Origin of the sequence: Kitasatospora sp. NPDC057940 (genome assembly GCF_042887425.1) — a bacterium.
In the GTDB taxonomy this organism is placed as follows: domain Bacteria; phylum Actinomycetota; class Actinomycetes; order Streptomycetales; family Streptomycetaceae; genus Kitasatospora.
In genome coordinates this window covers 1-115,343 of sequence record NZ_JBHVPH010000007.1, presented here as the reverse complement: position 1 = coordinate 115,343, position 115,343 = coordinate 1, and the positions used below count along the sequence as shown (strand labels likewise).

The following is a 115,343-nucleotide window of genomic DNA, read 5'->3' as shown; positions in this document are numbered from 1 at the left end:
GGCGGCCCGTCCGGCCCCGGCTACTCGGCGTTACCGGCCCCCGCGACCACGGCCGTCCCGGCCGCCAGCGCCAGGCAGAGCGGCGAGTAGTACCGGGTGTCCAGCCGCTTGAACCGCTCCGACCGCTCGACGACCCTCCCGAACAGCACCAGGCCGCCGACGCCGCGCGCCAGCATCACCCCGGCCACCGCCCGCACCCCGGCCCGCCGCAGCCGCCGCGGCCCCACCGCCGGCAGCACCCCGGCCTCCGCCCCCACCAGGTACGCGGCCGCCCCGAGCAGCCCCGCCACCCTGACGCAGGCCGCCGGGGACGGTACTCCGTCGCCCGCGCCGACCACGGTGTCCGCGAACTCCTCCGGCGTCCGCAGCGGCCACGGCGTCACCGCCCACACCGCGTGCAGCGCCCCCGTCGCCGCCAACACCCCCGACACCGCAGCCCCGGTCGCCTTCACCACACCCATCGCCCGAACCCCCTCCGTGAACGACCACTCCACCCCACCCTACGAGCGCTCACACCCGGCCCCCACCCCGCCCGAGCCCCGTGGAGCAAGGCCTCCGCCCTCGGCCAGAGCCTGGCCCCGCACCCGGAGGGCGCGGTGGCCCAGCGCCGGCAGTCCGGCAGTCCGGCAGCACCGGCGGTCCGGCGCGTCCGGCGGGGTGATCCGTCCGGAATCACCCGATTCGCCCTACGCTGCCTGCATGCCTCGCCGAAAACTGCGCGTCAAGGCCGCCGACTCCGCCCGGATCAACACCGAACTGACCGAACTCCGCGCCCGCCTGGAGATCCACACCGAGTGGCCGGAGCCGGTGCTGGCCGAGGCGGAGGAGGCGGCCGAGCGCCCCCGGCTGCCCGAGCACGACGCCACCGACCTGCCGCTGTTCACCGTCGACCCGCCCGGCTCGCGCGACCTCGACCAGGCCATGCACCTGCTCCACCGCCCCGGCGGCGGCTACCGCGTCTACTACGCGATCGCGGACGTCGCCGCCTTCGTCCGCCCGGGCGGCGCCATCGACGCCGAGGCCCGCCGCCGGGTCGAGACCCTGTACTTCCCGGACCACCGCATCCCGCTGCACCCCACCCGGATCTCCGAGGACGCCGCCAGCCTGCTGCCCGGCGAGCCCCGGCCCGCCCTGCTCTGGCAGCTGGACCTGGACGCCGACGGCGCCGTGGTGCTGGCCGACCTGCGCCGCGCCCTGGTCCGCTCGCACCGCCGCCTCGACTACGCGGCCGTCCAGCGCGCGGTGGACCTCGGCGGCGCCGACGAACAGCTCGCCCTGCTCGCCACCGTCGGCCGGCTGCGCGAGGAGCAGGAGCGTGCGCGGGGCGGGATCAGCCTGCCGGTGCCCGAGCAGGAGGTCGAGGAGACCCTGCACGGCTACGTCCTCGACTACCGCGCGCCCGGCCCCGCCGACGGCTGGAACGCGCAGATCTCGCTGCTCACCGGCATGGCCGCGGCCGAGCTGATGCTCGACGCGGGCGTCGGCCTGCTGCGCACCCTGCCCGCCGCACCCGCCGCGGCGTACGAGCGGCTGCGCCGGATCGCCGCCGCGCTGGACGTGGACTGGCCGCAGACGCTCCCGTACCCGGAGCTGATCCGCTCGCTGGACCCGGACGCGCCGATGGACGCCGCCTTCCTCAACGCGTGCACCGGCCTGCTGCGCGGCGCCGGCTACCACGCCTTCGACGAGTCCCGGGGCCTGCCCGCCCCGGCCGACCCGGGCCACGCCGCGCTCGCCGCGCCGTACGCGCACTGCACCGCGCCGCTGCGCCGGCTCGGCGACCGCTTCGCGCAGGAGGTGTGCGCGGCGGTGGCGGCGGGGGAGGAGGTGCCGGACTGGGCGCGCGAGGCGCTGCCCGCCGTGCCGGGCCTGATGGCGAGCGGGGACCGCCGCGCGGCCGAGGTCGAACGGGCCTGCGTGGACCTGGTGGAGGCGGAGCTGCTGGCCGGCCGGGAGGGCGAGGACTTCACCGCCGTGGTGATCGACGTGGACGAGCGGCGGCCCGCGGCCGGCACGGTGCAGCTGCGCCGGCCCGCCGTCCGGGCCCGCTGTGACGGCGCCGATCCCGGGGTGGTGCTGCCGCTCGGCGGGCTGATCCGGGTCCGGCTGACGCAGGCCGACCCGCTCACCCGCACCGTCCGCTTCGCCGCCGTCTGACCCCTTTGGGCTTCCGTGCGCCCCCGGCGCCGCCACCCGGACGGTCCGTCACACGGCCCCCGAGCGCCGCCCAGATGGGAGGATCGGTCCCGTGCCCGAAGCCCAGCCCTCCGGCGCCCCGGGGCGCCGCCGTCGACTGCTCGTCCTGGCGATCTGCTGCCTGAGCCTGTTCATCGTCGGCCTGGACAACACCGTGGTGAACATCGCCCTGCCGGCGATCCAGCGGGACCTGGACGCCCCGGCGTCCGGGCTGCAGTGGATCATCGACGCCTACACCCTGGTCCTGGCCTCGCTGCTGATGCTGTTCGGCTCGGTGGCCGACCGCTTCGGCCGCCGCCGGGTGTTCCAGATCGGGCTGCTGTGCTTCGCGCTCGGCTCGCTGCTGTGCAGTCTGGCGCCGAGCCTGGAGTGGCTGGTGGCGTTCCGCGCGCTGCAGGCGGTCGGCGGTTCGATGCTGAACCCGGTGGCGATGTCGATCATCACCAACACCTTCACCGACCCGAAGGAGCGGGCCCGGGCGATCGGCGTCTGGGGCGGCGTGGTCGGCATCTCGATGGCGCTCGGCCCGCTGCTGGGCGGCTTCCTGGTGGAGGGCGCGGGCTGGCCGTCGATCTTCCTGATCAACGTTCCGGTCGCCGTGGTCGCGATGCTCCTGACCGCCCGTTACGTCCCGGAGTCGCGCTCGCCCCGGCCGCGCCGGCTGGACCCGGTCGGGCAGCTGCTGATGATCGTCCTGCTGGGCTGCGGCACCGCGGCCATCATCGAGGGCCCGGGCAGCGGCTGGACGTCCCCGCTGATCCTCGTCCTGGCGACCGTCGCCGTGGCCGCGCTGGTCGCCTTCCCGCTGTGGGAGCGGAGGGTGGCCGAGCCGCTGGTGGACCCGCGGTTCTTCGCCAGCGCGCCGTTCACCGGCGCCACCGTCACCGCGGTCTGCGCCTTCTCGGCCCTGGGCGGCTTCCTCTTCCTCAACACGCTCTACCTGCAGAACGTCCGGCACTACGACCCGTTCGAGGCGGGCCTGTGGACGCTGCCGATGGCCGCGATGATGCTGGTCTGCGCGCCGCTGTCCGGCCGGATCGTCGGCAGCCGGGGCCCGCGCGGGCCGCTGGTCGCGGCCGGGCTGGGCCTGGTCGCGAGCGGGCTGCTGCTGACCAGGCTGGCCGCCGACTCCCCGGCGGCGCTGCTGCTGGCGGCGTACGCGCTGTTCGGCTTCGGCTTCGGCATGGTCAACGCGCCGATCACCAACGCGGCCGTGTCCGGCATGCCGCGCGCCCAGGCGGGGGTGGCCGCGGCGGTCGCCTCGACGAGCCGCCAGATCGGCCAGTCGCTGGGGGTGGCGGTGATCGGCACGGTCGTCACCTCGGCCGTGGTCGGCCCGGTGGCGACGGGCTTCGCCCCGGCCAGCCACGCCGGCTGGTGGATCCTGGTGGGCCTGGGCGGCGCGATCCTCCTCCTCGGCCTGGCCACCACCACCCCGTGGGCGACCGCGACCGCCGTCCGGGTGGCCGCCCGCCTCGGCGGCGAGCCGCCCGCGGTCCGCTCCGGTGTACGGGAGGCCCCACCCGAGCGGCTACGATGACCACTACGGCGGAAGAGCCGGCCGGGCGGTCGCGACGGGTCCCTGACCCGCCGAGGAACGTCCGGGCTCCACAGAGCAGGGTGGTGGGTAACGCCCACCCGGGGTGACCCGCGGGACAGTGCCACAGAAAACAGACCGCCCACCGCTTCGGCGGCGGGTAAGGGTGAAACGGTGGTGTAAGAGACCACCAGCGACCGGGGTGACTCGGCCGGCTCGGTAAACCCCACCTGGAGCAAGGTCAAGATCGGTGCCTTCGGGCACCGTGCGCGGATGACCGAGGGTTGCTCGCCCGAGTCCGCGGGTAGACCGCACGAGGCTGTCGGCAACGGCAGTCCTAGATGGATGGCCGCCTCCCCGGGCCGCGCGAGCACCCCGGGAGACAGAACCCGGCGTACAGGCCGACTCTTCCGCCGCCCCAGCTTGACTGAGGCCCCCTGATCTGCGAAACCGCAGGTCAGGGGGCCTTTGTCGTGAGGTCGCCCAAGTCGCGCGAGCGCCCCGGGAGGCAGAACCGGGGGTGCAGGCCGACCGTTCCGCCTGCCCGCCGTTACGCGGGGCGGGCGCCGACGGCGTCGCGGATCTGGTCGCCGAGGCCGCCGTTGACGCGGGCGCAGTTGGCGCAGCAGAAGAAGCGGCCGGCCACTTCGACGCCGTGGCCGACGATGCGGACCTGGCACTGCTCGCAGCGCGGCGCGAGCTTCTCCATCGCGCACTCGAAGCTGTCGAAGGTGTAGGTGTCGCCGGTGATGGTCCTGATCTCGAAGGCGAGCCAGTAGTCGTTGCCGCAGGTGACGCAGGTGGCCATGGCGGCCGTCTCCTTCCGGTGGGGGCCGGCCGGCCGGGGTGGCCGGGCAGCCGTTCCCAGTCTCGGAGGGCCGTGCGGGGGCGGCCACTCGACGGCGTCGTCAGGCGGGCCGGGCGGCCAGTTCCTCCAGGGCCCGGACGGCGCGGTCGGCGTCGTCGGCGGTGACGAACAGGTGGTCGTGGTGGAAGCCGGCCACCACGTTGCAGCTGATCCCCTCCTCGGCGAGGCGCCCGGCGACGGCCGCGGTGAGGCCGACGGCCTCCAGGGCGGAGTGGATCTGCAGGGTGATCCAGGCGGCCACGTACTCGTAGCGCAGCCCGAGCGCGTCGGCCTCCTCCTGGGTGACGACGACCGTGACCCCTTCGGGTTCGGCGACGGTCACCACCGGCCGCATGCCCGCGGGCACCTTGGCGGGCAGCGTGCAGTAGACGTACCGCCCCGGGTTGAGCAGCGGGCGCATCCCGTGCAGCAGCTTCGCGAGGTCTCGTTCACCGGCCATGCCCGTCACCGTAGCGGGCGGACGGGGCCTGGGCGGCGGGGTGGGGTGCCGATGCGCCGTTCGTGTCGTAATCCGTTGACGAGCGACAGTCGCCGATATATCGTCGAGCTATCGAGACAGTAACTCGACTGGCTCGGTGAACGAGGAGGTGAGCGCCATGCGCTCAGGAGACCGAGGAAATCCGGGAATGCGGTTCAGCGGCGAGGGCCCGCGCGGTGGCTGGCTCCGTGGGCCGGGGCCGGACTTCGAAGGGCGGGAGTTCGAGGGCCGGGCGGCCTTCGGCGGCTTCGGCCCGCCGCCGTTCGGCGGCGGTGGCCCCGGGCGGCCGATGGGCGGCCCGTTCGGGCACGGCTTCGGCGGGCACGGCGGGCGCCGCGGCGGTCCGCACGGGCGGCGCGGCGGCCGGGCGCGGCGCGGGGACGTCAGGGCCTCGCTGCTGGCGCTGCTCAAGGAGCGGCCGATGCACGGCTACGAGATGATCGCCGAGATCTCCGAGCGGACGGGTGGGGCCTGGCGGCCGAGCCCGGGCTCGATCTACCCCAACCTCCAACTGCTGGAGGAGGAGGGCCTGATCACCGCGGAGGAGGTCGGCGGCAAGCGGCTGGTCTCGCTCACCGAGGCGGGCCGGGCCGAGGCCGAGGCAGGGCCCGCCGAGCCGTGGGCGGAGGCCGGCCGGGAGGTCGACTGGGAGGCCGTCCAGGAGGTCGGCCAGGCGCTGGCCGCGGTCGACCAGGCGATCCGCCAGGTGATGGCGACGGGCACCGAGGCGCAGCGCGCCAAGGGCCTGGTGGTGCTCACCGAGGCGCGCAAGAAGCTGTACCTGATCCTCGCCGAGGAGGACTGACCGCCGTGGGGGGCTGGGCACAGGCGGTGCGGCTGCTCAGGGGTGGACCGTGAACAGGGCCACGCAGGCGAGCAGCAGCACCGCCCAGCCGAACCAGAGCCAGCCGTTGGGGCCGATCACCACGGTGTAGACGCACACCGCCACCAGCAGCGCCCCGGTGACGCCGGCGACCTGCCGGTTGTGGTGCGCGACCGCCTGGGGGCGGCTGCGGGGGTGCCGTGCCGTTCTCGCCATGCCGTCCTCCCGGGGAGGCTGGGGGCGGCGGTCGGTGCGGTCGGCGCGGCCGTCAGCCGGACGCGCGGGCGGTGGCCGCCTCGTCGAACTCGTAGCGCCAGTGCCAGCTGATGCCCCGCACCTGCTTGGACCGGACGTACACCAGTGTGCGCGCGGGGGAGTCGCCGTGCGCGGGGACCGGCACCTTGTAGGTCTTCGGCACGCCGAACATCGGCCCCAGCGGGATGGGGAGGATGCGGCCGTCCAGGGGGCCGCCGACGAATTCGGTGTCCGCGCTCTTCACCCCACCAGGGTCTCACCTCCGCACGGGTGGCCGGCGCACACGCCCGGGCCCTCCGGCCGGGTGCGGGGAGTGTGACCGGAGAGGCACCGCCCCCGGTCATCCGGAGGCCCCGCGCACCCTTATCCTTCCTGTTACGCCCCCGGGGTTCACCCGGGTCAGCGGGCCCCGTACGGGCCGGGCAGGGCGCGGATCCGCGCGCCCTCCGGCCGACCTGGCGCGGACAGCGTGCTGCCGCGACTGCGTACCGTGACCCGGGCGTCGGCCCTCCGGTGACCCCGGTTCCCGGTCGGCAGGGCGTGGACAGCAGGGCCGAGCACCGCCCCGGGAAGCAGCGGGGGGCGCTGTGCGTTGCGTCGGAGTGGTACGTCGAACGCTGTGCCGCACCAGGTACGGCAGTGCGCGGAAGGGGCCCGATGGAAGCCGGCGGCAGGTGGACGACCTGGTGGCAGAAGCGTGAGCGTCAGCGGGCCCGGTCCGGTGAGGTGGACGGCCCCGCCGCCCGGCTCGATCAGCTGCTCGGCGCGGTGCGCGCCGGATTCCCGCTCGCGCCGGCCGCGCATCCGGCCGGCTACCGCTGTTCCTGCGACCGGGTGGCCTGTCCGGCCCCGGCCCAGCACCCGGTCTCCTTCGCCTGGCAGACCCAGGCCACGACCGATCCCGAGCAGCTCGCCCGCTGGCTCGCCCGCGATCCGCAGACCAACTTCATCACCGCCACCGGCCGTGCCCACGACGTCCTGGACGTCCCGGTCGAGGCCGGCCGGCTGGCCCTGGAGCGGCTGACCGAGCGGGGCGTCGAGGGCCCGGTCGCCGCCGTCGGCGAGGACCGCTACCTGTTCTTCACCGCCACCCGCGGCACCCCGCAGGACGAGGACGAGTGGTGGCCGAGCGTCCTCGACTCCACGCCGGACACCATGTCCGAGCACCCCGGCCTGCGCTGGCACTGCCGCGGCTCGTACACCCTGCTGCCGCCGGCCGCGCTGCCGGACGGCTCGCAGGTGCGGTGGCTGCGCGGGCCCGAGCAGCCACTGCCGGACCCGCTGCGCGTCCTGGACGTGCTCACCGACGCGTGCACCGAGGTGGGCGCCGTCGCCGAGGAGCAGTGGCTCATCGGCTGAACCGGCGCCCGGCCGGGGGTCACGGCAGGGTGAGGACCTCCGCGCCGTCCGCCGTGACCACCAGGGTGTGCTCGAACTGGGCGGTGCGCTTGCGGTCCTTGGTGACGACCGTCCAGCCGTCCGGCCAGATCTCGTAGTCGTAGGTGCCCAGGGTGAGCATCGGCTCGATGGTGAAGGTCATCCCCGGCTTGATCACCTCGGTGGCCCGCTCGCTGTCGTAGTGCGGGATGATCAGGCCGGAGTGGAACGACGTGTTGATGCCGTGCCCGGTGAAGTCCCGCACCACGCCGTAGTCGAAGCGCTTGGCGTAGGACTCGATGACCCGCCCGATCACGTTGATCTGACGACCGGGCTTGACGGCCTTGATCGCCCGGTTGAGGGATTCGCGGGTCCGCTCGACCAGCAGCCGGGACTCCTCGTCGACGTCGCCGACCAGGTAGGTGGCGTTGAGGTCGCCGTGCACCCCGTGGATGTACGCGGTGGCGTCGATGTTGACGATGTCGCCGTCCTGGAGCACGGTCGAGTCCGGGATGCCGTGGCAGATCACCTCGTTGATCGAGGTGCAGACCGACTTGGGGAAGCCGCGGTAGCCGAGGTCGGACGGGTACGCGTCGTGGTCGCACATGTAGGTGTGGGCGACGGCGTCCAGCGCGTCGGTGGTGACGCCGGGGGCGATCAGCTTGGCGGCCTCCGCCATCGCCTGGGCGGCGATCCGGCTCGCGATCCGCATCTTCTCGATCGTCTCGGCGGTCTGCACCTCGGGCCCGGTGTACGGCGTCGGGGCGGGCCGACCGACGTACTCGGGGCGCGCGATGTGCGCCGGGACCTTGCGGGTGGGGGACTGGATGCCGGGTACGAGAGCCATGGCCGCGAGTCTATCGGCCGACCCCGGCGCGCCCGGGCGGTGTGCGCGGCGGCCCCGGCCGGGGAATGATCGGTACGACCCCATCGAATCGACGGGAGGGCACCATGCCCCTGGGATTCCACCGCAAGCCGACCGGCAAGCCCGGCGAGTGGTTCTACTGCATCAAGCACGGCAAGGTCGAGGAGGGGCCGGAGTGCCCCGCCAAGGACCGCCTCGGCCCGTACGACAGCCCGGAGGAGGCCTCGCACGCCCTGCAACTCGCCGACGAGCGCAACCGGGAGTGGCGGCAGGGGGACGAGCGCTGGAACGACACGCCGAAGGACGGCGGCGGCCAGTAGCGGCCGGGGCGGCGTCCGGCGCCCGGCTTCTGCCGTCCAAGCCGTCGCCGTCCAAGCCGCCGCCGGCCGGCCGCCGTCAGTCCGTCGCCGGGGCGGCCTCCCGGTCGTGCTGCTGCTCCCGCTCGCGCTCCGCGCGCTCGTGCTCGGCGCGGACGGCGGCGGTGTGCGGGTCGGTGCGGTCGTCGTAGGCGAGCAGTTTGGGCAGCGCGGCGGCCACCACGAGGACGGCGGCGACGCAGATCAGACCGCCGCTCCAGACGGCGGCGCGGACGCCGACCAGCCCGGCCATGGTGCCGGCCCGGACCTGGCCGAGCTGGGGGCCGACGGAGTAGCTGAGCAGTTCGACGCCGGCCATCCGGCCGCGCACCTCGTCCGGGATGGACTGGTTCCACATGGTCGAGCGGGCCAGCCCGCTGATCTCGTCGGCGCCGCCGGCCAGCGCCAGGCCGAGCAGCACCAGCCAGATGCTCCCGGACAGGCCGGCCAGGGCCATGGCGGCACCCCAGCCGACGGCGGCGACCACCAGCAGCCGGCCGTGCCGGTGGATCCGGGACGTCCAGCCGCTGGTCGCCCCGACCAGCAGGGCGCCGGCCGCGGAGGCCGCGTACATCGGGCCGAGCGCCCAGTCCGCGCCCAACTCGGAGGCCAGGAAGGGGAAGACGGCCACCGGGAAGGCGAACAGCATCGCGCAGAGGTCGATCGTGTAGGTGCCGAGCAGGTCCTTGCGGCTCCACGCGTACCGGACGCCGGTGAGCACCGCCCGCACCGACGGCCGCTCGGCGCCGGTGGCCGGCGGCACCGCCCGGATCCGGACGAGCAGCAGCAGCGAGGCGGCGAAGGTGACCACGTCCAGCGCGTACGCCGTCCCCACCCCGGAGAACGCCACCACGACGCCGGCCAGCGCCGGCCCGGCCACCGAAGCGGCGTTGCGGTACAGGGAGTTGAGCGCGAACGCGGCGGTCAGGTGCTGGTGCGGGACGATCCGCGGGGTGAGCGAGTCCAGGGCCGGGCGCTGCAACCCGTCGCAGGCCGCGACCAGTGCGGCGACCAGGTAGATCGGCCAGAGCAGCGGGGACGGCAGCAGCGCGTTGAGCAGCAGCAGGCCGGCGAGCAGGCCCAGCCCGGCCTCGGCCCGCAGCACCAGCTTCCGGCGGTCCAGGGCGTCGGCGAGGGCGCCGCCCCACAGGCCGAACACGATCAGCGGGACGAGCTCGACGGCGCCGATCAGGCCGACCGCGAAGGAGGAGCCGGTCAGCTCCTTGATCTGCATCGGCACGGCGACGTAGGTGAGGTAGCTGCCGAAGCTGGTGACGCAGCCGGAGAGCCAGAGGAAGCGGAAGTCGCGGGAGGCGCGCCAGGGCGAGAGGTCGGGCGCGAGCGAGCGCAGCAGCGTGCGCGACCGGCCGGAGGCGCCGGGGGGATGCGGGGGTTCGTCGTCGTTCACGAACCAGCATCCTCGAACGCGGGCTACCGGGTTCGCAAAGGGTTTTTCAGCCCGACACACGGCCGTCACGGTCGGGCCGGGGGCGGAGCGGGCCGAGGTGGGTCGGGCCCGGGCTACCAGCGGCTGATCGCGGGTGGTGCGGTCAGCCGGCCGGCGAGTCCGGCGAGCCGGTCCAGCGCGGTGCGGCGGGCCCGGGCCCGCCCGGCGGCGGCGCTGACCAGGTGCTGGGCGAGGTCGAAGGGCTCCTCGTCGGCGGTGCCGACGGCGAGCCGCTCGTGCGCGAGCCCGCCGAGGTCGCCCGGCTCGGCGGGGGCGGCGCCGTCCAGCGCGAGCACGGTCGCGCCCTGCCGGCGGGCGTCCTGCACCCGTTCCAGCAGCGGCGCGCCGGCCGCCTCCGGCGCCACCACCAGGAGGGTGGCGCCGCGCCCGGCCCCGGTGAGCCGACTCAGGCCGTGCGCGAGGTGCGCCGGGGCGCCGGTCGGCGGAGCGTGCCGCAGCAGGGTGGGCGCCAGTCGGGGGACGGCCGACCAGGCGGCCTCGTCCGCCAGGTGCGCGGCCAGGTGCCAGGGCTCGTACGCCTCGGTGCCGATCAGCAGCAGCTCGCCGGCCCCGCGCCGCGACACCGAGCGCCACAGCGACCCGGCGAAGCCGCCGACCGCCTCCAGCCAGCCGGTGCCCACCAGGTGCTGCCGGAGTGCCGAAACTCTCACCGCGTCCATGCGGCCCAGAATGTCGCGTCCGGCCGGGGGTTTGACAGGATCGGCCCATGACTTCCCTCGATTCAGCGACAAAGCCGGCCCACGAACTGCCGGACGTCTCACACCTGGTGGTCGGTGTCCTCGGCGGCACCGGCGACCAGGGGCGCGGCCTGGCCCTGCGACTGGCCAAGGCCGGCCAGCAGGTGATCATCGGCTCGCGCGACGCGGCCCGGGCCGAGGCCTCCGCCGCCGAACTGGGCCTCGGCGTGCGTGGCGCCGACAACGCCACCACCGCCCGGGAGAGCGACGTGGTGATCGTCGCGGTGCCCTGGGACGGGCACGCCCCGACCCTGACCGCGCTGCGCGAGGAACTGGCCGGCAAGATCGTGGTCGACTGCGTCAACCCGCTCGGCTTCGACAAGCAGGGCGCGTACGCGCTGAAGCCGGAGGAGGGCAGCGCCGCCCAGCAGGCCGCCGCGCTGCTGCCGGACTCCCGGGTCACCGCCGCCTTCCACCACCTCTCGGCGGTGCTGCTCCAGGACGAGTCGGTGGAGCAGATCGACACCGACGTCATGGTGCTCGGCGAGGAGCGGGCCGCCACCGACATCGTGCAGGCGCTGGCCGGCCGGATCCCCGGCATGCGGGGGATCTTCGCGGGCCGGCTGCGCAACGCGCACCAGGTGGAGTCGCTGGTGGCCAACCTGATCTCGGTCAACCGCCGCTACAAGGCCCACGCGGGCCTGCGGGTGACGGACGTCTGAGACCGGGCCGTCTGAGAGCGGACGGTCCGGGACCGGACAATCCGAGATCAGACCGTCCGGGACCGGCCGCTCCGGGATCCGGTCGAGCCGTGTCGGCCTCACCCCTGGACCAGCTCCGGAGGTGAGGTCGGCGACAATGGGTGCGGCCGCAACCCGGCCGACCGCACCCGGCCCTAGGAGCCTCCCGCCATGCCCCGCACGTCCCTCTTCGCCCTGATCGTCGTCGTCCTCGCCTTGGCCGCCGCCGTGGTCTCGCTGACCCAGGGCTTCTGGCTGGGCCTGATCTGGCTCCCGATGGCCGGTGTGGCGAGCAACGTGCTCTGGATGAACCGCCGCCGCGCGAAGATCGCCGAGGCCACGGCCGCCGCCGCGGCAGCCGAGCAGGGCTAGCCGGCTAGTTGTTCCAGAAGCTGAACAGGTACCGGCCGAGCGTCGCGTAGTTCTGGTCCACGCCGAACAGGTTCATCAGGTCGTGGAGGACCCCGAAGAAGAACGAGTTCACCGAGGGCTGCCACAGCAGCGCGAACACGGCCAGCAGCCCGTACGGCGCGAACGGCTCGACCGCGCGCCGGGTCTTGTACGACAGCCAGGGCTCGACGATCCCGTAGCCGTCCAGCCCGGGCACCGGCAGCAGGTTCAGCAGGGCGGCGCTGAGCTGGAGCAGGCCGAGGAAGCCGAGCGCGGCCGCGAACGGCGAGACGTTCAGCTCGTAGCCGTTCCAGACCGCGTGCACCGTCGGGTCGTCCAGCCAGCCGGCGCCGATCGGGATCAGCAGCAGGGCCGCGCACACCAGGTTCACCAGCGGCCCGGCCGCCGAGATCAGGCTGTGCTTGAGCCGGCCCTGGATCCGGTCCCGCTCGATCCAGACCGAGCCGCCGGGCAGGCCGATGCCGCCCATGATCACGAAGACGATCGGCAGCACGAGGCTGAGCAGCACGTTGGTGTACTTCAGCGGGTTGAGCGTGAGGTAGCCCTTGGCGCCGACGGTGATGTCGCCGCCGTGCAGCGCGGTGCGGGCGTGCGCGTACTCGTGCAGGCACAGCGAGACCAGCCAGCCCGCCACCACGAACAGGAACACCCCGAACGCGGCGTTCCCGTAGCCCGAGTACACCGCCCAGCCGGAGGTGGCGAGGACGGCGAGGAGCACCCAGAACACCGGGCTGATCCGGCGGTCCTCGCTGCGTGAGCGCTGCGTGGCGGCGAAGGTCATGGTGTGGGTGCTCCGGGTGTCCGAGGAAAAGCGGCCAGGGGATCGATCATGCCGGGCGGGCCGGTGACCGGACAAGCCGTCCCGGGTGAACGTCCGAGGGCCCTGTCCGGGTTCCGCCGCCGGTGAGAGGCCCCTGGACAATTGTGCGCCCCGATCGCCGCCCATCGACCAGAATGGACCGGTGTACTACGGCATCCTCGGGACCACGACGGCCCACCACGACGACGGCACCCCGGTGCCGCTAGGCGGCGCCCGGCTACGGGCACTGCTCACCGCGCTCGCCCTCCGGCAGGGCCGCCCGGTGCCCGCCGACCTGCTGGTGGACGAGGTGTGGGAGGCCGAGCCGCCCCAGGACTCCTCCGCCGCGCTCCAGACCCTGGTCGGCCGGCTGCGCCGGACCGTCGGCCGGGACGAGATCGGCTCCGGCCCGGCCGGGTACTGGCTGACCGACCCGGCCACCGACCTCGCCGAGTTCCAGCGGCTCGGCGCCGAAGGCCGCCGCGCCCTCGACACCGGGGACCACGCGCTCGCCGCCGAGCGGCTGCGCGCCGCCCTGGCGCTGTGGCGCGGCCCCGCCCTGGCCGACCTGCCGGACCGCAGCGGCCCGGCCGCCCGGCTGGAGACCCAGCGCGAGGAGGCCCGCCGCCACCGGATCACCGCCGAGCTCGGGCTCGGCCGGGCCGCCGAACTGGTCGCCGAGCTCACCGAGCTCTGCGAACGGCAGCCGCTGGACGAGCCGTTGCAGCAGCTGATGATCCGGGCGCTGCACGAGAGCGGGCGCACCGCCGAGGCGCTGCGCCACTACGAGCGGACCAGGCGCGCCCTCGCCGAGGAGCTCGGCGTCGACCCGGGGCGCCAACTCCAGTCCCTGTACGCCACGTTGCTGACTCCGGCCGAGGTCGACCCGGCGCCCGCCCCGGCGCCGACCGTACCCGCGCCCGCACCGGAGTCCATACCGGCCCCGGTGACCCAGCCGGCCCCGCCGGCCACCGGGCGGCCCGGGGCGCTCCAGCCCCCGCGCGTCGGCGGCAACCTGCGCGGCCGGCTGACCAGCTTCGTCGGCCGCGAGAGCGATCTCGCCGCACTGCGCGGAACGTTGACGGAGCGTCGGATGGTCACCCTGACCGGCCCCGGCGGCTCCGGCAAGACCAGGCTCTCGATCGAGGCCGGCCGCGCCGAGCAGTCCGCCGGGCACTGGCCGGACGGCGTCTGGGTCGCCGAACTCGCCCCGCTGGAGACCCCGGACGCGGTGCCCGCCGCCGTGGTCTCCGCACTCGGCCTGCGCGAGATCGTGCTGCACAGCGGCGGCATGGTCGCCGAGGTGATCGAGAAGCGCGCCGAGGACCCGGTGCGCCGGCTGGTCGAGCACTGCGGCCACCGCCGGATGCTGCTCGTCCTGGACAACTGCGAACACCTGATCCAGGCCGCCGCCGACCTCGCCGACATCCTGCTCACCGAGTGCCCCGAGCTGACCGTGCTCGCCACCAGCCGGGAGCCGCTCGGCGTGCCCGGCGAGACCGTGCTGCCGGTCGAGCCGCTGCCCGACCCGGTGGCGCTGCGCCTGCTCACCGAGCGCGCCACCGCCGCCCGACCCGGCTTCGACCCGGACACCGACCCGGCGGCCTGCGCCGAGATCTGCCGCCGCCTGGACGGCCTGCCGCTGGCCATCGAACTCGCCGCCGCCCGGCTGCGGGTGATGACGGCGCGCCAGATCGCCGACCGCCTGGACGGCCGGTTCGCCCTGCTCACCGCGGGCAGCCGCACCCTGCTGCCGCGCCAGCAGACCCTGCGCGCGGTGGTCGACTGGAGCTGGGACCTGCTGGGCAAGCGCGAACGGGCGGTGCTGCGCCGGCTCTCGGTGTTCGCCGGCGGCTGGCAGCTGGAGGACGCCGAGGCGATCTGCGCGGACGGCGTCGAGGTGGTCGGCGGGGAGGTCGCCGACCTGCTGCTGTCGCTGGTCGACAAGTCCCTGCTGGTGGCCGACCTGGACGACGGCAGCCTGCCGCGCTACCGGATGCTGGAGACCATCCACGAGTACGCGACCGAGCGCCTCGCCGAGTCCGAGGAGGAGCGCGACGCGACCGGGGCCCGCCACCTGACGCACTTCCGTACCATCGCCGCCACCGCCTTCCTGAACATCCACGGCTCCCAGCAGCTGCACTGGCTGACGGTGCTGGAGCGCGAGCTGGACAACATCCGGGCCGCGCTGAGGCGCGCCATCGACCTCGGGGACGAGGAGCAGTCGCTGGCCCTCACCCTTGGCATGAGCTGGTACTGGTCGCTGCGCGGCTACAGCATGGAGGCCCGCGGCTGGTACGACGCCGTCGCGGCGCTCGGGCCGGATCCGTTCGGCCCGAAGCCGCCCGTACCGCTGGAGCGGGACGTGCTCTCCTACGGCCTGCCGATGCCCGAAGGGGTCGTCGAGGAGGCCCGACGACTGCTCGCGATGTACCGGCTGATGGGCATGTTCGAGGGGAACCTGGACGTGCTCGGCAACCCGGAGGCGATCGCCGTCGCGGAGCAGCTGCTGGACGTCTACACCCCGGAGCTGCCGCAGGCCTACCGGTTCCCGGGCCTGATGCGGGTGTTCGGGGCGTTCCTGGCCGGCCGGCTGGAGATGATGAGGAGCCTGCTGGACGACGCCGTCCGCGGCTGCGAGGAGCACGGCGGGCCGAACGACCTCGCGTTCATCCTGCAGCTCCGGGCCAAGATGCTGAACGACTGGCCGGGCGGGGCCGACCAGGGAATCCTGGACGGCCAGCGCTCCCTGGAGCTGTTCGAGCAGGCCGGCAACCTCTGGGGGGTCTCCCAGGCCCTGTCCGCCCAGGGCGAGTCGCTGGCCAACCGGGGCGAGCCGGAGGCGGCCGCCGTCGCGTACGAGCGGGCGATCGAGCTGGCCGAGGAGCTGGGGACGCCGCACGAGGTGCCGATGCTGCGGGTGAACCTCGGCTCCGCCCTGCTGGAGCAGGACATGGAGCACGGCGAGCGGATCATCCGGGAGACGCTGGACGGGCTGGACCACCACAGCGCGGACCACTCCTCCACCGGCGCGCTGCTGTTCGGCGGCCTCACGCTCTGCGGCGTCCACATGCTGCGCGGCGAGTACGAGCAGGCGCTGGCCGAGCTGGACCGGATGGAGGCGACCAGCGTCGGCAGCTTCGCCCCGGGGATCGTGACCGGGATGCTGATCACCACCCGGGGCTGGATCACCGCCCGGGCGGGCCGGCCGGACGAGGGGCTCGCGATGCTGCGCGAGGGGCGGACGCTGCTCCGCGAGACGTCGCGCACGAGCGGCTTCGGCGAGCAGATGACGGTCATGGTGGTCCCCGCGGTGGTGGGGGTGCTGCGCGCCTTCGCCGAGCGCGACGGCGACCTGGAGCGGGCCCGGCAGGCCACCGTGCTGCACGGCGCGCACCACGTGCTGAACGGTCCGAAGGGCGGCTACCTGGACCGCGTCGAGCGGGGCAGGGCGGCGGCCGACCTGCGGGCCCAGCTGGGCGACGCCGCGTTCGAGGCCGCCCACGCGGCCGGCGAGGGCCTGAACCCGGGACAGGTCCGGGAGCGGATGTACGAGTGGATCGGCTGACCGGCGTCCGTCCCTGGTCACCGGTCAGCCGACAGGAGTGGACCGGCTGAGCGACGCCCGTCCCCGGTCGTCGGTCTGCCGTTCCGCCGGCCGGCCCCGTCCCCTGGTGCCGGCCGGCCGCCCCCCGGCCCTCCCCCGCGGAGGGCCGGCGGCCGTTCTCAGGTCCGCTTGCGGAAGCGGGCGACGGCGAGCGGCGCGAAGATCGCGGTGGTGGCCACCGACCAGATCAGCACGACCATCACCGGGTGGGCCAGCGGCCCCTGGCCGTTGAGCAGGGAGCGGGAGGCGTCGGCGAGCGCCGACAGCGGGTTGACCTTGGTGAAGGCCTGGAGCCAGCCCGGCATGGTGTCGGTCGGCGCGAAGATCGAGCTGCCGAACTGCATCGGCATCAGGACCAGCATGGCCACGCCCTGGACGGCCTGGGCGCTGCGCAGCGCCATGCCCAGCAGCATCGAGACCCAGACGATCGACATGCCGAACACCAGCGACAGGCCGACCGCGGCCACGACCTCCAGCGGACCGGTCTTCACCTCGAAGCCGATGCACATCGCGAAGCCGATCAGGATCACGAAGGAGAGCAGCGCCCGGCAGGTCTCGGCGGCCATCTTGGAGAGCAGGACGGAGGCCCGGCCGATCGGCAGGGTCCGGAAGCGGTCCATCACGCCGGTCTGGAAGTCGCTGTTCAGGCCGGTGCCGACGGCCATCGCGAGGGTGAGGCCGGTCTGCCCGAGGAGGCCGGGGATCATGTACTGCTTGTAGGAGTCCTGGTTGCCGGAGACGGCGCCGCCGAAGACGTAGACGAACAGCACCGTGAAGATGACCGGCATCAGCACGGCGTCGAACATCGACTCCGGGTCGGCCTTGATCCGCATCAGGTTGCGGCGGGTCAGTGCGCCGACGTGGCGGAAGGTGCCGGACAGGCCGATCCGGGAGTCCTCCACCCGGGCGGGGGCGATGGTGGCGGTGGTCATGCGACGGGCTCCTTGGCGAGGCTGGGGGCGGCGTCCGCGGTGTCGGCGGGCTTGCCGGTGATGGCGAGGAAGACCTCGTCGAGGCTGGGCACCTTGGTGTCGATGCCGGCTATCGCGAAGCCGCGGGCGCCGAGCACCCCGATGACGGTGGTCAGCTGCTCGTCGTTGGTGATCGGCACCGCGAGCAGGCCGGTGTCGGTGGAGACGGTGGCGCTGGTGATGCCGCGGTCGTGCAGGCATCGGGCCATCTCGGGCAGCTCGGCCGGATCGGCGGCGCGGATCTGGAGGGTCTGGCCGCCGACCTTGGCCTTGAGCTCGGCCACGCCGCCGTTGGCGATCACCCGGCCGCGGTCGATGACGGTCAGCTCGTCGGCGAGCTGCTCCGCCTCCTCCATGTACTGGGTGGTGAGCAGCACGGTGCTGCCCTCGGCGACCATCCGCTGGACCTCGTCCCAGACCTCGTTGCGGGTGCGCGGGTCGAGGCCGGTGGTGGGTTCGTCCAGGTAGAGCACCTTGGGGCGGCCGATCATGCTGGCGGCCAGGTCGAGGCGGCGGCGCATGCCGCCGGAGTAGGTCTTGGCGGTCCGCTTGGCGGCCTCGGTGAGCGAGAAGCGCTCCAGCAGCTCGGCGGCCCGGGCCTTGGCCTCGCGGCTGGGGAGGTCGAGCAGCCGGCCGATCAGGTAGAGGTTCTCGTACCCGGAGAGGAGTTCGTCGACGGAGGCGTACTGCCCGGTGAGGCCGATGGTGCGGCGCAGCTGCTTGGGCTGGCGCAGGACGTCGTAGCCGCCGACGAACGCGGTGCCGGCGTCGGGCTTGATCAGGGTGGAGAGGACCCGGACCAGGGTGGTCTTGCCGGCGCCGTTGGGGCCGAGCACGCCGAGCACGGTGCCCTCGCGGACGGTGAGGTCGACCCCGTCGAGGGCCTTGGTGGTGCCGTAGTGCTTGACGATGCCGCGGACTTCGACGGCGTTGCCCGCGGCGGTCCCCCGGTCGTTCGGGGCGGTGGCGATTCGTGTCATGCCCCCAGGTTGTCCGGCCCGGCTGTCAGCGGGCTGTCATGAGGGGGCCGGGCCAGGCGCCGCGCTGTCAGACCGCTGTCACCGGGGGAGCGGGCACACGGCAGCGGCCCCGCTCCCGGGCGGGGGAGCGGGGCCGTCGGGGGGGCGGGACCTAGTGGAAGCTGTGCTCCGCCGCCGGGAAGGCGCCGCCGCGGACGTCCTCGGCGAAGGCGCGGGCGGCGTCGCCGAGGACGGTCCGCAGGTCGGCGTACTGCTTGACGAACTTGGGCACCCGGCCCGCCGTCATGCCGGCCATGTCGGTCCAGACCAGGACCTGGGCGTCGGTGTCGGGCCCGCCGCCGATGCCGACGGTCGGGATGGCCAGCTGCTCGGTGACCTGGGCGGCCAGCTCGGCCGGCACCGCCTCCAGCACGACGGCGAAGGCGCCCGACTGCTGGACGGCCTTGGCGTCGCGCAGCAGCTGGTGCGCCGCCTCGTCGCCGCGGCCCTGGACGGGGTAGCCGCCGAAGGCGTGCACGGACTGCGGGGTGAGGCCGATGTGCGCCATCACCGGGACGCCGGCCTCGACCAGCAGCTCGATCGAGCGGGCGCTGCGCTCCCCGCCCTCCAGCTTGACCGCGCCGACCCCGGCCTCCTTCATCAGCCGGGCCGCGTTGCGCATGGCCTGTGCGGGGGACTCCTGGTAGGAGCCGAACGGCAGGTCGGCGACGATCATCGCGCGCTTGGTGCCGCGGACGACGGCGGCGGAGAGCATCACCATCTGATCCATGGTCACCGGCACGGTGGTCTCGTAGCCGAGGTGGCAGTTGCCGGCGGAGTCGCCGACCAGCAGGACGGGGATGCCGGCCTCGTCGAACACCCCGGCGGTGAGGGCGTCGTAGGCGGTGAGCATCGACCACTTCTCGCCGCGCTGCTTGGCGGTGGCGAGGTCGCGGACGGTGATGCGGCGGTTGGTGACCCCGCCGTAGAGGGTGGCGGTCGCCGCCTGGTTCTGGGCAGGCGAAGGCGAAGAAGCGTTCATCGAACGGACTCCTGAAGGGTTGTCGTCTCGTGGCGCCGTACGGCGTCCCCGGATCACCTCCATGCTTGCACGCCCCGGCGTGGGCGCAAAGGGGCGTGCAGGCGCGCGGGTGCGATCTGCGGCACACCGGGGGCCGCCGGACGGACGGGCTTTGCCGCGTTTTTACGAAACGGATTCGTCTCGTATCGAAATGGTCGCTACGCTGGCTCCGGGGGGTTACGAGACGACCATGGCTCGGAATTGCCCGCCAGTGCCACACCATCACGGACGGGAAGACCAATGACCACCGCAGCCGCGCCGCCCCGCGTGCCGGAAGCCATCCACCGTCGGCGCTGGGCGATCCTCTGCACCCTGGTGCTCGCCCTGCTCGTCGTCGTCCTCGACAACTCGATCCTCAACGTCGCGATGAAGACCATCGCGACCCCCGCGCCGGTCGGCCTCGGCGCCAGCCAGAGCGACCTGGAGTGGTCGATCAACTCCTACACCCTGGTGTTCGCCGGGCTGCTCTTCACCTCCGGCCTGCTCGGCGACCGCTTCGGCCGCAAGCGCGCGCTGCTCGGCGGCATGGTGGTCTTCGGCATCGCCTCGCTGCTCTCCGCGATGGCCGCCTCGCCCGGTGAGCTCGTGGGCTACCGCGCCCTGATGGGCGTCGGCGCCGCGCTCGCGATGCCCGCCACGCTGGCCATCATCATGAACGTGTTCGAGCGCTCCGAGCAGCCCAAGGCGATCGGCATCTGGGCCGGCGCGGTCGGCCTGGCCATCGCCATCGGCCCGATCACCGGCGGCCTGCTGATCGAGCACTTCTGGTGGGGCTCGGTCTTCCTGGTCAACGTCCCGATCGTGATCGTCGCGGTGATCGCGATGATCGTCCTGGTGCCCGAGTCCAAGGACCCGAACCCCGGCAAGCTCGACCCGATAGGCGTGCTGCTGTCGATCATCGGCCTGGTCGCGCTGATCTACGGCATCATCAAGGGCGGCGAGCTGGCCGACTTCACCGCCGCCGAGGCCTGGGTGCCGACGCTGGTCGGCGTGCTGGCGCTGGCCGCCTTCGTCTGGTTCGAGGGCCGCACCCGCTTCCCCGCGCTGGACGTCACCTGGTTCCGCAACAAGGTGTTCAGCGCCTCCGTCGTGGTCGTCGGCGTGGTCTTCTTCGCGCTGATGGGCGTCTCCTTCTTCGGCGTCTTCTACATCCAGAGCGTGCGCGGCTACAGCGCGCTCCAGGCCGGCCTGCTGATGCTGCCGCTGGCCGTCGCCCAGCTGCTGTTCGCGCCGCGGGCCCGGCTGGTGGTCGACCGCTTCGGCGTCGCCGCCACCGCCGCCGTCGGCATGCTGCTGATCGCGGTCGGCTTCGTCGGCTACACCCTGCTGGGCGTCGACACGCCGATCTGGGTGCTGGTCGTGCTCGGCCTGCTGATGGGCACCGGCATGGCGCACGTCATGCCGCCGGTCACCGTCGCGATCATGGCCTCGCTGCCCCGCGAGAAGGCCGGCGCGGGCTCGGCCGTCAACAACACCTTCCGCCAGGTCGGCGGCTCGCTCGGCGTCGCCGTGCTCGGCGCGGTGCTCTCCACCGTCTACCGCGACGGCATGACCGACACGCTCAACCAGCTGCCCGACGACCTGCGCGGCAAGGCCGGCGAGTCGCTGGAGGCCACCCTGGCCATCGCCGAGCGGATGGGCCCCAAGGGCGCCGCGCTGATCGGCCCGGCCGACGACGCCTTCGTCAGCGCCATGCACGTGGTGGCCTCGCTCTCCGCGGGCATCACGGTGGTCGGCGCGCTGATCGCCTGGTTCCTGCTGCCGCGCCGGTCGGCCGCCCCCGGCGGCCCGGCCGGGAAGGCCGCCGAGCAGTCCGACCAGAGCCGCAAGGCCGTGGCCGCGGACGCCTGACCTGCGATCGCCCTGAGCGACAATGGCCCTGTCACCCGGGTGAACCCCCGGGCGGCAGGGCCGAGGTCCAGGACGGCGGCCGCCACCCGGCCCCGTCCACGGACCACCATCGGAAACGGAACGGCGCCCGTGCGCCACGCGGACAGCGAGGGAGTACAGCGGGGATGAAGACGGACACCCCGGCCGCCGGGGCCGGACAGCCCTGCGCCGCCGTACGCCGCGGCCGCCCGCGCAGCGAGGCCGCCGAGCAGGCCATCTTCGCCGCTGTCGAGGACCTGATGGCCGGCGGCACCGCGCTGTCCGAGCTCACCATCGAGGGCATCGCCGCCGCGGCCGGCGTCGGCAAGGCCACCATCTACCGGCGCTGGCCCAACAAGGAGGCCCTGCTGGTCGACGTGGTCAGCCGGCTGGAAGTCGCGATGCCCGTGCCGACCGACGGCACCGCCCGGGACCACCTGATCGAGATGATCGACTACATGCGCCGGCGCGGCCTCGCCAAGCGCTCCCGCTGGGTGCTCAAGGCCGCCCTCGGCCAGATGCAGGGCCTGCCCGACCTGCACAGCGCGTACCGCGACCGGGTGATCAAGCCCCGCCGGGAGGCGGGTCTCACCCTGATCCGCCGCGCCATGGACGAGGGCGTGCTGCGGTCCGACCTCGACGTCGAGCTGCTCGGCGACATGCTGATGGGCCCGATCCTGTACCGCAGCATCCTCTGGGACGACTCCGACCTGGAGGACCCGGACCTGGCCCGCCGGATGGTCGACTCGCTGCTCGAAGGCCTGGCGCCGCACGCGGCCTCCGGCTCCCGCGGCTGAACGCGCTCCCGCGCCCCGGCCCCCGCGCCCCGGCCCCGCACCTGCGGCGACCTGCACCGACCCGCGTCCGACCTGCACCGACCCGTGTCCGGCGTGGCCTGGCTCACCAAACCGGGCCACGCCGGAACCCGCTCCGACGGCCCCGCGTCTGTCCCGGCATAGGCTGAGCCGGGTATCCGATCAAACCGGCACCAGTCCGGCACCCGCCCGTACCGCACGGGCCGGACACCGGACCGGCGACGGCACGAACAACGGGAGCCACGGATGACGCAGGCGGACAGGACCGACCGGAGCACGGCCGGGCCCTGGGGCGAGGCGGGCACCCCGGCCCCCGCGGGCCGTCCCGGAGGGTTCCTGGGCCTGCGGCACTGGGGCCGGGACGGCCGCGGCGCCACCACCTGGCGGCGCGGCCTGGTCATCGCGGTGCTGGCCGTGCTCGCCGCCCTGCTGATGGCCCTCCACGCCGACGTCCCCAACAGCGCCGGCAACCTCGGCAGCCTGCTGGAGACCTTCCTGCCCTGGATCGGCCTGGCCGTCCCGGTGCTGCTGGTCCCCGCGCTGCTGCGCCGCTCCGCCACCGCGCTGATCGCGCTGCTGCTGCCCGTCGCCATCTGGCTCAACCTGTTCGGCGGCCTGCTCAGCGACAAGAGCGGCGGCACCGGCGATTGGACGGTGGTCAGCCACAACGTCGCCGCCGCCAACCCCGACGTGCCGGGCACCGTCCGCGGCCTGGTGGCCTCCGGCGCCCAGATCGTCGCCCTCCAGGAACTGGCCGGCAAGCCGCTGCGCGACTACGAGAGCGGGCTCGCCGAGGCGTACCCGTACCACGAGGTGGAGGGGACGGTCGGCCTCTGGTCGAAGTACCCGATCAGCGGCGTCTCGCCGGTGGACCTCAAGATGGGCTGGACCAGGGCGTTCCGGGCCCAGGTCGCCACCCCGCAGGGCCCGGTCGCGGTGTACGTCGCGCACCTGCCGTCGGTGCGGCTGAAGGCCGAGGGCGGCTTCACCGTCGACCAGCGGGACGTCAGCGCGCAGGCGCTCGGCGACGCGATCCAGGCCGAGCCGGTGAAGAAGGTGCTGCTGCTCGGCGACCTCAACGGCACCATGAACGACCGCAGCCTGGCGCCGGTCACCTCGCAGATGCGCTCGGCCCAGGGCGCCGCCGGGGACGGCTTCGGCTTCAGCTGGCCGGCGTCCTTCCCGATGGCCCGGATCGACCAGATCATGAGCAAGGGCGGCCTCGCGCCGGTCGACTCCCGCACCCTGCCCCGGGACGGCAGCGACCACCTCGCGGTGGCCGCCACCTACCGGTTCAACTAGGGGTTCTCTCCTGGCTCAGCCCCGCCGCCAGCGGTTGGTGATCGGCAGGCGGCGGTCCCGGCCGAAGTTCTTGACCGAGATCTTGGGGCCCGGCGGGTACTGCCGCCGCTTGTACTCGGCGGTGTCGACCAGCCGGACCACCCGGTCCACCACGGCCGGGTCGAAGCCGGCCGCGACGATCGCGTCCCGCCCCTCGTCGCCCTCGATGTAGCGGGCCAGCACGCTGTCCAGCAGGTCGTAGTCGGGCAGCGAGTCGCTGTCCTTCTGGTCCGGCCGCAGCTCGGCCGACGGCGGCTTGGAGATGGTGTTCTCCGGGATCGGCGGCACCTCGCCGCGCCGCTCGGCCTCCTCGTTGCGCCAGTGGGCCAGCCGGAAGACCAGCGACTTGTAGACGTCCTTGATCGGCCCGAACGCGCCCACCGAGTCGCCGTACAGGGTCGAGTAGCCGACGGCCAGCTCGCTCTTGTTGCCGGGCGCGAGCACGATGTGCCCCTCCTGGTTGGAGATCGCCATCAGCAGGGTGCCGCGCAGCCGGGACTGCAGGTTCTCCTCGGCCAGGCCGGTCAGCTCGGTCGCGCCCAGGTAGGCGTCGAACATCGGGGCGATGGAGACGGTGCGGTAGTGCAGCCCCGTCCGGCGGGCCAGCTCGGCCGCGTCGTCCCGGGAGTGCTGCGAGGAGTAGCGGCTGGGCATCGAGACGCAGTACACGTTCTCGGCGCCGATCGCGTCCACCGCGATGGCGGCCACCAGCGCCGAGTCGATGCCGCCGGAGAGGCCGATCAGCACCGACCGGAAGCCGTTCTTGGTGACGTACGCCCGGGTGCCGGAGACCAGCGCGGCCCAGATCTCCGCCTCGTCGGACAGCCGCGGCGCCACCTCGGGGGCCGGGGTGTCCGCGGGCGCGGCCTGCGGCTCGCCGCCCAGCTCGGTGCGGACGAGGTGCAGGCCGTCGCTCAGCAGCAGCCCGTCGGTGTGGTCGCCCCCGGCGGCCGGCAGGTCGAGGTCCAGCACCAGCAGGTGCTCCTCGAACTGCGGGGAGCGGGCCAGCACCTCGCCGTCCGCGCCGACCACGATCGAGTCGCCGTCGAAGACCAGCTCGTCCTGGCCGCCGACCATGTTGACGTAGGCCAGCGGGCAGCCCGCCTCGGCGGCCCGGCGCCGGACCAGCTCCAGCCGCTGGTCGTCCTTGTTCCGCTCGTACGGCGAGCCGTTGACCACCAGCAGCAGCCCGGCCCCGGCCTCGCGGGCCGCGGTGACCCGGCCGCCGTCCTGCCAGATGTCCTCGCAGATGGCCAGCGCGACGTCCACTCCGTGCAGCCGCAGCACCGGCAGCTGCTCGCCCGGGACGAACCAGCGGTACTCGTCGAACACGCCGTAGTTGGGCAGGTGGTGCTTGGCGAAGCGGGTCACCACCTCGCCCCGGTGCAGCACGGCGGCGCAGTTCTGCGGGGAGCCGGCCGGGCGGCCGAACCTCGGCGAGGCGTGCTCGGAGCGCCCGAGGTAGCCGACCACCACCGGCACCTCGCCCAGCCCGTCGGCGGCCAGCCGCCCGGCCAGCTCGACCAGCGCGCCCCGGGACGCCTCGACGAAGGAACTGCGCAGGGCGAGGTCCTCGACGGGGTAGCCGGTCAGGGCCATCTCGGGGAAGGCGACCAACTGGGCGCCGGCCTCCACGGCCTGCCTGGTCCAGCGCACCACCTCATCGCTGTTGCGGGCGATGTCACCGACCCAGGGGTCGATCTGGCTCAGGGCGAGACGGAGATTGGGCATGCCTCCGAGTGTAATCGTCGATCTGACGCAATGTGCTGCCCGGGGGGTCGGCCCGGGGTCCGGACTGCCGTCCCGCGCGGTGATCGGCCATGATGGGGGCAGTCGCGTCCGGGGGTCTTCCGGGCGTAACACGAGCGTAAAGAGCAGAGGTGAGACTGTCCCCATGGGCAAGCAGCAGCAGTTCGTGCTTCGGACGCTTGAGGAGCGTGACATCCGGTTCGTCCGGCTGTGGTTCACCGACGTGCTCGGGTTCCTGAAGTCGGTCGCGGTGGCTCCGGCCGAACTGGAGCAGGCCTTCGAGGAGGGCATCGGCTTCGACGGCTCGGCGATCGAGGGCTTCGCCCGGGTCTACGAGTCCGACATGATCGCCAAGCCGGACCCGACCACGTTCCAGATCCTGCCGTGGCGCTCGGAGACCCCCGGCACCGCCCGGATGTTCTGCGACATCCTGATGCCCGACGGCTCGCCGTCCTACGCGGACCCCCGGTTCGTGCTCAAGCGCACCCTGGAGAAGGCCTCCGCCCAGGGCTTCACCTTCTACACCCACCCCGAGATCGAGTTCTTCCTGCTGAAGAACCTGCCCGGCGACGGCACCCCGCCGATCCCCGCCGACCAGTCCGGCTACTTCGACCACACCCCGCGCGGGGTCGGCCACGACTTCCGCCGACAGGCCATCACCATGCTGGAGTCGATGGGCATCTCGGTGGAGTTCTCCCACCACGAGGGCGCCCCCGGCCAGCAGGAGATCGACCTGCGCTACGCCGACGCGCTGTCCACCGCCGACAACATCATGACCTTCCGTCTGGTCATGAAGGAGGTCGCGCTGGAGCAGGGCGTGCACGCCAGCTTCATGCCCAAGCCGTTCTCCGACCACCCCGGCTCGGGCATGCACACCCACCTGTCGCTGTTCGAGGGCGACCGCAACGCCTTCCACGAGACCGGCGCCGAGTACCAGCTCTCCAAGGTCGGCCGCTCCTTCATCGCCGGCCTGCTCAAGCACGCCGCCGAGACCGCCGCCGTCACCAACCAGTGGGTGAACTCCTACAAGCGGATCTGGGGCGGCTCCCAGCGCACCGCCGGCGCCGGCGGCGAGGCCCCGTCCTACATCTGCTGGGGCCACAACAACCGCTCGGCGCTGATCCGGGTGCCGATGTACAAGCCCGGCAAGCAGGGCTCCACCCGGATCGAGGTCCGCTCCCTGGACACCGGCTGCAACCCGTACCTCGCGTACGCCGTCACCCTCGCGGCCGGCCTCAAGGGCATCGAGGAGGGCTACGAGCTCCCGCCGGGCGCCGACGACGACGTCTGGGCGCTGACCGACTCCGAGCGCCGCGCCCTCGGCATCCAGCCGATGCCGCAGAACCTCGGCGAGGCGATCGACCTGATGCAGCGCAGCGAGCTCGTCGCCGAGACCCTCGGCGAGCACGTCTTCGACTTCTTTTTGCGCAACAAGCGGCAGGAGTGGGAGGAGTACCGCTCCGAGGTGACGCCGTTCGAGCTGCGCAAGAACCTCCAGGTGCTGTGAGCGCCTGAGGATCCCAAACACCTCCGGGCCCGCTGTCGTTCGATCGGATGACAGCGGGCCGTCCGCTGGGGTGGATCGTTTCCCCAATGGCGGTATGTGAAGATCCTGTGACGGACGGTTGTGGTCCGATGGGCGTGCTCGTCCGTTCCGTCCCGAGAGGATCCCATGCCCTCCTCCGCTGTCAGCCGCGCCGCCGCGGCCCGCCTGCTCGCCCGCCGGGCCGTCGTCGCGGGCGCCGCGCTCGCCGCCGTCGCGAGCCAGCTGCTGGTCACCCCGACCGCCGACGCCCGTGGCTCCGGCTCCGGCTCGGCGAACCCGCGCCCGCGCGCCGAGACCATCGCCGAGAACCCGCTGCCGTTCACCACCCGCTTCCAGGGCGACTTCCACGGCTCCGTCACCAGGATCAGCAACTCGCTGATGACCTGTGACGAGACCAAGGCGCCGCTCGACCCGGAGCAGCCGCCCTGCGAGGACGCCCGCAAGGGCCTCGGCAGCATGCCGATCAACAACAAGTACGAGATGAAGTACATCAACATCGACCCGGGCTCCATCGGCCCGCTCGGTGACCCGATCTACTCCGCCAGCTCCGCCGACCTCGGCCTGATCGACGGCTCCAAGGTCAAGTACGCCCGGCTGTACTGGGGCGGCACCCGCGGCATCGGCGAGACCGTGCTGCCGGAGAACCAGATCGACGAGGTGTACCTCAAGGTCCCGGGCGAGAAGCAGTACCGGGACATCGCCAACGACCAGCCGTCCATCGGCTACATCACCACCGACGTGGAGAGCAGCTACCAGGCCTCCGCCGACATCACCGACCTGGTCAGGAACGCCGGCAACGGCACCTACACCGTCGCCAACATGGACTCGGTGGTGAAGCCGCACAGCTGGGGCGGCTGGACGATCGTCGTCGCGTACGAGAACGACTGCAAGCCGATGCGGCACATCCACCTGTGGGACGGCTTCCAGGTCGAGCTGCCGGACAGCCCGACGCGGCAGATCAAGCTCACGGGGCTGCAGACGCCGCAGAGCGGCCAGCTCCACGGCAAGCTCGGCTGGGTGGTCTACGACGGCGACCTCAAGTGGACCGGCGACACCCTGTCGGTCAAGTCCACCAACGGGCCCGAGACGCTGTTCTCCGACATCAACCACCCGCCGAACGACGCCTTCAACTCCACCATCGAGGAGCTGGTCCCGGAGGACCAGTTCGTCCGCAACCCGTACAACCGCAACAACTTCGGCTACGACTCCAACCGCTGGGACATCTCGCCGTACCTGCGCAACGGGGACACCGACCTCACCGCCACCTTCAACACCCAGAAGGACGGCTACGACATCGGCGTCTTCTACGCCTACGTCAACCTGGACGGCTCCCCCGACGCCTGACCGGCCGCCGTCCGGCGCCGCTGCCGACCCACCCGCACCGCGCGGGCCGGCAGCGGCGCCGCCGCGTTCCCGCCGGGCCGGCGCGGCGAGCCGCGCAGCAGCCGCTCGCACGGCCGCTCCACCCAGCGGTACAGGCCCGCCGCCACCGCCAGCGACCCCCCGGCCAGCAGCAGCCAGACCCCGAGCGCCGCCGCCCCGGGCGCCGGGCGGCCCAGCTCGGCGAGCCAGCAGCGGATGCCGATCTCGTGCACCAGGTACCAGGCGTAGGACCACTCGCCGAGCCGCACCGCCGTCCGCCCGGCCAGACCCCGTCCGCCTGCTGGTCGGAGGGCCGCACCGGTCGTGTCCCGCTGGGCCGCCGCCACCAGCAGCGCCGCGAACAGGGCCGCCGGCACCAGCTGGGAGGCGCTGTACGGGCCCCACCACAGCGCGTCCGGGACGGCCGCGTGCCAGGGCGCCAGCAGCAGGTGCCAGCCCGCCACCGCCGCGGCCGCCGCGCCCAGCCGCACCCGGGGGAGCAGCCCGTGCCGCACCGCCAGCCCGACCGCCACGCCGAGCACGAACTGCGGGGTACGGGTCAGCGGCAGGTAGTCCAGCAGCCAGCCGCGCACCGTCGGATCGGCCGGCAGCAGCGGGCCCGCCGCCCACAGCGCCGGGCCGAGCGCCGCGCACACCGCCGCCACCGGCAGCCAGGCCCGGCGGCGCGGCGCCAGCGACCGCAGCAGCAGCGGGAACAGCAGGTAGAACCAGGCCTCGGCGCCCAGCGACCAGGACGCCGGATTGCCGCCGTACACCGTCGCCTGCGCCCACGGGTGCACCAGCACCAGCGACCAGAGCGTGGCCGCCACCGGCAGCGCCGTGCCGATCGCGACGTCCGCGCCCAGCGACAGCACGGTGCTCAGCACGTGCAGCGGCCAGATCCGGGCGAACCGGCGGCGGGCGAACGCCCCGGCGGGGACGGGCGAGCCGCCGTACGTCCAGGCCAGGACGAAACCGGACAGGACGAAGAAGAACGTCACCCCCGAGCGCCCGTACCAGGCGAACGGGTCGAGCACCGGCAGGCCGCCGACCTTGCGGGACAGGTGGTAGAGCACCACCAGCAGGGCGGCCCAGAAGCGCAGCCCGGTGAGCGAGGGCAGGCGGCTGGGCATCGGCGCTCCGGGACGGGACGGGATGGGACGGGATGGGACGGGAGATGGGACGGGATGGGACGGGCAGGACGGGGTGGGGCGGTCGGCGCCGGGAGAACGAGCGCGGCGGCCCCGAGGTCACGGACGGGTGGCGCGGCGCGCGGCGCCGAGCCGCCCGGGCGGTCGTGTCCGGCGCCGGGCCGTCAGGGCGCGTAACCTGCTGGGGCGGACGGATGGAGGGGCCATGGCGGTGGACGAGCAGCGGGCCGGGAGCAGGGTCAGCCGGCCGGAGATCAGGCTGGTCAGGCGCGGGTTCACCGACCCGGCGCAGGCGGTGCGGCTGCTGGCGGGCCCCGGCCTGGAAGGCCTGGCCGACGACCCCGTGCTGCTGGACGCGCTCGGCGCCACCGCCGACCCCGACCTCGCCCTGCTCGGCCTGGCCCGGCTGCTGGAGGCCGCCGACGAGGCCGAACGGCACACCCTGCGCGACACCCTCACCACCTCCAAGCCGCTGCGCGACCGGCTGCTCGGCGTGCTCGGCGTCTCCACCGCGCTCGCCGACCACCTGGCCCGGCACCCGCACGACTGGCACATGCTGGTCACCTTCGAGCTGCGCGACATGCACCCCGGCCCGGAGGACTTCCGCCGCGCGCTCGCCGAGGGCGTCCGGCGCGGCCGGGAGCGCGGCCGCAGCCCGGCGGACGCCCTGCGCGTCGCCTACCGCCGCTGCCTGCTCGCCATCGCCGCCCGCGACCTCACCGGCACCACCGACCTCGCGCAGACCGCCGCCGAACTCGCCGACCTGGCCGGCGCCACCCTGCAGACCGCCCTGGACCTCGCCGCCGAGCAGGACCAGGACGCCGCCCGGGCCTGCCGGCTCGCCGTGATCGGCATGGGCAAGTGCGGCGGCCGCGAACTCAACTACGTCTCCGACGTGGACGTCATCTTCGTCGCCGAGCCGCGCGAGGGCGTGGACGAGCACGAGGCCGTCAAGGCCGCCACCCGGCTCGCCGCCGCCCTCACCCGGCTCTGCGCGGACACCACGGGCGAGGGCACCATCTGGCCGGTGGACGCCAACCTGCGCCCCGAGGGCCGCAACGGCCCGCTGGTGCGCACCCTGGCCAGCCACCTCGCCTACTACCAGCGCTGGGCCAAGACCTGGGAGTTCCAGGCGCTGCTCAAGGCCCGCCCGGTCGCCGGGGACGCCGAACTCGGCGCCGCCTACCTGGAGGCGCTGGCCCCGATGGTCTGGCAGGCCGCCACCCGGGACAACTTCGTCACCGACGTGCAGCAGATGCGCCGCCGGGTGATCGACTCGATCCCCGCCACCGAACTGGACCGCCAGCTCAAGCTCGGCCCCGGCGGGCTGCGCGACGTCGAGTTCTCCGTCCAGCTGCTCCAGCTGGTGCACGGCCGCACCGACCCGGCGCTGCGCAGCGGCAACACCCTGGAGGCGCTGGCCGCGCTCTCCCGCGGCGGGTACGTCGGCCGGGCGGACGCCGTCTCGCTGGACACCGCCTACCGCTTCCTGCGCTCCCTGGAGCACCGGATCCAGCTCTACCGGCTGCGCCGCACCCACCTGATGCCCACCGGCGCGGAGGACCTGCGCCGGCTGGCCCGCTCGCTGGCCGCGCTGATCAACGACGACACCCGCTCCGACCCGGTGGCCGCGCTGCAGCGCGAGTGGAAGCGGCACGCGGTGGAGGTCCGGCGGCTGCACGAGAAGCTGTTCTACCGGCCGCTGCTCGACGCCGTCGCCGAACTGCCGGCGGGCGCGGCCGGGTTGACCCCGGACGCGGCCCGGGCCCGGCTGGAGGCGCTGGGCTACGCGGACCCGGCCGCCGCGCTGCGCCACCTCAGCGCGCTCGCCTCCGGGGTGAGCCGCAAGGCCGCGATCCAGCGCACCCTGCTGCCGGTGCTGCTCGGCTGGTTCGCCGACTCGGCCGACCCGGACGCCGGGCTGCTCAACTTCCGCCAGGTCTCCGACGCGCTCGGCCGCACCCCCTGGTACCTGCGGCTGCTGCGCGACGAGAGCGCCGCCGCCGAGCAACTGGCCCGGGTGCTGTCGGCCGGCCGGCTCGCCCCCGACCTGCTGCTGCGCGCCCCCGAGGCGGTCGCCATGCTGGGCGACCCGCAGGGCCTGGCGCCGCGCGGCCGGGCCTCCCTGGAGCAGGAGATACTGGCCGCCGTCGGCCGGGCCGGATCCACCGCGGCCGCCGTCGCCGCCGCCCGCTCGGTGCGCCGCCGGGAGCTGTTCCGCACCGCCGCCGCGGACGTCCTCGGCCGCCTCGGCGACGACCCGGCCGAGGCGCTGGACACCGCGGGGGAGGCGCTGACCGCGCTCAACGCCGCCACCCTCCAGGGCGCGCTGCGCGCCTGCACGGCCGGCTGGGAGGCCGAGCACGGCGACCTGCCGACCCGGATCGCGGTGATCGCGATGGGCCGGTTCGGCGGCCACGAGCTGGGCTACGGCTCGGACGCCGACGTGCTCTTCGTCCATGAGCCGCTGCTCGGCTCGCTGGAGCAGGACGCCGCCCGGGCCGCCCAGGCGGTCTGCAACGAGCTGCGGACCCTGCTCGGCGCGCCGTCCACCGAGCCGCCGCTGCTGGTCGACGCCGACCTGCGGCCGGAGGGGCGCAGCGGCCCGCTGGTGCGCACCCTCGCCTCGTACGCGGCGTACTACCGGCGCTGGTCGCACGCCTGGGAGAGCCAGGCGCTGCTGCGCGCCGAGCCGGTGGCCGGGGACGAGGAGCTGGGCGCGCGGTTCCGGCAGCTGATCGACCCGCTGCGCTACCCGGGCGTCGGGGTGCCGGAGCGGGACCTGGTGGAGATCCGCCGGATCAAGGCGCGGATCGAGGCCGAGCGGCTGCCGCGCGGCGCCGACCCGACCACGCACACCAAGATCGGCCGCGGCGGGCTGGCCGACGTGGAGTGGACGGTGCAGCTGTTCCAGCTCCAGCACGGGCACGAGCTGCCGGCCCTGCGCACCACCCGGACCAGGGCCGCGCTGGCGGCCGCGGCCGAAGCCGGGTTGGTCGGGCGTTCGGACGCGCAGGTGCTGGACGCGGCCTGGGTGCTGGCCTCCCGGGTGCGTTCGGCGGTGATGCTGGTACGCGGCCGGCCCGGCGACAGCTTCCCCGGGGAGGCCCGGGAGCTGGCCGGGGTGGCCCGCTACCTCGGGTACGGCGCCGGGCACAGCGGCGAGCTGGTGGACGACTACCGGCGGACCACCCGGCGGGCCCGGGCGGTGGTGGAGCGGCTGTTCTACGGGGGCTGAGCCGGGGGGCCGAGACCGGCGGCCGAGACCGGCGGCCGAGGCCCGGCACGCGAAAGGGGCCCCGAGTGGGGCCCCTTCCGTCCGTCCAGGTCCAGCGGCTCTACCGGCGGGCGCTGCTCACCGCGGGTTCGCTCCACTGCTCGGGGACGGTGATCGGCTCATCCGCCGTCTCCCGGGCGGGCACCTGGGGCAGTCTGTAGACCCAGGAGTGGTACATCCAGCGGGCGGTGAGGAAGCCCAGGGCGAGGCAGAGCGCGCCGCCGACGGCGTCCATCCAGAAGTGGTTGGCGGTCGAGACGATCACCGTCAGGGTGGCCACCGGGTAGAGCAGGCCGAGCACCTTGACCCACGTCCGGCGGGCCAGGTAGAAGATGGCCAGCCCGCACCAGGTCGACCAGCCGATGTGCATCGAGGGCATCGCCGCGTACTGGTTGGACACGTGCGCGGCGGGCCCGGAGGCCATCGAGCCCCAGGTGCCGTGCACCTTCACGGTGTCGATGAAGCCGCCGTCGGTCATCAGCCGGGGCGGGGCCAGCGGGAAGAAGTAGAAGCCGATCAGGGCGATCGCGGTGGTGGCGAACAGCACGGTGCGGGCGGCGACGTAGCGGCCGGGGTGGCGGCGGTAGAGCCAGACCAGCACGCCGATGGTCACGATGAAGTGCAGGGTCGCGTAGTAGTAGTTCATCCCGGTGATGAGCCACCCGACGCTGTCCGCGGCGTGGTTGATCGAACGCTCGACGGCGATGCCCAGCGAGTGCTCCAGGTCCCAGATCCAGCGCGCGTGCTTCTGGGCTATCGAGGCCTGTTCCGGAACGGCGTTGCGGATGATCGAGTAGATCCAGTAGCTGATCCCGATCAGGGCCAGTTCGAACCAGAGCTTCGGCCGGGCCGGTGAGCGCCGCTGGTCGCGGATGCGGCCGCGCAGTGCGGCGACACGGGACTGAGTGGCGCGGGCGGCTCCGTCGGGCAGGCGTTCCGAGGAGGCCGGCCGTGCTCCGGAACCGTCACCGCGCGCCGCCCCGGCGCGCGGTGCGCGGCCGTGTTGGATCTTGGTCGGTTCCCCCATGGACGAGAAGTCTGCCAGACGTCCCGTCGCCGTCCGATCATCCCCTGGCAGTGGATTCTTCACCGGCCGTCCCCCTTGAGGGCTAGGGGGAGGCTCCCACCGGGGTAGGGGGTGAGGTCGGGTCTGGTGCTTACCGGTGGGACAGGCATACGTCCCATTGTTACGCCGACCGCTCCAAGGGCGTAATCGGGGTGGCAGCAACGGTCCTGGCCTGGAGTTTCCCGGAACGAAACGGTTTCTGCATCTTGCTGAAACATATTGCAGGCCGCTAGCTTCCAGGGAACTCGCTCACCCCTTCCCCTAAGGGAGACCCTCAGTGGCCGATGTCCGGCTCCGCCCCCGGCGGAGCACCCCCCGACGCAGACCCGGCCGCACGGCCGTCCTGCTGGCCGCCGCGCTGACCGCCGCCACCCTCGGCAGCGCCCCCGCGGCCCTCGCCGCCGCCCCGCCGCCCCCGCCCTCGGACGCCGCCCTGGCGGCCACCGCCGGGCGGCACGACCTCACCCGCGAGCAGTTCTACTTCGTCCTGCCCGACCGCTTCGCCAACGGCGACCCCGCCAACGACACGGGCGGCATCACCGGCGGCCGGCTGGACCACGGCTTCGACCCGGCCGACAAGGGCTTCTACCACGGCGGCGACCTGGCCGGCCTGATCCAGCGGCTCGACTACATCCAGAACCTCGGCACCACCGCGATCTGGATGGCCCCGATCTTCAAGAACAAGCCGGTCCAGGGCAGCGGCGACCAGGCCTCGGCCGGCTACCACGGCTACTGGATCACCGACTTCACCCAGGTCGACCCGCACTTCGGCACCAACGACCAGCTCAAGGACCTGATAGCCAAGGCCCACGCCCGCGGCATCAAGGTCTTCTTCGACGTCATCACCAACCACACCGCCGACGTCATCGACGCCGCCGAGCAGCAGCACGGCTACCGCTCCGTCGGCGCCTACCCGACCCTCGACGCCGACGGCAACCCCGTCGACGAGACCGCGATCGCCGACGCGGGCGCGCCCTGGCCGCGGCTCACCAAGGACTCCTTCCCCTACACCCCGGTCTTCCGCAAGCCCGCCGACGCCACGGCCAAGACCCCGTCCTGGCTCAACGACCCCGCGCTCTACCACAACCGCGGTGACTCGACCTTCGTCGGCGAGTCCGCCACCGAGGGCGACTTCAGCGGCCTGGACGACCTCGACACCCAGAACCCCCGGGTGGTGAAGGGCTTCGAGAAGGTCTACCAGCAGTGGGTCAAGGACGCCGGCGTGGACGGCTTCCGGATCGACACCGTCAAGCACGTCAACATGGCGTTCTGGCAGCAGTGGGCGCCCGCCCTCAAGGACTTCGCCGCCAAGCAGGGCAACAAGAAGTTCTTCATGTTCGGCGAGGTCTACTCCGGCGACCCGGCGATCACCTCGCCGTACGTCACCAAGGGCAAGCTCCAGGCCACCCTGGACTTCCCGTTCCAGGGCGCCGCCCGCAGCTACGTCTCCCAGGGCGGCTCGGCGAAGAACCTCGCCGACGTCTACGGCCAGGACTACCGCTACACCACCGCCGACACCGACGCGTACGAGCTGCCGACCTTCCTCGGCAACCACGACATGGGCCGGTTCGGCTCCTTCCTGCTCGCCGACAACCCGGGCGCCGACGAGGCCACCCTGCTGAAGAAGGACCGGCTCGGCACCGAGCTCCAGTTCCTCACCCGCGGCCAGCCCGTCGTCTACTACGGCGACGAGCAGGGCTTCACCGGCGCGGGCGGCGACCAGGACGCCCGGCAGGACATGTTCGCCTCCAAGACGCCCTCCTACAACGGCGACCGGGTGCTCGGCGGCCCCTCCGGCCCGGCCGACCGGTACGGGCAGGGCGGCGCGCTCTACCAGGACGTCGCCGCGCTGGCCAAGCTGCGCCGCGACAACCCGGCGCTCGCCGACGGCGCCCAGATCGAGCGCTACGCCGCCGACGGCGCGGGCGTGTACGCCTTCTCCCGGATCGACGCCGGGCAGCGGACCGAGTACCTGGTGGCGGTCAACAACGCCGCCGAGGCGAAGACCGTCACCCTGGACACCTTCTCCGCCGGGACGGGCTTCGACCGGATCTACCCGGCAACGGGCGGGAAGGTGACCTCCGGCGCCGACCGCAAGGTCACCGTGACCGTGCCGGCGCTCTCCTCGGTGGTGTTCAAGGCGGGCGCCGCGCTCGCACCCACCACGGCGGCGCCGCAGCTCTCCGTGCAGCCGCCGGCCGACGGTTCGAGCGGCACCGTCACCGTCGGCGCCACGACCGGCGGCGGCTTCAACCGCGTCACCTTCGCCGCCCAGATCGGCACCGGGCCCTGGCAGACCCTGGGCACCGCCGACACCGGGAGGAACCTGGTCACCCAGGACCTGGGCGCCACCGCCCCCGGCACGGTCGTCCGCTACAAGGCCGTCGTCCAGGACTCCAGCGGTCGGCTGCGCTCCGCCACCGCGAGCTTCACCACCGGCGCCCCCGCGCCCAAGCCGGTGCCCACCGCCGGCGCCCGCCCGTACGCCGTCGTGCACTACAACCGGCCGGACGGCGACTACGACGGCTGGAACCTCTACGCCTGGGGCGACCTCGCCGACGGCGAGACCACCCCGTGGCCGGCCGGGCACGCCTTCACCGGCCGGGACGCGTACGGCGCCTTCGCCTACGTGAAGCTCAAGCCGGGCGCCTCGGACGTCGGGTTCGTCGTCGAGAAGAACGGCGTCAAGGACGTCGACGCCGACCGCCACGTCGACGTCGGCGCCACCGGCGAGGTCTGGCTCCGGCAGGGCGACCCGGCCGTGCGCACCGCGAACCCGGGCCCGGCGAACACCCAGCCCGCCAACACCGCCGTCCTCCACTACAACCGGCCCGACGGCGACTACGACGGCTGGGGCCTGCACGACTGGACCGGCGCCGCCACCCCCACCGACTGGGGCAAGCCGCTGATGCCGGTGCGCCGCGACGCCTTCGGCGCCGTCTTCGAGGTGCCGCTGGCCCCCGGCGCGACCAGCCTCAGCTACATCCTGCACAAGGGCAACGACAAGGACCTGCCCACCGACCAGTCCCTGGACCTCGCCGTCGACGGCCGCGAGGTGTGGCTGCTCGGCGGCCGCGAGGGCCACCTGCTGCCGCAGAACGCCGCCGCCTCCGCGCAGGTGGACCTCGGCACCGCCAAGGCCCAGTGGATCGACGCCAGGACCGTCGTCGTCCCGGCGGCCTACGGCGCGGGCGACGCCGCCCTGGCCGGCGGCACCAGCGCCCAGCTGGTGTACGACCCCGAGGGCGGCATCCGCGCCGACAAGGGCGTGCTGACCAAGCCCGGCCGGTGGATCCGGCTCAACGCCGCCCAGGGCGGCCTGACCGCCGCGCAGAAGGCCGCGTTCCCGCACCTGGCGGGCTACCGGGCCTTCACCGTGGACGCCCGGGACACCGGCCGCGTCCCGGCCGCGCTGCGCAGCCAGCTGCTGTTCACCGAACACCTGCCCAGCGGCGCCGTGCTGGCCGCCACCGGGGTGCAGACCCCCGGCGTGCTGGACGACCTCTACGCGCGCCGCACCGGCCGGGTGGACTTCGGCCCGGCCTACTACAACGGCAAGGTGGCGCTGTCGGTGTGGGCGCCGACCGCGCAGGAGGTGTCCGTCCAGGTCTTCGACGGCGCGACCGGCGGCACCCCGAAGACGCTGCCGCTGAAGCTGGACGACGAGACCGGCGTCTGGGAAGTCGTCCGCGACAAGGGCGAGTTGGACGGCAAGTACTACCTGTACCAGGTGAAGGTCTGGGCGCCCTCCGTCCAGCAGGTGGTGGTCAACACCGTCACCGACCCGTACTCGGTCGCGCTGTCCACCGACTCCGGGCGCAGCCTGGTCGCCGACCTCGCCGCCAAGGAGCTCAAGCCCGCGGGCTGGGAGGAGCAGAACGTCCCCAAGGCCGTCCCGCCGGCGCAGCAGCAGATCCAGGAACTGCACGTCCGGGACTTCTCGGTGGAGGACACCACCGTCCCGGCCGCCGAGCGCGGCACCTACCTGGCGTTCACCGAGTCGCAGTCGGCCGGCATGCGGCACCTGCGGGAGCTCGCCCAGGCCGGGGTGACCACCGTCCACCTGCTGCCGACCTTCGACATCGCCACCATCCGGGAGAACCGGGCCGACCAGAAGCTGCCGGCCTGCGACCTCAAGTCCCTTCCCCCGGACGGCCCGAAGCAGCAGGAGTGCGTGGCGGCCGTCGCCGCCGACGACGCGTACAACTGGGGCTACGACCCGTTGCACTACACCGTGCCGGAGGGGTCGTACGCGACCGAGCCGAACGGCACGGCGCGCACCGTCGAGTTCCGGCGGATGGTGCAGGCGATGCACGAGGCCGGGCTGCGGGTGGTGCTGGACGTGGTCTACAACCACACCGCCGCCGGCGGCCAGGCCGAGCACTCGGTGCTGGACAAGGTCGTCCCCGGCTACTACCAGCGGCTGGACGGCAACGGCAAGGTCACCGCGGACAGCTGCTGCGCCGACACCGCGCCCGAGCACGCCATGATGAACCGGCTCGTGGTCGACTCGGTGACCACCTGGGCCCGCGAGTACAAGGTCGACGGCTTCCGCTTCGACCTGATGGGCCTGGACCCGAAGTCCACCATGCTGGACGTGCAGGCCGCGCTGCGGAAGATGACGCCCGCCTCGGACGGCATCGACGGGAAGAACGTCTTCCTCTACGGCGAGGGCTGGAACTTCGGCGTCGTCGCGAACAACGCCCGGTTCGAACAGGCCACCCAGCTGAACCTGGCCGGCACCGGCATCGCCACCTTCGACGACCGGATGCGCGACGCCGCCCGCGGCGGCAACTTCATGCTGAACTCCGCCCCGCAGCAGGGCTTCGCCTCGGGCCTGTACACCGACCCCAACGGCTCGCCCGCCAACGGCACCCCGCAGGAGCAGAAGGACCGGCTGCTGCACCAGATGGACCAGCTGAAGGTCGGACTGACCGGCAACCTGGCCGGCTACTCCTTCACCGACAGCTCGGGCCGGGCCGTCACCGGCGCGCAGGTCGACTACAACGGAGCCCCGACCGGGTACGCGGCCAAGCCGGGCGAGGCGGTGGAGTACGTGGACGCCCACGACAACACCGACCTGTTCGACGCGCTCGCGTACAAGCTGCCGACCGGCACCGCGCCCGCCGACCGGGCCCGGATGCAGGCGCTCGGGCTCTCGCTCACCGCGCTCACCCAGGGCGCGGGCTTCGCCCAGGCCGGCAGCGACCTGCTGCGCTCCAAGTCGCTGGACGCCAACTCCTACGACTCGGGCGACTGGTTCAACGCCATCCACTGGGACCCGTCGCAGGGCAACGGCTGGGGCCGGGGCCTGCCGCCGGCGACCGACAACAAGGAGATGTGGCCGACCGCGCAGTCCCTGCTGGCGAACCCGCGGCTGACCGTGGGGGCGGCCGACATCCGCGCGACCTCCGCGCAGTACCAGGAGTTCCTGCGGATCAAGCAGTCCTCGCCGCTGTTCTCGCTGCCCACCCTGGCCGCCGTCCAGCAGCGGCTGTCCTACCCGCTCTCCGGCACGCCCGGTGAGACGCCCGGGGTGATCACCCTGCACCTGGACGGCACCGGGCTGAAGGGCGCCGAGAAGGGCGTCACCGTGGTGTTCAACGCCACGCCCACCGCGCAGACGCAGACCGTGGCGGCCCTGAAGGGGACGGGCCAGGCCCTGCACCCGGTCCAGGCGGGCGGCGCGGACGCGGTGGTGAAGCAGTCCGGCTTCGACGCCGCGACCGGCACCTTCACCGTGCCGGGCCGCACCGTGGCGGTGTTCGTCCAGGGCTGATCGACGAACGCCGGAACCCCCGGGTCCCGCACCGCCGTCGTGGCGGTGCGGGACCCGTTTCGTTTTGGCCGCCCGGTGGCCGGAAAGCACCGATGGCACGGCCGGAAGCGTGATGTGCCGCCCCCGCCCGGCGCCGTCGGCCACCGGGTAATGCGGGCGGGGACCCTGAGCGCTGGTCAGTGACTTCCGGAAGTGATCGAACATTCCCCGGATCATGAAAACCGTGTTCATGAGTTCTCAAAGGGGTAACACAACTGATGAACAGTCATGCATACGGTTTCGGTAATGAATCGGCCATTCCGTGGCATGCATCTGTCATTAACGACTCGTTTGCTGCCACGATTCCTGCGGCTGCAGACGAGGGGGCCCCACCCCCCGGTGCGGCTGACCAGTTCAGGTGCAGCGCGTCCCAAACCTGCCACGACTTGTGAGCACCGCAATCGCACCCCCGTCGCACACCGCGGGCGGGGGCCCCCACTGCGCCGCAACCCTGCGGCCCAGGTTTCTCTCCACCGGTGCGAACCCGCGCCGGTCGGAAAAGGAGTCCGCATGTCCCGTTACGCTCACGCCCGGAAGGCAGCGGTTGTCATGGCCGCCACCACCGCGCTGCTGGTGACCGGCATACCGGTCATCGCGCAGGCCGCGACGCCCGACGCCCCGTCCGCCGTCGCCGCCCAGCAGTCGACCCGGGCCGCGCTGATCGCCTCCGCGAACCAGCAGTCCGCGTCCTTCGCCCAGGCCCTGGGCCTGAGCAGCCAGGAGAAGCTGGTCACCAAGGACGTCGTCCAGGACACCAACGGCGGCCGCCACCTGCGCTACGAGCGCACCTACGCCGGGCTCCCGGTGCTCGGCGGCGACCTGATCGTCCACCAGGACGCCGCGGGCGCCACCAAGAGCGTGACCAAGGCCAGCGAGGCCAACCTCAGCGGCGTCGACACCACGCCGGCCCAGGCCGCGCCGAAGGCCCAGGCCGCCGCGCTCGCCGCCGAGCAGGGCGCCGCCGTCGACACCGCGCCGCGGCTGGTCGTCTGGGCCGCCGACGGCACCCCGAAGCTCGCCTGGGAGACCGTCGTCTCCGGCCGCGAGTCCGACGGCACCCCGAGCAAGCTGCACGTGGTCACCGACGCCAAGACCGGTGACGTGCTCAGCAAGGCCGACGGCATCAAGCGCGGCACCGGCAACGGCGTGTTCGTCGGCAACGTGCCGCTGACCACCACCCAGAGCGGCTCGACGTACTCGCTGAAGGACGCCACCCGCGGCGGCCAGTACACCACCGACATGAAGAACGGCACCTCCGGCAACGGCACGCTGTTCAGCAAGTCGAGCGACACCTGGGGCAACGGCCAGGCCAGCAACCGCGAGTCCGCCGCCGTCGACGCCCAGTACGGTGCCGCCGTCACCTGGGACTTCTACAAGAACTCCTTCGGCCGCACCGGCATCAAGAACGACGGCGTCGGCGCGATGAGCCGGGTCCACTACGACACCGGCTACGTCAACGCGTTCTGGGACGACAGCTGCTTCTGCATGACCTACGGCGACGGCTCGGGCGACACCCACCCGCTGACCGAACTCGACGTCTCCGGCCACGAGATGAGCCACGGCGTCACCTCCGCCACCGCCAACCTGAACTACTCGGGCGAGTCCGGCGGCCTCAACGAGGCGACCTCCGACATCATGGGCACCGGCGTCGAGTTCTACGCCAACCTGCCCGCCAACCCGCCGAACTACCTCATCGGCGAGCTGATCGACATCAACGGCAACGGCACGCCGCTGCGCTACATGGACAAGCCCTCCAAGGACGGCACCTCGGCCGACTCCTGGTACTCGGGCGTCGGCAACCTGGACGTGCACTACTCGTCCGGCGTCGCCAACCACTTCTTCTACCTGCTGTCCGAGGGCAGCGGCGCGAAGACCATCAACGGCTTCAACTACAACAGCCCGACGGTCAACAACATCACCGTCACCGGCATCGGCCGCGACAAGGCGCTGCAGGTCTGGTACAAGGCGCTGACCGCGTACATGACCTCCACCACCAACTACGCCGCCGCCCGCACCGCGACCCTGAACGCGGCCACCGACCTGTACGGCGCGAACAGCGCCGAGTACAACGCGGTCGCCACCGCCTGGGCCGCCGTCAGCGTCGGCTCGCTGCCCAACCCGGGCGGCATCACCGTCACCAGCCCGGGCAACCAGTCCACCGCGGTCGGCGGTGCGGTGAACCTCCAGATCAAGGCCTCCGGTGGTACGGCGCCGCTGTCGTACAGTGCGACGGGTCTGCCGGCCGGGCTGGCGATCAACGCCTCCACCGGCGCGATCACCGGTACCGCCACCACGGCGGGCTCGTCGAACGTGACGGTGACGGTGAAGGACTCGGCGGGCAAGTCCGGTACCGCGAGCTTCACGTGGACGGTGACCGGTGGCGGTGGCGGCACCTGCACGCCGGCGCAGCTGCTGGGCAACGCGGGCTTCGAGACGGGCTCGGCGGCGCCGTGGACGACCAGCTCCGGCGTCGTGGACAACAGCTCCTCGCAGGCTGCGCACGGTGGTTCGTGGAAGGCGTGGCTGAACGGCTACGGTTCCTCGCACACCGACACGCTGTCGCAGACGGTGACGATCCCGGCGGGCTGCAAGGCGACGCTGAGCTTCTGGTTGCACATCGACACCGCTGAGACGGGCAGCACCGCGTACGACAAGCTGACCGTGGCGGTGAACGGCACCACGCTGAAGACGTACTCCAACGTGGACGCGGCGGCGGGCTACCAGCAGCGGACCTTCGACCTCTCGTCCTACGCGGGCCAGACGGTCACCCTGAAGTTCACCGGCACCGAGGACGCCTCGCTGCAGACGAGCTTCGTGATCGACGACACCTCCATCCAGACCGGCTGAGTCCGGACCGGGCCCCCGCGGGCCCGGTGAACCAGGACAGGTGAGGGGCCCGGCGGCTACGGCTGCCGGGCCCTTGTCGTGCGTCCGGGCCCAGGCGGTGCAGAAACGTTCCTCCCGAGCCCTTGACGCTCTCTCCCGGCGGCCCTAGGTTCAGCGCTGCAAGTTTCCGGCAAGTTACAGAAACTTCCTGCATAGCTCTTCCTGCACGGCCCACCCCCGGCTGCCCCCACCCCAGCCACCCCCAGGAGACGACGTGGTCACCACCGCCCCCACCCGCCGGACCGCCCGCGCGGCCGGCGCCCTCGCCGCCTCGGCGGCCCTGGCGCTCTCGCTCGCCACCTCCCTCGGCGCCCCCGCCGCCCAGGCCGCCCCACCCGCCGACAACGGCAAGGACGTCACCGCCACCCTCTTCGAGTGGCGCTTCGACTCCGTCGCCCAGGCCTGCACCTCGACGCTCGGCCCGAAGGGCTACGGCTTCGTCGAGGTCTCGCCGCCCCAGGAGCACATCCAGGGCCCGCAGTGGTGGACCTCCTACCAGCCCGTCAGCTACCGGATCGCCGGTCGGCTCGGCGACCGGACGTCCTTCAAGAACATGGTCGACACCTGCCACGCCGCCGGGGTCAAGGTCGTCGCCGACGCCGTCGTCAACCACATGACGGCCGGCTCCGGCACCGGCACCGGCGGCACCGCGTACACCAAGTACACCTACCCCGGCACCTACCAGGACCAGGACTTCCACTCCTGCCGCCAGCCGATCAGCAACTACCAGGACCGCTCCAACGTGCAGAACTGCGAGCTGGTCAACCTCGCGGACCTGGACACCGGCAGCGCGTACGTCCAGCAGACCATCGCCCGCTACCTCGACGACCTGGGCTCCCTCGGCGTCGACGGCTACCGGATCGACGCCGCCAAGCACATCGCCGCCGGCGACCTCGCCGCGATCAAGGCGAAGACGGCCAACCCCAAGGCCTACTGGGTGCAGGAGGTCATCTACGGCGCCGGCGAGCCGGTCCAGCCCACCGAGTACACCGGCACCGGCGATGTCGACGAGTTCCGCGTCGGCACCGACCTCAAGCGGATGTTCACCAGCGACAAGCTCGCCAACCTGTCCGGCTGGGGCGCCTCCTGGGGGTACCTGCCGAGCGGCCAGGCGCGCTCCTTCATCGACAACTGGGACACCGAGCGCAACGGCTCCACCCTCAACTACACCTACGGCAACACCTACACGCTGGCCAACGTCTTCCTGCTCGCCTCGCCGTACGGCGCGCCCAACGTCTACTCCGGCTACGCCTTCACCAACAACGACGCCGGCCCGCCCAACGGCGGCACCGTCAACGCCTGCTACCAGGACGGTTGGAACTGCACCCACGCCTGGCGGCAGATCGCCAACATGGTCGGCTTCCGCAACGCCGTCGCGGGCACCGGCGTGACCAACTGGTGGTCCAACGGCAACAACGCGATCGCCTTCGGCCGCGGCAACAAGGGCTACGTCGCGCTCAACCACGAGAGCGGCCCGATCACCCGGACCTTCCAGACCGGGCTCGCGGCCGGCACCTACTGCGACGTCCAGCACGGCGACCCGCAGTCGGGCGGTGGCTGCACCGGCCCGACGTACCAGGTGGGCGCCAACGGGCAGTTCACCGCGACGGTCGGCGCGGGCGACGCGATCGCGCTGTACGGCCCGGGCGGGGCGGCGAGCACCTCCGGCGCCTCGTTCAACGTCAACGCGACCACCGTCAACGGCCAGAACATCTACGTGGTCGGCGACATCGCCGCGCTCGGCGGCTGGGACCCGGCCAAGGCGCTGCCGCTCTCCTCGGCCGGCTACCCGGTCTGGTCGCTGTCGCTCGGGCTGCCCGCCGGCACGGCCTTCCAGTACAAGTACGTCCGCAAGGACGCGAGCGGCGCGGTGACCTGGGAGTCCGGGGCCAACCGGACGGCGACCGCGCCGGCCTCGGGCCCGGTCACCCTGAACGACACCTGGCGGCCGTAGGCCTGTCCGCCCGCCCTCGGGCCGCCCCTGGACCCCCGTCAGCCTGGCCTGACGGGGGTCCCTCGTGTGGGTGGCCGTGCCGGTTCAAACCTCGGGCGGCGAGGCGGCGCTGACACGATCGCGGGATGAGAACCACCTCCCTCGTCCTCGACCTCGAACTGTGCGGCGGCCGCTGGGACGGCCACCGCAAGCGCGTCAACGCCGCCGCCCCGCCGCCCGCCCTGCGGATGCTGCTCCGGGCCCGCCTGCCCGCCGCGGAGAGCGGCGAGTACTGGCCGACCACCAGCGTCTACCGGCTGGACGACGACGGCACCGGCTCGCTCCGCTACCGGCACTCGCACGACGAGTGATCGCCATCGGCTATAACTCCCGGCCCTGGATGCGGGGTTGGGTTAGGGTGAGGACATGGTTGCAAACTGCAAGGAAGAAGTGGCCGTGAACGAACCGGGGTTCGTCAGCGCTCCCGCCCTGATTCTTCAGTCCCTCGCCGCCGGCCCCGACCGGCGGGCCATCACCACCGCCGACGGCGTCGAACTCGCCGCCGGTGACTTCGCCGCCGCCACCTACCGACTCGCCCACGAGCTCATCGCCCGGGGCGTGGTGCACGGCGACACCGTGACCCTGCTCGCCGGCAACACGGCCGAGGCGTTGAGCGCCCGTTACGCGGCAGGCCTCGCGGGTGCGCGGGTGGTGAACCTCTACGACGGCATGAGCGCCTCGACCCTGGCCGAGATCGCGACGAGCGTCGACACCGCCGTCCTGCTCGTCGACGCCGAACGGTACCCGGTGGCCGCCGAGTTGCTGCCCCTGCTCGACGTGCCGGCCGTTCTCCGTCTCGGCCCCGGACCGGACGCGATCGGCGAGGACGTGATCGCCGCCGCCGCGAACCGGCCCGCCGAGCCGCCGGCCGTCCGGGTCGGCCCGGACGACGACTGGGGCATCCGGCACACCGGCGGGACCACCGGAATCCCGAAGGGCATCCGCAGCCTGCACGGCGCCTACCGGAAGGTCTTCGACGCCCCCGGCCGGATGGAGAGCGACGCGCCCCGCTTCCTCGCCGCCACCTCGCTCGCCCACCTCGCCGGGCTCTTCTCCGACCTGACGCTCCACCACGGCGGCGCGGTCGTCCTCCAGCGCTCGTTCGACCCCGGCGACGTGCTGGCCGCGATCGAGCGCGAACGCATCACCGACCTGTGGGTGCTGCCGCCGCTGCTCTACCAGCTGCTCGACCACCCGGCGATCGGCCGCACCGACCTGTCCAGCCTGCGCCGGGTCTCCTACGGCGGCTGCGCGGCCTCGCCCACCCGGGTGCGCGAGGCGCTCAAGGTGTTCGGGCCGGTCCTGTGGAGCGGCTACGGGCAGTCGGAGGCGCAGAACATCTGCATGCTCGCCCCGCACGAGCACGACCGGGTCGGGCACGGCGGCCAGATCGCGGTCGGCCGCCCCCTCCCGGGCGTCGAGGTGGTGATCCGCTCCGCCGACGGCACCGAGCTGCCGACGGGGGAGCAGGGCGAGATCCACGTCCGCTCGGACACCGTCATGGCCGGGTACTGGAAGCGGCCCGACCTGACCGCCGAGGTGCTGCGCGACGGCTGGCTGAACACCGGAGACATCGGCTACTTCGACGCGGACGGCTACCTCTACCTGGCCGACCGGCTCAAGGACAAGATCATCGTGGTCGGCGGGCACGTCTACCCGTCCGAGGTCGAGGACCTGCTGCTCACCCACCCGGCGATCGCGCAGTGCGCGGTCTTCGGGGTGCGCGACGCGCAGGAGGCGGAGCACGTCCACGTCGCCGTCGTCGCCGCGTCGGGGCAGCGGCCCGAGCTGGCGGACGTCCAGGCGTTCGTCACGGCCCACAAGGGGCGGATCTACGCGCCGGAGGCCCTGCACCTCGTGGCCGCGATCCCGCTGACGTCGGTGGGCAAGCCGGACAAGAAGCGGCTGCGCGAGTCCGTGGCGGGCTGACGCCGGGGGCCGACGGCGGGCCCTAACCCCGCCCGACGTACGGCATGGCGGTCGCCATCACGGTGGCGAACTGCACGTTGGCCTCCAACGGCAGTTCGGCCATGTGCCGGACGGTGCGGGCCACGTCGGCCACGTCCATGGTCGGCTCGACCGCGATCCGCCCGTCCGCCTGCCGCACCCCGGTGCTCATCGCGGCGGTCATGTCGGTCGCCGCGTTGCCGATGTCGATCTGCCCGCAGGCGATCCGGTACGGGCGGCCGTCCAGCGACAGCGACTTGGTCAGCCCGGTGACGGCGTGCTTGGTCGCGGTGTAGGCGATCGAGTTCGGGCGCGGGACGTGCGCCGAGATCGAGCCGTTGTTGATGATCCGGCCGCCCTGCGGGTCCTGCGCCTTCATCTGCCGGAACGCGGCCCGGGCGCAGAGGAACGCCCCGGTCAGGTTGAGGTCGACCACCGCCCGCCAGGCCTCGACCTCCAGGTCCTCCACCGGCACGGCCGCGCCGAAGGTGCCGGCGTTGTTGAACAGCAGGTCGACCCGGCCGAAGCGCTCGACGGCTCCGGCGAACAGCGCGTCCACCGCAGCCGGGTCGGTGACGTCGGTCGGCACCACCGCGGTCGGCGTGCCGAGCAGGTGGGCGGTCTCCCGCAGCGGCTCGGCCCGCCGGCCGGCCAGCACCAGCCGCCAGCCGGCCGCGGCCAGTTCGACCGCCACGGCCCGGCCGACTCCGCTCCCGGCTCCGGTGACGACGGCGATCTGCTGGGGCATGGCGTTCTCCTGGGTCTGCTCGGGTCTGCTCGGGTCTGCCGGGCTTCAGTTCCGGCTTCGGCTTCGGCTGGGCGCGGGTCGGTTGGGCGTGAGCCGATCGTTGCGGATGAGGGGGCCGCCGTCACTGGTCGAAGGCCCCAAAAATCGCACCCCCGGACAGGCCTCGGACCGTGCTCCCCGCCGTCCGGCCCCCGCCGACCGGGGGGAGTGGTGAAGGCCTTTACCTGATCGCGAACAAACATTGGATTTCCGGTGGCCACCGCGCAACCGGGCCACCCCGGTCCACGTCATAAGATCGCAGGAAGGCGCGCCACCGCGAGGGAGGACGCGCCACCACCCCGGGGACCGCACCAGCGCCGCGCCCCCGGTCTGTCCGGCCCCACCGGGGGGCCACAGCCCGGTCAGACGGACCGGGCGTGTCATCGGTCGGAGAGTCCTCACCGTGCTTAGGCAGTCGTCCCGTTCCCGCACCGTCCTGACCGGCGCCGCCGTGCTCGCCCTGGCCGCCTCGCTGGCGGCCTGCGGGAGTTCCGGTGGCGGGAAGGGGGACAGCGCCAAGGCGGCCGGCACCCCGGGTGCGACCGGCAGCAGCGCCACGGGGGGTTCGCCCGGTGCCGGTGGCGGCGGTACGCCCGCGCCCACCACCGCGGAGCCCGCGGCCGCCACCGGGAAGGTGCTGATGCCCACCGGCCCGGCCGCCACCCTGAGCAAGGCCCGGGACACCTCCGCCGGCCCGATCATGGTGACCACGGTGACCGGCGCGAAGTCCGGCGTCTCCGGCAAGGTCTGGGTCTGGCTGCCGCCCGAGTACAACGACCCCAAGTTCGCCAAGACCGGCTTCCCGGTGCTCACCCTCTTCGCGGGCGGCCAGAGCAACGGCTACAACACCTGGACCGACAACCAGCTGCCGATCCAGGAGGAGAACGAGCAGCTGGTCAAGGCGGGCAAGTCCCACCCGTTCATCATGATCATGCCGGTGCAGAACTTCAACAGCGACGAGCACAACGCGCTGGACTGCTCCGACATCCCGGGCCAGCCCAAGATGGGCACCTGGATGTCCCAGGACCTCCCGGACTTCGTCCGCGCCAACTTCCGCACCGTGAAGGGCCGCGACGGCTGGGGCGTGATGGGCGCCTCCACCGGCGGCTTCTGCAGCGCCAAGCTCGCCCTCCAGCACCCGGACGTCTACAAGGCCGCCGTCCCGATCGACGGCTACTACGTTCCCGACTCGGGGCTGTGGAAGGGCCACGACGCCGAGCGGCAGGCCAACAACCCCGACGTGCTGGTCGCCCAGGGCAAGGCCGACGTGAAGATGCTGGTCACCGCGGGCGGCGCCAACCCGTACGAGACCAAGCTGGTCAAGGGCTGGGTTGCCAAGGCGGCCCCGCCGGTGTCGCTGGAGTACTACGAGCAGCCCGGCGGCAAGCACCTGACCTCGGACTTCAAGAAGATGATCCCGGACACGCTGCAGTGGCTCACCAAGAACCTGGCGGGCCCGGAGGCCGACTGACCCCAGCCGCAGGGCGAGCCGTACGGCCGTCCGCACGGCGACCCGCAGGCCGTGGGCCCGGGGCACCCAGGTGCCCCGGGCCCACGGCGTTCCGGCAGCGCCCGGAGGCCGGGGAGGGCGGGCGCGGGGCGGCACCCGCGCAGCGCGGCTTCCCCGCGCGCATGCCTGTGACCTGCGCGTCAATCGGACATTGATTCACTTTTGATCGACTGTGAGCACCTTGGATGGGGCCGCTCCACCGGCTGGCCCCGCCCGCCCCACGACGTCGTGAAGAGAGTGCCATGCCGATCCATCTACTGCCCCAGCCGTCCCCCTCCGTGCCCGAGCAGGCGGGGTCCGGGGTCGACACCCGGGGCGCGGCCGTGCCCGTGCGGGCCGTCGGTGAGGAGCCGGTGACGGCCCGCTTCGCCGGACTGCGGCTGGTGCACGCCGCGCTGCGCCGGGACCTCGCCCGACTGCCCAACGCCCTGCGGCTGCTCCAGCCCGGCGAGGACGACGCCGGCGAGGCGCTGCTGCGGCACTGGAGCTTCGTGACCGCGATGCTGACCTGCCACCACGAGCAGCAGGACAGCCGGATCTGGCCGATCGTGCGCCGCTTCGCCCCCGAGCTGCGGCTGCTGCTCAACTGGCTGGAGGCGGACCATCACAACCTCGACCACTCGTTCACCCGGGTCACCACGCTGGTGCGGATCGCCAGCCGGGACACCGGCAGCGCCTGGCCGGTGGCGTACGCGATGGAGGACCTGGCGGCCCGGCTGGAGACGCACCTGCGGATCGAGGAGCGCCAGTTGCTGCCCCGGATGGAGCGGGTGGTCCCGGAGGGCTCCCGGCTCGGCGGCCTGGGCGAGCTGATGGACCTGCTGCGCTCGGCGGACGGCCCGGGGACGGCGGACGCGCTGGCCTGGCTGCTGGAGGGTGTGGAACCGGCTTTGGTGGAGCGGTTGTTGGCCGAGTGCGACGATGACGTGGCCCGCAACTGGCCGCACTGGCAGGCCACCTACCAGCGCTGCATGGCGCCGCTGTGGAGCCCGGCCGGTGCGCGGGGCAGCGACCTGGGCGGTGTCGCCGACTGACCGCCGGTCCTTTTCGCGGCCCGTCGATCTACGCGCGTGGCATACCCCATAGGCATATGCCGAGCCTTTCCGGAATCCGATCCCCGCAGTTCCAACTCCCCTCGTCCCCTAGGGGATTCGACCCATCGCCCTCGGGGTCGCGGCTGTTCGGGCGCTCCGGGGCCGGCCAGGGGGTGCGTACCGCCGACGGCCGATGGCGGCGCGCGTCCGTGCGCCTACCGTCGACGCCATGACCACAGCGAACACCCCGAACTCCCACCGAACCCGTGCCCGGCGCCGTTTCGGGCCCGCCGCCCACCGCCGGGCGCTCCTCGCCGCCGGCGCCGTCCTCACCCTCGGCGCCGGACTGACCGCCTGCGACGGCGGTGCCGCGCTCTGCCTCGACGACGACAGCTGCGACGTCGTCGTCCGCACCGATGACGCCGAGGCCGCCAAGTCCCTCCAGATCTTCGGCGGCGACCGCACCGTGAAGATGACCGTCAGCCACATCACCGACAGCACGGCCGAGGTGGCGGTCGGGGACGAACGGAAGACCGTCGGCAAGGGCGCCGAGACCGCGGTCGGCGCGGCGAAGGTCACCCTGCGCAAGGCGGACAAGGGCGACCGCTACGCCGAACTGCACGTCACCCGCGGCTGACGTTCACCGTCCGCCCGCCTGCACGTCCGCCCGCCCGCACGTCCGCCCGCCCGTGCGACGCCTCCCCGGTGCCCGCTCAGGCCCGTACCGGCCGGCCGAGGGCGCGACTCAGTCCGAGGCGAGCCGGAACTCCAGGTTCCCGAACCGGACCTGGTCGCCCGGCCGGACCCGCGCCCCGCCCGCGATCCGGCGCCCGTTCACGTGCGTGCCGTTGGTCGAGCCCAGGTCGTACAGCACCCAGCCGCCGTCCTCGCGCCGCAGTTCGGCGTGCCGTCGGGACACCGAGGCGTCGTGCAGCCGCAGCCCCGAGCCGGGGAACCGACCGATCGTCAACTGCCCGGCCCCGGTCTCCGGCAGGCTCAGCCCGGGCAGCCGTTCGGTGCGCCAGGCCCGGCGCAGCCGGTCCCCGAACGCGGAGACCCGGCCGACCGTCCGCAGCAGGAAGCGCTCGACCGGGCTCCCGGTCGGCAGCCCGGTCATCGCCTCGTCCAACTCGCCCCGGCTGGTGGCGTGCAGGACGATCTCCATCCGGCCGAGGAAGGTGTCGTGCGACAGCCGTCCGCTGCCCGCTCCGTCCTTGAGCACCCCGAGCGCCTGGTCCCGTTCGGCGTCCGAGGGGCGGACCGCGCCGGAGGGCCGGACGGCGCCGGTGCGGAACTCAGGAGACGTCATGGCCCGATTGTCGGCTCGGCCGGCTCGGACTGTCCAGATCACGCCGGGTGCCGGCGCACGGTGAGTACGTCACTGCACTCCAGACGCCCGGTGCGCCACCGCGGTTCCGGGCGGGCCGGGTGGCCGGCCGGTCGTGGGGGCCGGGGCGGGCGGAGCGGGGATCAGGAGGTCAGCCCTTCCGGGCGGCCGCCAGGATCTTCTCGGTGGTGTGCAGGAACCGGGAGGTGACCGCACCCCGGTAGGCCTTGCCGAACAGTTCCCCGGTGACCCACCTGCCGTCCCGCAGGTGGACCACCACGTACGCGGCGCCCGGGTCGGCGCCGACCACCTCGTGGTCGCCCTTCGGCGAGAGGCGGGGGAGGGCGAGGTCGGCGGGCAGCGGCTCGGAGAGGAAGGCCACCACCAGCCGGACGTCGGGCGTCACCTCGACGCCCTTGAACGGCTCGGCGGCCAGCAGCGCGGCCACCTCGTCGACCGTCCGCAGCAGCGTGGGCACCGGGTAGCCGAGGGAGCGTTCCAGGTGCTCCTCGATGCGCCGGGTGAGGGCGGCGCGGTCCGGCTCGTCGGTGCTGAAGAAGACGTTGCCGCTCTGGATGTAGGAGCGCACGCCCCCGAGCCCCAACTCGGCGAAGAGCGCCCGCAGCCGCTCCATCCGCACCGTCCGGCCGCCGACGTTGATCGCCCGCAGGAACGCGATGTACGTGGTCGTGGTGGTCACTCCGCCAGTCTGGCACCGGCCCCTGACACCCGGCGGTTGTCGGTGCCCGGTGCCAGACTGGCGCCATGGCGACCTGGCAGGATTTCGAGCAGCAGGCACCCGAGCTGGCCCCCCTCGTGCGGGCCCGGTTCGAAGCCGAGAAGCACCACGTCCTGGCGACGCTGCGCAAGGACGGTTCGCCCCGGGTGAGCGGTACGGAGGTCGCCTTCGTCGGCGCCGACCTGATGCTCGGGTCGATGCACGGCTCGGCCAAGGCGCGCGACCTCCAGCGGGACGGCCGCTTCGCGCTGCACGCCCACCCGGGGGACGAGACGATGGCCGGCGGGGACTCCAAGGTCTCCGGCCGCGCGGTCGAGATCACCGACGAGGCCGAACTGTCCGCCTACGCGGCCGATCTGCCCGAGCCGCCGCCGACCGCCTTCCACGCCTTCCGGCTGGACCTGGAGCAGGTGGTGCACACCGCCGTGGGGGAGGGCCACCTGTGGATCCTCAACTGGCACCCGGGCCGGCCGGTGCAGCGGATCCAGCTGCACTGACCGGCCCCGGACGCGTCGGACACCCCGGAGGCTCCGGACGCGGCGCTGCTACGGCAGGACGGACTTGACCGCCTCGGGGGTGCGGGCCACGACGGCGTGGCCGTCGTCCGCGGTGATGATCGGGCGCTGGATCAGGATCGGGTGCTCGGCCATCGCCGCGATCCAGCGGTCCCGGTCCGCCGGCTCCCGGGTCCACTTCCGCATCCCCAGGTCCTTGGCGACCTGCTCGTCGATGCGGGTGATGTCCCATGGCTCCAGGCCGAGCCGCTCCAGCACCTGCTCCAGCTCGGCCGCGGTCGGCGGGTCCTCCAGGTAGCGCCGCACGGTGTACTCGGCCCCCACGGCCTCCAGCTCGCCGAGCGCCGACCGACACTTGCCGCAGCGCGGGTTGATCCAGATCTCCATACCGGCAACCCTACCGAGCCCCCCGACGGCCGGGCGCCAACCCGCCCGGCCCGGAGCCCCGGCCGGACGCGCACCCGGGCCGGCCCCGGTACCCCCGCCGGACGGGAACTCCGCCGCACCCTCCGGTGGTTCACGCAGCAGGAACGTGGCCACTGGGAGGGGAGCACCGGATGGACGGCGCGGCGATCATCGAGGAACTGCTGACCAGCGAGGGCCGGGCCGACCCGTACCCGCTGTACGCGCGGGCACACGCGCTGGGCGCGGCGGCGCCCGCCGGGCCGGACACCTTCCTGGTGGCCGGCCACGCCGCGGCCGACAAGGTGCTGCGCACCCCCGCCTTCGCCGTCGCGACCGCCGACATGATGGCGGAGCTGACCCCGGAGTTCGCCGAGCACCCGTCGCTGGCGCTGTTCGGCCGCTCGATCCTGCAGCGCAACGCGCCCGACCACCCCCGGGTCCGCTCGCTGATCGCCTCGGTCTTCACCGCCCGCCGGGTGGCCGCGCTGCGCCCGGCGGTGGAGGCGGCGGTCGCCGGGCTGCTGGACGAGATGGCCGAGCAGGGCGCCGACGGCTCGCCGGTGGACTTCATGGACGCCTTCGCCTTCCGGCTGCCGGTCGGGGTGATCTGCGAACTGCTCGGCGTCCCCGAGCGGGACCGCTACCGCTTCCGCGACCTCGCCTCCGACCTCACCGTCGCCCTGGAGTTCATCGACGACCGCTCCGAGCTCACCGCGGCGGACGAGGCCGCCGACGAACTGGCCGGCTACTTCACCGAGCTGGCCGCCGAGCGCCTCGCCCGCCCGCAGGACGACCTGGTCACCGACCTGGCCCGGATCGCCGTCGACGACCCGGAGCGGCTGCCCGCCCGGGAGCTGCTGGCCAACCTGGTGCTGCTGCTGGTGGCCGGCTTCGAGACCACCACCAACCTGCTCGGCAACGGCCTGGCCCTGCTGTTCCGCCACCCGGAGACGGCCGCCGGGCTGCGCAGCGGCGCGATCACCCCGGCCGGGTTCACCGACGAGGTGCTGCGCTTCGACTCCCCGGTCCAGCTCACCTCCCGGGTGGCGCTGGCCGAGGGGCTGGCCGTCGACGGGCTGCCCGTGCCGGTCGGCAACGTGGCGCTCCTGCTGCTCGGCGCGGCCAACCACGACCCGGCCCGGTACGACCGCCCGGAGGTGTTCGACCCGACCCGCCGGGACAGCCAGCCGCTGAGCTTCGGCGGCGGCCCGCACTACTGCCTGGGCGCCCAGCTGGCCCGGCTGGAGGCCGAGGTCGCGGTGCCCGCCCTGCTCGACCGCTTCCCCCGGCTGGCCCCGGGCGGCGTGCCGGCCCGGCGGGACCGCCTGGTCCTGCGCGGCTTCGAGACCCTGCCGGTGATCGTCCGCTGACGACCGTCCCGCCGCTGACCACCCGCCGGCCCGGTCGCCGCTGACCGTCCGCCGCTCCTGCTGCCGGCCCGTCCGCCGGCCGGGGCGGGGCCGGTCACCGTCCGCCGACCGGCCCTGACGCCCCGCTTCCGGGCCCGGTCGGCCCCGGAAACCGGGACGTTCGGCCATTCGTGGCCGGGTGCTCCGTGGGAGAGCATGGAGGGACGAACCGGTCATACCGGACCGGTCGGCCAGGAGGACCCCACCGTGCCCGTAGCACCCCGCCCGGAGCATCCGGCGGCCGTGGAACCCCGGGCACCGCGCTGGGTGCCCTGGCTGCCGGTGCTCCTCCTGCTGCTCGACCTGGCCGCCGAGGCGATCGTCCCGGACGCCGTCGCGGCCGGCTTCCTGCTGACCGCGCTGCCCGTGGTGGCGGCGTTCAGCTACGGCCCGGTGCTGACCGCCACCACCACGGTCGGCGCCCTGGCGCTGCAACTGGTGCTGGCCGTGCGGGCGGGCCACATCGACGAGCAGCACCACGTCTGGGTCTACATCGCCACGCTGCTCTCCGGGGTGATGGGCACCGCCCTGTCCTGGCAGCGGACCCGGCAGAACCGCACCCTGCTGCAAGCCCGTACCGTCGCCGAGACCCTGCAGCGCACCGTGCTGCGCCCGGTGCCCGAGCGGGCGGGCGGCCTGCGGGTGGCCGGCCTCTACCGCCCGGCCCAGGCCGAGGTCCTGGTCGGCGGGGACCTGTACGAGGTGTGCGACACCCGCTTCGGCGTCCGGGTGCTGCTCGGCGACGTCCGGGGCAAGGGCCTCGGCGCCGTCCGTACGGTGGCCGACGTGCTCGGCGCCTTCCGGGCGACCGCGCACGACACCCCCGACCTGGTCGACCTCGCCGACCAGCTGGACCGTGCCGTCCTGCGCGACGCCGCCGACCGGGGCGACGACGAGCTGTTCGTCACCGCCGTCCTGCTGCAGTACCGGCCGGGCTCCGACTGCGTGGAGATCGTCAACCGTGGCCACACCACCCCGCTGCTGCTCACCGGGCACACCATCACCCCGGTGTCCTGCACGGACGAACTCCCGCTCGGCCTGGCCCACCTCGGGCCCCCCGACGAGCGCGGCAAGCCGACCGCCGTCGCGCTGCCCCCGGGCCACACCGTCCTGCTCTACACCGACGGCGTGAGCGAGGCCCGGGACGCCACCGGCGCCTTCTACCCGCTGGCCCCCCGCCTGGCCGGCCTCGGCACCACCTCGCCCGACCGGCTGGTCTCCTTCCTGGCCCAGGACGTCCACGAGTACGCCGGCCTGCTCGCCGACGACCTCGCCGTCCTGGCGCTGACCCCGGAGCGCCCGTAGGCCTTCGCCGGGTGGACTCCTGAAGCCCGAGCCCCCGGTTACCAGCCCTGCCCTCCTGCCTGCCATCCCCGCCCGGCCGCCTCCGCCAACGCGCCAGTGGCGCCGCTGGGGGCGGCGCCACTGGCGCGTCGGTCTGATGTTCAGTTGTCCGTCGCCGGTGTCAGCTGTGTCGTCCGGGCCGGCGGTAGACCACCGCGCACAGCGCCAGACCGCCCAGGACGGCCAGGGCGCCGAGGGCTGCGATCAGCGCGTCGGGCGCCGAGCCGCCGGTGTTGGGCAGCGTCCCGCCGCTCGCCGACGGACTCGTGCTGTGGGTCGGGCCGGTGGTCGGGGACGTACTGCCGGATGGGGTCGCGGTCGGCGAGGGGGACGTCGACGGCGACGGCGAGGGCGAGGACGTCGGCGACGGGGACGACGTCGGGGACGGCGAGGAGGTCGGGGACGGCGACGGGGACGGCGACGGTGACCCGGTGGGGGTGGTCGGCAGGATCACGCCCATGTCGAGGTCGAGGTCGCGCTGCCCTCCGCTGAGCGTGACGGTCTGGGTGATGCCGGTGACCGGGTCGGCGTCCGAGTCCTTGGCCGGATCGGTGCCGACGCCCCGCTTGGTGACGACGGCGCCGGCGGGCAGGGTGGACAGGTCGAACTGCACCGCGTAGCTGCCGTCGGGCAGGTGGTCGAAGAGGTAGTGGCCGTTCTGGTCGGTCACCGTGGTGACCGGCTTGCCGTTCTTGTCGCGGACGGGCTGGCCGTTGCCGTCGAGCAGCTTCACGGTGACGCCGGCGATGCCCGGGTCGCCGGGCTTCTGGATGCCGGAGCCGTCCACGTCCTGCCAGACGAAGTCGCCGAGCGCGTTGTCGGAGGGCTTGACCTGCTTGACGGCGACGCCGACCTTGGCCGGCTCGGCGGGCAGCAGCTGGCGGCCGCTGGCGTCGGTGGCGGTGAAGGCGAAGCTGTTCCAGGCGTACTCCCCGTCGGGGGCGTCCACCGAGGCGACCATGGGCCAGGTCAGGGTGAAGGCCTCGCCGGAGGCCAGGCTGCCGGGGCGGCGGACCCGGAACCAGGTGGCCGTTCCCGGGCCGGGGAAGGTGCTGCTCCAGGTGGCGCCGGCGTTGCAGCCGGTCCGGTTGACCAGGGCGGCGTCGACGCACGGGTTGGGGTCGGTGGTGTACTCGATCCCCACGGTCGGGTCGCTGGTGGTGATCGGCTGGCTCAGCGACGGGGTCCAGGCACTGCCGCGCGGAGCGTCCTGGGTGAGGACGTAGTTGTCGCCCGGGGTGGGGAGCCTGTCGTAGGCGATGAAGTCGGTGACCGGGTCGGGCGAGTCGTTGCGGACGGTCATCCGGTAGGAGATCCGGCCGCCGGGGGTGGCGCTGCCGATGCTGACGTAGTCGGCGTCCAGGTCGCCCATGACCTCCTTGTACGAGCGCAGCACGCTCGGCACGTCCACCTGGATCCGGGAGGAGTCGTGGCACATCAGCTCGGAGGTGTCGCCGTTGCCGTTGAGGTCCAGCAGGTCCGGGACGCCGCTGTCGGAGCCGGAAAACATGCAGGCGACCGGCGCGGTCGGGTGGTCGACGGTGACGTAGAGGTCGTTGGTCAGCTCGCCGGAGCGGATGCTGCTGGCGACCTGGACGTCGAAGAGCATCCGGTAGGCCAGCGCGTCGTGCAGGTACATCATGTCGGGCGCGCCGGGCGGCCATTCCATCCTGACGATCTGGCGGCCGTCCGGGCCGGGGGTGACGGTGATCGACTGGGGGGCCTTGGCGTCCGGGTAGCCCGGGTCGGGCCGGGCCGAGCCCTCGACGTAGACGACACCGGCCGGGAGCACGTCGTACAGCACGAGCGGGCGGGTCAGGTCGCGACCGCTGCGGTTGTACGGGATCACCTGGAAGGTCGCCATGCCGCCGGGCGCGGACAGCTCGCCGGCGACGGTGGTCTTGGCCGCGCCCAGGTTGGTGGCGGCGGTGACGGTGGTCGAGGCGCAGGCGTTGGCGGCGGAGGTGCTGGTGCCGTCGCCGGCGGTGGTGTCCAGACAGTTGGTCAGCGGGCTGGGGGCCGGGCGCCCGTCGTGGCCGGGGGTGACGACCTGGGCGATCACCTGCACCGAGTTGCCCGGGCTCCAGCCGGTCGGGATGGGGCCGTCCCAGGTGAACCGGAGGCCGTCGAGCCGGCGGCCGGCCGGGATGCCCAGCTCGTCGCGGGCCGGGTCGCCGGCGCCCTGGACGAAGGTGATCCGGCGGGTGGTGGAGCCGTCCAGCGGGCTGGACGGGCTGAAGGTCAGCCAGGTCGGGTCGCCGTCGAGGCGGTACTGCAGGGTGAGCCCGATGCTGGTCGGGTTCCACGGCTCCAGCTGGAGGGACTGCGGGAAGAGCCAGTTGTACAGGCCGTCGGTGGTGCCGGCACCGGGGTCGGTCATGGTCAGGCTGGTGGCCGGGCCGGAGGTGTTGGTGGCCGACAGGCTGAAGGAGTTGATGTCGCCGGAGGTGACGCCGTCGCGCCACACCTTGCCGGCGGTCACCATCACACCGGTGGCCGGGGGCCGGAACTGGCCGGTGGTGGTGCCGGCGGTGTCGAGCTTGCGCTCGGTGTCCGGCCCGATCGGGTCGCCGTACAGGTCCACGGTGTTGTCGGAGGTCGTCCCGTCCGGGAAGTCGGCCTCCGGGTAGTTGACGACCAGCACGCCCGGCAGCCGGCAGCCGCCGCGCCCGTTGCCGGAGCGGAACTCCCCGATGTCGTAGCCCCAGGTGTTGGGGCCGGGCGCGACCTGGCTCCAGCCGGGCGAGCGTCCGGTGTCCACCACCGCGCCGGGCGGCAGGGTGTCCAGCAGCCGGCTGGTGTCCAGGTCGACGTTGGGCACCAGGTCGGTGGCGCAGGCACTGAACTGGTAGGTGACGGTGCGTCCGTCGCTGCTGGAGGTCTGGATGCCCTTGGTCACCGTGTACTGCGGCTGCACCTGGGCCTTGGTGTCGGCCGTGGCGGTCTGGCTGGGCTCACCGGTGGCCGTCATGGTGGCCGAGTTGGTGGAGGCCGCCCCGTCGGGGGTGGTGAAGTTCGGGTACTTCATCGTCACCGTGATGGTGGCGGTGGTACCCGGGCTGAGGTCCTTGAGCCTGATGTCCATGGCGCCGCCCATCGCACCCGCCGCGGGCACCGTGGAGGCGGCCTGGTCCACCGAGGAGGGGTCGGGCGTCCAGCCGAGGAACTGCATGTTCGACGGCAGGGTGTCGGCGATCCGCCCGTTGGTGCACTCGGTGATGGAGCAGGTGTACCGGAGGGTGTAGGTGACGTTCTCCCCCGGGGAGGCGGTCGCCTTGTCGACGGATTTGGTGAAAGAGATCGCGGCCTGGGCCGGCGGCGCCAGCACGCTGCTGCCGAGCAGCGAACCGGCCAGCAGGGCCAGCACCGAGGCGATCCGCCCGGTCCGGAAGTGAATGCGCATTTCGGAAGTTCATCCGACCGTCCGACCGTCCCTCCCCCGACGCAACGCACACCCCCCCACTTTCACCCGATCGGCCCCACCCGCCGACAGGGCCCCGCAAGAAGCAATCGAGAGGCCCACCGCGCATCACGACGGGCTGAAGTGGCGGGAGCTTTCGTGCTGACTACGTCTGTGCAGGTCAGCGATCTCGCTGACCTGCACAGACGCAAGCTACCTACCCGGGCTCCCGTAGGCCGGAGAGCCCTTTGCGGATCGTCGTACAACTCAAACTCGCGCGGGTGAGGTGGCTCGGGCTCAGCCGCCTTGTTCCAGTGTGTACACGGCACGTTCGTCAACGCCGATGGCTCGCATGAGTTCGACGGTGGGAACGCGGTAGCGGGTGCCGATCCGCAAGATCTTGCACGGGAAGGCATCCTGACGGGCCAACCGGTAGGCGGTCGTCAGGCAGATGCCCAGGGCCCGGGCAGCGGTCGGCACGTCGACCACGACCGGCAGGTTGAAGGCCTCCATGAAGCTCAGCTGGCCGTGCTTCGCGGGGCTCACAGGTGCCTCGCGCCTCGGTGAGGGGAGACGCTGTTGGCGTGGCGCTGCCGCTTGACATGCCGCGTCCGGTGGTTGAGTTGCTGCCGCTCGGCCTCCTCGGTGAGTGCGGTCAGGGCCTGTCGGCTCAGGCGCTCGGGGGAGATGGTGAAGCGCAGCTGGGCCCGCAGTCCGCCGACCCGTTCGTGCCGGGTGACCTCGACCTGGGGCTGCTGTACCTGGTCGTCCTCCTCCGGTCCGTCGTACGCCGTCGTGCAGCCGCTCTCGTCCGCCAACTGCTCCAGCGTGGCACACGCGGTTTCGTGCCACCCCGCCCGCGCCAGCCGCCACGCCCTGCTGCATACGGCCTTGAGCAGGTCGTCGACCGACAGCGCCGACGGCGGTTCGCCGGTCCGCAGACCCTCCAGAAGGCCCAGCACCATCTCCGCCTCCACATCGGCTCGGTCGGCCCGCATCCGGCGGCAGATGCGGAAGGCGGTTCCGGTCAGCCTCGGGAGGGCCAACCAGATCAGCAGGAGTCGCCACTCCTCCGCAGGCCCGTGCTCGGTCTGCGCAGCACGCAGGGCCGCCCGCCAGATCTCGGTGACCAGCGCGGGATCCTGGACCGTCCCGTAGATGGCGTCGCGCGCTTGAGCGGGGCTCAGCAGGACCGGCGTCTCGCCGTCCGGGTGGACGGTCAGCCGGACCTCCTGTGCCCGCGGGTTGTCGAAGTACCGTGCTACGGCAGCGAACACGCTGCTGGTGCCGGCAACGGTCAAGGTGCAGTCCTCTCTTGCCGCCCGCCTGGACTCGGCGCGGCTGTCCTGTGGAACTGTTGCTGAGTGGTACCGAGAACTACGCAGTGGTACCGCGTGTTAGCCCGTGAACTAGGCGGGCTGAAACGGTAGGAAGGGCGAAAGGCCCTCCCGGAGGGGTGCCCACCCGTCGGCGGGCACCCCGATTGGGCCTGGGCCGGAGGTCTCAGACCTCCGGCGGTGACGGGTTGTCCGGAGCGGGGTCGGGCAGCGCTGCCGGCGCCGGCGGCAGCTCCTTCTCGCGGGTCCGACGCTTGGCGGTCGGCGGGAACCCGCCGGAGGTCCGCTTGGTGCGACCCCCTCGGCGGGCGGGCAGGCGGTTGCTCATGGTTTCGTCCTTCCTTTTCTGACATTTCCGTGGTCGAGCCGTCGTCGCCGGGTTCGGCGAGCGACTGACGTCATGGTGCCCAGCCGGCGAGGAGCTCGGTGGGCGCGGAACTGAGGAAACTCTGAGTTCGATCTGAGGGGGCGCGAAGTAGCACAACCGTGTAAACCGATGCTCGGAAACGCACAGATCCCTGTGGTGCCACAGCTCTGGCCGAGACGATCACCGTGAAGCGGAGGAGTCGAACATGGATGGACGAGTGCTTGGGGTGGTGAGTGTCGGGCCATCAAATCCATCGAGTAGTCCGACCGTAATGGGATCCACAAAGCCGGCAGCCCTGTTCGCCTTGCTGGTGACGTCGCCGGGCGGCCGGTGTCCCGCGCGCGAGGTATTCGCCTGCCTGTGGCCTGCGGAGGAGTTCGGGCGGGATCGGCTGGACCAGGTCATGACCGTGCTGCGGAAGGCATTGGGGCTGGGGAAGGAATCGCTGCGCATGGAATCGGGAATCTGTTCCATTTATCTACCGAGGGATCGGATTGATCTCTACCGCTTCCGAGACCAGGTGCAGCACGCGGAAAGGCTGTTCGGGAAAGACAGGGTCGATGCTCTGGCCGCGGCCCTGGGTGAGTGGAGCGACCTGGTTCCGCTGAGCGGCCTGAAGGGGGAATGGGCCTCACAGCGCCGGGCGAAGCTGCGGCGGGAACGGCGGGCAGTGGTGGAAGCCCAGCTGGAGACCGCTCGGCGGGCTGGAATGGAGGACTGGCTGCGTACGGAGACGGACCGGTGGTACCGCAGCCTGCCGGAGGAGGACTGGCCCTTGCGGTACTACCTGATCGCACATGGTCGCTCACTGACGTCGGCGGGACTGAAGAGGGTGATCAGGGAATGGAAGAGTCGCTTCAGGCGTCCGGACGAGGGACTGCAGGCCGTCATCGACGAGTTGCAGGGGAATGCGCCACGGTCCGGCGTCACCGCGCTGACCTCCGTGCCGAGTCAGTTGCCGCCTCCCGGGCGATCGGCGCTGGGCCGTGACGGGGTGATCCGTGAAGTGGTGGCGGCGGTGCTGCAGCAGCAGGACTCAGGCCGGCCGACCGTGGCCGTGATCTGCGGCATGCCCGGGATCGGGAAGAGTCTGGTGGTGAACCGCGTGGCGCATCGGCTGAGGGAGGCGTTCCCGGACGGGGTGCTCTACGCCGAACTCGGCGGATTTCCGGGGGAAGGAGAGCAGCCGGCCGATCCCGAGCGCATCATCGACAAGTTCCTGGCGGAGTTCCCGCTGCCCTACTCGCCGGTTGGATTGGAGCAGAAGAGTGCGGCGCTGCGCTCGGTGTTGGCGGGCCGCTCCGTGCTTATCGTGCTCGACGACGCCTGGGACGACGAGCAGGTGCTGCCGTTGCTGCCGGGGACCGGGCCCAGCGCGGTGCTGATCACCAGCCGCCGGAGGCCGGAAATGCTCCGTGCCCGCCAGGAGGTGAAGCTCTGGGCTCTGGGCGAACTCGACGACGAGGCCGCCGCGGAGCTGCTTCAGGAAGACATCTCCCTATCCGATCGCCGGATGTTCACCCAGGAGGTCGAGGATCTCGTCGAGGTGTGCGGCGGCAACCCATTGGCGCTGACCGTGACCGCTCGGCGTTTGGAAGGTCGTCCGGCCAGGGCGATCCGCCACCTGCGCGAACAACTCGCGAAGGAGGAGGGACGGCTCGACGCCCTGGAACACCCGCCGGCCCGCCTGTCCGTTCGGGCGGCCTTGGCCTGCTCGGTGAACGCCCTGTCCGAAGAAGCCAGTTGTCTGCTCTGGCAGCTCGCGGTGCATCCTGGGCCGTCGATCGGCTGGGATGCGGTGATGGATCTCGGTTCAGCGGCCGAGAGCGTCCACCCCGACCGGGCGGTGGAGGAGTTGCGGGCGGCGCATCTGGTGGAGTTGCAGTCGGGCCGGTACCGCCTGCACAACCTGGTGCGGACCTTCGCCCGCCAACAGGTGAGACCTCCGGCCCTGACCTCGTCGCCCAGGTTCGAGGAAGCCACCGTCTGGCAGATCCTGGAACACCAACTGCACTACGTCTGGGCCTGCGACCGGTGGCTGGACAGGCAGCGGTGGCTGCCGGTCGGCGAGCCGGAAGGCATTACGGTGGTCCAGCCCGAGGACCTGGAGCGGGCGCTGGCCCTCCTCGACGACGAGTACGAAGCAGCCATGCGCGGAGTCGAATTGTCGATAGAGCGCGGAAGCCGACGCCACATGTGGCTGCTGCCGATGGCCTTGGTCACCTACCAATGGCGTCGCCATCGCTTCGAGGACGCCCAGCGGGGTCTCACGTGGGCCAGCGAGGCCGCAGAGCGGGACGACGCACCCCCGGTCGATCAGGCCATGATCTTCCGGATGCTTGCGGGGACCCGCTGGCGTCAGGGTCGCTTCGAGATCGCCGCCAACCATCTGTCCCGTGCCGTGCTGCTGAGCAAGCAGGACAGCAGCCCGAGCGGGCGGCTGAGCCTGGCCCGATCCCTGCACACCCTGGCGCTCACCCGCCGCAAACAGGGACAGGAGACGGACGCGGAGCAGTGCCATCGGTCGGCGCTGGAGCTGTACCGGGAGCTGGCCGACGACGCGGGGGCGGCGGCCGCGTTGAACGGATTGGGGACGCTCTACCACGACCGAGGGGAGCACGACGAAGCCCTCAGACTCTGCAACGAGGCGCTCGACCTGGTACGTCGGACGGCGGACCGCAGCGGCCGGGCCGACGTGCTGCGCACCCTGGCCGGAGTCCGATTCGCACTGGGTGAGAGGGAGGCGTCGCTGGTGCTGTTCCAGCAGGCCGTCGACATCTACCGCGATCTGGGCTCGTGGACCGATGAGGACAGGGCGCTGTGCTTGCATACCGACGCCCTGGTGGCTCTGGGCCGGACGGCCGAGGCGGTGTCGGCACTGGAACGCGTGTTGGTGCTGCGCGAGCTGATGGGCGGAGCGGATCTCCGGGAGGTGCGCGAACGCCTGGAGTCACTGCGGTGACGGCCCGGGGCCGTCACCGCCTCACCACCTGGGCGGCCGGGTCCGGTAGTACTCCGTCGGGTCGGGCCGGAGCGGCTTCACGGGTCGGGGCCCGTCGACCGTGGGCAGGTGCGGGCGGAGGCATTCGAACACCTCACGCACCGAGGCGGGGCGCTTCTCCGCCGTGAACTCCACCATCGAGAGGGCGAGTGCGGTGAAAGGCTTTGGCACGAGGGCGAGTCGATCCGCAGGCAGGACGACCGGAGGGATGGCGGTGATCCCCGTCCTCGTCCCACCGTAGGGGAGTTGCATGACGGTCATCTCCAGGAGTAGGCAGCCGAGTGCGAAGACGTCGGCCCGCGCGGTCACTCCGTCGGCGGTCGCGGTGAGTTGTTCGGGGGGCGCGTAGCCGATCGTGCCGCAGCCGTGCCGGGTGCCCTGGCGGGCCAGCACGCTGAGCCCGAGATCGAGCAGCCGTACTCGCCCGGAGTGCTCCACCATGACGTTCTCGGGCTTCAGATCACGGTGGACGAATCCCTTGCGGTGGACATCGTCCAGGATTTCGCAGAGTTGGCCGATGATTGAGGCCACGGTGGCTACATCCTTGATCGGCCGGAAATTCGTCATCAGGTCATACAGCAGGACGCCGTCGACGTACTCCATGACGATGCATCGCCGGCCTTGGTAGTCGCCCATTCCGAACAACTGCAGCGTTCCGCCCGGACCGTCGGAGACCAGGTGACTGAAGACCCCTTCACGGGTGAGTTCACGTGCAAGCTCAGCGAAGCTCCGATCCGATTCGAACTCCTGCTCCCGCTGGATCTTGATGGCCACCGGCTCCCCGGTTCCCAGGCCATGGGCGAGATAGAGATCTCCCTGGGCACCCCCGCCGATATGTTCGATCAATTCGTAATGGTCTTCGATTTCGCCAAACTTCTTGATCCGTCGCGTCATGGTCGTCTTTCCGTCCTGTCGCCGTTCGGAGTCCGGCTGATTTCCGAGCATGTCAGCAGGGCTCCGGTTTCACAGATATGGAGCAATAATGCCTGATTCATGGCTACCCCCGGACGGGGTTCGCCGTGTTTCCAACGTCATCAGGGTGTCGGTCGGCATGTTCAAGGGTGGCGACTTCCGCTGTCCGGCCGCTGACGCGCTCAAAGCGCGCGGATACCAGCCGGTACAGGCCGGCCGTCGGCGCCAAGAGCGGTTGGAACAGTTCGCCTTCGGCCCCTTCATGGCCGCATGTGACGCCCTCAGCCGGCCTACGGGCGAGCCCACCGAGGAACCGCGGTCCGCGAAGCCGCTGCATGATGGCCTGCGTCAGTGGACAGCGCACGCGGTGGCGAGTTACACCGCCGCCTTTCCGGAGGACCCGGATCTCCTACTGTCGGACGTGAAAACTCCTTGGCGCTACAGCCACTTGGTGACCGGCGCCAGCTCCTCAGGTGCGGACGAGTACCACCTGACGGTCTGGGGCCGGTGCTTGCAGTCCCGTGACGGCACGGTGCGCGAACTGCGTTTGCCTGTCAATCGTTTGGGACGGCAGCGTCCGCCGGAAAGCTTCGTCGCGGCGGCTGCTCTGGTGCTCGCCGAGGGTGCCCCCGGACCACCGCCGGAGCGCGTGCGGATTGTTGAATTCGCACTGCTGGACGGCCGGGTCCGCCCGCTCTTCGATGGCACCCGGGAGGAGTCGCTCGCGCACTACCGCGCACACGGCCGCGCCGCGTTGACCGCGCTGCTGGACGGCCAGGAGTACCGCCCGGGCGCCTCCTGCACTGACTGCCCGTACGCTTCCGCCTGTCCGGTGCTGCGCCGCGCTCCCGGCCTGCTGGGGGTCGACGAGCCGGGACGGACCAGGCGTTGGTGGTCCGTCACCAATGGTCGGAACTACAGGGCTTGCCCGGCCCGCGATCACATGCGTCGGCTGCACCTGCCGGCCGCGGACGACGTCGAGCACGCCGCGGCGGTCGATCGTGGCCGCGCCCTGCACGCGTACCTCGCCGAGCGCCACGGCGGTGGTCCGCCGCGCCCGTGCACGGTGAAGGTCCCCGAGCAGTGGGTGCCCGAGGGATTCGAACTGCCCGAGCCCGAGCGGGCGCTCGGCGCGAAGCTGCTGCGCGGCCATGCCGCGGTCTGTCCGATGCGGCTGGTCCGGGACACCACCGATGTCCGCAACGAGCCGCGGGTGGTGCGCCACGACACCGCCGCTGACGTGGTGGTGGTCGCCAGGCCCGACCTGCTCTACCGGGACGGTGGTGCCTGGGTGTGGCGCGAGACCAAGACGGCGGCGCGCGACCGGTCCTTCGATCGCCCGCTGTTGGAGCAGTACCCGCAACTGGCCTTGGCCGTGTTGCTGCTCGCCCGCGGCGACCTGGCCGGCACGTCGGACCGGGCCCGGATCGAGTTCGAGGTGCTGCGGCCGGGCGGCGCGGACTTGGAGATCATCGATCCGTTCGTCCTGGAAGTACGGGCCGCGGCCGAGCAGGTCGTGCGCGGGCTGGTGGACCGCTGGCTTCGGGACGAGGACTACGCGCCACGTCCCGGACCGGCCTGCACCCGGTGCGAGACGGCGCGATGGTGCTCCAGCGGACCGGCTTTCCAGGCGGCTCGATGACGTCGGACGGAGTCGCATTGCTCCGCGAACTCGCGGAAGTCGTTTGCGAGTTGGGGGAGGAGGTCGGTCTCAGGTCGTTCCTGTTGCCCTACCCGTCCGCTGCGCAGCGGGTACTGGACCGGATGGTGCTGCACTGTATGGGCCTCGGTCTGGCGCCTCCGAAGAGCCTGCCGGAGCTGATCGAGTGGTGTCGTTGCACGCCGGTCGGCGACCGGCCTTTCGAGGTCCCACCAGCGCTGGTCTTCCCGGACGCGGCCCTGGTCGACCGGAACGGTTTGCTGCCCACCCGCACCTGCCTTGAGCTGGCCTCCGCGGGCGCGGAGGGTGGTCCGGAGAAGACCGCTCGCGTGCTGCTGAGCGAGCTGGCTGGCCGGTGCGGCTCGATGGAGCGGTTTCACAAGAGCCGGCGGTTCCTGGCACTGAATCCGGTGGTGCGTCATGGAGACCGCTTCCAGCGCAGTTGGAGCAAGGAGATCTGGTCTCGGGTCAAGGACCTCTACCGTCCCGTGCCGGAGTCTCTGACCGTCGAGGGCACCCTGTTGCGCTGTGGTACTTGCCGGCTGCCGGCCCTGCTGGGGGGACGTCGGGTGCCGGACCAGGGGGCGGTGTCCGGGCCGGATACCTGGTGCGAGGGCGAGAGCTGCCCGGATGGGATCCCGATGGAGCTGATCCGCACGACGGACGGCGTCCTGCTGCTGGACAGGCCGTTGCGGGCCTTCCTGTCGCTCCCGTTCCGGTTGGAGCGGGCGGTCCTGGCCGACCTGGACCGCGCGGCCGTCGGCTACCAGACCCTGCCGGATGAGCTGAGTGCGTACCGGCTCGAGGGCGCCGGGCTGCCGGTCCGCCAACTACACATTCATGACCGGGTTCAGCCTGCGCTGTTGGCTGAGCGGTTCAGCGGCGCGACGGGGCCGGTCCTGGTGGTGGTGCCGGAGGGCCTCGCCGGCGTCGTCCGGTACCGGAACGCCTTCACCCAGGCGCTGTCCGCCCCGGAACAGGTCCTGCTGACCGGGCCGGGCGATCTGGTCGCCCGGCTCCGTGGTGAACGAGCCTTCGACGAGACAGAGATGAGAGGAGAAGGAAGTGCGCAGTCTGACGCCGATCCTGCATAGGACGGTTCGGGAGCTCCAACATTACGCCCGACCGAAGTTGCCCGGACCGACGGCGGAGTTCCTTTGCCAGGTCGAACTCGGCCTGTACCTCCAACACCGGCTGACGCCGGAGGCTCCGGCAGGCCACGCCTGGGTGCTGTTCAGCGGGTACGGGTTCGCCAAGGCCTATCAGGTTCCGCTGCCGCCGGATGCCGATCGAACCCTCAAAGTCGCCAGGTATTCACTCTGGACCCTGGCCCGGCGCAGGGCCTGGCGGGAGGCTTTGGAGCGCTACCAGCAGCTGGACCCGGCGCTACGCGGTTACGACGTGGCGAACGCCGACACCGAGGCGGTCCGCCGGGAGGTCTCGGTGGGAACGGAGCGGTGGCTGACCTACGACCAGCTGCTGTCGGTGGCACCGCCCTTGGCGGGTCGGAGGCTCCCGGTCGCCGGTCCGGGGCCGCACGCCTTCCCGGTCGGCCGCTCGCTGGCGGTGGTTGACCTGCCGGAGGTCTCCCCGGCGCCCATGGTGGCCCACGACGTGGACCTGGTCCCGGCCGGCGGGGGTGAGCCGCTGACCTTCCGGTTGAAGGACCTGGCACGCACCGCAGCCGTGATGGACGCCGTGGACCGGCGCTTCGACAAGGCAAAGGACCTGAGCTGGGTGGGGCGGTTGCGAGGGTTCGAGATGTCCACGGCGAAGCTCGGTGTCTTCCGGGGGTCCGAGAAGTTCACCGTGGACGGGATCCAGCACCTGCTTGGCATCGTCGGGGCGGGCAAGAGCACGCTGCGGGACATTATCGCGGTCCACTTGGCCAGGCACCGGAGGCGGACCACCGTCGTGGTCTCCGACGTGGCCGAGGTCCTGAAGCTGGTCGAGCTCTACAACCGGTACACCGGTGGCGCGGCGGCGCCGGTGCTCGGCTCCTCCGGTCGGGAGCGCCACGCCCAGCGGCTGCACCGCAGACTGGCCGGCCGCGGCGAACACCGACTGCTGGCGCACGACGACCCGGCCTTCGCCTACCTGGGGACGTCCTGCGTGCTGAACCTCAAGCTGCGCGGCGGGAGCGGTGAGCCACTCGCCTTCGGCGAGTCGCCGTGCAGCCGGCTACGTCCACCGTCCGACCCGCACCGGCGGACCGGGCGGGCCCACGCCTCGGAGTGGCAGAAACAGAACCTGGCCTGCCCGTACTGGTCCGCCTGCCCCCGGCACCATGGCGCGCGGGCCCTGGTCGAGGCGGCCATCTGGGTCGCCACGCTGCCCAGTCTGATCGACTCCGCGCCACCGTACCCGCAGAACGGGGAACGCATCCGCTACCTCGAACTCGCCTGCCGACGCAGCGATCTGGTGATCATCGACGAGGCCGACCGGATCCAGATGCAACTTGACCAGACCTTCGCCCCCGCGGTGCTGCTGGCCGCCGACAAGGAACGGGGGTTGATCGACTGGCTGAGCCGCCACAAGATCCGCGAACTCGCCGCGAGCGGTCGCACCCAATTGTCCGACCGAGACGTGGCGATCTTCTCCGCAGCGCTCAACACCGTCGTGGCGGCGACCGACCGGCTGCACGCCATGCTGGTGGCCCAGTATCCACTGCGCCAATGGGTGGGGCGCGGCTACTTCAGCGCCTGGACGCTCCAGTTGGACATCCTCGACGAGCGCTTCCCCCTGCCCGAGGACGCGGCTGAGGACCACCCGCACCGTGCCCCGCTGGAGAAGCTCCAGAACCTACTGGAGACCTTCCGCGACAACCCGTTCGGCGACCGCGCCCGGCACACCGAGGTGGACTTCTCGCACCTCACGGTGCTGCTCAACGAGCTGCTGCACACCGGGAACCCGGAGCGGACCCGGGCCCGCTTGCTGGCCGTCGTGAAGTCACTGCTCCAGCTCGATGAGGCCTTCATGGCCAAGAAAGAGGCGGAGTACCAGGAACGGTTCGCAGCCTGGCAGGCGAAGCAGGAGGCGCGGCAGTGCCGGCAGCGCAGCGGCAAGCGTGTCGGCAAGGAGGCCTCGCCGCCGCAGACCCCCGGGCAATGGTGCGACAGCATGGCCGATCGGTTCGAACTCACCTTGTTGTTGAGCGCCCTGGAACCGCGCCTGGCGCTGATCAACGCCATGTGGCCGCGGGTCGAAGCCGCACTCAGTCTGGGCTTCAGCGAGATGTACCGACGGCCGAACGACTACGCCCCGATGGTGCCCGAGGCGCCGATGGGAAACGTGCTCGGCTTTCAGTTCCTGGTGCACGGCGAGGACGGCGAAGGGGTCCGTAGCGGGGAGCTGACCTTCTTCCGGTGCAGCGGGGTCGGCCGTGAACTGCTGCGGATCATGCCCGGCTTGGCCGCGGTCGACGGTCGGCCCGGTGCCCACGTGCTGCTCATGTCCGGCAGCAGTTGGGCGGGGCAGTCCAGCCGCTACCACATCCAGGTTCCGGTCGGCGTGGTGATCGAGCCGCCGCCGGAGGCGATGGAGCGGATCGCCGCCGAGAGCGGGATGCGCTTCGAGTTCATCGACGACGATCAGGGGAAGTTGCGCGTATCGGGCAGCGCTCCGGCGGAGCGGCCGGCCAAGCTGCGCCGCATCGCGACCTGGCTCGGCGCCAGCGCGGACGACATCGAGGACGGCGGGCCGCTGGAGAAAGAACTGCTGTCGCTCCCGCCGGAGCGCGACCAGATCCTGCTGCTGGTGGGCAGCTACCAAGAGGCACGTGTGGTGGCGGACACCCTGCACAACCTCAACAAGCGCTGGCGGAACAAGGTGCTCTGCCTCGTCTCGGATGACGAGGAGATCGATGAGGAGGACGAGGCCCCGTCCGCGCAGCGAGCCCGGACCCTGCGCCGGGGCGACGTCGAACGCCTGCGGGACCTCCAAGCGGACATCCTGGTGGCGCCGCTGCTCTCGGTGGAACGCGGGCACAACATCCTCAACCGCAGGGACGAGGCGGCCATCGGGTCGGTCTACTTTCTCGCCCGTCCGAACCCGCACCCCGACGACCTGTCGCTGGCGGTGCATGCCGTCAACGACTGGATCGTGCGGGCCCAGGAGGATGGACGGTTCGGGGAGTGGGTGCGCAGCGGGAACAGTTTGGAGGCAGGCGCCGAAGCGGTCCGCCGGGAGGCGAGGTCATGCTGGTACAGGGTTCTGCAGCGGTCCATGGCGTGGAGCCGGCTCAACGAGGACCGCGCGCAGGTCACCTGGGACATCCTGGTGTTGATGTGGCAGGTCATCGGTCGGCTCGTGCGTGGCGGTGTCCCGGCTCGTGTGGTCTTCGTGGACGCGGCCTTCGCCCCGAACCGCGCGTCGTGTCCGCCGGCCGCGGACACGGCGAAGTCCAGCCTGCTGCACAGCATCCTTGAGGTCCTCGATCCGTACTTCCAGGACGGGGCGACACCTGCCGACCACGAATTCATCGTCCGTGCCCTCTACCAGCCGCTGTGGCGCATGCTCGGTCGCTGCCTGGCCCAGCCGCTGCCAGCAACCTGAGGATGCACCAGTCGTCGAGTCCATGTCCTTTCGCCGAGGAGCACTGCCATGTATCACGCCATTCGTGCCGTGGCTTACGAACCGAACCCCGAACATGGAGCCTGGCAGGAAGACCTGCACGTCCTGCAGCTCGGAGACGGCCTACACAGGGAGTTGATGAATCGTCAGGAACGTTCGCGCGGCGTTGGCCACTCGCACCTCCCCGTAGCCCGGCTCCACTCGCTGCTGCGGGCCTGGGCGCCGGGGGTACTGGCCACCGGGCGCAACGCCGGAGCCGACGGCCGACTGCCTTGGCTCTACGCGCGCGAGCCCGTTCCACGGCAGGTCCTCGCTCCGCTGATCGGCACCTGGGCCGCTGCCCTATCCGGCAGCGATGACGAAGCGATCGACCTGGAACAGGAGTTGCAGACAGGGTGTGAAGCTACGGCGCTATCCCTGCCTGAGTGGGAGACCGAACGGGTTGACCTCACCGAGACGGTCGTGTCCTCCGGCGGTACGGCAGAACCCCTGTCCAGGCTCTACCGTCTGCTCCCCGAGGCGGTCGCCTTCCGCTTGGCCGGCACGCCTTTTCGTACCGGTGGCGGCAGCCTCCGCTTCCGTGTCGTCAGTTCCGGAATCGGCGGGGTCGATCTGGTCTCCTGGCCGCCGCTGCGGTACGAACACCGGAAGCAGACCTGGTACTACTCGGCCCACCTGACCGTCACCGTCCACACGGTGCCGTTCGCCCAGCGGTTCCGGGTCCACGTGACCACCGGGGTGCGCCGCTGGGCCACCCGGCTGGACATCCCCCGGTGGAAGCTGGGCGGAGCGACCGTACTGCTGGATACCCCACTGCCGTGGCCGGAAGGGCCGGACCAAGGCTACCGGCTGATGGTCAACACCCTGGGGTACGACTGGAGGTCCAAGGAAATCGCCTGGAAGCGGCGCAGCCCCGCCCTGCTCCTGTCCGATCTCGACATCACCCGCCGGTTTCCGGAGCCGGAGGAGCTGTTCACCTCCCCCGAGAAGTGGCTCAACGGACGCCAGGACGTTGCTGCCGGAATCGTCTACCACCCGGTGCTCGGGCTGCACGAGGTAGGGGCCGGCCTGATGCCACGGGAGCGGGCTGGACTGGACGCGTGGATTGAGCAGGGGCTGAGCCCCGTCCTGCGGCGGGTAGGGGACCTGAGCCGGGTCACCCGGCGGAACACCCCTTCCCTGCTGCCCCGCTCCGCAAAGAAGGGCGAGCCGGGCAGCAGGGAAGCGCAGCAAGCTCTGGCACGCCGTACCGCGCTGGGTCGTGCTCTCGACGGCCGACCACTGGACGTGGAGATCCTCTGGCAGTCACCACAGACCCGGGATGCCCTCCTCGCGGCACTTCCGAAGGTCATCGGCCTTGAGCCGGGGTGCCGGACCGACGGGGGCGGCTCGACCAGCTGGACGGCCGACGGTGTCCGGATCGTGGTCCGGACCAGGCCGGCCGGAGAGCTGGCGAGCGCCCTGTGGCTTTCCACCGACCGCAAGCGCCGTCCGGCCGTGCGCCTGGCCGAGGCCATCACTGAGCGCTGTGCCCTGGTGGCGGGCGCGGATGACCGGACGCGTGATGGCGTCAGTCTGGTGATCGCAGAGATCGCCGGGAAGGAGCACTTCGCCTCGGTGCCCGGTTCCGACCCCAAGCATGCGCTGCGCCTCGCCTGCGGGCGACAGGGGAGGCTCACCCAGTTCATCAACCTGCCCGATCCCGGGACGGCGGCCCTGGAACACCGGGCCAACTGGGCCTGGCTGGACGCCTTCCGGCAGCTCGGTGCGATCAGCCCGCCGGCCCACCGGGCGGGTGACGGTATCCCAGGGGACCTGCAGTACGCCGCACTCTGGCTGGTGCGCTGCACAAAGGACGGGCCCACCCGGAGCCCAGCCCGCCGCCTGGTTGCGGTGCGGGTCCGCTCCGACGGAGACCCGGGGGCGGTCGAGGGTTGGGACACGGGGCGGGCAGAGTGGGTGCCCTACCCCAGCATGCTGCTGTCTCTCGTAGAGGCCGACGGCACGGTCGCCACTGACCTGGAGCGCGAGATTCGCACCGTGCTCTTCCAGCTTCGTGACCGGCCGACCTTGTTGCTGGTCAACTCGGGAAACCTCCGGCAGTGCTGGCCTAGGCTGCGCAACGGCGCGCTGAGCCGCGACATGCTCGCCTTCGGCACCGGTCCGGAGCAGCGGCTCACGGCCTACGGCAACGACCTGCGGATGGTCTTGGTCCGGGACGAGAACGGGCGGGGCGAAGTACCCGAGTGGTACGCCCATGACGAGCTGGCCAAGATCGGCTTCTCCGAAGGCGTCTGGGCCCTGTCGGACGGTCCCCACAACCGCGTCTTCGCCAGCACGACCAGCACCCCGCCCACTGCGGCAAGGCCGAAGGGGCTGATGAAGCTCGCCCCGACTCCGGGAAGCCGGACCGCGCCCGGGAAGACGGCCTGGAACCCCAGGCTTCTTGAAGTTACGGTTCTCGGTTGCCGTTCCTCTGAACACCCGGCAGACCATCCCGTCGACTGGGCCACCCTGACCCACCAACTCCGCTATCACGACGACTACCCGCCCCTGGCGTACCCCCTCCCGCTACACCTTGCGCAACTGGCGAAGGAGTACGTCCTCCCGCTCGCCCCTGCAGAGGGGGCGGCCGAGGGGTGAACGAGTGTCAGCCATCAGGCGTTTCCGCAGTTCAGAGGGCATTTAGAGGTCATAGTCCCGCTCGAACGCGGCCCCGACCTGCATGGATTGCTCCCCTGAACAGGGCAGGTGCACATTCGGTGCACACTATGGGCGCTCAAGTCGCGCTGCGTCGCGACAGCAGCGGCCGAAGGTGTCGCGGGTTCTGTCGGGTGAGTGGGCATCGCGGTGCACATACTTACGGAGTGTGAGCGCCAGGTTCTCGTGGCCAAGGAGGTGGACAGGCCTGCACGGTAACCGCTACCGCCCGGCGGCTCGGATCTCCGGCCGACCAGAGCAAGGGCGGTCGCCCCGACCTCACGCAAGTGTCCGCGTTCGCCAGCGTCGTCTACGCCGCGTTCGTCTGGACATCTTCTCCCGCCGCTTCGTCGGCTGGGCCGCCGGGACGACGAAGCAGACTCGCCTCGTCCTGGACGCCCTCGAAATGGCCCTGTGGCAATGAGACCGGGATGGACGCCCGCCCAGGGTAGGCGAGTTGATACACCGCTCGGACGCAGGCAGTGAGTACACCTCGTTCAACCTGGCCGAGTGCTTCGACGCGGCCGGTGTCGCAGCCGCCGTCGGGTCGGTCGGTGACGCCTGAGACAACGCCCTCATAGAGTCCACGATCGGGCCGTTCAAGACTGAGTTGATCAATCCCCGGCAGTCCTGGCACACCCTCTCACAGGTCAAGCTCGCCACTGCTGCTGAATGGGCAGACTGGTACAGCCACCGTCGGATCCACGGCGAAATCGGCCATGTCCCGCCCGTCAAGTTTGAGAACACCCTGAGATCTTTATCGAACCCGGGGAAATTCATCCGTGCGGCGCACCCAGAGAAGGACACCAGGCTCGACGGCATGAATTCCGACGAGCGCACCCAATTTTCGTTGCCATGACCAGCTGCGAGCATATTCGATACCCGGGTGCCGCTATCGTCGGCGACCGCAAAGCCGCTGCTCGGGTCGAACTCGCGCCCGGGACCAGCCTTTGCGGCGAACCCGCCCGGGGCCAGAAAATCGGTTGGTGCGCCACCCCTCATCGCGCCCCAGCTCATCACGGCAGCAGCGGCTCACCCGGAGGTTGCTGACCAGAACAGTTCGGCCGTTTCCGCCCATAGAATTTCCGGACTCGGAAGCTGTCGTCCCGGAATCGGGATGACAGCCTCCGAGTCAACGCATTTGCCGAATTTTGTCATTGCCGTCCGGGCTCCGGCCTCGGAGAGGTCGGAGCCCGGACGGTTGATTATGTGACTTGTAGTCGGTGGGTGCCAGCGCCACCCGCGCGAGAGCGGTAGCAACAGGCCCGGCCACGAGTTCGGTCTGGGTGTGCACATGTATCCGGCACACAACTGTGAGGATGTTGCGAGTTCGACGCGTGCGACCGGAACCCATTTCGACAGGTCAGCGATTCATCGATCCATCAAGGCGCCGAAACGTCGATCAGTTCCGGGCCAAAATCGGCAGGCTGGCCGGGAAAACTCATTACGCCTTCAGTAGCCGTGTAGTGGTTGCGGAGATCCACTTGCCCACGGCTCTGCGGAGTTCGGGGTTGGTGGCCAGCATCTCTTCGTGATCGGGCCACTGCTCATTTACCGCCTGCACTGTCTCCCTGGCCACATCGGCGAGGTTGGCCGCAGAGGCTCCGAACCTGCGGTCCAAGGCGCTTTCGAGTAGCTCGAAACCTGCAAGTCGTACGCCCTCGAAGCGCTTACTCCCGCTGAATTTCAGCCCCAGATCCTCCGGTTGATCGGCGGGCGCATAGGGAACTGTTGAGACCAGATCGTAAACTGGGGAAAGAGTGGGAGTGCGCCTGTCGCGATAGATGAGCGACCAGTTCTTCAGGTGGGCATCGCCGTTGCCGATGGCGATCGAGAAAGCCGTTCGACGCACGGTCTCGCGCAGGGATTCCATGTCTCGGCCTCGGTACGAGATGGCGGCAACCGTCTCGAACGTCGACTGGTACTTGTCCTGCGGGTACTTGTCCCGGACCTGCGCGAAGTCCTCGATGTGAATCCGCGACCTGCTGCCGTCCGAAGAACGGTCGAACCGCCGCACTGCGTAGGCCCACTCCTCGGTATTCGGCCACATGCGCGCAGGTAGCCCGACCAGGTCGTCGCGGTGAATCAGGCGGATTTCTGGAACGTCCACCCCCACTGCTCGGGCGAGGGACATCATCGCGAACTCGTTGCGCGGCACGTCCGCATGCCGATAGTCGGGAAACTTGACCAGCCAATTGCCCAACTCTCCGGCGGCTGGGACGGTCAGACGGTCTCCCTGGGCGAGCATGGAGAACTTCAGGGCCACTCCGGCCAGCGAGAAGCGCCAAGGTGAGATGTTGTGGTCACCCAGCTTCCCCTGGGAATGGGGCTGAGACTCCGAGATTTCGGGCCATTCCCAGTTGTCGTCCGGCCCGTCTGCGCGCAGGACTTGAACGGCTCCGGGCAGGTCGTGACCGACCTGGGCCAGCAACTCCATCTCCCGGTCGAGTGAGACTCCTCGATCGTCGGCGATCCACTCGCGCAGAGGGCCCTCGGGCAGGAGATTTGAGAACCATTTAGGTAGACGTAGGGCGGACGCATAAGGCGCCTTGAGGTTCTCCTCGAACCGTAGGCCCAGGACGGGCCGTGCCGGGTTCTCGAGATAGTTATTGTTGGCGACGAAACGCGTATAATCACCCTTCTGCGACATTGTTCCGATGCGCTGTCCGTGCAGCAGGACTGCGTAGTAGATCTCGGAGGTAGTGCCCATCGCGCGTAGTCCGTTCGTTCGCCATTCACCCTCGATATCAGGGATCAGTATCCATCGGGGGGAGTGGGGATATCGGGCTCCTCAAAATCCTGGAATTCGTCGTCCAGATCGAGAAGGGCCAAGGAGGGGGTGTCTTCATAGTCCCACTCCGCCATTCGGTCCAAGAAGTTGGCCAAATGCTTGAGAATCTTCTCCTGTCGCAACGTCAGGAAGGCGTCGCGATTGCTGTCCACCTGTGCCGCCAGAGTGCGGTCAAGCAGGTGTGAGGCGAGAACGGCGTCCCAGGTTGTGTTGTCGATATCGAGTGGCTGCTGGGAGAGCAGTGCCGGAATCTCGGATACCGGATCGACCTCGGTGGGCAGGAATAGCCGATTGGCGGGCAGCTGCTTCTTGCGGGAATCCTTGAGCCGGGGGAAAACCATGGGGGCCGCGTTCGCCGCTGTCCTGTCCTGCCTGAGCATGCTGTCTAGGCTCTGAGCATCAAGAACCTCCCCAGTGGTGAGCGATCGGGGACGCAGGAACCACCAGGCGCTGAGGACGATCTTTGTCGTGGCTTCGTTGGTGCGGAAGCGATCTGCGGAGGGCATCACCGGGCGGGCGTCAGAGATGGTACTCAGCATCAGCTGGAGCGACCCTTCTTCATCGCCGGGCTTGATCTTTCCGCCGAGGGTGCGGCTGAACTGGGTGAAACTGCCCTTGAATACCATCGGCCCGACTAGTGAGAGCCGCCAGTACAACCGGCGAAGGAGTCGAATATTGTTGGGGCGGGGGTCGGGGAAGTGCGCGAAGAAGCGAGTGAGGGTGACGAGCAGGGCACGGTAAGGCAACAGCGAGATATGAGGCACCCCGGCTTCCTGAATCAGGAACTCGACTGCCCGTACAATTGCCTCTTCGCCTTGGGTAAAGGCGGTGAGTTCGTCCTCGTCTGGGAATTCTGACGGCGTGCGGCGTCCTGTGGCGAACTCCACGCGAATGTCTCGCATGGGATCGGGTCCCCGCCTGGCGAGGATCGATGCGAGGACGGTGCCGTCGTCGATACTGCCGAATCCGGTCCGGGCCGAGACGTTGTCTGAGATCTTGGCAAGCGTGAGTCGTTCGTCGGCGCCCTGCTCTTCGCCCGAGTACAAGGCGGAGAAGATCTCGCCACGGTTCAGCCGCCGACCGTAGTTGTTCATCCGGTCGAAAATGTCGGTCAGGACATCCCTGTCGTCCTGCCGTACCAAATAAGCGGGTACCTTGTATTGCCGCAGCGCGGTAGCCACCCGCTCGGCTTCGTCGAAGTACTCGGAGGCCGACAGGCCGTCCGTTCGGAACCAGGTGAGCAGTTTCTTCAAGTCGAAGAGGACCGGCAGGGCGACGTGGTGCGACTCCAGGGATTTGGGGCTCTCCACGAACTCCTTCGCCACGAGGTCGTAGTACACGGTGAAAGGCTTGTGCGGATGCCCCTCTGCACTCAGGGCGTTGGCCAGGCTGGTCAGGCGCTGTTGGCCGTCCACGACCCACAGTGACTCGTCGTGGGCGGGAGCCGCCAGGCGGAGCCGGCCTAGCATGAAACTCTCGGCCTGCTGCTTGCGCACCCAAAGCAGTAGGTTGCCGATGGGGTAGCCCTTGACGATGCTGTCGAACAACCGCAGGACATCCTGGCTCTGCCAGCGGAAATCGCGCTGGAAGTGCGGCACGCGGATACGCCCGCCCCAGGCGAGCGGCACCAGGTCGCCGAGCTCGTACGTGGTGGCGGTGGGCTGCGCCTCAAGCCCCGCGGGACTGGTTGTCATGGCTGTCTCCAAGGCGTGAGGGCCTGCGCGCCGGTGAAAATCGGCCGCACAATTGGCCTTGCGGCGAGATGATTGTTTCACGAACGCCTCTGCAACTGTGCCGGATTTTCGAACTGGGCACTGGCATCGACTTGCCAGATGAGGTCGATCTCAGCTTGTCGTTAACCTTGCACGTCACTCGACCAAGGGCTGATTCGTAGTCGTCGCGGCCACAGGTTGTGGCTGGTCAGGGCAGCTTGAGCGGGCATAGGGGGTGGAGGTGGAATGAGTATGAGGCCGCCTGCAGGCTGGCCGCGATGCTGTGGGCCCGGCCCTACGGCGGGTGTCGATGGCGAGGCTGCGCAGGGATCTTCGCGGCCTGGGGAGGTTCAGGCGGAGATCGGCGACGGTCAGGATGCGGGTGGAATGGGACCCGCTGCGGCCGTGGCCGCGCTCGCGGTCGTAGCATTGGGCTCGCAGATGCGCGCGCCCACCGCATGTGTACTGCGCACTGGGGGGACCGGAGGGTATTGCAGGTCGTTCGGGTCCACCCCGCGCGAGCGGAAGTCAGCCAAGGGCTGCGTGTGGTCTTCTCCGGTATTTGGCCGCAGCATCTGAAAGTCGAAGAGGGATGATATTCGTGTCCTGGAACGGCTGGTGGCTGCTTGAGATCAGTCTCGAGAAGAGGGTGTCGATCATGGCTACTGGGTGCTGCGGTCAGAGGTCTGCAGCCGGGGCGGTCGTGCCGTGGTCTGACTCAAAGAGAGTGAGCGTCTTGAGCTCGATCTGGGTGCACAGACAGTGCACACCGCGATTGTGTGGGGAGTCAGCCAGCCCTGTCCGTGTCGCGTTTCCGCAGGTCAGCAAGTCGCTGACCTGCGGAAACGATGAGAGATCGAACTGCTTTTCCGCAGGTCGGAGGCCCTTCTAGAGGTCGTAGTACAGCTCGAACTCGTGGGGGTGGGGGCGGAGGGCGATGGGGGCGATCTCGTTGGTGCGCTTGAAGTCGATCCAGGTCTCGATCAGGTCCGGGGTGAAGACGTTGCCGGCGAGCAGGTACTCGTGGTCGGCCTCCAGGGCGTCGAGGACGGCCGGGAGGGAGGCGGGCACCTGCGGGACGTTGGCGTGCTCCTCGGGGGCCAGCTCGTAGAGGTCCTTGTCGACGGGCTCCAGCGGCTCGATCTTGTTGCGGATGCCGTCGAGGCCGGCCATCAGCATGGCGGAGAAGGCCAGGTAGGGGTTGGAGGAGGGGTCGGGCGCGCGGAACTCGATGCGCTTGGCCTTGGCGTTGGAGCCGGTGATCGGGATGCGGATCGCGGCCGAGCGGTTGCGCTGGGAGTAGACGAGGTTGACCGGCGCCTCGAAGCCCGGGACCAGGCGGTGGTAGGAGTTCACCGACGGGTTGGTGAAGGCCAGCAGCGAGGGGGCGTGCCGGAGCAGGCCGCCGATGTAGTAGCGGGCGGTGTCGGAGAGGCCGGCGTAGCCCTGCTCGTCGTAGAAGAGCGGCGAGCCCTCGGTCCACAGCGACTGGTGGACGTGCATGCCCGAGCCGTTGTCGCCGAAGATCGGCTTGGGCATGAAGGTGGCCGTCTTGCCGTTGCGCCAGGCGACGTTCTTGATGATGTACTTGAACAGCATCAGGTCGTCGGCGGCGTGCAGCAGGGTGTTGAACTTGTAGTTGATCTCGGCCTGGCCGGCCGTGCCGACCTCGTGGTGCTGGCGCTCGACCTCGAGGCCGGACTTGGCCAGTTCGAGCGACATCTCGGCCCGCAGGTCGGCGAAGTGGTCCACCGGAGGGGTCGGGAAGTAGCCGCCCTTGTACTTGACCTTGTAGCCGCGGACGTCGCCCTCGGCGGCGCCGGAGTTCCAGGCGCCGGCCTCCGAGTCGATGTGGTAGAAGGACGCGTTGGCGCTGGTCTCGAAGCGGACCGAGTCGAAGACGTAGAACTCGGCCTCGGGCCCGAAGAACGCGGTGTCGGCGATGCCGGAGGAGGCGAGGTAGGCCTCGGCCTTCTTGGCGACGTTGCGCGGGTCGCGGCTGTAGGCCTCGCCGGTGACCGGGTCCTGGATGAAGAAGTTGATGTTGAGGTGCTTCTCGACCCGGAAGGGGTCGAGCCGAGCTGTGGCGAGGTCCGGGACCAGGGCCATGTCGGACTCGTGGATGGCCTGGAAGCCGCGGATCGACGAGCCGTCGAACATCAGGATCTCGGACGGGTCGAAGGTCGCCGCAGGTACGGAGAAGTGCTGCATGACGCCAGGCAGGTCGCAGAAGCGGACATCGACGAACTTCACGTCGTTGTCCTGAATGAACTGCTTCACTTCGGCGGCGTTGTTGAACATCCATCCTCCTCGGCGTGCGAATGGGGCTCACCCTAGGAACGGGCCGTTTCCGGCCGGTGACCCGGTCGTTTCATAAATGTTAACCACGCCCGCCGATCGGGTGGCAAAGCTGTACGGGACGGGGCAAAACGCACCGCCGTCAGGCTCGGCTCTTTCCAAGTGGTCTGGACCACTTGGAAAGCTCCGGCGGCACGATTCACCCGCCCGTGGCGTTCGGGGGAGCCGGTGGCGGTGCGGACGGGTCGCCCGGTTAGTGTGGATTCGTGGACACCAGAGAAGCGTTGGGATCGTGGATCGACGGCCCGAAGGCGGCCGCCGAGAAGATGGGAGCCGACTTCGGCTTCCGCGGCGAGCGCCTCGGCCTCCCCAAGGAGGGCCCCGGCTCGATCGCGGGCCCCGGCCGCCGGATCGGCGCCCTGTTCGTGGACGGCTGGCTGGTCGCCCTGATCGCCTACGGGCTGATCGGCAAGGGCAGCCCGGCCGAGGCGAACCTGTGGACCAGCCCGCTCTACTTCCTGGTCGCGGCGGTGCTGCTCGCCACCACCGGGACGACCGTCGGCAAGCGGCTGTTCGGCCTCCGGGTGATCCGCCTGGGCGGCGGCCGCGCGACTATCCCGCAGGTGCTGCTGCGCACCCTGCTGCTCTGCCTGGTGGTGCCGCCGCTGGTCTGGGACCGCGACACCCGCGGTCTGCACGACAAGGCGGTCGGCACCGTCGAGGTCCGGATCTAGTCGGGATCCGGTCCGGATCTGGCGAGGCCCGGACCCAGTCCGGGCCCAGTCCGGACCCAGGGCCGGACGACCTTGCCGCACAACACTGAACGGCCCCGCTGCGGGATCTCCGCGGCGGGGCCGTTCAGTGTTGTGGTCGGGGGAGCGTCAGCGGGCCTGGCCGCCCTTGGGCATCCGGGCACCCTTGGGCATCGGGCCCTTGGGGATCGGCGCCTTGGAGAGCAGGTCGCCCAGGGCGCGCAGACGGTCGTTGGTCTCGGTGACCTGGGAGGCGGTGATGGCGCGGGGCAGTCGCATCAGGTGGATCTGCAGCTTCTTGAGCGGGATCTCGCCCTCGCCGGTACCCACCACGATGTCGTGCACCGGCACGTCGCCGACGACCCGGGCCATCTTCTTCTTCTCGGAGGCCAGCAGCTGGCGCACCCGGTTCGGGTTGCCTTCGCCGATCAGCGCGATTCCGGCCCGGCCCACCGCACGGTAGACCGCGTCCTGGTTGCGGGTGACCGCGACCGGGGTGGAGTTGGAGCTCCAGCCGCGTCGGATGTTGTTCAGCACCGCCGCAACGGCGCCCGGCTGCCCTTCCATCTGTCCGAACGCCGCGCGTTCGGCCCGGCGCCCGAAGACGATCGCCATGGCCAGGAAGGCCACGATGAAGCCCAGGATGCCCAGGTAGATCGGGTGGTCGATTGCGAAGCCGATGGCGAGGAACACGCCGAAGGTCAGCAGGCCGACGCCGGCGATGATCAGGCCGATCTTGGTGTCGACCTTCTTGGTCATGGTGTAAGCCAGGCGGATCTGCTTCAGTCGCCCGGGGTTCTCGGATGTTTCCCTCGCCATAACGCTCATGGTACGTGGCACGGGTACGGGATATCCAAGCCCGGGTACCCGTTCGCCTCGATCCGTGACTCGTGTGGCCTGCGCCGTCGCGCACAGCGACCGTCGGCCACGGTGGACGGCCCCCGGCGCGGTCGGGTCGGGAGCGTCACCGTCGTGGCGGTGACGTCGCCGCCCGCGCGTCGTGGCGGCGGTCCGCCGCGTACTGGCGGTTCTCGCAGACCGCCGCCCAGGCGTTGCGCCGGGCCTGCTGCTGGCCACTCGCCAGCAGGACGCTCTCGGCGAGCCGCAGCGCGACCCCCACCGACCGGATGCGCATCCGCATGCCGAACAGCTCCCCTCGTGGCTGAGAAGAATCGAACGATCGCAACGAGTCCATCGTCACCATCCCGTGTTACCAGGCGGTGACCAGGCAGTCAAAGTGCGGTGAAACCGAAAGGGCGGAGCCGAGGCCCCGCCCTTCGCTTGCGCACCGGATGGCTCAAAAGCACCGGATCAGCAGGATCTGCCGGCTCAACCAGCCCAACCGACCCGACCGGTCCAACCGGACCAGCTGACCCGACCGGCCCAACCGACCGGACCAGCCCAGCAGACCCGACCGGATCAGACCGCGGCCTGCGCGCGCCGCTCCAGCGCCTGCCGGTACAGTCGCCCGGCCCGGTAGGAGGAGCGCACCAGCGGGCCCGACATGACCCCGGCGAAGCCCAGCTCCTCGGCCTCCTGCTGGAGCTCGACGAACTCGTGCGGCTTGACCCAGCGCTCCACCGGGTGGTGGCGCAGGGAGGGGCGCAGGTACTGGGTGATGGTGATCAGCTCGCAGCCGGCGCCGACGAGGTCGGCCAGCGCCTGGCTGACCTCCTCGCGGGTCTCGCCCATGCCGAGGATCAGGTTGGACTTGGTCACCAGCCCGGCCGCGCGGGCCTGGGTGATGACGTCGAGCGAGCGCTCGTAGCGGAAGGCCGGGCGGATCCGCTTGAAGATCCGCGGCACCGTCTCGACGTTGTGCGCGAGCACCTCGGGGCGGGAGGAGAAGACCTCGGCCAGCTGCTCGGGCACCGCGTTGAAGTCGGGGATCAGCAGCTCGACGCCGGTGCGGCCGCTCTCGCGGTCGGCGGTCAGCGCGTGCACCTGGCGCACGGTCTCGGCGTACAGCCAGGCGCCGCCGTCCGGCAGGTCGTCGCGGGCGACGCCGGTGATGGTGGCGTAGTTGAGGTCCATCGTGACGATGGACTCGGCGACCCGGCGCGGCTCGTCGCGGTCGAAATCGGCGGGCTTGCCGGTGTCGATCTGGCAGAAGTCGCAGCGGCGGGTGCACTGGTCACCGCCGATGAGGAAGGTCGCCTCGCGATCCTCCCAGCACTCGAAGATGTTGGGGCAGCCGGCCTCCTGGCAGACGGTGTGCAGCCCCTCCTTCTTCACCAGCGACTGGAGGGCGTTGTACTCCGGCCCCATCTTCGCGCGGGTCTTGATCCACTCGGGCTTCCGCTCGATGGGGGTCTCGCTGTTGCGGACCTCCAGGCGGAGCAGCTTCCTGCCGTCGGGCGCGACAGCGGACACGTGCGACTCCTAGAACTAGACGGGGTACCCCCAGGGTACGCCTGTGCTTGTAAGGCCTTTGCGCGGCCTGTTGCCCTGCAATCGCAGGGCAACAGAGCTACTGGCCGGTAGATTCCCGGGGGAGAACCCGGAACAGGACACGGGGAAGATTCCGGAGCAGGACCCGAGGGCGGGCCTGCGGGCGGACCCGGGCGAGGACCCGGGCCCGGGTCAGCGGGTGAGCGCGGGTTCGGGCAGCTCCGCGAACACGTCCGCCAGGTGCCGCTCGACCATCGGCAGCGCCTCGCCGACGGTGAAGTCGCGCCCCAGCTCGCCGGCGAGCGAGGCGACGCCGGCGTCCCGGATGCCGCACGGCACGATCCGGTCGAACCAGGTCATGTCGGGGTCGCAGTTGAGCGCGAAGCCGTGCATGGTGACCCCGCGGGCGACCCGGACGCCGATCGCGGCGAGCTTGCGGTCGTCGCCGCGCTGGCCGGCGTTGGACGGCGCGTACTCGGGGCCGGCCAGCCGCGGGTCGATGCCCAGCGGCAGGCCCATCCGCAGGGTCAGCTTGCCGATGTCCACCACCTGCGCCGGGTCCACCACGGCGTCCGGGATGGAGTCGCCCAGCACCCAGACGCCGCTGCGGCCCTCGACCCGGGTGGTTCCGACGCCGAACCCGGCGCAGGCGCGGATCAGCGCCTCCTCCAGCCGGCGGACGTAGGCGACCACGTCGATCGGGTCGGGCAGCTTGACGATGGGGTAGCCGACCAGCTGGCCGGGGCCGTGCCAGGTGATCTCCCCGCCCCGGTTGACCTCGACCACCGGGGTGCCGTCCAGCGGCAGGTCGGCGGGGTTGGTGCGCTTGCCCATCGTGTAGACGGGCTGGTGCTCCAGCAGCAGCACGGTGTCGGGGATCTCGTCCGCGACCCGCAGCGCGTGCAGGCGCTGCTGCTCCTCCCAGGCCTCCTGGTAGGCGATGGCGCCCTCGCCTGTCCCCATTCGAACGAAACGTACGTTCTCGCTCACCGCTGCCGCTCCTTGCCAGGCGTTCGAGACCAACCTCGCCACTGTACGCCCACGCCCGTACGGACGGTTCAGCCGCCCGTACGGGCCGTTCAGGAGGCAGCACGGGCCGCGCCCGCGAGGACTGCTCGGCCCCCCGCGAGGACTGCTCAGCTCCCCCGCGAGGACCGCTCAGCCCCCCGCGAGCAGTTGCAGCCGCAGCGCCAGCTGGAGTTCGAGCGAGCGCTCGGGGTGGTTCCAGTCCGGGCCGAGCAGCGCCTCGACCCGGTCCAGCCGCTGGACGACGGTGTTCACGTGGACGTGCAGTTCGTCCTTGGCGCGGGTGAGGCTGCCGCCGCAGTCGAAGTAGGCGCGCAGGGTGCGGACCAGTTCGGTGCCGCGCCGGGCGTCGTAGGCGAGCAGCGGGCCGAGCGCCGAGCCGACGAAGCCGTCCACGTCGTGCCCGTCGCCGAGCAGCACCCCGAGGAAGCCCAGCGCGCGGGCCGAGGCGCCCTCCCCGGCGCGGCCGAGCACCCGCAGCGCCCGGACGCAGCGCAGGCCCTCGGCGTACGAGGCGGCCAGCGCGGGCGGGCCGGCGGCCGGGCGGCCGGCGCCCACGGTGACCGGGAACCCGGCCAGCCGGGCCAGCCGCTCGGCGGCCTGCCGCGCGGCCTCCTCCGGGTCGCCGGCCTCCGGGACCAGCAGCACCACCGCCTCGCCGTGCTCGGCGCTGACGCCCCGGGAGCCGAACAGGTACCGCCGGGCGGCGCCGGCCAGCCGGCCGCGGTCGGGGACGGGGGGCCCGGCGGGTTCGGCCGGTTCGGCGACCAGGACCAGGTGCGGGCGGGCGAGGTCGACGCCGAGCCGGCGGCCGCGCGCGGTGAGCCCGGCCGGATCGCGGTCGGGGGCGGTCAGCAGGTCGGTGAGCAGTTCGCCGCGGACCCTGTTCTCGGTCTCGGCCACCGAGCGGCGCAGCAGCAGGAGCAGCGCGGTCACCACGCTGGCCCGCTCGAACAGCCGCCGGTCCGCGTCGTCGAGGCCGGGGCGTCCGCGCAGCACCAGGGTGCCGAGGGCGTCGTGCCCGGCCAGCACCGCGCACACCCACAGCTCGCCGTGCCGGACGGACCGCCCCTCGGCCCGGGACGCGGCGACCGCCTCCGCCAGTTCGCCGGCGGGTGCGGACCGCCCGGCCAGCGGCTCGCCCTCGGCGTCGAGGACCGCTATCTCGCCGCCCAGCAGGGCCGCGACGGCGGCGGCGACGTCCGGGACCTCGGCGCCGCGCAGCACCAGGTCGGTGAGCCGGTCGTGGGCCTGCTCGGCGCGCTGGACGGCGGCCGAGTGGGCGCGGACCAGTTCGTTGGCGCTGTTCAGTTCGGCGAGCGCGGCCCGGGTGTCGGCCAGCGACTTGGCGGTGTCCAGGGCGATCGCGGCGTGCGCGGCCAGTGTGCACAGCAGCGCCACCTCGTCGGGGGAGAAGGCGCGGGGCGAGCGGTCGGCGGCGAACAGCACCCCGATGACCTCGCCGCCGAGCAGCAGCGGCACCCCGATGATCGCCACCAGGCCCTCGTCGAGCACGCCCGCGTCGATCGTGCCGGTGTGGTGGAACCGTTCGTCGGTGCGGTAGTCGGGGGTGGCGTACGGGCGGGCGGTCTGCGCGACCAGGCCGCCCAGGCCGTGCCCGAGGCTGAGCCGCAGGGTCTGGAACAGGACGGAGACCGAGCCGTCGGTGACCCGCATGTAGGTGTCGCCCGCGGCCTCGTCCGGCAGGGTCAGGTACGCGGTGTCGGTGCCGAGCAGCATCCGGGCGCGGCGGACGATCGCCTGGAGGACGGTGTCCAGCTCCCGGGAGGCGGCGAGGTCCCCGGCGGTGTCGAACAGCGCGGTCAACTCCGCCTCCCGGCGCCGGTGCTGACGCAGCGTGCGGTGCACCCGCAGGGCCTGCCAGGTGGCGTCGTCGATCTCGGCGAGGACGGCGGCCGGCGCCCCGCGGCGGCGGGCGTCGGCCAGCACGTCGGCGAAGTCCTCGGTGGCGGCGCCGGAGGCGAGCAGGTCGAGCAGCCGCCGCAGCGCGGGCGCGGCGCTTTCGTGAGGGTGGTTCATGGTGCGTGCCGCCAATCGGCGTCGGGTCCGGCGGAAGCGCGATCGTAGCGGCTCCGCCGTCAGGCGGTGGCGGGCTTGGCCGCCACGGCGGCGGCCTCCGCCTCCACCGCCGTCTCGACGTCCGCCAGGTCGCTGCCCCTGGTCTCCCGCCCGCACAGCACCGCCAGCACGGTGATCGCCGCCGCGATCGCCACGTACACGGAGATCGGGGTGGCGTTGCCGTAGTCCTTGAGCAGCGCGGTCGCGATCAGCGGCGCGGGCGCGCCAGCGGCCACCGAGGCGAACTGGGCCCCGATCGAGGCGCCCGAGTAGCGCATCCGGGTGGCGAACAGCTCGGAGAAGAACGCCGCCTGCGGTGCGTACATCGCGCTGTGGAAGACCAGTCCGACCGTCACCGCGACCAGTAGTTGTCCGAACGACCTGGTGTCCACCAGTCCGAAGAAGACGAACGCCCAGACGCCCACCCCGACGGCGCCCACCAGGTACACCGGCTTGCGTCCGACCCGGTCGGACAGTGCTCCGAACAGCGGGATCAGCCCGAACTGGATCGCCGAGCCGATCAGTACGGCGTTCAGCGCGGTCTGCTTGGAGAAGTGCGCGTGGGTGACGGCGTACGTCAGGACGAACGTGGTCATCACGTAGTACGAGATGTTCTCCGCCATCCGTGCGCCCATCGCCACCAGCACCTCGCGCCAGTGGTTGCGCAACACCGCCACCAGCGGCGGCTGTTCGGCGGTCTTCCGCTGCTGCTGGGCCGCCAGCGCCTGCTTGAACAGCGGCGACTCGTCCACCGCCAGCCGGATCCACAGCCCGACCCCGACCAGCACCGCCGACAGCAGGAACGGCACCCGCCACCCCCACGACAGGAACGCGTCCTCCGACAGCACCGCCGTCAGCAGCGACAGCACCCCCGCCGCCAGCAGGTTCCCGGCCGGCGCCCCGCCCTGCGGCCACGACGCCCAGAACCCGCGCCGCCGCTGGTCCCCGTGCTCCGACACCAGCAGCACCGCCCCGCCCCACTCCCCGCCGAGCGCGAAGCCCTGCACCAGGCGCAGCACCGTCAACAGCACCGGCGCCGCCGCCCCGATGGAGCTGTAGGTGGGCAGCACCCCGATCAGCGTGGTCGACCCGCCCATCAGCAGCAGGCTGACGACGAGCAGCTTCTTCCGCCCGATCCGGTCGCCGAAGTGCCCGAACACCAGGGCCCCGATCGGTCGCGCGGCGAACCCGATCGCGTAGGTGAGGAAGGACAGCAGCGTCCCCGTCAGCGGATCGGTGTTCGGGAAGAACAGCTTGTTGAACACCAGCGCGGCCGCTGTTCCGTACAAGAAGTAGTCGTACCACTCGATGGTGGTCCCGATGAGGCTGGCGGCCACGACCCGAGGGAGTGAGCGGGTGGCTGCCGTGGCTGGTGCGGAGGCGTTCATGGTCACCACTTCCGGGCGGGGGGAGGATGTCGCCCCCGGGGAGGCGCCCCGGGGAATGTCGTTCCCGGGGGCGCCGCCCCGGGGGACGTCGCCACAAGGTAGGGAGGCGCGTTCCCCGGGACTATGTGGGCCGCCCACATAGTCCCGGGGGTCGGCCTGGGGAGGACGGCCAGGTGCCGCCGCTCAGTGCGCCGTCCAGCCGCCGTCGACGGGGAGGCTGGCGCCGGTGATGTAGGAGGCGGGCGGGGAGCAGAGCCAGAGGGCGAGTTGGGCGATCTCCTCGGGCTCGATGAGGCGCTTGACGGCCGTGCGTTCGAGCATGATCTGCTCGACGACCTCGTCCTCGCGGATGCCGTGGGCGAGCGCCTGGCTCGCGATCTGCTTCTCCACCAGGGGAGTTCGGACGTAGCCCGGGTTGATGCAGTTGCTGGTGACGCCGTAGGGGGCGCCCTCCAGGGCGACGGTCTTGCTGAGGCCCTCCAGCGCGTGCTTGGCGGTGACGTAGGCGGACTTGAAGGCGCTGGCCCGCAGTCCGTGGACGGAGGAGATGTTGACCACCCGGCCCCACTCCTGCTCGTACATGTGCGGGAGAGTGCGGCGCAGGATGCGGAACGGCGCCTCGACCATGACGCGTTGGATGAGGGTGAAGCGGTCGGGCGGGAACTCGTGGACGGGCGCGACGTGTTGGAGGCCGGCGTTGTTGACCACGATGTCGGCGTCGGCCGGCAGGGCCTCCACGGCCTCCGGGTCGGCGAGGTCCGCGACGACGGCGTGGCCGCCGATCCGCTCGGCCAGCTCCCGGGCCGGGCCGGCCGCGAGGTCGACGACGTAGACCCGGGCGCCGGCCCCGGCGAAGGCCTCGGCGCAGGCCCGGCCGATGCCCGAGGCGGCCCCGGTGACCAGGGCCGTCCGGCCGTCGAGCGGGCGGGCTGTAGTGGTGTCCATGGCCGAGAACGCTAGGAAATCCGGGGGCCCGGCTCCCATGTGGTGGTCCACCACAGCATCCGGGTGGGCTGTGGTGTTCGCCGCCATGATGGGCGATCGACGGTTCGACCGCGGAAGGCCAAACCCGCGCCGACCGCGCTTCCCCACAATGGGCGCGGTTGCTTCACCCGTTCGGAGGATTGCTCGGTCAGATCCACCCATAGCGCCCGAATGCTCGCTACATTCACGCCGATTCCCGACAGGGGGCGCCGCCCCAGGCAGCCGAAGTGCTGGTAGAGCCCGGTGCGACGTCCGAGAGGTGTTGACTGACATGCCCCAACGGCCTGCAACCGACAGCCCGGCGTACGGACCGCTCGACCCGCTCGGCCACCACCGAGGCCCGGTCGGCCGGAACCTGCCGGACGCCCCCGACGCCCTGACCGCCGACGCCCCGACCGCCGACGAACTGCGGCTGCCCGCGCAGGCCACAACCGACCGGCACGAACCCGCCGTCCCCGCCCCCGGGCCGGTCGGCGGCCACTCCGGGCACTCCGGCCCGGCCCCGCAGAACGGCCAACTCGCCGCGCTCATCGAGGAGGCCGGCTTCTCGCACGCGGGCCTGGCCCGCCGGGTCGACCAGCTCGGCCTGGAGCACGGCCTCGACCTGCGCTACGACAAGACCTCGGTCACCCGCTGGCTGCGCGGCCAGCAGCCCCGCGGCGCCACCCCCGCGCTGATCGCCGAGGTCTTCACCCGCCGCCTCGGCCGCCGCCTCACCGCCCAGGACCTCGGCCTGGACGCCTGCGCCCCGGTGTACGCGGGCCTGGAGTTCGCCGAGACCCCGCAGGAGGCGGTGGACATCGTGGCGAGCATGTGGCGCAAGGACAACGGCCCGCAGTCCGAACTGCGCCGGATCGCCTTCACCCCGGCCGGCCTGGTCGTCCCCAGCCGGGACTGGCTGATCGGCCGCACGGACGAGCGCGTCGCCCGGGACGGCTCGACGATGGCCCGCCCCGACGTCGCCACCGGTCCGCCCACCGGTCCGCCCGCCGCCACCGCCGGTACCGCCGGCACCGCGGCATCCGCCGCATCCACCGCGCCCGCCCAGAGCGTGCCCCCCGCGCCGGGCGCTCCCCCTCCGAGCCCGGCGCGCGGCCAGGCCCACCACGGGGCCCCCGGCATGCGCCCCGTCCCGGGCGCGGCCGTCCCCGCCGGGCCCACCATCGGCCGGGTGCCCACCCAGAGCCGGCGCCCGCCGACCGCCGTCGAGCCGCCGTACACCGAACCGGCCCGCGAGTCGCGCCCCGCCCTGCGGGTCGGCCGCGGCGACATCGCCGCCATCCGAGCCGTCGGCGACCTCTTCCGGGCGCTCGATCACGCCTACGGCGGCGGGCACGCCCGGCAGGCGCTGGTCCGCTACCTGGAGAGCGAGGCCGAGCCGATGCTGCGCGGCCGCTACGGCGAGCAGATCGGCCGGGCGCTGTTCGGCGCCGTCGCCGACCTGACCAGGCTGGCCGGCTGGACGTCCTTCGACATCGCCGCGCACGGCCTCGCCCAGCGCTACTTCGTCCAGGCGCTGCGCCTGTCCCAGGCCGCCGGGGACCGCGCGCTCGGCGGGTACGTCCTGGTGACGATGAGCCAGCAGGCCGTCCACCTGGGCCACGGCCGGGAGGCCGTCCAACTGGCCAGGGTCGCCCAGCAGGGCGTGGGCACCGCCGTGCCGCCGGTGGTCCAGTCGCTGATGCACGCCGCCGAGGCGCGCGGACACGGCCTGCTGGGCGACGTCCGGGCCTGCACCACCGCGCTGGTGCGCTCCGAGCGGGCACTCGCAGCGGCCCGGGTCGGCGACGAACTGCCCTCCTGGGCGCGGTACTTCGACGAGGCCCAGCTCTCCGACGAGTTCGCCCACTGCTACCGCGACCTCCAGCAGTGGCGCACCTCCGCGCAGCACGCCGAGAAGTCGTTGCGGCTGCGCTCACCCGCCTACGCGCGCAGCCGGATCTTCTGCCGGCTGGTGCTGGCCACCGCCCGGCTCGGCATGGGGGACCTCGACGAGGCCTGCACCATGGCCACCGACGCGCTGCGGGCGGCGGGGGAGATGCGCTCGGCCCGCTCGCTGGAGTACGTCCGGGACTTCCACCGCCGCCTCACCCCCTACCGGGGCAGCCCGGTGGCCCGCGCCTTCGAGGAGACGGCCCGCCAGGCCGGCGTGATCTGAGGACCCGTCGAAGAGGGGCCGACCGGGCGAGCCCCGGCGGCCCTGGAAACCCGTCCGGCCCGGGTCCGCCCCGGGCCGAAGGGCCCGTCCGCCCGGCACCGGCACCGGATCCGAGTGCCCCGGCGGCGGGTGGGACCGCCCCGGCGACGGGCGGGAGCGAAGCGGCTCACCAGCTCTCGGCCCGGACGCGCGGCTGCCCGGCCTCCGGCGCGGGCGGCCGGACGCTGCCGCCGCGCACCCGCTGCGCCACCAGCGGGAACACCAGCACCGAGAGCATGCCGGCGCCGACCAGCGCGGCCGCCGTCGAGGACGGCAGGTGGCCGTCGTCCACCTCGATGGTGGTGATCACCACGACCAGCGGCAGCGCCGTCGCGCCGTAGAGCCCGAGCGCCGTGCGGTCCCGCCGGCCGAGTCCGGCCGGGGCGAGCAGCCCGGCGGGCAGTCCGCGCACGGCCAGGAGCAGCAGCAGGAACACCGGGACGAGCAGTATCGTGCCGGGATCGTCCAGCAGGGCGGCCAGGTCGAAGTTCATCCCGCTGACCACGAAGAACACCGGCACCAGGAAACCGAAGCCGATGCTCTCCAGCTTGGCCTCGATCACCTCCTCCTCGGCCCGGCGGATGTCGGAGAGCAGCAGCCGGGAGACGATCCCGGCGGTGAAGGCGCCGAGCAGCATGTCCAGGTCGAGCCAGATCGCGGCGGCGACCATGACGGCGAGCACCAGGATCACGGCCCGGACGGCGAACTGCCCGGAGGTGCGCAGGGTGCGCTCGATGAGCCGGGTGGCCCAGGCGGGCCGGGGGCGGCGTGCGCCGAGGACCGCGACGGCGGTGATCACCGCGAAGGCGCCGAGGATGACGGCCGTCCGGACCGGGGAGTTGCCGCTGAGCAGGATGGCGATCGCGATGATCGGCCCGAACTCGCCGACCGCCCCGGTGGCTATCACCAACGAGCCGAAGGGGGTGGGGAGTTCGCCGGAGTCGCGAAGGATCGGCAGGATGGTCCCGAGGGCGGTGGTGGTGAGCGCGAGCCCGGCGAAGGCGCCGTTCAGCGGGTCCCGGTTGACCAGCGCGCCCACGCCGAGCGCCACCACGAGCGAGACCAGCCACGCGGTGCCCGCCCGTTTCAGCGGGCCGCCGCGCAGCTTGGCGAAGTCGATCTCGTACCCGGCCAGGAACATCAGCATGGCCAGGCCGAACTGGGAGAGCGCGTTGACCAGTTCGTCGACGTGCGCCCAGTTCAGGACGTCGGGGCCGATCAGGACGCCGAGCAGGATCTCGAACACGACGGTCGGGACGGCGATCCACCGCAGCAGGCGGTCGGCGAGCAGCGGCGCGGCGACGGCCGCGGCGGGGATCAGGATCAGGGCCACCGGCTGGACGGCGGCGCTCACCGCGCAGCCGGCCGTACGGTGTAAATCATCCGATGAGCGGTCATGTCGGCATCCTGGCACGTCGCCGCTCCGTCACCCATCGGCAGGTCGTCAGCGTGTCCCGGGAGCCAAGAGCCAAGAGCCGAGAGCCCGACGGGCTCAGGCCGCCGCCTCGGCCTCCCGGGCGTCGGCCGGGACGCCGAAGTCGCGCAGCACCGCCTGCGCCGCCCGCCGCCCGGACACCAGCGCCCCCTGCACGGTGCTGGTGTCCCGGTGGTCCCCGGCGACGTACAGCCCGGCCAGCACCCGCACCGGGCGCCGGGGGTTGTGCGGCGGCGGCATCGCGGGCAGCGCGTCCGGGACGTGCCGCACGTTCAGGAACTGCCAGCCGGTGGTCGAGGTGCCGTACAGCTCGGCGAGCCGGGCCCGGACCGCCGGTTCCAGCCCGGCCGGGCCGCCCGCGTCGAAGGAGCGCCGCGCGAGCACGGTGGTGGCGATCAGTGCCTGCCCGGCGGGGGCGTAGGAGGGGTGCAGTTCGCTGAGCACCAGCGAGTGCGAGACCAGCGGCGGCTGCCCGCCGGGCCGGTCGCCGTCGAGCAGCAGGACGGCCTCGCCCAGCGGGGTGCGGTCGGCCGCGTGGTAGAAGGTCGTGACGGGGTGGAAGTCCGGCAGCCGTAGCCCGGGCAGCAGTTCGGCGGCGGAGCGGGCGTCGGTGGCGAGGACGACGGCCTGGGCGCCGATCCGCCCGTGGGCGACGGTCTCCACGCCGTCGGCGGTGATCGAGGTGACCTGCACCCCGGTGCGTACGGTGCCGGCGGGCAGGGTGGTGGCCAGCTGGGCCGGCACGGCCGCGATCCCGCCGGCGGGCAGACAGAGCCGTCCGCGTGCGTAGGAGCGCAGGACCAGGTCGGCGATCCGGCTGCTGGTGCCGAGGGCGGGGTCGCTGAGCAGCGCGCTGAGCAGTGGCCGCAGGAAGCCGTCGAGGGTGCGCGGGGCGAGCCCGTGGCCGGCCAGCGCGCGGGCGGTGGTGGTCTCCGGGCGGGCCTTGAGGCGGCTGGCGGGGGTGGTGGCGAGCCGGCCGAGCCAGCTGCCGAGCCGGGCCTTGTCCAGCGGGCTGCCGAGTGGGGCGCGGGTGGCGGCCTGCCGGGCGGTGGTGAGCTGCGGGTCCCCGGTGCGGTAGCGGCGGCCGGCGCTGTGCACGAGGACTCCGGCGGCGAGCGGGCGCAGGTCGAGGCGGTCGAGGTCGAGGACGCGGCGGAGTTCGGGGAAGGCGGTGTTCAGCAGGTGGCTGCCGTCGTCGAGCCGGAATCCGTCCAGTTCGCGGGTGGCCATCCGGCCGCCGATCCGGTCCGTGGCCTCCAGGATCTGCACGGTGAGGCCGCGACCGGTGAGCGTGCGTGCGGCGGCCAGGCCGGCGAGTCCGGCGCCGATGACGATGACGTCAGGGTCGGACGGGCGGCGGGCGCGGCGGGTGAAGTCGTATGTGGGCACTGGCGTGCTCCCTCCCTGGTCCCGGGGCTCCGGCCGACGCAGGCAGCGGGGTGCCGGGACACGGTCCGACGGTGTGATGCCCAGTCAGTGTGAGCATCAGACAAGCGCATCGGGCCCGATCCAAGGGGCGAGAGGGGGCGTGCGGCACCGGACGGGAGCGCGGTCACGGACAGTGCGCCGTTGGGGCCGGGTTCCGGGGTCGGCGGGCGCGCACGGTCACCGGGGGCGTGCGACGCGCCTGGTGTGTGCTCCCGTGCGCCCCCTCCCGGAGCCCCGTCCGACCCCCACCCGATCTCCGCCCGGCATATGCCCCTGGCCAGCGCGAATGCCGTAGCCGCCGTACGCAGCGGGACGTACCGGAGCCCTGCGGCGGAGCCCGTGCCGGAGCCCCGCGGCGGACCGCAGGGTTCCGCGCCGCCGGTCGCCCCCGGCGTCACTCACAGCACCGTGCGCACCATCCCAGCGCCATTCACGGCGCCGCGCGCACTGCTACTCACCCCGCCACTCACGGCGCCGCGCGCACCGCCACTCACAGCGCCGCGCGCACCGCCGCGTCCACGTCCGGGTGCGCGAAGCGGAAGCCCGCGTCCAGCAGCCGCCGCGGCACCACCCGGTGGCTGCCGACCACCTCGACCGCCAGCTCGCCGAGCACGACCTTGAGCACCGCCTCCGGCACCGGGAACGGGGTCGGCCGCCGGAGCACCCGCCCGAACGCCGCCGTCAGCTCGGCGTTGGTGACGGGGTCGGGCGCGGTGAGGTTGACGGCGCCCGAGAGGTCGTCCCGGTCGATCAGGAACCGCAGCGCGGCGACCTGGTCGGCCAGCGAGATGAAGCTCCAGTACTGCCGCCCGTCGCCGAGCCGCCCGCCCAGCCCCAGCTTGAACAGCGGGAACAGCCGTGCCCCGGCCCCGCCGGCCGCGGACAGCACCATCCCGGTGCGCGGGTGGACGACCCGGATGCCGGCCAGCTCGGCCGGCCGCGCGGCCGCCTCCCACTCCACGCAGACCTCGGCCAGGAAGTCGTCGCCGGCGGGGGAGTCCTCGTCGATCACCCGGTTGCCGGTCTGCCCGTACCAGCCGACGGCGGAGGCGCTGACCAGCACCCGGGGCGGCTCCTTGAGCGCGGCCAGTGCGACGGCCAGCGTCTCGGTGCCGAGTGCCCGGCTCTCCCGGATCTCCCGCTTGTAGGCGTCCGTCCAGCGGTGGTCGCCGACTCCGGCGCCGGCCAGGTGCACGACCGCCTCGACCCCGGCCAGTCCGTCCTGATCGACCTGGCCGAGCAGCGGGTTCCAGCCGATGGCCGTGCTGCCGTCGGGCTGCGGGCCCGTCCTGGAGCGGCGCCGGACGAGCCGGACCACCTCGTGGCCGTCCGCCAGCAGGGAGCGGACGAGAGCCGAACCGATCAATCCCGTGGAGCCCGTGACAGCGATGCGCATGCGTCCATCCTCCCAGTTCCCGAAGCCCTGTCATGTCGGCATGCGTCTCATTAGCATGACGCGCATGCACGAGGACAATCTGATCATCCGCCCAGCTCAGCCTGAGGACGAGGGTGAACTCGCCGTTCTCAACCGTGCCGCCTGGTCCCCGCTGGCCGACGTCTCCCCGCAGCCGCCCGAGGAGGACGGCGTCTTCGACGAACGGCACACCCCGGAGCAGTACCTGGTCGCCCTCCTGGCGGGCCGGGTGGTCGGCTACGTCCGCCAGGTCCCGCCGACCCCGCTGGCCAGCAACCGGCACGTCCGGCAGATCCAGGGCCTGGTCGTCGACGGCACGGTCCGCGGCCGGGGCGTCGGTCGGCGCCTGGTCGAGGCGGCCTGCGAGGCCGCCCGGGCCGCGGGCGCGCGCAAGCTGACCCTGCGGGTGCTCGGCTGGAACACCCCGGCCCGCCGCCTCTACGAGGGCTGCGGCTTCGTCGTCGAGGGCTCGCTGGCGGAGGAGTTCCTGATCGACGGGTCCTACGTGGACGATATCTGGATGGCCCGCCGCCTGGCGGACTGACCTGCCCGACCGGCCTTGCTACCCGCCACATCTGACGGTCAGTCAGGTGTGGCGGGTGGTGCAGAGTCGTGACCGATCCGCTCTGTCTGGACCAGCACCCCGCCGGGTACCGTACGGCCGTGAGCAACTCGACGCCCCCCGGGTGGTACCCGGTCCCCGGTGCGGACGGCACCCCCGGTCACGAGCGCTGGTGGGACGGCAACGCCTGGACCAGCGAGGTACGCCCGCTTCAGGGCGGCGTCGGCCACCTCGCCGACGCCCCCACCCAGGGCTGGCAGCCCCCCGGCCGGCAGCCCGGGTACGGCTACGGCGGCCCGCAGGACGCCCCCGGCTACGGCTACCCGGGCAGCGCCCCCGCCCCGGGCTACGGCTACCCGGGCCAGGACGGCTACTACCCGGCGCAGGACGGCTACCCCGCCCAGGGTGCGGGCTACGGCTACCCGGCGCCGGGCTACCCGCAGCAGTCGGCGCCCCGCCGGGTGAGGCCCGGCCTGGTCGTCGGCATCGCGGTCGCCGTCCTCGCCGTGGGCGGGACCGTCGCCGGGATCGCGCTCAGCGGCGGCTCCCCGCAGGCCGACCCGGCCCCGAACCCGACCGTCACCATCACCCGGGGCGCCGGCCCCGCCCCGAGCCCCACGGCGGGCACGCCCGCCCCGACGCCCACCCCGACGCCCGCGCCCAAGCCGGCGCCGACCGTCAGGAGCACCGTCCCGGACACCCAGCACGCGATCACCGTCCCGGTGTTCGACGGCTGGGACGTGGCGCCCAACTCCCCGCACTCCACGGTCTACCTGGGCACCGGCCGCTACTCCTGCCCGGACGGCAGCTCCTGCATCCGCGGCCAGTTCTCGGTCGAGAAGGACACCGTCCAGGGCGTCACCGCCAAGACGGCCGCCGAGGCCACGATGCCCGCGTACGCCGGCCAGATCTTCACCGGGATCAGCTCGCACACCGACTCCGGCTCCGGCTACACGAGCGTCGCGGGCGTGGCCGGCTACGCCGTGCGCTGGCACATCCGCACCGCGGACGGCACCCAGGGCTACGTCCTGCTGGCGGCCGTCCCGGCCAAGGGCGGCGGCTTCGTGGTGTTCGAGGGCGGGGTGGACGACACCCCGAGCGCGCCGGACGCGTCCGTGCTGGACCAGATCCTCAAGGGCGTCAGGCAGGACGGCACGTCCGGCGGCGGCAGCACCGCCTGACGCGTCCGGCCCCGCTCATGCCGTGGGCGTGTCTGACACGTCCTAATCCCCGTAGCGCTCCCAGAGCTTGGGAAACCGTTTCGCCATGACGTCCGGGTCGTCGAAGTCCAGCGCGGCCCCGGCCGGTCGGCCGGACTGCCGCCCGCCCACCTCGGGCAGCGGCAGCCCGGTCAGCTGCTCGTACGCCTCGTCGGCGGCGTAGCCGAGGTCCTCGGCCTCGCCGTCCTCCTCCTCGTCGAACTCGGGCAGCAGGTCCGCCAGGTCGTCCGGTTCGAACAGAGCGCCCTCGAAGACGTCCCGGCCCTGGCCGATCAGCCAGCAGCGGAAGTAGTCGAAGGTGTCGTCGGAGGCGCCGTCCAGCAGCAGGTAGGCGGCGCCCCAGAGGTCGTGGCGGTAGGCCCGCTGGAACCGGGCCTCGAACAGCCGGGCGAAGTCGATGACGTCGTCCGGGGTCAGCTGGACCAGCCGTTCCACCAGCCGGTCGGCCTGCTCGTCCGGATCGCCGTCGGCGTCCTCCCGGGTCTCGTCGATCATCTGCCAGAAGTCGGTCTCGTCCATCACCGCTCCAGCATCCCCGTTCGCCAGCCCCCGCGCATGCCACGGCCCGGCGAAACGCTGGTGATGTTCGACGCAGCCAGGCGTGTTCGTCGCAGCCCGAGACGAGCGGGCGCGGCCGGAAGCAGGCGCACGACGGGCGGCCCCGGGCAACGGCGGAGCCCCGCGCCGTCCGGGGACGACGCGGGGCTCCGTGCAGCCGAAACCGCGGACCAGCAGTGGTGCCTTACAGGCCGAGCTCGACCTCGAACTCGCCGGCCTCCAGGATCTCCTTGACCGCGACCAGGTAGCGGGCGGCGTCGGCGCCGTCCACCAGGCGGTGGTCGTAGGAGAGCGACAGGTAGGTCATGTCGCGGATGCCGATGGCGGTGCCGCCGTCGGCCTCGATGACCACCGGGCGCTTGACGGTGGCACCGATGCCCAGGATGGCGACCTGGTTCGGCGGCACGATCACGGTGTCGAACAGCGCACCGCGCGAGCCGGTGTTGCTGATGGTGAAGGTGGCGCCGGACAGCTCGTCCGGGGTGATCTTGCTGTCGCGGACCTTGGCGGCCAGCTCGGCGGTCTTCTTCGAGATGCCGGCGATGTTGAGGTCGCCCGCACCCTTGATGACCGGGGTCATCAGACCCTTCTCGGAGTCCACCGCGATACCGATGTTCTCGGTGTCGAAGTAGGTGATGGTGCCCTCGGCCTCGTTGATCCGGGCGTTGACGACCGCGTGGGTCTTCAGCGCCTGGGCCGCGGCCTTGACGAAGAACGGCATCGGGGACAGCTTGACGCCCTCGCGGGCGAGGAAGCCCTCCTTGGCCTTGCCGCGCAGCGACATGATCTTGGTGACGTCCACCTCGACCACGCTGGTCAGCTGGGCCTGCTCGTGCAGCGCCTTCAGCATGTTGTCGCCGATGACCTTGCGCATGCGGGTCATCTTGACCGTCTGACCGCGCAGGGCGGACGGCGCGGCGGCGGCCTTCGGCGCAGCGGCCGGAGCGGCCGGAGCGGCGGCGGCGACCGGGGCCGGGGCGGCCTTGGCGGCCTCCGCGGCGGCGACGACGTCCTGCTTGCGGATGCGGCCGCCGACGCCGGTACCGGCGACGGAGGACAGCTCGACACCGTGCTCGGCGGCGAGCTTGCGCACCAGCGGGGTGACGTAGGCGTCACCGGCGTCGGCCACCGGGGCAGCCGGCGCGGCCGGGGCGACGGGGGCCGGAGCGGCGACCGGAGCGGGCGCGGCCGGGGCCACCGGGGCCGGAGCGGCGGCGACGGGGGCCGGAGCAGCCGGGGCGACGGGGGCCGGAGCAGCGACCGGAGCGGGCGCGGCGACCGGAGCCGGAGCGGCCACCGGGGCCGGGGCGGCGGCGACGGCACCCGCGGCACCGATCAGCGCGAGCTGGGCGCCGACCTCGGCGGTCTCGTCCTCGCCGACCAGGATCTTCACCACGACACCGGCGATCGGCGACGGGATCTCGGTGTCGACCTTGTCGGTGGAGACCTCGAGCAGCGGCTCGTCGACCTCGACCGTCTCACCCTCGGCCTTCAGCCAGCGGGTGACGGTGCCCTCGGTGACCGACTCGCCCAGCGCGGGCAGCAGGACCGGGGTGGCGTCGGCGGCCGGAGCGGCAGCCGGGGCCGCCGGGGCGGCAGCGGCGACCGGGGCGGGGGCGGCGGGCGCCTCCACGACCGGGGCCGGGGCGGCGACGGGCGCGGCCTCGGCGACCGGGGCCGCGGCGGCGACCGGGGCACCGGAGCCGTCGTCGATGATCGCCAGCTCGGCGCCGACGTCGACGGTCTCGTCCTCGCCGACCTTGATCGAGGCCAGGATGCCGGAGGCCGGCGACGGGATCTCGGTGTCGACCTTGTCGGTCGACACCTCGAGCAGCGGCTCGTCGACCTCGACACGCTCACCCTCGGCCTTCAGCCAACGGGTGACGGTGCCCTCGGAAACGCTCTCGCCCAGCGCGGGCAGTGTTACTGAGACCGCCATGGTTTCAGCGACTCCTATCAAGTCTTGCGTACTGGAAATGGGGGGTGGTGGCGTGATCAGTCGTGCGCGTGCAGCGGCTTGCCGGCCAGCGCCAGGTGCGCCTCGCCCAGGGCCTCGGACTGGGTCGGGTGCGCGTGGATGAGCTGCGCGACCTCGGCCGGCAGGGCCTCCCAGTTGTAGATCAGCTGAGCTTCGCCGACCTGCTCGCCCATGCGGGCGCCGACCATGTGGACGCCGACCACGGCGCCGTCCTTGACCTGGACGAGCTTGATCTCGCCGGCGGTCTTCAGGATCTTGCTCTTGCCGTTGCCGGCCAGGTTGTACTTGAGGGTGACGACCTTCTCCTTGCCGTACAGCTCGACGGCCTTGGCCTCGGAGATGCCGACGGAGGCCACCTCGGGGTTGGAGTAGGTCACGCGCGGGACGCCGTCGTAGTCGATCGGCACCGGCTTGAGGCCGGCCAGGCGCTCGGCGACCAGGATGCCCTCGGCGAAGCCGACGTGGGCCAGCTGCAGGGTCGGGGCGAGGTCGCCGACGGCCGAGATGGTGGGCACGTTGGTGCGCATGTACTCGTCGACCAGGACGTAGCCGCGGTCCATCGCGACGCCGTTCTCCTCGTAGCCGAGGCCGGACGAGACCGGGCCGCGGCCGATGGCGACGAGCAGCAGGTCGGCGTCGATCTGCTTGCCGTTCTCGGTGGAGACGCGGACACCGGCCTCGGTGTACTCGACGCCCGAGAAGCGGGCCTTCAGCTCGAACTTGATGCCGCGCTTGCGGAACGCGCGCTCCAGCAGCTTGGAGGAGTTCTCGTCCTCCAGCGGGACGAGGTGCGGCAGCGCCTCGACGATGGTGACCTCGACGCCGAAGGACTTCCAGACCGAGGCGAACTCGACGCCGATCACGCCGCCGCCGAGGATGACGGCCGACTTCGGGATGCGGTCGAGCTTGAGCGCGTGGTCCGAGGAGATCACGCGGTTGCCGTCGATCTCCAGGCCCGGGATCGAGCGCGGCACGGAGCCGGTGGCCAGGACGATGTGGCGGCCCTCGATGCGCTGGCCGTTGACGTCCACCGAGGTCTGCGAGGAGAGCTTGCCCGCGCCCTGGATGAAGGTGACCTTGCGGGAGGCGACCAGGCCCTGGAGGCCCTTGTACAGGCCGGCGATGACGTCGTCCTTGTACTTGTGGACGCCGTTGATGTCGATGCCCTGGAAGGTGGCCAGAACGCCGAACTCGGCGGCCTCCTTCGTCTCGTCCGCGATCTCGGCGGCGTGCAGCAGAGCCTTGGTCGGGATGCAGCCGCGGTGCAGGCAGGTGCCGCCCAGCTCCCCCTTCTCGACCAGGGCGACGCTCAGGCCCAGCTGAGCGGCGCGGAGCGCCGCGGCGTAACCGCCGCTTCCGCCTCCGAGAATGACTACGTCGAAAACGGTGCTGGCGTCGTTCGCCACGTCACGTCCTCCATGCAATGGGGTGGGTCGCCGGGCCGGTCGCGGTCCGGTGGGGTCGGAAGCCTTTGTGAGGCGCCCAGTCGTGCCGGAAATACATCTTCGCACTTGTTCGCGGTGGCTGATGTCCGGGTCCACCCCAGGGGTGGCCCACAGAGCGGTCACCGGGGCGGGAATACCCCCGACGGAAGGGCATCATTGCAGCTCAACGCGGGGTTGACAGCCGCCGGACGGGCGTCGGCGCGGCCTCGCGGCGCCACCTCTTCCGCAGGGTGGAACAAAGTTTCGCCCGCAGCGAACAGAGGTGCGGAGCGGAGCCCCGGCCTACTCGCAGGTAACCGGAGCCGGCGCGCGAACGCCGACGGGGGCCCGGCGCACGCGCGCCGGACCCCCGTCGAATCGGTGCCTGGTCAGGCCTTGCCGCCCGCCGCGGTCTGCTCGGCGAACCGGACCAGGGTGCGCACCGCGCTCGCGGTGCCGCCCTTCGGGGTGTAGCCGAACGGCGCGCTCTCGTGGAACGCCGGGCCGGCGATGTCCAGGTGGGCCCAGTCGATGCCCTCGGCCACGAACTCCTTCAGGAACAGGCCGGCCACCAGGCCGCCGCCCATCCGCTCGCCCATGTTCGCCAGGTCGGCGATGGTCGACTCGGTCATGCCCTTGCGCAGCTCGGCCGGCAGCGGCATCGGCCAGGACTGCTCGCCGACCTCGCCCGAGACGGTGTGCAGGGTCTCGCGCAGCTCGTCGTTGTTGGACATCACGCCGAAGGTGCGGTTGCCCAGGGCCAGCACCATGGCGCCGGTCAGGGTCGCCACGTCGACGATGACGTCCGGGTTCTCCTCGCCGGCGCGCACGATCGCGTCGGCCAGCACCAGACGGCCCTCGGCGTCGGTGTTCAGCACCTCGACGGTCTTGCCGCCGTACATGCGCAGCACGTCGCCGGGGCGGGTGGCGGAGCCGGACGGCATGTTCTCGGCCAGCGCCAGCCAGCCGGTCACGTTGACGGCCAGGCCCAGGCGCTTGGCGGCCACCACGGCGGCGAACACGGCGGCGGCGCCGGCCATGTCGCACTTCATGGTCTCGTTGTGGCCGGCCGGCTTCAGCGAGATGCCGCCCGAGTCGTAGGTGATGCCCTTGCCGATGAAGGCCAGCGTGGCCTTCGCCTTCGGGTGGGTGTAGGCCACCTTCACCAGCCGCGGCGGGTTGGCCGAGCCGTTGCCGACGCCCAGCAGGCCGCCGAAGCCGCCCTTGAGCAGCGCCTTCTCGTCCAGCACCTCGACCTTGAGGCCGTGCTCCTTGCCGGCCGCCTGGGCGATCGCGGCGAAGCTCTTCGGGTTCAGGTCGTTCGGCGCGGTGTTGACCAGGTCACGGGCCCGGTTCATCTCCTCGCCGACCGCGGCGGCGCGCTCCACGGCCGCCTTGGCGTCCTTGCTGCCCTTGCGGGGGGCCAGCACGACCAGCTCGCCGACCGGCTCCTTGCCACTGCCGTCGGCCTTGTAGGTGCCGAAGGCGTACGAGCCGAGCAGGCCGCCCAGCGCGACGGCCTCGACCTCGTCCGCGGACTCGGTCGGCAGGGCCAGCGCGGCCTTCTTGGCGCCGGCCAGGGTGCGGGCGGCGACACCAGCGGCGCGGCGCAGCGCCTCCAGCTGGTAGCCGGCCTCGGCGGCCTCGCCGAGGCCGACCGCGAGCACGAGCGCGGCCTTCAGGCCGGCGGGGGAGGGCACCTTGACGGCCTCGCCCTCGGCGCCGGTCGCGCCCAGGGTGCTGAGGACCTCGGTCAGCTTGCCCTCGAACGCCTCGTTCACGGCCTCGGAGCCGGGGGCCAGCACGATGCCCTTGGGGCCCTTGGCGACACCGACCACCAGGGCGTCCGCGCGCAGCGAGGCGGCGGAGGAGGTGCTCACAGACAATGCAGTCACGTAATGCGTCCTGTTCTTTCGCGGTCCACGGCCGGTTGCGGCGAGGCTGCCGCACCGGCGCAACCCGCCGTCGCAGGCCGGACCGCCCGGCACGCCCCGGGTCCGGGCCCCCTGGCGCGCGCACCCGCGCAGTTCGCGGCCACGCACACCAGAGGCCCCGGCTCCTCGGGTCACGCCGGGCGGGCAGGACCTGCGGCGGTGCAGGGCTGCGGTGCTCCCCGCATGGTAGTCCGCATGGTGGGATCACGCGCCGCCCGGTATCAGCCGAGCAACGCCAGGGCGAACAGCGAGGCGGTCGCGGCGGTTTCCGCCATCGCGCCGAGCACGTCCCCGGTGATTCCGCCGAACCGCCGTACGCAGCGCCGGAGCAGCAGCTGGGCGCAGCCGACGCCGAGCACAACGGCCAGGGGGAGAAGGAAGGTTGACGATCCGTCAAATATTCCGAGTGTGGCCAGGGCGAGCGCCGCGGCGGCCGTCCCCGCGACCGCTCCGGCGGGTGCCACGGTGCCCGCCACCATCGCGCCCAGGCCGCCCGGCCGGGCGGCCGGCACCGACCGCAGGCAGCCCCAGGCGAGCGCGCACCGCGCGGTCACCGCCGACGCCAGCACCGCGAGCGCGCCGCGCGTGGTCGACTCGGCGAACTGTCCGGCCAGTGCCGCGATCTGGGCCAGCAGCACGAGAACGAGGGTCAGGACGCCGAACGGGCCGATGTCGGACTGCTTCATGATGCGCAGCGCGTCCTCGGCCGGTTTCCCGCTGCCCAGGCCGTCGGCCACGTCCGCCAGACCGTCCAGGTGCAGCCCCCGGGTGAGCGCGGCCAGCACCCCCACCGCCGCCACCGCCCCGAGCAGCCCGCCGGCCCGCCAGGCCACCAGCGCCCCCGCCCCGGCGGCCGCCGTGCCGAGCACCAGCCCCACCACCGGGGCCGCCGTCATCGCCCGCGCCGCCGCGGCCCGGTCCCACCGCTCCACCCGCACCCGCAGCACGGACAGCGTCCCGAACCCGAACCGGAGCCCCTCGGCCCAACTGGCGCCCTGCACGACGTGTTTCCCTCCGAACGGAAGCGCCCCGTCCGATGTGCCGGACGGGGCGCCGATGATCCTGGTGCCGCGGGTTGCCGCGGGTTGCTACAGCCGCCGCAGCAGGTCCGCCGCCGATGGCAGCTTCGGCTGCTCCTTCGGCGCCGACGGCACGAACGGCCGCGGGGCCTCGTCCGCGAGCGCGTCGCCCGCGGCCTGGAGCAGCGGCAGGGCCAGCAGCGCGCCGAGGCCCTCGCCCATGGTGATCCCCTGGTCCTGCAACGGCGTCAGGGTGAGGCGGTCGTAGGCCTTGGCCTGGGCGGGCTCGCCGCTGGACTGCCCGGCCCGCCACCACTCCGGCGCCCGGAAGGCGATCCGCTGCGCGACCAGCGCGCAGGCCGCCGAGACGACGCCGTCCAGCACCACCGGGAGCCGTCGCACCGCGGCCTGGAGCAGGAAGCCGGTGATCGCCGCGAAGTCGGCCCCGCCGGTGGCGCCGAGCAGCGCCAGCTGGTCGCCGAGGACGGGCCGGGCCCGTCGCAGGGAGTCGCGGATGGTGGCGCACTTGACCATCCAGACCCGGTCGTCGACGCCCGAGCCGCGCCCGGTGACGGCGGCCGCGTCCGTTCCGCACAGCGCGCCGACCAGGACGGCGGCGACGGTGGTGGCGCCGACGCCGAGGTCGCCGAGCAGCACCAGGTCGGTGCCGGCGTCGGCCTCCTCGTCGGCGACGGCCATGCCGGCCCGGAAGGCCCGCGCGGTCTCCTCCGGGGTGAGCGCGTCCTCGACGTCGATCCGGCCGGAGCCGCGCCGGATCCGGTGGGTGACCACGTCGTCCGGGAAGTCGGCGGGGTCGGCGTCCACCGCGACGTCGACGACCCGCACCTCGGCGCCGTAGCGCCGGGCCAGCCGGGCGACCGGCGCGGTGCCGTCCAGGACGGCGCGCACCCGCGCGGCGGTGCCGCCCTTGGCGGGCAGCCGGGACACCCCGAGCGCGGCCACGCCGTGGTCGGCGGCGAACAACAGCACCTTGGGGGCCGACACCGGCCGCACGGGGGATCGCCCCTGTACGGACGACAGCCAGCTGCCCAGCTCCTCCAGCTTGCCGAGCCCGCCGCGCGGTCGGCCGGCCTCCTGCCAGCGTTCCTCGGCGGCCCGTCGGGCGCTCTCGTCGGGGCGCTCGACGAGCGAGGAGAACGTATCGAGATCCACGGTCGTGTCCATCGTCCGGAAGGCTACACGCCGCAGATGTTCAGGCGGCGGCTGGCTTGACGGTCAGAACCTGCCCGGCCACGACCAGCAGCACACGCTCGGAGGCGTCCGCCACGGCCATGTTCAGCCGGCCCAGGGTGTCGCGGAAGCGCCGACCTGCGGCGGTCGCCGGGACGACGCCCATCCCGACCTCGTTGCTGACCGCGACGGCCGTCCGCCCGGTGGCCGCCCAGGCCCGCGCCAGGGCCTCGCAGCGCCGCTGGACGGCGGCCTCCCCGCCCGCCGCCCAGACCGCGTCGTCCCAGGCGCCGCACTCGTCCATCACGGCGGTCAGCCACAGCGCCAGGCAGTCGACCAGCACCGGCGCCGGGTCGGTCCGGTCGGCCAGCACGGCCTCCAGGTCGCAGGTCTCGGCGGTGCGCCAGCTCGCCGGCCGCCGCTCGCGGTGCAGGGCGACCCGCTGGGCCCACTCGGCGTCGCCGTCCCGGGTGCCGCCGGTGGCCACGTACAGGACGTCCGGGTGGTCGGCGAGCAACTGCTCGGCCCGGGTGGACTTGCCGGAGCGGGCGCCGCCGAGCAGCAGCGTGCGGGGGAGCGGGTGGTGGATCGCCATGCCGCCCATCCTGCCCGACCGGGCATCCGGACCGTCCGGCCAGGCATACGGAAGATCGGGCCGGGCAGGCTAAGGTGCGCAGCACGCAGGCAGCGTCGTCGGTGGGAGGAGCCGGGCATGGTCTGGACGTGGCGGTACGAGAAGGCGGACGGCACCGCGGTGGTGCCGGAGGGCGCTCAGGAGGAGTTCGCCGGCCAGGGGGACGCCGAGACCTGGATCGGGGAGTCCTGGAAGCAGCTCGCCGAGGACGGCATCGACACGGCGGTCCTGCTGGACGACGACCGGGTGATCTACTCGATGAGCCTGCACGAGGCGTAACCGCCGTCGCGGGGCGGCTACTTGGCCCCGACCACGTGCAGCAGCGCGGCGACCTGCCGGTACGGGTCGGTGCGGCCGGCCCGGTCCTCGGCCTCCAGCAGCTGGGCGAGCTGCCGCCCGTCCACCGGCGGGGTCGCGTCGTCGGGCGCGTTGTCGGTGAAGACCCGTACGCCGTACCAGTGCTTCAGCGGCACCGACACCTCGGAGAGGGTGACGGTGAGGTCGGTGAGGCGGTCGGCGCGGGCGGCCAGCCCGAGCCGGTTGTAGTACCGGTCGCTCTCGAAGGCGTGCAGGGCGGCCCGCCAGTCCCCGGCGGCGGCGGGCCGCAGGGCGAGCGCGTCGCGGTTGCGGACCAGCAGCGAGAGCAGCCCGCCCGGGGCCAGCAGCCGGGCCAGCGAGGCGATCATCGGGTCGGGGGCGGGCAGGTACATCAGGACGCCGTGGCAGAGCACCACGTCGAAGCTGCGCGGGCCGAACCAGCGCCCGCACTGGTGGGCGTCGCCGCTGAGGAGTTGCAGCCGGCCGGCGACCTCCGGCGGTTCCTCGGCGAGCGCCCCCTGGGCGACGCCGAGCGCGACCGGGTCGGAGTCGATGCCGGTGACGTAGTGGCCGGCCCGGGCCAGGCGCAGCGCCTGGGTGCCCTGGCCGCAGCCGATGTCGAGGACGCGCTGCCCGGTGCGGCCGGCCAGCTGCTCGGCGAGCTGCCGGGAGACCAGCTCCTGGCGGACGAAGTTGCGCAGTCCGCCGAGCCGGTCCAGCCAGGCGCCGGTGCCGCCGGCGAAGGAGCCGCTGCGCGAGGGCAGCCGGCGCTCCTGGCCGATCCGGTCGTGGCCGCCGTCCCCCTGACCCGGCAACGCGTACAGGCCGGGCCCCTCCCAGGAAGGGGGGGCCCAGCCGGAGTCCACCGGTTCGGCGGTCAGGGCTTCTCCCCGCGCCGCACCTGCGGCTTGGGCAGTCGCAGCCGGCGCATCTGCAGGATGCGCATCAGGCCGTAGGCGACCGCGCCGCGGGTGTTCTGGCCGGCGAAGCGCTCGGCGAACTGCTTGCGCAGACCGAAGCCGAGGCGGACGAAGTCCAGGATCACCAGCACGAAGAACAGCAGGAACAGCAGCGTGGACAGCAGCTGGATGGCGGGCACCTTGATGATGCTCAGCACCAGGATGACCACGGCGGCGGGCAGGAAGAACTCGGCGAGCGACCAGCGGGCGTCCACGTAGTCGCGGGCGAACTTGCGCACCGGGCCCTTGTCGCGGGCCGGCAGGTGGCGCTCGTCGCCCTCCAGCAGCGCGGTGCGCTGCTTCTCGCGCTCGGAGCGCATCCGCTCGCGGGCCTGGCGGGCGGCCTCCTTGCGGTCCTTGGGCACCGTCACCCGGGTACGCCGGTTGGCCTCGGCCTCACTGCGCTTGGGCGTTGGCCGGCCCTTCTTGGCCTGGGGGTGGCGGGTCTCGTCCGGCTTCTCCAGCACGGTGGCGGAGGCGGCTGCATCATCTGAACGGCGTCGGAACACACCACCAGCGTACGGGGTGCCGGGCGGCTTCTCGGGGTCCCCTCGGACCCAAACGCGTATCGATCCGCGAGGCCGGCCGCCCGCCGGGGTTTCCCGGCCCCTTCCCGTAGGGGATCAATCGGATGGACTATGGAGGGGATGAGAGGCGGATCCACCCGGGGGAGGAGGAAGTCCGCTGGTCGCTGTAGCAGTCTTGTAGCAGGCAGGTGGACTGCGGCGACGGGCTCGCTGCACATACACTCGTCGTGTCTGGTATCGAGATAGAGACCGCAGGCCGGAGAAGGGGGCACCCGAGGCCCATGAGCGACGGAATCATGAAGCGTATGGGGTTGATCTTCCGCTCCAAGGCGAACAAGGCCTTGGACCGGGCGGAGGATCCCCGAGAGACGCTCGACTACTCCTACCAGAAGCAGCTCGAACTGCTGCAGAAGGTACGGCGTGGCGTCGCGGACGTCGCGACCTCGCGCAAGCGCCTGGAACTCCAGCTGACCCAGCTCCAGCAGCAGTCGGCGAAGTACGAGGACCAGGGCCGCAAGGCGCTGTCGCTGGGCCGCGAGGACCTCGCGCGCGAGGCGCTGACCCGCCGGGCCAACATGCAGTCCCAGATCACCGACCTGGAGACGCAGTACCAGGCCCTCCAGGGCGAGGAGGAGAAGCTCACGCTCGCCTCCCAGCGGCTGCAGGCCAAGGTGGACGCCTTCCGCACCAAGAAGGAGACCATCAAGGCCACCTACACCGCGGCTCAGGCGCAGACCCGCATCGCCGAGTCCTTCTCCGGGATCTCGGAGGAGATGGGCGACGTCGGCCTGGCCATCCAGCGGGCCGAGGACAAGACGGCCCAGATGCAGGCCCGGGCCGGTGCGATCGACGAGCTGCTGGCGTCCGGCGCGCTCGACGACTCCAGCGGTCTCGGCCGCAAGGACGACATCGAGGCCGAGCTGGAGCGGGTGGCCGGCGGCACCGACGTCGAGCTGGAGCTGGCTCGGATGAAGGCCGAGCTGGGGGGCCCGTCCTCCGGTCCGGCCGCGATCGAGCAGGGCAAGCCGCAGCAGCCGGAGGCCCACCCCCAGCAGGACACCCCGCGCATCAACTACAACAAGTGATCTGAGCTCCATCCCACGAACCAGGGAGACGCACGGCATGATCATGAGGGTCATGGGTGAGGGGCAGTACGAGGTGGGCGATGACCACCTGAACCTGCTCAACGAGCTCGACGCCGAGCTCGTCACCGCAGTGGAGTCGGGGGACGAGGAGCACTTCCGTCGGGCCTACGGCAAGCTGCTGGACGCGGTGAAGCAGTTCGGCACTCCGGTGCCGCTGGATTCACTGGCGCCGTCCGAGCTGATCCTGCCGAGCGCCGAGGCGACGATCGACGAGGTCCGCGAGCTGTTGATGGCCGACGGCGAGGGAGTGATCCCGGGCTACCCCGAGTAGCCGCCGCGGCTGGTGCCAGACGAAAGGGCGGGTCCCCTCCGGTGGGAGGGGACCCGCCCTTCGTCGTGTCCCGGTGGCCGGGCCAGGTCGGCCCGGCCCGGGTCGGCTACGGCAGGGCCAGCATCCGGTCCAGCGCCGCCTTGGCGTACTTCTCGGTCTCCGGGTCGACGGTGATCACGTTCGGCACCCGGCCCTCGACCAGCGACTCCAGCGCCCAGACGAGGTGCGGCAGGTCGATCCGGTTCATGGTGGAGCAGAAGCAGACCGTCCGGTCCAGGAAGACGATCTCCTTGTCCGGGTGGGCCTTGGCCAGGCGGCGGACGAGGTTCAGCTCGGTGCCGATGGCCCACTTGGAGCCGGGCTCGGCGGCGTCCAGCGCCTTGATGATGTACTCGGTCGAGCCCACCATGTCGGCGGCCGAGACGACCTCGTGCTTGCACTCGGGGTGCACCAGCACGGTGACGCCGGGGATCCGCTCGCGAACGTCGTTCACCGAGTCCACGCTGAACCGGCCGTGCACCGAGCAGTGGCCGCGCCACAGGATCATCTTGGCGTCCCGCAGCTGCTCGGCGGTCAGCCCGCCGTTGGGCTTGTGCGGGTTGTACAGGACGCAGTCGTCCAGCGAGAGGCCCAGGTCGCGCACCGCGGTGTTGCGGCCGAGGTGCTGGTCGGGCAGGAACAGGACCTTCTGGCCCTGCTCGAAGGCCCACTCCAGGGCGCGCTCGGCGTTGGAGGAGGTGCAGATGGTGCCGCCGTGCCTGCCGGTGAAGGCCTTGATGTCGGCGGAGGAGTTCATGTACGAGACCGGGACGGTGACGTCGGCTATGCCGGCGTCGGTCAGCACGTCCCAGCACTCGGCGACCTGCTCGGCGGTGGCCATGTCGGCCATCGAGCAGCCGGCCGCGAGGTCCGGGAGGACGACCTGCTGGGCGTCGCCGGTCAGGATGTCGGCGGACTCGGCCATGAAGTGCACGCCGCAGAAGACGATGTACTCGGCCTCCGGGCGGGCCGCGGCGTCGCGCGCGAGCTTGAAGGAGTCGCCGGTGACGTCGGCGAACTCGATCACCTCGTCGCGCTGGTAGTGGTGTCCGAGGATGAAGACGCGGTCACCGAGCGCGGCCTTGGCGGCGCGGGCGCGCTCGACGAGGTTCGGGTCGGAGGCCGGGGGGAGGTCGCCGGGGCACTCGACGCCGCGCTCGCTGTTCGGGTCGGCCTCGCGGCCGAGCAGCAGCAGAGCGAGCGGCGTCGGAGTGGGGTCGACGCCGTGGGTCTCGGTGATGGTGGTGGTCACGGGCGGGTGCCCTTCTGTGCGGCCGATCAAGCCTGAAGCCTTTTCGTCTAACTGACGCTATCTATGATAACCGGTTAGCGTCAGAGTGACGATGGCCATCCTGTCGATGTGACGAGAACCGCTCGCCGAATCGGACCCTGGCGGAACCGGATGACCGTTTTGGGGTGGTCCTCGCGTGGCCGAATCGATATCCGGCCGGGCCCGGGTATGGCTGAGGCCATGAAGGCAATCGCGATCAACCGCTACGGCGGCCCCGAAGTCGTCGAGTACACCGACCTGCCCGACCCCAAGGTCGGCCCGGACTCGGTCCTGGTGCAGATGCGGGCGGCCGGGGTGAACCCGGTGGACTGGAAGATCCGGGACGGCGCCCTGGACGGCCTGCTGGACGCGCACTTCCCGCTCGTCATGGGCTGGGACCTGGCCGGCGTGGTCCGCGCCGTCGGCGGCGGCGTCACCGAGTTCGCGCCCGGCGACGAGGTCTACGGCTACGTCCGCAAGGACACCGTCGAGCACGGCACCTACGCCGAACTCGTCTCCGCCCCGGTCCGCACCCTCGCCCGCAAGCCGGCCGCACTGGACTGGGCCCAGGCCGGCGGCCTGCCGCTGGCCGGGCTCACCGCGCTGCAGAGCCTCAAGGCACTGCGGCTGCGGGCGGGGGAGACCCTGCTGGTGCACGCCGCGGCCGGCGGGGTCGGGCACCTGGCCGTCCAGATCGCCCGGGCCCTCGGCGCCCGGGTGATCGGCACCGCGGGCGAGCGCAACCACGACTACCTGCGCGGCCTCGGCGCCGAGCCGGTGCTCTACGGCGAGGGCCTGGCCGACCGGGTCCGGGCGCTGGCCCCGGGCGGGGTCGACGCGGCCCTCGACCTGGTCGGCCACGGCGCCGTCCCGCTCTCGGCGAGCCTGGTGGCGGACCAGAGCCGGATCGCCTCGATCACCGACTTCGGGGTCAAGGCCCTCGGCGGCCACTACGTCTGGGTCCGCCCGGACGCCGCGGACCTCGCCGAACTGGCCGCGCTCGCCGACGACGGCCGGCTGACCGTCACCGTCGCCTCCACCTTCCCGCTCGCCCAGGCGGCCTCCGCCCAGGCGCTCAGCGCCGAGGGCCGTACCCGGGGCAAGATCGTCCTGCTGGCCGACTGACGGCGGACCGGCTGCCGACCGGCGGCGGACCACCGGCGGACCACCGGCCGTCATCTGCGAGCGGTGAACTCGCTCCTGACATCCGCCAGAATGGTTGGCGAACCGTTTCGGCAGCCGCCCCTACCGCCCTCCGTCCGAGGGCCCGCCGCCCGAGGCCGCAACCGACCCGTACGACCCGTGGAGCCCCGCACCGATGACCAGCAGCCGAGCGCACGAGGTGGTCGGGGCCGACCTGGACGAGACCGACCGGCTCCTGCTCGCCCGGCTCGGCCGCGACGGCCGCGCCTCGTACGCCGAGATCGGCCTCCAGGTCAACCTCTCCGCCACCGCCGTGCGCCGCCGGATCGACCGGCTGCGGGCGCGCGGCGTGGTGCGGGGCTTCACCGTGGTGCTCGACCCGTCGGTGCTCGGCTGGCAGACCGAGGCCTTCGTCGAGGTCTACTGCCGCGAGCGGACCGCCCCCGAGGAGATCCTCGCCAGCCTGCGCCAGTTCCCCGAGGTGATCGCCGCCTGGACGGTCACCGGCGACCCGGACGCCCTGGTCCACCTGCGCGCCGCCGACATGCGCCACCTGGAGGCCGTCATCGAGCGCATCCGCCGCGAGCCCGGCGTCCAGCGCAGCCGCTCCTCGGTCGTCCTCTCCCAGCTCATCGGTTAGGGCGCGCCCGACGATCCCCACCTGACCCGCCTGCCCCCGTCCGGCCCCCTCCGGCCGGTGCGCAGGAATCCTGCGCGGACCGGCCCGAAGACGCCCGAAAGCTGCCTGACCAGCCGGGTTCCGACGCGCGGCGAACCCCTCCCGCTGCCTACGCTGATCACGTCCGGTCCACGCGGTGAGCCGCCCCGCCGACCGGGCATCCCCCGACACCCCACAGCCGAGAGGGACAGCCGTGTCCGCAGCCCCCGACCGCATGCACCGGCCCGACAACGAACTGGTCGACCTGGTTTTCGACTACATGCGGGACCGGCTGCAGTACGACCCCGTCCCGCTCGACCACCCCGGTGACGGCGAGCACCTGCGCGCCCAGCTGGCCGGTCTGCTGAACGCGGACGGCAACGCCCCCGCCGACGTGCTCAAGCTCTACGACCACGAGCTGTCCCGCGCGGTGATCTCCGCCGACAGCCCGCGCTACCTGTCGTTCATCCCGTGCGCCCCGACCAAGGCCGCGCTGCTCTTCGACATGGTGGTCTCCTGCGCGTCCCTGCAGGGCATCTCCTGGCTGGAGGCGGCCGGCGCGATCGCCGCCGAGAACCAGGTGCTGCGCCTGATCGCCGACCGCGCCGGCCTGCCCGCCTCGGCCGGCGGCACCTTCGTCTCCGGCGGCTCCGCAGGCAACCTCTCCGCCCTCGTCGTCGCCCGCGACACCGCCCGCCGCAAGCTCGGCGTCGGGCCGGAGGCGCGGCTGCGGATCGCCGTCGCCGACCAGGTCCACTCCTCGGTCAAGAACACCTTCAACATCATCGGCGTCGAGGCCTTCAAGGTCCCCACGGTGAACCGCCGGTTCACCGGTGAGGCGCTGCGCGCCGCGCTGGCCGCCGACCCGAACCCGGAGACCGTCATCGCGGTCGTGGGCACGGCCGGGACGACCAACGAGGGCATCGTCGACGACCTCAAGGGCCTGTCCGAGGTCGCCCGCGAGCGGGACCTGTGGTTCCACGTCGACGGCGCCTACGGCGGCGCGGGCCTGTTCGCCCCCTCGGTGCGCGAGCGCTACAACGGCATCGAGCACGCCGACTCCTTCGTCGTCGACCCGCACAAGTGGCTGTTCGCCCCCTTCGACTGCGCCGCGCTGATCTACCGCAACCCGCAGCTCGCCCGGGCCGTGCACACCCAGGACGCCTCCTACCTCGACGTCCTGCACACCGAGGGCGACGAGTGGAACCCCACCGACTACGCCTACCACCTCACCCGGCGCGCCCGCGGCCTGCCGCTGTGGTTCTCCCTCGCCGTCCACGGCACCCAGGCCTACACCGACGCCATCGAGGCCGGCCTCACGCTCGCCCGGGACACCGCCCAGCTCATCCGCGACACCGACCACCTGGAGCTGCTGTTCGACCCGCAGCTCTCGGCCGTCTGTTTCAAGCGCAAGGGCTGGACCAACGAGGACTACTACCGCTGGTCGCAGCAGCTGCTCGCGGACCAGATCGGCTTCGTCACCCCCACCGGCTGGGACGGCGAGACGGTCGCCCGCTTCGCCTTCCTGCACCCGGGCACGACGATGGACATGGTCCGGGAGATCCTGGACACCATGGCCTGATCGGCCCCCGGTGCCCCGTGGCCCCCGTCGGAGCAGGCAGCCGGCGGGGGCCCCGCCGTCCCGCCGTCCCGCCGTTCCGCCGTCCCGTGGTTCACAGGAAGGCGCCGCTCGGCAGGTACGGCGCCGGCGGCCGCATCCCGCGCAGCCCGACGAAGCCCCGGCTCTGCGGGGTCAGCCCCACCTCCAGGCCGACGTCCAGCGCCCACTCCTGCTCGGCGGTCAGGAACTCCACCCGCGCCTCGACCCCGTCCGGCACCCGGGCCAGCGCCTCGCGCAGCAGCCGGGCGGCGATCCGCTTGGTGGTGGCCGCCAGCAGCTTCACCTCGCCGCCGTCCCGGTAGCAGTAGCCGCTGCCGGCCAGCGCGTCGGCGATCAGCAGTTCCTCGAAGTGGCCCAGCATCAGTTCGTGGTCCGGGCCGTGCGCGGACCCGCGCAGCCGCCGGTCCACCGAGTCCAGCAGGTGCCGGTGGACGGCGCCGCCCCGGTGCACCGGGATGTCCCCCGGGTCGAGCAGCCCGGCCCGGTCCACCCGCCCGGTCAGCCGCATGGCCGGGTGCAGGGTGAACCCGGCCAGCCGGTAGCGGCGGGCCGCCGCCGGGGACGCCGACGCGCAGACCATCCCGCGCAGGCAGCCCCGCGAGTGCGCCGCCGCCCGTTCCAGCAGCAGCCGCCCGACGCCCTTGCCCTGCGCCTGCGGCCGGACCGCGAACAGCGACGGCGCCCACAGGCCCTCCCGGCGCATCGACAGCACCGCGCCGACCGGCTCCCCGCCGCTCTCCGCCAGCCAGCAGCCCTCCGGATCGGTGCGTGCCAGGTGTCTGGTCCGGGCGAGCTGCAACGGGGTCGGTGCGGCCGCCGGACCGGGCAGGGCCGGATCGGCGGACGCGGCGAGGGAGAGCTCCTGGACGGCCTCCGCGTCGGCGGCGGTGTCCCTGACCTGGCGCAGGATCATGGCCACCATCCTGGCGTCCGCGGGCCCGGCCCGGGGCCGGTTCCCCGGATTCCGCGGCTCGGGCGGTGACCCATCCTCCCGGGTTGTGCGAGCATGGGGAGCGTAGGGGACGCGGGTGGCACACCCGGCCCACGGAAATTCCGCCACCAGCAAAGCCGACGAAGACGATCGCCGTTCGGGAAATGAATCCGGACGGCCGTTGGTTGGCACTGGGGGCAAACCGTCGTCAAAGACCGGGAGAAAGCAGATGACCGTCCAGGACGAGACCACCGTCGAGAGTGGCATCCTCCTTACCGATGCCGCCGCGGCCAAGGTCAAGGGCCTGCTGGAGCAGGAGGGCCGCGACGACCTCGCACTTCGCGTCGCCGTCCAGCCCGGTGGCTGCTCCGGCCTGCGTTACCAGCTGTTCTTCGACGAGCGCTCGCTCGACGGCGACGTGCTCAAGGACTTCGACGGTGTCAAGGTCGTCACCGACCGGATGAGCGCCCCGTACCTGGGCGGCGCCACCGTCGACTTCGTCGACACCATCGAGAAGCAGGGCTTCACGATCGACAACCCGAACGCCACCGGCTCCTGCGCCTGCGGCGACTCGTTCAGCTAGGCAGCACCGCTCGACGCTCGTTCGAGCCGCGGTACGGAGGCGGGGCCCCGGGGGCAACCCCCCGGCGCCCTCCCCGGGGCGCCCCCGCCAGGCGGGGGGCGGGGGTGGTGGGGGGCAGGGCGGCGGCCGAGCGGATGAGCGCGGGCGGGGGCCCCT

Annotated in this window: 88 protein-coding genes, 1 other RNA gene and 3 pseudogenes; 44 read left to right on the top strand and 48 right to left on the bottom strand. The window is 72.2% G+C overall.

Going from position 1 to position 115,343, the window contains the following annotated elements:
• Nucleotides 1-20: 20 nt before the first annotated feature.
• The gene (locus ACFVTF_RS14045; RefSeq protein WP_371516752.1) at nt 21-461 is read right to left on the bottom strand and encodes a DUF3995 domain-containing protein; all 441 of its coding nucleotides are present in this window, start codon (nt 459-461) and stop codon (nt 21-23) included.
• Nucleotides 462-699: 238 nt separating this feature from the next.
• Here ACFVTF_RS14045 and ACFVTF_RS14040 point away from each other — a divergent pair, with 238 nt between their 5' ends.
• From ACFVTF_RS14040 to rnpB, 3 genes are all read left to right on the top strand, one after another.
• Nucleotides 700-2,157, top strand: coding sequence for an RNB domain-containing ribonuclease (locus ACFVTF_RS14040; protein ID WP_387813381.1), 1,458 nt, complete (start codon nt 700-702; stop codon nt 2,155-2,157).
• 91 nt (nt 2,158-2,248) lie between these two features.
• Nucleotides 2,249-3,736: an MFS transporter gene (locus ACFVTF_RS14035; RefSeq protein WP_387813378.1), complete on the top strand. Its 1,488-nt coding sequence runs from the start codon at nt 2,249-2,251 to the stop codon at nt 3,734-3,736.
• 13 nt (nt 3,737-3,749) lie between these two features.
• An RNA gene (gene rnpB / locus ACFVTF_RS14030) (RNase P RNA component class A) lies at nt 3,750-4,146 on the top strand.
• A 137-nt stretch (nt 4,147-4,283) separates the two neighbouring features.
• On the opposite strand, the gene ACFVTF_RS14025 is transcribed toward rnpB, so the two are convergent.
• Complete coding sequence (locus ACFVTF_RS14025; protein WP_350885059.1) at nt 4,284-4,541, bottom strand: Prokaryotic metallothionein; 258 nt, start codon at nt 4,539-4,541, stop codon at nt 4,284-4,286.
• Between the two features lie 100 nt (nt 4,542-4,641).
• Nucleotides 4,642-5,040 carry an ACT domain-containing protein gene (locus tag ACFVTF_RS14020; protein ID WP_363580847.1) on the bottom strand — a complete coding sequence of 133 codons (399 nt, stop codon included), beginning with the start codon at nt 5,038-5,040 and terminating at the stop codon, nt 4,642-4,644.
• Nucleotides 5,041-5,227: 187 nt separating this feature from the next.
• Here ACFVTF_RS14020 and ACFVTF_RS14015 point away from each other — a divergent pair, with 187 nt between their 5' ends.
• Nucleotides 5,228-5,884: a PadR family transcriptional regulator gene (locus ACFVTF_RS14015; RefSeq protein ID WP_387813373.1), complete on the top strand. Its 657-nt coding sequence runs from the start codon at nt 5,228-5,230 to the stop codon at nt 5,882-5,884.
• A gap of 36 nt (nt 5,885-5,920) precedes the next feature.
• Here the strand turns inward: ACFVTF_RS14015 and ACFVTF_RS14010 are convergent, their stop codons facing one another.
• On the bottom strand, nt 5,921-6,118 hold the full coding sequence (locus ACFVTF_RS14010) for a hypothetical protein (RefSeq protein ID WP_063347364.1): 198 nt from the start codon (nt 6,116-6,118) through the stop codon (nt 5,921-5,923).
• Nucleotides 6,119-6,170: 52 nt separating this feature from the next.
• Nucleotides 6,171-6,401 carry a hypothetical protein gene (locus tag ACFVTF_RS14005; RefSeq protein WP_063347363.1) on the bottom strand — a complete coding sequence of 77 codons (231 nt, stop codon included), beginning with the start codon at nt 6,399-6,401 and terminating at the stop codon, nt 6,171-6,173.
• A 413-nt stretch (nt 6,402-6,814) separates the two neighbouring features.
• Between ACFVTF_RS14005 and ACFVTF_RS14000 the strand changes: the two genes are divergently transcribed.
• Nucleotides 6,815-7,516 carry a bifunctional DNA primase/polymerase gene (locus tag ACFVTF_RS14000; protein WP_363580851.1) on the top strand — a complete coding sequence of 234 codons (702 nt, stop codon included), beginning with the start codon at nt 6,815-6,817 and terminating at the stop codon, nt 7,514-7,516.
• 19 nt (nt 7,517-7,535) lie between these two features.
• On the opposite strand, the gene map is transcribed toward ACFVTF_RS14000, so the two are convergent.
• Nucleotides 7,536-8,381, bottom strand: a complete 846-nt coding sequence (gene map, locus ACFVTF_RS13995; RefSeq protein WP_063347361.1) for a type I methionyl aminopeptidase — start codon at nt 8,379-8,381, stop codon at nt 7,536-7,538.
• A 104-nt stretch (nt 8,382-8,485) separates the two neighbouring features.
• Between map and ACFVTF_RS13990 the strand changes: the two genes are divergently transcribed.
• Nucleotides 8,486-8,719 carry a hypothetical protein gene (locus tag ACFVTF_RS13990; RefSeq protein ID WP_371516748.1) on the top strand — a complete coding sequence of 78 codons (234 nt, stop codon included), beginning with the start codon at nt 8,486-8,488 and terminating at the stop codon, nt 8,717-8,719.
• A gap of 76 nt (nt 8,720-8,795) precedes the next feature.
• Here ACFVTF_RS13990 and ACFVTF_RS13985 read toward each other — a convergent pair whose 3' ends face one another.
• Nucleotides 8,796-10,163: an MFS transporter gene (locus ACFVTF_RS13985; protein WP_387813368.1), complete on the bottom strand. Its 1,368-nt coding sequence runs from the start codon at nt 10,161-10,163 to the stop codon at nt 8,796-8,798.
• A 113-nt stretch (nt 10,164-10,276) separates the two neighbouring features.
• Nucleotides 10,277-10,882: a hypothetical protein gene (locus tag ACFVTF_RS13980; RefSeq protein WP_387813365.1), complete on the bottom strand. Its 606-nt coding sequence runs from the start codon at nt 10,880-10,882 to the stop codon at nt 10,277-10,279.
• Nucleotides 10,883-10,929: 47 nt separating this feature from the next.
• On the opposite strand from ACFVTF_RS13980, the gene npdG reads away from it, so the two are divergent.
• Together npdG and ACFVTF_RS13970 are read left to right on the top strand one after the other, a co-directional pair.
• Nucleotides 10,930-11,622, top strand: coding sequence for an NADPH-dependent F420 reductase (npdG, locus tag ACFVTF_RS13975; protein WP_371516745.1), 693 nt, complete (start codon nt 10,930-10,932; stop codon nt 11,620-11,622).
• A 189-nt stretch (nt 11,623-11,811) separates the two neighbouring features.
• Nucleotides 11,812-12,012 carry a hypothetical protein gene (locus ACFVTF_RS13970; RefSeq protein WP_363372195.1) on the top strand — a complete coding sequence of 67 codons (201 nt, stop codon included), beginning with the start codon at nt 11,812-11,814 and terminating at the stop codon, nt 12,010-12,012.
• Nucleotides 12,013-12,016: 4 nt separating this feature from the next.
• Here ACFVTF_RS13970 and ACFVTF_RS13965 read toward each other — a convergent pair whose 3' ends face one another.
• Nucleotides 12,017-12,832: a site-2 protease family protein gene (locus tag ACFVTF_RS13965; protein WP_387813362.1), complete on the bottom strand. Its 816-nt coding sequence runs from the start codon at nt 12,830-12,832 to the stop codon at nt 12,017-12,019.
• Between the two features lie 181 nt (nt 12,833-13,013).
• Between ACFVTF_RS13965 and ACFVTF_RS13960 the strand changes: the two genes are divergently transcribed.
• Entirely contained in the window at nt 13,014-16,418 is a 3,405-nt protein-coding gene (locus ACFVTF_RS13960) for a BTAD domain-containing putative transcriptional regulator (RefSeq protein WP_387813359.1), read from the top strand.
• Nucleotides 16,419-16,576: 158 nt separating this feature from the next.
• On the opposite strand, the gene ACFVTF_RS13955 is transcribed toward ACFVTF_RS13960, so the two are convergent.
• The 3 genes from ACFVTF_RS13955 to panB all read right to left on the bottom strand — a co-directional run bounded on the left by ACFVTF_RS13955 (nt 16,577) and on the right by panB (nt 19,429).
• The gene (locus tag ACFVTF_RS13955; protein ID WP_371516742.1) at nt 16,577-17,389 is read right to left on the bottom strand and encodes an ABC transporter permease; all 813 of its coding nucleotides are present in this window, start codon (nt 17,387-17,389) and stop codon (nt 16,577-16,579) included.
• Nucleotides 17,386-18,408 carry an ATP-binding cassette domain-containing protein gene (locus tag ACFVTF_RS13950; RefSeq protein ID WP_371516741.1) on the bottom strand — a complete coding sequence of 341 codons (1,023 nt, stop codon included), beginning with the start codon at nt 18,406-18,408 and terminating at the stop codon, nt 17,386-17,388. Before ACFVTF_RS13950 ends, ACFVTF_RS13955 begins: the two co-directional genes overlap by 4 nt.
• Before the next feature lie 151 nt (nt 18,409-18,559).
• Nucleotides 18,560-19,429, bottom strand: coding sequence for a 3-methyl-2-oxobutanoate hydroxymethyltransferase (gene panB / locus ACFVTF_RS13945; protein ID WP_387813354.1), 870 nt, complete (start codon nt 19,427-19,429; stop codon nt 18,560-18,562).
• Between the two features lie 279 nt (nt 19,430-19,708).
• On the opposite strand from panB, the gene ACFVTF_RS13940 reads away from it, so the two are divergent.
• The 3 genes from ACFVTF_RS13940 (at nt 19,709) to ACFVTF_RS13930 (ending at nt 23,454) form a co-directional block, all read left to right on the top strand.
• A complete protein-coding gene (locus ACFVTF_RS13940; protein ID WP_387813351.1) occupies nt 19,709-21,319 on the top strand; it encodes an MFS transporter in 1,611 nt (536 codons plus the stop codon).
• Nucleotides 21,320-21,483: 164 nt separating this feature from the next.
• Nucleotides 21,484-22,134 carry a TetR/AcrR family transcriptional regulator gene (locus ACFVTF_RS13935; protein ID WP_387813349.1) on the top strand — a complete coding sequence of 217 codons (651 nt, stop codon included), beginning with the start codon at nt 21,484-21,486 and terminating at the stop codon, nt 22,132-22,134.
• Nucleotides 22,135-22,584: 450 nt separating this feature from the next.
• Nucleotides 22,585-23,454 (top strand): endonuclease/exonuclease/phosphatase family protein, encoded by an 870-nt coding sequence (locus ACFVTF_RS13930; protein WP_363580978.1) that lies wholly within the window; start codon nt 22,585-22,587, stop codon nt 23,452-23,454.
• Nucleotides 23,455-23,469: 15 nt separating this feature from the next.
• Here ACFVTF_RS13930 and ACFVTF_RS13925 read toward each other — a convergent pair whose 3' ends face one another.
• Entirely contained in the window at nt 23,470-25,224 is a 1,755-nt protein-coding gene (locus tag ACFVTF_RS13925; protein WP_387813346.1) for an NAD+ synthase, read from the bottom strand.
• A 163-nt stretch (nt 25,225-25,387) separates the two neighbouring features.
• Between ACFVTF_RS13925 and glnA (ACFVTF_RS13920) the strand changes: the two genes are divergently transcribed.
• Nucleotides 25,388-26,749, top strand: coding sequence for a type I glutamate--ammonia ligase (gene glnA / locus ACFVTF_RS13920; RefSeq protein ID WP_063347345.1), 1,362 nt, complete (start codon nt 25,388-25,390; stop codon nt 26,747-26,749).
• A 165-nt stretch (nt 26,750-26,914) separates the two neighbouring features.
• Nucleotides 26,915-28,132 carry a hypothetical protein gene (locus ACFVTF_RS13915; RefSeq protein ID WP_387813342.1) on the top strand — a complete coding sequence of 406 codons (1,218 nt, stop codon included), beginning with the start codon at nt 26,915-26,917 and terminating at the stop codon, nt 28,130-28,132.
• Here ACFVTF_RS13915 and ACFVTF_RS13910 read toward each other — a convergent pair.
• Entirely contained in the window at nt 28,099-29,283 is a 1,185-nt protein-coding gene (locus tag ACFVTF_RS13910) for an acyltransferase family protein (protein ID WP_387813339.1), read from the bottom strand. The two genes, ACFVTF_RS13915 and ACFVTF_RS13910, sit on opposite strands and share 34 nt — an antisense overlap.
• A gap of 223 nt (nt 29,284-29,506) precedes the next feature.
• On the opposite strand from ACFVTF_RS13910, the gene ACFVTF_RS13905 reads away from it, so the two are divergent.
• Nucleotides 29,507-32,539, top strand: a complete 3,033-nt coding sequence (locus ACFVTF_RS13905; protein WP_387813336.1) for a bifunctional [glutamine synthetase] adenylyltransferase/[glutamine synthetase]-adenylyl-L-tyrosine phosphorylase — start codon at nt 29,507-29,509, stop codon at nt 32,537-32,539.
• A 100-nt stretch (nt 32,540-32,639) separates the two neighbouring features.
• Here the strand turns inward: ACFVTF_RS13905 and ACFVTF_RS13900 are convergent, their stop codons facing one another.
• Entirely contained in the window at nt 32,640-33,605 is a 966-nt protein-coding gene (locus ACFVTF_RS13900) for a phosphatase PAP2 family protein (protein WP_387813333.1), read from the bottom strand.
• Between the two features lie 316 nt (nt 33,606-33,921).
• Here ACFVTF_RS13900 and pulA point away from each other — a divergent pair, with 316 nt between their 5' ends.
• The 5 genes from pulA to ACFVTF_RS13875 all read left to right on the top strand — a co-directional run bounded on the left by pulA (nt 33,922) and on the right by ACFVTF_RS13875 (nt 46,270).
• Nucleotides 33,922-39,423, top strand: a complete 5,502-nt coding sequence (gene pulA, locus ACFVTF_RS13895) for a pullulanase-type alpha-1,6-glucosidase (protein ID WP_387813330.1) — start codon at nt 33,922-33,924, stop codon at nt 39,421-39,423.
• A gap of 549 nt (nt 39,424-39,972) precedes the next feature.
• Complete coding sequence (locus ACFVTF_RS13890; protein WP_387813327.1) at nt 39,973-42,309, top strand: M4 family metallopeptidase; 2,337 nt, start codon at nt 39,973-39,975, stop codon at nt 42,307-42,309.
• Between the two features lie 253 nt (nt 42,310-42,562).
• On the top strand, nt 42,563-44,302 hold the full coding sequence (locus ACFVTF_RS13885; protein ID WP_387813324.1) for a carbohydrate-binding module family 20 domain-containing protein: 1,740 nt from the start codon (nt 42,563-42,565) through the stop codon (nt 44,300-44,302).
• A gap of 125 nt (nt 44,303-44,427) precedes the next feature.
• Nucleotides 44,428-44,652 carry a hypothetical protein gene (locus ACFVTF_RS13880; protein WP_387813320.1) on the top strand — a complete coding sequence of 75 codons (225 nt, stop codon included), beginning with the start codon at nt 44,428-44,430 and terminating at the stop codon, nt 44,650-44,652.
• Between the two features lie 55 nt (nt 44,653-44,707).
• Complete coding sequence (locus tag ACFVTF_RS13875) at nt 44,708-46,270, top strand: AMP-binding protein (RefSeq protein WP_387813317.1); 1,563 nt, start codon at nt 44,708-44,710, stop codon at nt 46,268-46,270.
• A 22-nt stretch (nt 46,271-46,292) separates the two neighbouring features.
• Here the strand turns inward: ACFVTF_RS13875 and ACFVTF_RS13870 are convergent, their stop codons facing one another.
• Entirely contained in the window at nt 46,293-47,036 is a 744-nt protein-coding gene (locus ACFVTF_RS13870) for an SDR family oxidoreductase (protein WP_387813314.1), read from the bottom strand.
• A gap of 442 nt (nt 47,037-47,478) precedes the next feature.
• Here ACFVTF_RS13870 and ACFVTF_RS13865 point away from each other — a divergent pair, with 442 nt between their 5' ends.
• The 3 genes from ACFVTF_RS13865 to ACFVTF_RS13855 all read left to right on the top strand — a co-directional run bounded on the left by ACFVTF_RS13865 (nt 47,479) and on the right by ACFVTF_RS13855 (nt 50,256).
• Nucleotides 47,479-48,546 carry an alpha/beta hydrolase gene (locus tag ACFVTF_RS13865; RefSeq protein WP_387813311.1) on the top strand — a complete coding sequence of 356 codons (1,068 nt, stop codon included), beginning with the start codon at nt 47,479-47,481 and terminating at the stop codon, nt 48,544-48,546.
• 281 nt (nt 48,547-48,827) lie between these two features.
• Nucleotides 48,828-49,619 carry a hemerythrin domain-containing protein gene (locus ACFVTF_RS13860; RefSeq protein WP_387813308.1) on the top strand — a complete coding sequence of 264 codons (792 nt, stop codon included), beginning with the start codon at nt 48,828-48,830 and terminating at the stop codon, nt 49,617-49,619.
• Between the two features lie 229 nt (nt 49,620-49,848).
• Nucleotides 49,849-50,256 (top strand): hypothetical protein, encoded by a 408-nt coding sequence (locus ACFVTF_RS13855; RefSeq protein WP_387813305.1) that lies wholly within the window; start codon nt 49,849-49,851, stop codon nt 50,254-50,256.
• A 108-nt stretch (nt 50,257-50,364) separates the two neighbouring features.
• Here ACFVTF_RS13855 and ACFVTF_RS13850 read toward each other — a convergent pair whose 3' ends face one another.
• Both ACFVTF_RS13850 and ACFVTF_RS13845 read right to left on the bottom strand, forming a co-directional pair.
• Complete coding sequence (locus tag ACFVTF_RS13850; protein WP_387813302.1) at nt 50,365-50,928, bottom strand: FHA domain-containing protein; 564 nt, start codon at nt 50,926-50,928, stop codon at nt 50,365-50,367.
• Nucleotides 50,929-51,097: 169 nt separating this feature from the next.
• Nucleotides 51,098-51,646 carry a DUF1697 domain-containing protein gene (locus ACFVTF_RS13845; RefSeq protein ID WP_387813299.1) on the bottom strand — a complete coding sequence of 183 codons (549 nt, stop codon included), beginning with the start codon at nt 51,644-51,646 and terminating at the stop codon, nt 51,098-51,100.
• A gap of 65 nt (nt 51,647-51,711) precedes the next feature.
• On the opposite strand from ACFVTF_RS13845, the gene ACFVTF_RS13840 reads away from it, so the two are divergent.
• Nucleotides 51,712-52,182 carry a pyridoxamine 5'-phosphate oxidase family protein gene (locus ACFVTF_RS13840; RefSeq protein ID WP_387813296.1) on the top strand — a complete coding sequence of 157 codons (471 nt, stop codon included), beginning with the start codon at nt 51,712-51,714 and terminating at the stop codon, nt 52,180-52,182.
• Between the two features lie 48 nt (nt 52,183-52,230).
• Here the strand turns inward: ACFVTF_RS13840 and ACFVTF_RS13835 are convergent, their stop codons facing one another.
• Nucleotides 52,231-52,587: an arsenate reductase family protein gene (locus ACFVTF_RS13835; RefSeq protein WP_380374634.1), complete on the bottom strand. Its 357-nt coding sequence runs from the start codon at nt 52,585-52,587 to the stop codon at nt 52,231-52,233.
• A gap of 170 nt (nt 52,588-52,757) precedes the next feature.
• Here ACFVTF_RS13835 and ACFVTF_RS13830 point away from each other — a divergent pair, with 170 nt between their 5' ends.
• The 3 genes and pseudogenes from ACFVTF_RS13830 to ACFVTF_RS13820 form a co-directional block, all read left to right on the top strand.
• Nucleotides 52,758-53,975 (top strand): cytochrome P450, encoded by a 1,218-nt coding sequence (locus ACFVTF_RS13830; RefSeq protein WP_387813292.1) that lies wholly within the window; start codon nt 52,758-52,760, stop codon nt 53,973-53,975.
• A gap of 246 nt (nt 53,976-54,221) precedes the next feature.
• Nucleotides 54,222-55,319 carry a PP2C family protein-serine/threonine phosphatase gene (locus ACFVTF_RS13825; protein ID WP_387813290.1) on the top strand — a complete coding sequence of 366 codons (1,098 nt, stop codon included), beginning with the start codon at nt 54,222-54,224 and terminating at the stop codon, nt 55,317-55,319.
• Nucleotides 55,320-55,588: 269 nt separating this feature from the next.
• Nucleotides 55,589-55,735: pseudogene (locus ACFVTF_RS13820) on the top strand (hypothetical protein); the annotation flags it as partial.
• Between the two features lie 86 nt (nt 55,736-55,821).
• On the opposite strand, the pseudogene ACFVTF_RS13815 reads toward ACFVTF_RS13820, so the two are convergent.
• The 4 genes and pseudogenes from ACFVTF_RS13815 to ACFVTF_RS13800 form a co-directional block, all read right to left on the bottom strand.
• A pseudogene (locus tag ACFVTF_RS13815) lies at nt 55,822-58,761 on the bottom strand (SdrD B-like domain-containing protein); the annotation flags it as partial.
• Nucleotides 58,762-59,055: 294 nt separating this feature from the next.
• Nucleotides 59,056-59,304 carry a helix-turn-helix domain-containing protein gene (locus tag ACFVTF_RS13810; RefSeq protein ID WP_387813287.1) on the bottom strand — a complete coding sequence of 83 codons (249 nt, stop codon included), beginning with the start codon at nt 59,302-59,304 and terminating at the stop codon, nt 59,056-59,058.
• On the bottom strand, nt 59,301-60,059 hold the full coding sequence (locus tag ACFVTF_RS13805; RefSeq protein WP_387813284.1) for a hypothetical protein: 759 nt from the start codon (nt 60,057-60,059) through the stop codon (nt 59,301-59,303). The genes ACFVTF_RS13810 and ACFVTF_RS13805 overlap by 4 nt, the downstream gene beginning before the upstream one ends.
• Before the next feature lie 202 nt (nt 60,060-60,261).
• Nucleotides 60,262-60,423, bottom strand: coding sequence for a hypothetical protein (locus ACFVTF_RS13800; RefSeq protein WP_363580917.1), 162 nt, complete (start codon nt 60,421-60,423; stop codon nt 60,262-60,264).
• A 310-nt stretch (nt 60,424-60,733) separates the two neighbouring features.
• On the opposite strand from ACFVTF_RS13800, the gene ACFVTF_RS13795 reads away from it, so the two are divergent.
• On the top strand, nt 60,734-63,424 hold the full coding sequence (locus tag ACFVTF_RS13795) for a tetratricopeptide repeat protein (protein ID WP_387813280.1): 2,691 nt from the start codon (nt 60,734-60,736) through the stop codon (nt 63,422-63,424).
• 21 nt (nt 63,425-63,445) lie between these two features.
• Here the strand turns inward: ACFVTF_RS13795 and ACFVTF_RS13790 are convergent, their stop codons facing one another.
• Nucleotides 63,446-64,357, bottom strand: a complete 912-nt coding sequence (locus tag ACFVTF_RS13790; protein WP_387813277.1) for a serine/threonine-protein kinase — start codon at nt 64,355-64,357, stop codon at nt 63,446-63,448.
• Between the two features lie 145 nt (nt 64,358-64,502).
• Between ACFVTF_RS13790 and ACFVTF_RS13785 the strand changes: the two genes are divergently transcribed.
• The 5 genes from ACFVTF_RS13785 to ACFVTF_RS13765 all read left to right on the top strand — a co-directional run bounded on the left by ACFVTF_RS13785 (nt 64,503) and on the right by ACFVTF_RS13765 (nt 74,166).
• Nucleotides 64,503-66,017 carry a PD-(D/E)XK nuclease family protein gene (locus ACFVTF_RS13785; RefSeq protein ID WP_387813274.1) on the top strand — a complete coding sequence of 505 codons (1,515 nt, stop codon included), beginning with the start codon at nt 64,503-64,505 and terminating at the stop codon, nt 66,015-66,017.
• Nucleotides 66,018-66,034: 17 nt separating this feature from the next.
• Nucleotides 66,035-67,129, top strand: a complete 1,095-nt coding sequence (locus ACFVTF_RS13780; RefSeq protein ID WP_387813271.1) for a hypothetical protein — start codon at nt 66,035-66,037, stop codon at nt 67,127-67,129.
• Nucleotides 67,101-70,589 (top strand): hypothetical protein, encoded by a 3,489-nt coding sequence (locus tag ACFVTF_RS13775; RefSeq protein WP_387813268.1) that lies wholly within the window; start codon nt 67,101-67,103, stop codon nt 70,587-70,589. Before ACFVTF_RS13780 ends, ACFVTF_RS13775 begins: the two co-directional genes overlap by 29 nt.
• Nucleotides 70,590-70,637: 48 nt before the next feature.
• Nucleotides 70,638-73,250, top strand: a complete 2,613-nt coding sequence (locus ACFVTF_RS13770) for a pPIWI_RE module domain-containing protein (RefSeq protein ID WP_387813265.1) — start codon at nt 70,638-70,640, stop codon at nt 73,248-73,250.
• Nucleotides 73,251-73,884: 634 nt separating this feature from the next.
• The gene (locus tag ACFVTF_RS13765) at nt 73,885-74,166 is read left to right on the top strand and encodes an integrase core domain-containing protein (RefSeq protein ID WP_387813700.1); all 282 of its coding nucleotides are present in this window, start codon (nt 73,885-73,887) and stop codon (nt 74,164-74,166) included.
• A gap of 585 nt (nt 74,167-74,751) precedes the next feature.
• Here ACFVTF_RS13765 and ACFVTF_RS13760 read toward each other — a convergent pair.
• The 3 genes from ACFVTF_RS13760 to glnA (ACFVTF_RS13750) all read right to left on the bottom strand — a co-directional run bounded on the left by ACFVTF_RS13760 (nt 74,752) and on the right by glnA (ACFVTF_RS13750) (nt 80,111).
• A complete protein-coding gene (locus ACFVTF_RS13760) occupies nt 74,752-76,017 on the bottom strand; it encodes a type II toxin-antitoxin system HipA family toxin (RefSeq protein WP_387813262.1) in 1,266 nt (421 codons plus the stop codon).
• A 44-nt stretch (nt 76,018-76,061) separates the two neighbouring features.
• Entirely contained in the window at nt 76,062-77,792 is a 1,731-nt protein-coding gene (locus ACFVTF_RS13755) for a DUF262 domain-containing protein (protein ID WP_387813259.1), read from the bottom strand.
• Between the two features lie 906 nt (nt 77,793-78,698).
• Nucleotides 78,699-80,111 (bottom strand): type I glutamate--ammonia ligase, encoded by a 1,413-nt coding sequence (gene glnA / locus ACFVTF_RS13750; protein WP_371516729.1) that lies wholly within the window; start codon nt 80,109-80,111, stop codon nt 78,699-78,701.
• 263 nt (nt 80,112-80,374) lie between these two features.
• On the opposite strand from glnA (ACFVTF_RS13750), the gene ACFVTF_RS13745 reads away from it, so the two are divergent.
• Nucleotides 80,375-80,842: an RDD family protein gene (locus tag ACFVTF_RS13745; protein ID WP_387813256.1), complete on the top strand. Its 468-nt coding sequence runs from the start codon at nt 80,375-80,377 to the stop codon at nt 80,840-80,842.
• 147 nt (nt 80,843-80,989) lie between these two features.
• On the opposite strand, the gene ACFVTF_RS13740 is transcribed toward ACFVTF_RS13745, so the two are convergent.
• The 7 genes from ACFVTF_RS13740 to ACFVTF_RS13710 all read right to left on the bottom strand — a co-directional run bounded on the left by ACFVTF_RS13740 (nt 80,990) and on the right by ACFVTF_RS13710 (nt 88,689).
• Nucleotides 80,990-81,679: a DUF4191 domain-containing protein gene (locus ACFVTF_RS13740; protein WP_063347321.1), complete on the bottom strand. Its 690-nt coding sequence runs from the start codon at nt 81,677-81,679 to the stop codon at nt 80,990-80,992.
• 145 nt (nt 81,680-81,824) lie between these two features.
• The gene (locus ACFVTF_RS13735) at nt 81,825-82,001 is read right to left on the bottom strand and encodes a hypothetical protein (protein ID WP_371516728.1); all 177 of its coding nucleotides are present in this window, start codon (nt 81,999-82,001) and stop codon (nt 81,825-81,827) included.
• Nucleotides 82,002-82,279: 278 nt separating this feature from the next.
• The gene (gene lipA, locus ACFVTF_RS13730) at nt 82,280-83,233 is read right to left on the bottom strand and encodes a lipoyl synthase (protein ID WP_363372114.1); all 954 of its coding nucleotides are present in this window, start codon (nt 83,231-83,233) and stop codon (nt 82,280-82,282) included.
• Nucleotides 83,234-83,443: 210 nt separating this feature from the next.
• Entirely contained in the window at nt 83,444-84,214 is a 771-nt protein-coding gene (lipB, locus tag ACFVTF_RS13725; protein WP_371516727.1) for a lipoyl(octanoyl) transferase LipB, read from the bottom strand.
• Between the two features lie 195 nt (nt 84,215-84,409).
• Entirely contained in the window at nt 84,410-86,317 is a 1,908-nt protein-coding gene (locus ACFVTF_RS13720) for a GAF domain-containing protein (protein WP_363622279.1), read from the bottom strand.
• A gap of 59 nt (nt 86,318-86,376) precedes the next feature.
• Nucleotides 86,377-87,744: an MFS transporter gene (locus tag ACFVTF_RS13715; protein WP_371516726.1), complete on the bottom strand. Its 1,368-nt coding sequence runs from the start codon at nt 87,742-87,744 to the stop codon at nt 86,377-86,379.
• A gap of 183 nt (nt 87,745-87,927) precedes the next feature.
• Nucleotides 87,928-88,689: a 3-hydroxybutyrate dehydrogenase gene (locus ACFVTF_RS13710; RefSeq protein ID WP_387813250.1), complete on the bottom strand. Its 762-nt coding sequence runs from the start codon at nt 88,687-88,689 to the stop codon at nt 87,928-87,930.
• A gap of 310 nt (nt 88,690-88,999) precedes the next feature.
• Between ACFVTF_RS13710 and ACFVTF_RS13705 the strand changes: the two genes are divergently transcribed.
• The gene (locus ACFVTF_RS13705; protein ID WP_387813247.1) at nt 89,000-90,886 is read left to right on the top strand and encodes a regulator; all 1,887 of its coding nucleotides are present in this window, start codon (nt 89,000-89,002) and stop codon (nt 90,884-90,886) included.
• 166 nt (nt 90,887-91,052) lie between these two features.
• Here the strand turns inward: ACFVTF_RS13705 and ACFVTF_RS13700 are convergent, their stop codons facing one another.
• The 3 genes from ACFVTF_RS13700 to ACFVTF_RS13690 form a co-directional block, all read right to left on the bottom strand.
• Entirely contained in the window at nt 91,053-92,279 is a 1,227-nt protein-coding gene (locus tag ACFVTF_RS13700) for a cation:proton antiporter (RefSeq protein ID WP_387813244.1), read from the bottom strand.
• 138 nt (nt 92,280-92,417) lie between these two features.
• Entirely contained in the window at nt 92,418-93,749 is a 1,332-nt protein-coding gene (locus tag ACFVTF_RS13695) for an NAD(P)/FAD-dependent oxidoreductase (protein WP_371516721.1), read from the bottom strand.
• A gap of 529 nt (nt 93,750-94,278) precedes the next feature.
• Nucleotides 94,279-95,184, bottom strand: a complete 906-nt coding sequence (locus tag ACFVTF_RS13690) for a TIGR01777 family oxidoreductase (RefSeq protein WP_387813240.1) — start codon at nt 95,182-95,184, stop codon at nt 94,279-94,281.
• 64 nt (nt 95,185-95,248) lie between these two features.
• On the opposite strand from ACFVTF_RS13690, the gene ACFVTF_RS13685 reads away from it, so the two are divergent.
• Complete coding sequence (locus tag ACFVTF_RS13685) at nt 95,249-95,746, top strand: GNAT family N-acetyltransferase (RefSeq protein ID WP_387813237.1); 498 nt, start codon at nt 95,249-95,251, stop codon at nt 95,744-95,746.
• A 119-nt stretch (nt 95,747-95,865) separates the two neighbouring features.
• Entirely contained in the window at nt 95,866-96,945 is a 1,080-nt protein-coding gene (locus ACFVTF_RS13680; RefSeq protein ID WP_387813234.1) for a DUF2510 domain-containing protein, read from the top strand.
• Nucleotides 96,946-96,987: 42 nt separating this feature from the next.
• Here the strand turns inward: ACFVTF_RS13680 and ACFVTF_RS13675 are convergent, their stop codons facing one another.
• From ACFVTF_RS13675 to cobU, 7 genes and pseudogenes are all read right to left on the bottom strand, one after another.
• Nucleotides 96,988-97,503, bottom strand: coding sequence for a DUF4240 domain-containing protein (locus ACFVTF_RS13675; RefSeq protein WP_350885237.1), 516 nt, complete (start codon nt 97,501-97,503; stop codon nt 96,988-96,990).
• Between the two features lie 223 nt (nt 97,504-97,726).
• Complete coding sequence (gene sucB / locus ACFVTF_RS13670; protein WP_387813231.1) at nt 97,727-99,481, bottom strand: 2-oxoglutarate dehydrogenase, E2 component, dihydrolipoamide succinyltransferase; 1,755 nt, start codon at nt 99,479-99,481, stop codon at nt 97,727-97,729.
• Nucleotides 99,482-99,537: 56 nt separating this feature from the next.
• Nucleotides 99,538-100,926, bottom strand: coding sequence for a dihydrolipoyl dehydrogenase (lpdA, locus tag ACFVTF_RS13665; RefSeq protein WP_363580954.1), 1,389 nt, complete (start codon nt 100,924-100,926; stop codon nt 99,538-99,540).
• A gap of 407 nt (nt 100,927-101,333) precedes the next feature.
• Nucleotides 101,334-102,839, bottom strand: coding sequence for a leucyl aminopeptidase (locus ACFVTF_RS13660; protein WP_387813227.1), 1,506 nt, complete (start codon nt 102,837-102,839; stop codon nt 101,334-101,336).
• 260 nt (nt 102,840-103,099) lie between these two features.
• Nucleotides 103,100-103,879, bottom strand: coding sequence for an adenosylcobinamide-GDP ribazoletransferase (locus ACFVTF_RS13655; RefSeq protein WP_387813224.1), 780 nt, complete (start codon nt 103,877-103,879; stop codon nt 103,100-103,102).
• 87 nt (nt 103,880-103,966) lie between these two features.
• A complete protein-coding gene (locus tag ACFVTF_RS13650) occupies nt 103,967-105,082 on the bottom strand; it encodes a nicotinate-nucleotide--dimethylbenzimidazole phosphoribosyltransferase (RefSeq protein WP_387813221.1) in 1,116 nt (371 codons plus the stop codon).
• A gap of 28 nt (nt 105,083-105,110) precedes the next feature.
• Nucleotides 105,111-105,722, bottom strand: a pseudogene (gene cobU / locus ACFVTF_RS13645) (bifunctional adenosylcobinamide kinase/adenosylcobinamide-phosphate guanylyltransferase); the annotation flags it as partial.
• Between the two features lie 78 nt (nt 105,723-105,800).
• On the opposite strand from cobU, the gene ACFVTF_RS13640 reads away from it, so the two are divergent.
• Entirely contained in the window at nt 105,801-106,001 is a 201-nt protein-coding gene (locus ACFVTF_RS13640; RefSeq protein ID WP_350886321.1) for a hypothetical protein, read from the top strand.
• A 17-nt stretch (nt 106,002-106,018) separates the two neighbouring features.
• Here the strand turns inward: ACFVTF_RS13640 and ACFVTF_RS13635 are convergent, their stop codons facing one another.
• Together ACFVTF_RS13635 and ACFVTF_RS13630 are read right to left on the bottom strand one after the other, a co-directional pair.
• On the bottom strand, nt 106,019-106,759 hold the full coding sequence (locus ACFVTF_RS13635; RefSeq protein ID WP_371522638.1) for a class I SAM-dependent methyltransferase: 741 nt from the start codon (nt 106,757-106,759) through the stop codon (nt 106,019-106,021).
• Nucleotides 106,760-106,917: 158 nt separating this feature from the next.
• Nucleotides 106,918-107,508, bottom strand: a complete 591-nt coding sequence (locus ACFVTF_RS13630; protein WP_350886323.1) for a DUF3043 domain-containing protein — start codon at nt 107,506-107,508, stop codon at nt 106,918-106,920.
• 299 nt (nt 107,509-107,807) lie between these two features.
• Between ACFVTF_RS13630 and ACFVTF_RS13625 the strand changes: the two genes are divergently transcribed.
• The gene (locus tag ACFVTF_RS13625; RefSeq protein WP_350886325.1) at nt 107,808-108,611 is read left to right on the top strand and encodes a PspA/IM30 family protein; all 804 of its coding nucleotides are present in this window, start codon (nt 107,808-107,810) and stop codon (nt 108,609-108,611) included.
• 37 nt (nt 108,612-108,648) lie between these two features.
• The gene (locus ACFVTF_RS13620) at nt 108,649-108,942 is read left to right on the top strand and encodes a hypothetical protein (protein ID WP_371516714.1); all 294 of its coding nucleotides are present in this window, start codon (nt 108,649-108,651) and stop codon (nt 108,940-108,942) included.
• A gap of 106 nt (nt 108,943-109,048) precedes the next feature.
• Here ACFVTF_RS13620 and nadA read toward each other — a convergent pair whose 3' ends face one another.
• Nucleotides 109,049-110,233, bottom strand: coding sequence for a quinolinate synthase NadA (nadA, locus tag ACFVTF_RS13615; protein ID WP_363622260.1), 1,185 nt, complete (start codon nt 110,231-110,233; stop codon nt 109,049-109,051).
• A 219-nt stretch (nt 110,234-110,452) separates the two neighbouring features.
• On the opposite strand from nadA, the gene ACFVTF_RS13610 reads away from it, so the two are divergent.
• The 3 genes from ACFVTF_RS13610 (at nt 110,453) to ACFVTF_RS13600 (ending at nt 113,634) form a co-directional block, all read left to right on the top strand.
• Nucleotides 110,453-111,376, top strand: a complete 924-nt coding sequence (locus tag ACFVTF_RS13610; protein WP_363372070.1) for an NADP-dependent oxidoreductase — start codon at nt 110,453-110,455, stop codon at nt 111,374-111,376.
• A 193-nt stretch (nt 111,377-111,569) separates the two neighbouring features.
• Nucleotides 111,570-112,034, top strand: a complete 465-nt coding sequence (locus tag ACFVTF_RS13605) for an Lrp/AsnC family transcriptional regulator (RefSeq protein ID WP_063347298.1) — start codon at nt 111,570-111,572, stop codon at nt 112,032-112,034.
• Nucleotides 112,035-112,266: 232 nt separating this feature from the next.
• Nucleotides 112,267-113,634 carry a pyridoxal phosphate-dependent decarboxylase family protein gene (locus ACFVTF_RS13600; protein ID WP_387813213.1) on the top strand — a complete coding sequence of 456 codons (1,368 nt, stop codon included), beginning with the start codon at nt 112,267-112,269 and terminating at the stop codon, nt 113,632-113,634.
• 91 nt (nt 113,635-113,725) lie between these two features.
• Here ACFVTF_RS13600 and ACFVTF_RS13595 read toward each other — a convergent pair whose 3' ends face one another.
• The gene (locus ACFVTF_RS13595) at nt 113,726-114,586 is read right to left on the bottom strand and encodes a GNAT family N-acetyltransferase (RefSeq protein ID WP_387813210.1); all 861 of its coding nucleotides are present in this window, start codon (nt 114,584-114,586) and stop codon (nt 113,726-113,728) included.
• Between the two features lie 247 nt (nt 114,587-114,833).
• Between ACFVTF_RS13595 and erpA the strand changes: the two genes are divergently transcribed.
• Nucleotides 114,834-115,187 carry an iron-sulfur cluster insertion protein ErpA gene (erpA, locus tag ACFVTF_RS13590; protein ID WP_030391519.1) on the top strand — a complete coding sequence of 118 codons (354 nt, stop codon included), beginning with the start codon at nt 114,834-114,836 and terminating at the stop codon, nt 115,185-115,187.
• The last annotated feature ends 156 nt before the right edge of the window (nt 115,188-115,343 follow it).

Bases quoted from the DNA above. Each gene is read 5' to 3' on its own strand.
- ACFVTF_RS13980 (WP_387813365.1), bottom strand. From the start codon at position 10,882: ATGGACGCGGTGAGAGTTTCGGCACTCCGGCAGCACCTGGTGGGCACC.
- ACFVTF_RS13795 (WP_387813280.1), top strand. From the start codon at position 60,734: ATGGGATCCACAAAGCCGGCAGCCCTGTTCGCCTTGCTGGTGACGTCG.
- ACFVTF_RS13625 (WP_350886325.1), top strand. From the start codon at position 107,808: ATGAGCGACGGAATCATGAAGCGTATGGGGTTGATCTTCCGCTCCAAG.
- ACFVTF_RS13925 (WP_387813346.1), bottom strand. From the start codon at position 25,224: ATGCCCAATCTCCGTCTCGCCCTGAGCCAGATCGACCCCTGGGTCGGT.
- ACFVTF_RS14010 (WP_063347364.1), bottom strand. From the start codon at position 6,118: ATGGCGAGAACGGCACGGCACCCCCGCAGCCGCCCCCAGGCGGTCGCG.
- ACFVTF_RS13800 (WP_363580917.1), bottom strand. From the start codon at position 60,423: ATGAGCAACCGCCTGCCCGCCCGCCGAGGGGGTCGCACCAAGCGGACC.
- ACFVTF_RS13755 (WP_387813259.1), bottom strand. From the start codon at position 77,792: ATGACAACCAGTCCCGCGGGGCTTGAGGCGCAGCCCACCGCCACCACG.
- sucB (WP_387813231.1), bottom strand. From the start codon at position 99,481: ATGGCGGTCTCAGTAACACTGCCCGCGCTGGGCGAGAGCGTTTCCGAG.
- ACFVTF_RS13835 (WP_380374634.1), bottom strand. From the start codon at position 52,587: ATGGAGATCTGGATCAACCCGCGCTGCGGCAAGTGTCGGTCGGCGCTC.
- ACFVTF_RS13870 (WP_387813314.1), bottom strand. From the start codon at position 47,036: ATGCCCCAGCAGATCGCCGTCGTCACCGGAGCCGGGAGCGGAGTCGGC.
- ACFVTF_RS13970 (WP_363372195.1), top strand. From the start codon at position 11,812: ATGCCCCGCACGTCCCTCTTCGCCCTGATCGTCGTCGTCCTCGCCTTG.
- ACFVTF_RS13760 (WP_387813262.1), bottom strand. From the start codon at position 76,017: ATGGGCACTACCTCCGAGATCTACTACGCAGTCCTGCTGCACGGACAG.
- ACFVTF_RS13905 (WP_387813336.1), top strand. From the start codon at position 29,507: ATGGCGGTGGACGAGCAGCGGGCCGGGAGCAGGGTCAGCCGGCCGGAG.
- ACFVTF_RS13890 (WP_387813327.1), top strand. From the start codon at position 39,973: ATGTCCCGTTACGCTCACGCCCGGAAGGCAGCGGTTGTCATGGCCGCC.
- glnA (WP_063347345.1), top strand. From the start codon at position 25,388: ATGGGCAAGCAGCAGCAGTTCGTGCTTCGGACGCTTGAGGAGCGTGAC.
- ACFVTF_RS13900 (WP_387813333.1), bottom strand. From the start codon at position 33,605: ATGGGGGAACCGACCAAGATCCAACACGGCCGCGCACCGCGCGCCGGG.
- panB (WP_387813354.1), bottom strand. From the start codon at position 19,429: ATGAACGCTTCTTCGCCTTCGCCTGCCCAGAACCAGGCGGCGACCGCC.
- ACFVTF_RS13915 (WP_387813342.1), top strand. From the start codon at position 26,915: ATGCCCTCCTCCGCTGTCAGCCGCGCCGCCGCGGCCCGCCTGCTCGCC.
- ACFVTF_RS13705 (WP_387813247.1), top strand. From the start codon at position 89,000: ATGCCCCAACGGCCTGCAACCGACAGCCCGGCGTACGGACCGCTCGAC.
- glnA (WP_371516729.1), bottom strand. From the start codon at position 80,111: ATGTTCAACAACGCCGCCGAAGTGAAGCAGTTCATTCAGGACAACGAC.
- ACFVTF_RS13690 (WP_387813240.1), bottom strand. From the start codon at position 95,184: ATGCGCATCGCTGTCACGGGCTCCACGGGATTGATCGGTTCGGCTCTC.
- ACFVTF_RS13855 (WP_387813305.1), top strand. From the start codon at position 49,849: ATGACCACAGCGAACACCCCGAACTCCCACCGAACCCGTGCCCGGCGC.
- lipB (WP_371516727.1), bottom strand. From the start codon at position 84,214: ATGGGGACAGGCGAGGGCGCCATCGCCTACCAGGAGGCCTGGGAGGAG.
- ACFVTF_RS13685 (WP_387813237.1), top strand. From the start codon at position 95,249: ATGCACGAGGACAATCTGATCATCCGCCCAGCTCAGCCTGAGGACGAG.
- ACFVTF_RS13715 (WP_371516726.1), bottom strand. From the start codon at position 87,744: ATGAACGCCTCCGCACCAGCCACGGCAGCCACCCGCTCACTCCCTCGG.
- map (WP_063347361.1), bottom strand. From the start codon at position 8,381: ATGGCTCTCGTACCCGGCATCCAGTCCCCCACCCGCAAGGTCCCGGCG.
- ACFVTF_RS13840 (WP_387813296.1), top strand. From the start codon at position 51,712: ATGGCGACCTGGCAGGATTTCGAGCAGCAGGCACCCGAGCTGGCCCCC.
- ACFVTF_RS14015 (WP_387813373.1), top strand. From the start codon at position 5,228: ATGCGGTTCAGCGGCGAGGGCCCGCGCGGTGGCTGGCTCCGTGGGCCG.
- ACFVTF_RS13935 (WP_387813349.1), top strand. From the start codon at position 21,484: ATGAAGACGGACACCCCGGCCGCCGGGGCCGGACAGCCCTGCGCCGCC.
- ACFVTF_RS13650 (WP_387813221.1), bottom strand. From the start codon at position 105,082: ATGGACACGACCGTGGATCTCGATACGTTCTCCTCGCTCGTCGAGCGC.
- ACFVTF_RS13735 (WP_371516728.1), bottom strand. From the start codon at position 82,001: ATGCGGATGCGCATCCGGTCGGTGGGGGTCGCGCTGCGGCTCGCCGAG.
- ACFVTF_RS13830 (WP_387813292.1), top strand. From the start codon at position 52,758: ATGGACGGCGCGGCGATCATCGAGGAACTGCTGACCAGCGAGGGCCGG.
- ACFVTF_RS13950 (WP_371516741.1), bottom strand. From the start codon at position 18,408: ATGACACGAATCGCCACCGCCCCGAACGACCGGGGGACCGCCGCGGGC.
- ACFVTF_RS13620 (WP_371516714.1), top strand. From the start codon at position 108,649: ATGATCATGAGGGTCATGGGTGAGGGGCAGTACGAGGTGGGCGATGAC.
- ACFVTF_RS13675 (WP_350885237.1), bottom strand. From the start codon at position 97,503: ATGGACGAGACCGACTTCTGGCAGATGATCGACGAGACCCGGGAGGAC.
- ACFVTF_RS13990 (WP_371516748.1), top strand. From the start codon at position 8,486: ATGCCCCTGGGATTCCACCGCAAGCCGACCGGCAAGCCCGGCGAGTGG.
- ACFVTF_RS14040 (WP_387813381.1), top strand. From the start codon at position 700: ATGCCTCGCCGAAAACTGCGCGTCAAGGCCGCCGACTCCGCCCGGATC.
- ACFVTF_RS13605 (WP_063347298.1), top strand. From the start codon at position 111,570: ATGACCAGCAGCCGAGCGCACGAGGTGGTCGGGGCCGACCTGGACGAG.
- ACFVTF_RS13880 (WP_387813320.1), top strand. From the start codon at position 44,428: ATGAGAACCACCTCCCTCGTCCTCGACCTCGAACTGTGCGGCGGCCGC.
- ACFVTF_RS14045 (WP_371516752.1), bottom strand. From the start codon at position 461: ATGGGTGTGGTGAAGGCGACCGGGGCTGCGGTGTCGGGGGTGTTGGCG.
- ACFVTF_RS13790 (WP_387813277.1), bottom strand. From the start codon at position 64,357: ATGACGCGACGGATCAAGAAGTTTGGCGAAATCGAAGACCATTACGAA.
- ACFVTF_RS13940 (WP_387813351.1), top strand. From the start codon at position 19,709: ATGACCACCGCAGCCGCGCCGCCCCGCGTGCCGGAAGCCATCCACCGT.
- ACFVTF_RS14020 (WP_363580847.1), bottom strand. From the start codon at position 5,040: ATGGCCGGTGAACGAGACCTCGCGAAGCTGCTGCACGGGATGCGCCCG.
- ACFVTF_RS13640 (WP_350886321.1), top strand. From the start codon at position 105,801: ATGGTCTGGACGTGGCGGTACGAGAAGGCGGACGGCACCGCGGTGGTG.
- erpA (WP_030391519.1), top strand. From the start codon at position 114,834: ATGACCGTCCAGGACGAGACCACCGTCGAGAGTGGCATCCTCCTTACC.
- ACFVTF_RS13770 (WP_387813265.1), top strand. From the start codon at position 70,638: ATGTATCACGCCATTCGTGCCGTGGCTTACGAACCGAACCCCGAACAT.
- ACFVTF_RS13710 (WP_387813250.1), bottom strand. From the start codon at position 88,689: ATGGACACCACTACAGCCCGCCCGCTCGACGGCCGGACGGCCCTGGTC.
- ACFVTF_RS13955 (WP_371516742.1), bottom strand. From the start codon at position 17,389: ATGACCACCGCCACCATCGCCCCCGCCCGGGTGGAGGACTCCCGGATC.
- ACFVTF_RS13930 (WP_363580978.1), top strand. From the start codon at position 22,585: ATGGCCCTCCACGCCGACGTCCCCAACAGCGCCGGCAACCTCGGCAGC.
- ACFVTF_RS14000 (WP_363580851.1), top strand. From the start codon at position 6,815: ATGGAAGCCGGCGGCAGGTGGACGACCTGGTGGCAGAAGCGTGAGCGT.
- npdG (WP_371516745.1), top strand. From the start codon at position 10,930: ATGACTTCCCTCGATTCAGCGACAAAGCCGGCCCACGAACTGCCGGAC.
- ACFVTF_RS13860 (WP_387813308.1), top strand. From the start codon at position 48,828: ATGCCGATCCATCTACTGCCCCAGCCGTCCCCCTCCGTGCCCGAGCAG.
- ACFVTF_RS13740 (WP_063347321.1), bottom strand. From the start codon at position 81,679: ATGGCGAGGGAAACATCCGAGAACCCCGGGCGACTGAAGCAGATCCGC.
- ACFVTF_RS13720 (WP_363622279.1), bottom strand. From the start codon at position 86,317: ATGAACCACCCTCACGAAAGCGCCGCGCCCGCGCTGCGGCGGCTGCTC.
- ACFVTF_RS13965 (WP_387813362.1), bottom strand. From the start codon at position 12,832: ATGACCTTCGCCGCCACGCAGCGCTCACGCAGCGAGGACCGCCGGATC.
- ACFVTF_RS13850 (WP_387813302.1), bottom strand. From the start codon at position 50,928: ATGACGTCTCCTGAGTTCCGCACCGGCGCCGTCCGGCCCTCCGGCGCG.
- ACFVTF_RS13875 (WP_387813317.1), top strand. From the start codon at position 44,708: ATGGTTGCAAACTGCAAGGAAGAAGTGGCCGTGAACGAACCGGGGTTC.
- ACFVTF_RS13910 (WP_387813339.1), bottom strand. From the start codon at position 29,283: ATGCCCAGCCGCCTGCCCTCGCTCACCGGGCTGCGCTTCTGGGCCGCC.
- ACFVTF_RS14025 (WP_350885059.1), bottom strand. From the start codon at position 4,541: ATGGCCACCTGCGTCACCTGCGGCAACGACTACTGGCTCGCCTTCGAG.
- ACFVTF_RS13595 (WP_387813210.1), bottom strand. From the start codon at position 114,586: ATGATCCTGCGCCAGGTCAGGGACACCGCCGCCGACGCGGAGGCCGTC.
- ACFVTF_RS13610 (WP_363372070.1), top strand. From the start codon at position 110,453: ATGAAGGCAATCGCGATCAACCGCTACGGCGGCCCCGAAGTCGTCGAG.